General features: G+C 71.1%; 86 protein-coding genes and 5 tRNA genes (2 of these 91 cut by a window edge). 42 read left to right on the top strand and 49 right to left on the bottom strand.

All coding sequences use genetic code 11. From position 1 onward, the window contains the following. Positions 1-1,350 carry the 3' portion of a vWA domain-containing protein gene (locus WME95_RS02555; protein WP_437906838.1) on the top strand. It extends 708 nt beyond the left edge of the window, so the window shows 1,350 of its 2,058 coding nt (coding positions 709-2,058); the start codon falls outside the window, past its left edge; the stop codon is at positions 1,348-1,350. Positions 1,351-1,428: 78 nt separating this feature from the next. On the opposite strand, the gene WME95_RS02550 is transcribed toward WME95_RS02555, so the two are convergent. After that, positions 1,429-1,944 carry a hypothetical protein gene (locus WME95_RS02550; RefSeq protein WP_437906837.1) on the bottom strand — a complete coding sequence of 172 codons (516 nt, stop codon included), beginning with the start codon at positions 1,942-1,944 and terminating at the stop codon, positions 1,429-1,431. Between the two features lie 359 nt (positions 1,945-2,303). Between WME95_RS02550 and WME95_RS02545 the strand changes: the two genes are divergently transcribed. Then, complete coding sequence (locus WME95_RS02545) at positions 2,304-4,010, top strand: FG-GAP repeat domain-containing protein (RefSeq protein ID WP_437906836.1); 1,707 nt, start codon at positions 2,304-2,306, stop codon at positions 4,008-4,010. A gap of 42 nt (positions 4,011-4,052) precedes the next feature. Here WME95_RS02545 and WME95_RS02540 read toward each other — a convergent pair whose 3' ends face one another. Further along, the gene (locus WME95_RS02540) at positions 4,053-5,201 is read right to left on the bottom strand and encodes a serine/threonine-protein kinase (protein WP_437906835.1); all 1,149 of its coding nucleotides are present in this window, start codon (positions 5,199-5,201) and stop codon (positions 4,053-4,055) included. A gap of 385 nt (positions 5,202-5,586) precedes the next feature. Here WME95_RS02540 and WME95_RS02535 point away from each other — a divergent pair, with 385 nt between their 5' ends. Continuing rightward, complete coding sequence (locus tag WME95_RS02535; protein ID WP_437906834.1) at positions 5,587-8,694, top strand: VWA domain-containing protein; 3,108 nt, start codon at positions 5,587-5,589, stop codon at positions 8,692-8,694. A 755-nt stretch (positions 8,695-9,449) separates the two neighbouring features. Here WME95_RS02535 and WME95_RS02530 read toward each other — a convergent pair. The 6 genes from WME95_RS02530 to WME95_RS02505 form a co-directional block, all read right to left on the bottom strand. Further along, positions 9,450-10,313, bottom strand: coding sequence for a ribonuclease H family protein (locus WME95_RS02530; RefSeq protein WP_437906833.1), 864 nt, complete (start codon positions 10,311-10,313; stop codon positions 9,450-9,452). A gap of 291 nt (positions 10,314-10,604) precedes the next feature. Beyond that, positions 10,605-11,717 carry a hypothetical protein gene (locus WME95_RS02525; RefSeq protein ID WP_437906832.1) on the bottom strand — a complete coding sequence of 371 codons (1,113 nt, stop codon included), beginning with the start codon at positions 11,715-11,717 and terminating at the stop codon, positions 10,605-10,607. Between the two features lie 237 nt (positions 11,718-11,954). Then, positions 11,955-12,425: a hypothetical protein gene (locus WME95_RS02520; RefSeq protein ID WP_437769506.1), complete on the bottom strand. Its 471-nt coding sequence runs from the start codon at positions 12,423-12,425 to the stop codon at positions 11,955-11,957. A gap of 470 nt (positions 12,426-12,895) precedes the next feature. After that, complete coding sequence (locus tag WME95_RS02515) at positions 12,896-13,033, bottom strand: hypothetical protein (protein WP_434042998.1); 138 nt, start codon at positions 13,031-13,033, stop codon at positions 12,896-12,898. 66 nt (positions 13,034-13,099) lie between these two features. Then, entirely contained in the window at positions 13,100-16,645 is a 3,546-nt protein-coding gene (locus tag WME95_RS02510) for a hypothetical protein (protein ID WP_437906831.1), read from the bottom strand. Positions 16,646-17,080: 435 nt separating this feature from the next. Then, positions 17,081-18,067 carry a hypothetical protein gene (locus WME95_RS02505; protein ID WP_437906830.1) on the bottom strand — a complete coding sequence of 329 codons (987 nt, stop codon included), beginning with the start codon at positions 18,065-18,067 and terminating at the stop codon, positions 17,081-17,083. Between the two features lie 530 nt (positions 18,068-18,597). On the opposite strand from WME95_RS02505, the gene WME95_RS02500 reads away from it, so the two are divergent. Then, on the top strand, positions 18,598-19,536 hold the full coding sequence (locus WME95_RS02500; RefSeq protein WP_437906829.1) for an integron integrase: 939 nt from the start codon (positions 18,598-18,600) through the stop codon (positions 19,534-19,536). A gap of 367 nt (positions 19,537-19,903) precedes the next feature. On the opposite strand, the gene WME95_RS02495 is transcribed toward WME95_RS02500, so the two are convergent. Next, complete coding sequence (locus WME95_RS02495) at positions 19,904-20,182, bottom strand: helix-turn-helix domain-containing protein (protein WP_437586511.1); 279 nt, start codon at positions 20,180-20,182, stop codon at positions 19,904-19,906. A gap of 164 nt (positions 20,183-20,346) precedes the next feature. Here WME95_RS02495 and WME95_RS02490 point away from each other — a divergent pair, with 164 nt between their 5' ends. Together WME95_RS02490 and WME95_RS02485 are read left to right on the top strand one after the other, a co-directional pair. After that, a complete protein-coding gene (locus tag WME95_RS02490) occupies positions 20,347-20,997 on the top strand; it encodes a sigma-70 family RNA polymerase sigma factor (RefSeq protein ID WP_437906828.1) in 651 nt (216 codons plus the stop codon). After that, on the top strand, positions 20,994-21,620 hold the full coding sequence (locus WME95_RS02485) for a JAB domain-containing protein (RefSeq protein ID WP_437906827.1): 627 nt from the start codon (positions 20,994-20,996) through the stop codon (positions 21,618-21,620). Before WME95_RS02490 ends, WME95_RS02485 begins: the two co-directional genes overlap by 4 nt. Before the next feature lie 200 nt (positions 21,621-21,820). On the opposite strand, the gene WME95_RS02480 is transcribed toward WME95_RS02485, so the two are convergent. The 3 genes from WME95_RS02480 to WME95_RS02470 form a co-directional block, all read right to left on the bottom strand. Next, positions 21,821-22,156, bottom strand: a complete 336-nt coding sequence (locus WME95_RS02480; RefSeq protein ID WP_437906826.1) for a XisI protein — start codon at positions 22,154-22,156, stop codon at positions 21,821-21,823. Continuing rightward, positions 22,126-22,560, bottom strand: a complete 435-nt coding sequence (locus tag WME95_RS02475; RefSeq protein ID WP_437906825.1) for a XisH family protein — start codon at positions 22,558-22,560, stop codon at positions 22,126-22,128. Before WME95_RS02475 ends, WME95_RS02480 begins: the two co-directional genes overlap by 31 nt. A 222-nt stretch (positions 22,561-22,782) precedes the next feature. Further along, on the bottom strand, positions 22,783-24,177 hold the full coding sequence (locus WME95_RS02470) for a styrene monooxygenase/indole monooxygenase family protein (RefSeq protein ID WP_437906824.1): 1,395 nt from the start codon (positions 24,175-24,177) through the stop codon (positions 22,783-22,785). Positions 24,178-24,801: 624 nt separating this feature from the next. On the opposite strand from WME95_RS02470, the gene WME95_RS02465 reads away from it, so the two are divergent. Genes WME95_RS02465 through pyrE form a run of 4 tightly spaced genes read left to right on the top strand, consistent with a single transcriptional unit; the run spans position 24,802 to position 26,867 of the window. Continuing rightward, complete coding sequence (locus tag WME95_RS02465; RefSeq protein WP_012233084.1) at positions 24,802-25,230, top strand: bactofilin family protein; 429 nt, start codon at positions 24,802-24,804, stop codon at positions 25,228-25,230. A gap of 54 nt (positions 25,231-25,284) precedes the next feature. Continuing rightward, a complete protein-coding gene (locus WME95_RS02460; RefSeq protein WP_012233083.1) occupies positions 25,285-25,599 on the top strand; it encodes a bactofilin family protein in 315 nt (104 codons plus the stop codon). A gap of 3 nt (positions 25,600-25,602) precedes the next feature. Further along, a complete protein-coding gene (locus WME95_RS02455) occupies positions 25,603-26,292 on the top strand; it encodes a bactofilin family protein (protein ID WP_437906823.1) in 690 nt (229 codons plus the stop codon). Continuing rightward, positions 26,289-26,867 carry an orotate phosphoribosyltransferase gene (gene pyrE / locus WME95_RS02450; RefSeq protein ID WP_437549167.1) on the top strand — a complete coding sequence of 193 codons (579 nt, stop codon included), beginning with the start codon at positions 26,289-26,291 and terminating at the stop codon, positions 26,865-26,867. Before WME95_RS02455 ends, pyrE begins: the two co-directional genes overlap by 4 nt. A gap of 61 nt (positions 26,868-26,928) precedes the next feature. On the opposite strand, the gene glyQ is transcribed toward pyrE, so the two are convergent. After that, positions 26,929-27,876, bottom strand: a complete 948-nt coding sequence (gene glyQ / locus WME95_RS02445; RefSeq protein ID WP_437906822.1) for a glycine--tRNA ligase subunit alpha — start codon at positions 27,874-27,876, stop codon at positions 26,929-26,931. 262 nt (positions 27,877-28,138) lie between these two features. Between glyQ and WME95_RS02440 the strand changes: the two genes are divergently transcribed. After that, positions 28,139-28,705, top strand: coding sequence for a MarR family winged helix-turn-helix transcriptional regulator (locus WME95_RS02440; RefSeq protein ID WP_437906821.1), 567 nt, complete (start codon positions 28,139-28,141; stop codon positions 28,703-28,705). A gap of 61 nt (positions 28,706-28,766) precedes the next feature. Continuing rightward, positions 28,767-30,596, top strand: a complete 1,830-nt coding sequence (locus WME95_RS02435; RefSeq protein WP_437910942.1) for a chloride channel protein — start codon at positions 28,767-28,769, stop codon at positions 30,594-30,596. On the opposite strand, the gene WME95_RS02430 is transcribed toward WME95_RS02435, so the two are convergent. Together WME95_RS02430 and WME95_RS02425 are read right to left on the bottom strand one after the other, a co-directional pair. Next, entirely contained in the window at positions 30,593-31,807 is a 1,215-nt protein-coding gene (locus tag WME95_RS02430) for a pyridoxal-phosphate-dependent aminotransferase family protein (RefSeq protein ID WP_012233077.1), read from the bottom strand. The two genes, WME95_RS02435 and WME95_RS02430, sit on opposite strands and share 4 nt — an antisense overlap. Positions 31,808-32,216: 409 nt before the next feature. Beyond that, on the bottom strand, positions 32,217-32,474 hold the full coding sequence (locus WME95_RS02425; RefSeq protein WP_437549160.1) for a GlsB/YeaQ/YmgE family stress response membrane protein: 258 nt from the start codon (positions 32,472-32,474) through the stop codon (positions 32,217-32,219). Positions 32,475-32,907: 433 nt separating this feature from the next. Here WME95_RS02425 and WME95_RS02420 point away from each other — a divergent pair, with 433 nt between their 5' ends. Beyond that, positions 32,908-33,207 (top strand): CsbD family protein, encoded by a 300-nt coding sequence (locus WME95_RS02420; RefSeq protein WP_437549159.1) that lies wholly within the window; start codon positions 32,908-32,910, stop codon positions 33,205-33,207. A gap of 124 nt (positions 33,208-33,331) precedes the next feature. Here WME95_RS02420 and WME95_RS02415 read toward each other — a convergent pair whose 3' ends face one another. Then, complete coding sequence (locus WME95_RS02415; RefSeq protein ID WP_437906820.1) at positions 33,332-34,699, bottom strand: sigma 54-interacting transcriptional regulator; 1,368 nt, start codon at positions 34,697-34,699, stop codon at positions 33,332-33,334. A 386-nt stretch (positions 34,700-35,085) separates the two neighbouring features. Here WME95_RS02415 and WME95_RS02410 point away from each other — a divergent pair, with 386 nt between their 5' ends. Genes WME95_RS02410 through WME95_RS02400 form a run of 3 tightly spaced genes read left to right on the top strand, consistent with a single transcriptional unit; the run spans position 35,086 to position 38,279 of the window. Beyond that, entirely contained in the window at positions 35,086-36,471 is a 1,386-nt protein-coding gene (locus WME95_RS02410; RefSeq protein WP_437549155.1) for a cystathionine beta-synthase, read from the top strand. A gap of 34 nt (positions 36,472-36,505) precedes the next feature. Next, on the top strand, positions 36,506-36,775 hold the full coding sequence (locus WME95_RS02405) for an acyl carrier protein (protein ID WP_012233072.1): 270 nt from the start codon (positions 36,506-36,508) through the stop codon (positions 36,773-36,775). A 10-nt stretch (positions 36,776-36,785) separates the two neighbouring features. Continuing rightward, positions 36,786-38,279: an AMP-binding protein gene (locus tag WME95_RS02400; protein ID WP_437906819.1), complete on the top strand. Its 1,494-nt coding sequence runs from the start codon at positions 36,786-36,788 to the stop codon at positions 38,277-38,279. Positions 38,280-38,396: 117 nt separating this feature from the next. Here WME95_RS02400 and WME95_RS02395 read toward each other — a convergent pair whose 3' ends face one another. From WME95_RS02395 to WME95_RS02385, 3 genes are all read right to left on the bottom strand, one after another. Beyond that, positions 38,397-38,870, bottom strand: coding sequence for a hypothetical protein (locus WME95_RS02395; RefSeq protein WP_437906818.1), 474 nt, complete (start codon positions 38,868-38,870; stop codon positions 38,397-38,399). 117 nt (positions 38,871-38,987) lie between these two features. Continuing rightward, positions 38,988-40,160: a hypothetical protein gene (locus WME95_RS02390; protein WP_437906817.1), complete on the bottom strand. Its 1,173-nt coding sequence runs from the start codon at positions 40,158-40,160 to the stop codon at positions 38,988-38,990. Between the two features lie 323 nt (positions 40,161-40,483). Next, positions 40,484-41,008 (bottom strand): hypothetical protein, encoded by a 525-nt coding sequence (locus WME95_RS02385; protein ID WP_437906816.1) that lies wholly within the window; start codon positions 41,006-41,008, stop codon positions 40,484-40,486. Positions 41,009-41,770: 762 nt separating this feature from the next. Here WME95_RS02385 and WME95_RS02380 point away from each other — a divergent pair. After that, on the top strand, positions 41,771-45,679 hold the full coding sequence (locus WME95_RS02380) for a serine/threonine-protein kinase (protein ID WP_437906815.1): 3,909 nt from the start codon (positions 41,771-41,773) through the stop codon (positions 45,677-45,679). A gap of 952 nt (positions 45,680-46,631) precedes the next feature. Next, positions 46,632-47,627, top strand: a complete 996-nt coding sequence (locus tag WME95_RS02375; RefSeq protein ID WP_437906814.1) for a squalene/phytoene synthase family protein — start codon at positions 46,632-46,634, stop codon at positions 47,625-47,627. On the opposite strand, the gene WME95_RS02370 is transcribed toward WME95_RS02375, so the two are convergent. From WME95_RS02370 to WME95_RS02350, 5 genes are all read right to left on the bottom strand, one after another. Further along, positions 47,615-47,983 carry a response regulator gene (locus tag WME95_RS02370; RefSeq protein ID WP_437549138.1) on the bottom strand — a complete coding sequence of 123 codons (369 nt, stop codon included), beginning with the start codon at positions 47,981-47,983 and terminating at the stop codon, positions 47,615-47,617. The genes WME95_RS02375 and WME95_RS02370 overlap by 13 nt on opposite strands. Beyond that, positions 47,980-50,124, bottom strand: a complete 2,145-nt coding sequence (locus tag WME95_RS02365) for a HAMP domain-containing sensor histidine kinase (protein WP_437906813.1) — start codon at positions 50,122-50,124, stop codon at positions 47,980-47,982. The genes WME95_RS02370 and WME95_RS02365 overlap by 4 nt, the downstream gene beginning before the upstream one ends. Before the next feature lie 286 nt (positions 50,125-50,410). After that, positions 50,411-51,121, bottom strand: a complete 711-nt coding sequence (locus WME95_RS02360; protein WP_437906812.1) for a glycosyltransferase family 2 protein — start codon at positions 51,119-51,121, stop codon at positions 50,411-50,413. Positions 51,122-51,216: 95 nt separating this feature from the next. Continuing rightward, positions 51,217-51,654: a rhodanese-like domain-containing protein gene (locus tag WME95_RS02355; protein ID WP_437906811.1), complete on the bottom strand. Its 438-nt coding sequence runs from the start codon at positions 51,652-51,654 to the stop codon at positions 51,217-51,219. A 33-nt stretch (positions 51,655-51,687) separates the two neighbouring features. Beyond that, on the bottom strand, positions 51,688-52,911 hold the full coding sequence (locus WME95_RS02350; RefSeq protein ID WP_437906810.1) for a DUF1015 domain-containing protein: 1,224 nt from the start codon (positions 52,909-52,911) through the stop codon (positions 51,688-51,690). 188 nt (positions 52,912-53,099) lie between these two features. On the opposite strand from WME95_RS02350, the gene WME95_RS02345 reads away from it, so the two are divergent. From WME95_RS02345 to WME95_RS02330, 4 genes are all read left to right on the top strand, one after another. Next, on the top strand, positions 53,100-54,173 hold the full coding sequence (locus WME95_RS02345; protein WP_437906809.1) for an AAA family ATPase: 1,074 nt from the start codon (positions 53,100-53,102) through the stop codon (positions 54,171-54,173). Then, positions 54,170-54,952, top strand: a complete 783-nt coding sequence (locus tag WME95_RS02340) for a hypothetical protein (protein ID WP_437906808.1) — start codon at positions 54,170-54,172, stop codon at positions 54,950-54,952. The genes WME95_RS02345 and WME95_RS02340 overlap by 4 nt, the downstream gene beginning before the upstream one ends. 185 nt (positions 54,953-55,137) lie before the next feature. Continuing rightward, positions 55,138-56,796, top strand: a complete 1,659-nt coding sequence (locus WME95_RS02335) for a helix-turn-helix domain-containing protein (protein ID WP_437549128.1) — start codon at positions 55,138-55,140, stop codon at positions 56,794-56,796. Continuing rightward, positions 56,789-58,315: an ArnT family glycosyltransferase gene (locus WME95_RS02330; protein ID WP_437906807.1), complete on the top strand. Its 1,527-nt coding sequence runs from the start codon at positions 56,789-56,791 to the stop codon at positions 58,313-58,315. Before WME95_RS02335 ends, WME95_RS02330 begins: the two co-directional genes overlap by 8 nt. Before the next feature lie 40 nt (positions 58,316-58,355). Here the strand turns inward: WME95_RS02330 and WME95_RS02325 are convergent, their stop codons facing one another. Next, positions 58,356-59,378, bottom strand: a complete 1,023-nt coding sequence (locus WME95_RS02325) for an OmpA family protein (protein WP_437906806.1) — start codon at positions 59,376-59,378, stop codon at positions 58,356-58,358. 164 nt (positions 59,379-59,542) lie between these two features. Between WME95_RS02325 and WME95_RS02320 the strand changes: the two genes are divergently transcribed. From WME95_RS02320 to WME95_RS02310, 3 genes are all read left to right on the top strand, one after another. Then, positions 59,543-60,496 carry a LysM peptidoglycan-binding domain-containing protein gene (locus WME95_RS02320; protein WP_437906805.1) on the top strand — a complete coding sequence of 318 codons (954 nt, stop codon included), beginning with the start codon at positions 59,543-59,545 and terminating at the stop codon, positions 60,494-60,496. Next, positions 60,493-61,749, top strand: a complete 1,257-nt coding sequence (locus tag WME95_RS02315; RefSeq protein WP_437906804.1) for a serine/threonine-protein kinase — start codon at positions 60,493-60,495, stop codon at positions 61,747-61,749. Before WME95_RS02320 ends, WME95_RS02315 begins: the two co-directional genes overlap by 4 nt. 104 nt (positions 61,750-61,853) lie before the next feature. Continuing rightward, complete coding sequence (locus tag WME95_RS02310) at positions 61,854-63,299, top strand: choice-of-anchor D domain-containing protein (protein ID WP_437906803.1); 1,446 nt, start codon at positions 61,854-61,856, stop codon at positions 63,297-63,299. A gap of 3 nt (positions 63,300-63,302) precedes the next feature. Here WME95_RS02310 and ftsH read toward each other — a convergent pair whose 3' ends face one another. Beyond that, a complete protein-coding gene (gene ftsH / locus WME95_RS02305; protein ID WP_437549118.1) occupies positions 63,303-65,162 on the bottom strand; it encodes an ATP-dependent zinc metalloprotease FtsH in 1,860 nt (619 codons plus the stop codon). A 255-nt stretch (positions 65,163-65,417) separates the two neighbouring features. Between ftsH and WME95_RS02300 the strand changes: the two genes are divergently transcribed. Both WME95_RS02300 and WME95_RS02295 read left to right on the top strand, forming a co-directional pair. After that, positions 65,418-66,377 (top strand): DUF58 domain-containing protein, encoded by a 960-nt coding sequence (locus WME95_RS02300; protein WP_437549116.1) that lies wholly within the window; start codon positions 65,418-65,420, stop codon positions 66,375-66,377. Further along, on the top strand, positions 66,374-68,530 hold the full coding sequence (locus tag WME95_RS02295; RefSeq protein ID WP_437906802.1) for a VWA domain-containing protein: 2,157 nt from the start codon (positions 66,374-66,376) through the stop codon (positions 68,528-68,530). The genes WME95_RS02300 and WME95_RS02295 overlap by 4 nt, the downstream gene beginning before the upstream one ends. 96 nt (positions 68,531-68,626) lie before the next feature. Here the strand turns inward: WME95_RS02295 and panB are convergent, their stop codons facing one another. From panB to WME95_RS02205, 18 genes are all read right to left on the bottom strand, one after another. Next, the gene (gene panB / locus WME95_RS02290) at positions 68,627-69,574 is read right to left on the bottom strand and encodes a 3-methyl-2-oxobutanoate hydroxymethyltransferase (RefSeq protein ID WP_437549113.1); all 948 of its coding nucleotides are present in this window, start codon (positions 69,572-69,574) and stop codon (positions 68,627-68,629) included. Positions 69,575-69,781: 207 nt separating this feature from the next. Then, entirely contained in the window at positions 69,782-70,411 is a 630-nt protein-coding gene (locus WME95_RS02285; RefSeq protein ID WP_437906801.1) for a GNAT family N-acetyltransferase, read from the bottom strand. Between the two features lie 21 nt (positions 70,412-70,432). Beyond that, positions 70,433-72,670 (bottom strand): HD domain-containing phosphohydrolase, encoded by a 2,238-nt coding sequence (locus WME95_RS02280; protein WP_437906800.1) that lies wholly within the window; start codon positions 72,668-72,670, stop codon positions 70,433-70,435. A 397-nt stretch (positions 72,671-73,067) separates the two neighbouring features. Further along, complete coding sequence (rpoC, locus tag WME95_RS02275) at positions 73,068-77,351, bottom strand: DNA-directed RNA polymerase subunit beta' (protein WP_437906799.1); 4,284 nt, start codon at positions 77,349-77,351, stop codon at positions 73,068-73,070. Positions 77,352-77,492: 141 nt separating this feature from the next. Beyond that, positions 77,493-81,629, bottom strand: a complete 4,137-nt coding sequence (gene rpoB / locus WME95_RS02270) for a DNA-directed RNA polymerase subunit beta (RefSeq protein WP_437906798.1) — start codon at positions 81,627-81,629, stop codon at positions 77,493-77,495. A gap of 366 nt (positions 81,630-81,995) precedes the next feature. After that, positions 81,996-82,382 (bottom strand): 50S ribosomal protein L7/L12, encoded by a 387-nt coding sequence (rplL, locus tag WME95_RS02265; protein WP_437531319.1) that lies wholly within the window; start codon positions 82,380-82,382, stop codon positions 81,996-81,998. 98 nt (positions 82,383-82,480) lie between these two features. Next, entirely contained in the window at positions 82,481-83,011 is a 531-nt protein-coding gene (gene rplJ, locus WME95_RS02260; RefSeq protein ID WP_437549104.1) for a 50S ribosomal protein L10, read from the bottom strand. Positions 83,012-83,014: 3 nt separating this feature from the next. Continuing rightward, positions 83,015-83,725: a 50S ribosomal protein L1 gene (gene rplA, locus WME95_RS02255; protein ID WP_272097521.1), complete on the bottom strand. Its 711-nt coding sequence runs from the start codon at positions 83,723-83,725 to the stop codon at positions 83,015-83,017. 143 nt (positions 83,726-83,868) lie between these two features. Continuing rightward, positions 83,869-84,312: a 50S ribosomal protein L11 gene (rplK, locus tag WME95_RS02250; protein ID WP_272097520.1), complete on the bottom strand. Its 444-nt coding sequence runs from the start codon at positions 84,310-84,312 to the stop codon at positions 83,869-83,871. A 117-nt stretch (positions 84,313-84,429) separates the two neighbouring features. Further along, complete coding sequence (gene nusG, locus WME95_RS02245; protein WP_012233040.1) at positions 84,430-84,960, bottom strand: transcription termination/antitermination protein NusG; 531 nt, start codon at positions 84,958-84,960, stop codon at positions 84,430-84,432. 30 nt (positions 84,961-84,990) lie between these two features. Next, positions 84,991-85,620, bottom strand: coding sequence for a preprotein translocase subunit SecE (gene secE, locus WME95_RS02240; protein WP_437549101.1), 630 nt, complete (start codon positions 85,618-85,620; stop codon positions 84,991-84,993). 87 nt (positions 85,621-85,707) lie between these two features. Then, positions 85,708-85,780: transfer RNA gene (locus WME95_RS02235), tRNA-Trp, on the bottom strand. Positions 85,781-85,809: 29 nt separating this feature from the next. Then, complete coding sequence (rpmG, locus tag WME95_RS02230) at positions 85,810-85,980, bottom strand: 50S ribosomal protein L33 (protein WP_437531315.1); 171 nt, start codon at positions 85,978-85,980, stop codon at positions 85,810-85,812. Positions 85,981-85,989: 9 nt separating this feature from the next. Continuing rightward, positions 85,990-87,180, bottom strand: coding sequence for an elongation factor Tu (tuf, locus tag WME95_RS02225; protein WP_012233037.1), 1,191 nt, complete (start codon positions 87,178-87,180; stop codon positions 85,990-85,992). Positions 87,181-87,232: 52 nt separating this feature from the next. Continuing rightward, a tRNA-Thr gene (locus WME95_RS02220) sits at positions 87,233-87,308 on the bottom strand. Between the two features lie 16 nt (positions 87,309-87,324). Further along, positions 87,325-87,397, bottom strand: a tRNA-Gly gene (locus WME95_RS02215). 74 nt (positions 87,398-87,471) lie between these two features. After that, positions 87,472-87,553: transfer RNA gene (locus WME95_RS02210), tRNA-Tyr, on the bottom strand. 81 nt (positions 87,554-87,634) lie between these two features. Continuing rightward, positions 87,635-87,707, bottom strand: a tRNA-Thr gene (locus WME95_RS02205). A gap of 770 nt (positions 87,708-88,477) precedes the next feature. Here WME95_RS02205 and WME95_RS02200 point away from each other — a divergent pair. After that, positions 88,478-90,280 carry a serine/threonine-protein kinase gene (locus tag WME95_RS02200; RefSeq protein WP_437549099.1) on the top strand — a complete coding sequence of 601 codons (1,803 nt, stop codon included), beginning with the start codon at positions 88,478-88,480 and terminating at the stop codon, positions 90,278-90,280. Positions 90,281-90,942: 662 nt separating this feature from the next. Here WME95_RS02200 and WME95_RS02195 read toward each other — a convergent pair. Next, positions 90,943-92,433 (bottom strand): MXAN_5187 C-terminal domain-containing protein, encoded by a 1,491-nt coding sequence (locus WME95_RS02195; RefSeq protein ID WP_437906797.1) that lies wholly within the window; start codon positions 92,431-92,433, stop codon positions 90,943-90,945. A 5-nt stretch (positions 92,434-92,438) separates the two neighbouring features. Beyond that, positions 92,439-93,191: a hypothetical protein gene (locus tag WME95_RS02190; protein WP_437906796.1), complete on the bottom strand. Its 753-nt coding sequence runs from the start codon at positions 93,189-93,191 to the stop codon at positions 92,439-92,441. Positions 93,192-93,408: 217 nt separating this feature from the next. Here WME95_RS02190 and WME95_RS02185 point away from each other — a divergent pair, with 217 nt between their 5' ends. From WME95_RS02185 to WME95_RS02150, 8 genes are all read left to right on the top strand, one after another. Then, entirely contained in the window at positions 93,409-94,875 is a 1,467-nt protein-coding gene (locus tag WME95_RS02185) for a prolipoprotein diacylglyceryl transferase (RefSeq protein ID WP_437906795.1), read from the top strand. 3 nt (positions 94,876-94,878) lie between these two features. After that, complete coding sequence (gene hisIE, locus WME95_RS02180; RefSeq protein WP_437906794.1) at positions 94,879-95,568, top strand: bifunctional phosphoribosyl-AMP cyclohydrolase/phosphoribosyl-ATP diphosphatase HisIE; 690 nt, start codon at positions 94,879-94,881, stop codon at positions 95,566-95,568. 238 nt (positions 95,569-95,806) lie between these two features. After that, complete coding sequence (locus tag WME95_RS02175; protein WP_437906793.1) at positions 95,807-96,727, top strand: hypothetical protein; 921 nt, start codon at positions 95,807-95,809, stop codon at positions 96,725-96,727. A gap of 51 nt (positions 96,728-96,778) precedes the next feature. Then, positions 96,779-98,392, top strand: coding sequence for a BamA/TamA family outer membrane protein (locus tag WME95_RS02170; protein WP_437906792.1), 1,614 nt, complete (start codon positions 96,779-96,781; stop codon positions 98,390-98,392). Positions 98,393-98,523: 131 nt separating this feature from the next. Continuing rightward, positions 98,524-99,285: a hypothetical protein gene (locus WME95_RS02165; RefSeq protein WP_437906791.1), complete on the top strand. Its 762-nt coding sequence runs from the start codon at positions 98,524-98,526 to the stop codon at positions 99,283-99,285. A gap of 94 nt (positions 99,286-99,379) precedes the next feature. Further along, on the top strand, positions 99,380-99,988 hold the full coding sequence (locus WME95_RS02160) for a precorrin-2 dehydrogenase/sirohydrochlorin ferrochelatase family protein (RefSeq protein ID WP_437906790.1): 609 nt from the start codon (positions 99,380-99,382) through the stop codon (positions 99,986-99,988). Positions 99,989-100,162: 174 nt separating this feature from the next. After that, positions 100,163-101,449 carry a PEGA domain-containing protein gene (locus WME95_RS02155; protein WP_437906789.1) on the top strand — a complete coding sequence of 429 codons (1,287 nt, stop codon included), beginning with the start codon at positions 100,163-100,165 and terminating at the stop codon, positions 101,447-101,449. A gap of 10 nt (positions 101,450-101,459) precedes the next feature. Then, positions 101,460-102,410: a hypothetical protein gene (locus WME95_RS02150; RefSeq protein ID WP_437906788.1), complete on the top strand. Its 951-nt coding sequence runs from the start codon at positions 101,460-101,462 to the stop codon at positions 102,408-102,410. A gap of 45 nt (positions 102,411-102,455) precedes the next feature. Here WME95_RS02150 and hflX read toward each other — a convergent pair whose 3' ends face one another. After that, a complete protein-coding gene (gene hflX / locus WME95_RS02145; protein ID WP_437549080.1) occupies positions 102,456-104,324 on the bottom strand; it encodes a GTPase HflX in 1,869 nt (622 codons plus the stop codon). A 219-nt stretch (positions 104,325-104,543) separates the two neighbouring features. Here hflX and WME95_RS02140 point away from each other — a divergent pair, with 219 nt between their 5' ends. From WME95_RS02140 to thiL, 6 genes are all read left to right on the top strand, one after another. Continuing rightward, a complete protein-coding gene (locus tag WME95_RS02140; protein WP_437906787.1) occupies positions 104,544-105,596 on the top strand; it encodes a homoserine kinase in 1,053 nt (350 codons plus the stop codon). Between the two features lie 199 nt (positions 105,597-105,795). Then, positions 105,796-106,689 carry a M48 family metallopeptidase gene (locus WME95_RS02135; RefSeq protein WP_012233023.1) on the top strand — a complete coding sequence of 298 codons (894 nt, stop codon included), beginning with the start codon at positions 105,796-105,798 and terminating at the stop codon, positions 106,687-106,689. A 44-nt stretch (positions 106,690-106,733) separates the two neighbouring features. Continuing rightward, the gene (locus tag WME95_RS02130; RefSeq protein ID WP_437906786.1) at positions 106,734-108,551 is read left to right on the top strand and encodes a dynamin family protein; all 1,818 of its coding nucleotides are present in this window, start codon (positions 106,734-106,736) and stop codon (positions 108,549-108,551) included. A 108-nt stretch (positions 108,552-108,659) separates the two neighbouring features. Next, positions 108,660-109,388, top strand: a complete 729-nt coding sequence (locus WME95_RS02125; RefSeq protein ID WP_012233021.1) for a GTP-binding protein — start codon at positions 108,660-108,662, stop codon at positions 109,386-109,388. Continuing rightward, positions 109,385-110,989 (top strand): ATP-binding protein, encoded by a 1,605-nt coding sequence (locus WME95_RS02120; protein WP_437906785.1) that lies wholly within the window; start codon positions 109,385-109,387, stop codon positions 110,987-110,989. The genes WME95_RS02125 and WME95_RS02120 overlap by 4 nt, the downstream gene beginning before the upstream one ends. Then, positions 110,986-111,975 carry a thiamine-phosphate kinase gene (gene thiL, locus WME95_RS02115; RefSeq protein WP_437906784.1) on the top strand — a complete coding sequence of 330 codons (990 nt, stop codon included), beginning with the start codon at positions 110,986-110,988 and terminating at the stop codon, positions 111,973-111,975. Before WME95_RS02120 ends, thiL begins: the two co-directional genes overlap by 4 nt. Before the next feature lie 22 nt (positions 111,976-111,997). Here thiL and WME95_RS02110 read toward each other — a convergent pair whose 3' ends face one another. After that, a complete protein-coding gene (locus WME95_RS02110; RefSeq protein WP_437906783.1) occupies positions 111,998-112,519 on the bottom strand; it encodes a hypothetical protein in 522 nt (173 codons plus the stop codon). A 336-nt stretch (positions 112,520-112,855) separates the two neighbouring features. Beyond that, positions 112,856-115,343 carry the 3' portion of a vitamin B12-dependent ribonucleotide reductase gene (locus tag WME95_RS02105; protein ID WP_437906782.1) on the bottom strand. It continues 923 nt past the right edge of the window, so only the last 2,488 of its 3,411 coding nucleotides appear in the window; its start codon lies off the right edge, out of view; the stop codon is at positions 112,856-112,858.

Raw genomic sequence — 115,343 nt, 5'->3', positions numbered from 1 at the left:
GACAACGCCGCCATCGTCCGCGTCGACGTGCGCTCCGGGAGCGCGGTGGTGGGCGCGAGCGGCCCGGACGGCAAGCCATCGGAGCAGCGCGAGGAGGTGCAGGCCTTCCTCGTGGTCGCGAACTTCGGGGCGCAGCCGCGCGACGTGTACGTGACGATGCGGCAGGACAACGCGTCGGACGTGCTCGGCTCGCGGCGCGTGCTGGTCAAGCCGGGCGAGCGCCTCCCTGTCGTGCTCACGTTCCGCCCGTCGCCCGGCGACCACCGCAAGGGGCTGGTCTTCGAGCTCTCGCCGCGCGACGCGATGCCGCTCGACGACGTCGCCTACGGGCGCGTGCCGGCCGGCGACAAGCTCCCGGTGTTCCTCGCGTCGGTCGGCACGGGCCAGGGCGGCGACGCCCAGGGCGCGCAGTCGGGAGCGCCCTCGGGCGGCTCCGTCTGGATCGAGCGGGCGCTCGCGTCCGATCCGATGACCTCGGTGACCTCGGGCGCGCTCGCGGACCTGCTCGGGAAGCCCGGGCTCGATCCCGACACGTTCGTGGTGATCGACGGCGCGTGCCCGCCCGATCCTCCGGGGGGCGATCTGCTGATCGTGAACCCGCCGCCCGGGCGCTGCGCCGGCACGCTCGTCGGGCAGACGCTCGATCGCCCCACGCTCACGTCGTGGGACACGGCGGATCCGCGGCTGCGCTTCCTGACGCTGGACGGCGTGAACCTCCGCGTGGCCTCGTCCCTCAAGCCGGAGGCGGCGACGCAGGAGCTGATCCGCGCCCAGGAGGGCACGATCGCGACCGACATCTCCACCGCCTCGCGGACCGGCACGCTGCTCGGCTTCGACGTGGGCGAGAGCGACTGGCCGCTCAAGGCGTCGTTCGTGCTGTTCGTGCGCAACCTGCTCGAGCAGGCGCGGGCCCACCGCGCCCACGGCATCACAGGCCCCGCGCGCACCGGCGAGCCGCTGCGCGTGAGCGTCCCCGCGACCGCGCGGGACCTCCAGGCGATCGGCCCTGCGGGCGAGCGGCTCGAGGTCGCGCAGCGCGCCGGCATCGCGGTGATCGCGGAGACGCCCCGCGCCGGCTTCTACCGCCTCGCCTGGCAGGGACCGCAGGCCGGGTCCGTCGTGGTGCCGGCGAACCTCACGAGCGTCGCCGAGAGCGACCTCACGACGAGGCCGCTCCTCGCGGAGGGAGGCGGCGAGGTCGCCGTCTCCAGCGCGGCGGGACAGCCGGACGCCCACGTCGAGTGGACGTGGCTGCTGGCGCTCGCCGCGCTCGGCTTCGTGGTCTTCGACGTCTGGTATTTCACGCGCGTGCCCCGACAGCTGCGAGGCCACGACAGCCCCACCGCCTAGCGCTGCGGCGGGGAAGCGCCGCGGATCAGCGGAAAGACCGCCAGGCCGCCAAGGCCGCGCCGCGAGGAGCCAGAGGTCCTACCCGACCACCTCGGCGGATATGGTCCTCGTCTCGATATCGACCCACAGCTGGAAACTCCGGGCCTCCAGCTCCTTCGCGTAGAAGATCTTCGGGTAGAGCCGACCGTTGAGCCGCATTCCTTGTTTGCAGCTCGCCACGATCGCAGCCCTGGTCGCGGCGAACAACCTGGTCACGCTGGTCTTCTTCGCCACCGGGCGGATCGTCACCTGCTCGAGATCCTGACCGCGCTGACGCGCACCGGCGAACTCGAGCAGATTTGCGGCCTCACGGTCGAAGAAGCCCCAGTCCTGCTCGCTGGCGGGCGCCCTCCGCGACGCCAGGTACACCAGCTGATAGCCGCCTCTCAGATACTCGTGAGCCGCGAGATGGCTCGCTTCGACGACGGAGAGCGCCGCGCCGCCGTGCGCGCCCTCGAAGCGCTGGAGCACGAGGTGCGCTTTGTGAGAACGAGCGATGTCGGTGATCGTCTCGAAGAGTGCCACCGTCGGAATGAACGCTTCTATCGTGGCCATGCGGCGCCTCCAGGGGTGAACGCGTCGTCACTCTCCGAGATCTACAGGATACACCACCACTGGCAACGAACCACACTCTGCCCTGCGCAACCACCCACACGGCGGTCCCGCGAGGCTCCCCCTCGGCCGGACTCTCGTATCCCCGGCTCTCAGGGTTCCTGGTAATCTCGATGAGCTTGGCTCCTGTCCTTTTCCACCGGCGGGCGTCGCCCGCGGGCGCATCCCCCGGAGGACCCATGGTTACCCAGCGCCGCCCGTGCCGTTCCGGTCGCGTATTCCCCACCGGACCTCAGCACCCGCCCCCGTTGCCATGGGCCGCGCGTACCGGCCTGGGTGCGGGGCCCTTCAGCAGCGCGGCGTTGCTCCTCGCGCTGCTCGCGACGGCCTGCGCCGGGGGCGAGAGCGGGGGTGGCGCGAGCGGCGCCGGCGGCCGCACGGGCGGCACGCGCAACCCGATCTGCGAGGTGGGCACGAGCGCCGGCGAGGTGCAGGCGCCCGAGCACCGGATGGTCCTGCCCGGGCAGACGAGCTGGTACGCGTCGCCGGTGGTGATGGACCTCGACGGCGACGGTCGGAACGAGCTCATCGCCGCTTACTATGCGCTCTTCGTCTTCGACTCGAACGGGAAGGAGATCGATCGCGCCGAGGCCGGCGAGGACCGGGTTTACGCGCCGCACGTGGTCGCCGACCTCGAGGGCGACGGGGCGATCGACATCGTTTATGGCAACGGTCATCAGGTCTTCGCATTCGAATGGAACGACGGGCTCGCGCCGAAAGCCGGGTGGCCGGTGGACACCACAACGGCCGGCAGCGCCCCCGAGGTGCGCGGGCTCGCCGCGGCGGATCTCGACGGCGACGGCACCATCGAGGTGGTGGCGACGACGACCCAGACGGCGACCACCGAGGACGGCGGCGCGCAGGTCTTCGTCTTCAGCGCGGATGGGTCGCTCTATCAACCCGCACCCGCGGGCGCCGCCTTCGCGGCCTGGCCTCGGTACAACAGCCAGAGCGGCCCGGGGAACGACGCGGATCGCAACGGCATGGGGCACTCCGGGTTCGGGTGTTATGGGCTCAACGTCGGCATCGGCGACATCGACGACGACCCGGAGCTCGAGATCCTGGCCACGTACGACAACCACCACATCCAGGCGTTCAACCACGACGGCGTGGCGCTCGACGCCGCGCCGTACTTCAAGAATCGCGACGAGGCGTTCGCCGACCAGCCGCTGACCTGGGGCCAGTTCATCCGCTGGGCGGATCCGAAGGTGGAGGGCGACCATTACCATCTCCATACCGGGACGTGGCCGCACCCGAGCTCCGCCGAGTGGCTGCAGTGGACCGCGTCGCCGCCGAACGTTGTCGATCTCGACGGGGACGGGCGGAACGAGGTCGTCGGCGTGCCAAACGTCGAGATGCACGAGCCCTACGAGACGCAGGCGTATGCGGTGATGGTGCTCGAGGGCGCGCACGGCGACGGCAGCCGATCGGCGATGCGCAAGCCCGGGTGGGAGACGCTCCCGCGCGGCGAGAGGCCGCTCGAAATCGACGGTTATTACCCGCCGAACGGCGTGCCCTCGCCGACGACGGTGAACCTCCAGGGGGACGCGCGGCCCGAGATCATCGTGCCGATGAACGACGGCTATCTCTATGCGTTCGGCCCCGATGCGTCGCTCCTGTGGCGATACGACTACATGCACGGCAAATCGATCATGTTCGCGACCGAGGCCACCGTGGCCGACCTGAATCAGGATGGATCACCCGAGGTCCTGCTGGCGACCTACGGCGCTCCCGACGTGCTCGACTCCGGCAACCTCGTGATCCTCGGCGCGAACGGCGCGGTCCTGCACGACGTGCCCCTGCCGAACCCCGGCAGCAACGGCAACGGCAACGGCGCGCCCGCCGCGCCGGCGGTGGGTGATCTCGATGGAGACGGCCAGCTCGAGGTCTTCGTGCAGACCTTCGAGCACGGGATGGATGTCTTCACGATCCCTGGATCGGCGGCGAATTGCATACTCTGGCCCACCTCGCGAGGTGGCCCGCTGCGCACGGGGCAGCCCTCGCGGTGACCGCGCTCGCATGGCGTACGCCGGTCGATTCAGGGGGATCTCTCAAGGGCAGGCCGTCTGCTCGCCGTGAGGCCGGCCCCGGGACGCACGGTGCACCCGGCGGCGCGACGACCACCGGCGGCTCGGCCGGCTCCGCTCCTCCACCCACCAGGATACGCGCGGCGTCGCGCCATTGCCCTCAGGCACACAGGGCTCCTCGCAAGGAAGCCATTCCCCCTCGAGCGACACGCCGCGAGCGTCCTCCCGAATTCCCCGCGCCCGGAGCCACGCGGCAAGCGCCTCGCCGAGCTCGCGCATGCTCGACCAGCGCGAGGACGGCTCCTTCCGCAGCCCGCGCTCCACGATCGCCCAGAGCTCCGCGTCGAGGCCGCACGTGTCGACGAGCGACGGCACCGCGTCCTGCAGCACCGCCCGCAGGCCGTCCAGCGCGTTCCTTGACGAGAACGGGGGCCGGCCCGACAGGAGCTCGTACAGCATCGCGCAGAGCGCCCAGACATCGGCGCGGCGATCGATGTCAGGGACGGCGAGCACCTGCTCCGGCGGCATGTAATCGGGAGTGCCGAAGACCTCGAACGCCGCCGACGCCTGGCTCGCCTCGCGCTCGGAGACGATCTTCGCGACGCCGAAATCGACGATCTTCGGCTGGAATCGGCCGCCGCCGCGGCGCACCAGCATCACGTTGTCCGGCTTGAGGTCGCGGTGGACGACCCCCTTCTCGTGCACCGCGTGCATCGCGCCGGCGACCGGGAGGAGCAGCGCGATCGCCCGCTCCGGCGTCATCGCCGCCTCGCGCGAGAGCGCGCTCCTCAGCGACTCGCCCTCGATGAGCTCCATCACCAGATAGGGGTCCCCCGCCGCGGTCTCGCCGAGGTCGAAGATCCGGACGACCTCCGCGTGGTTCAGCCGGCCGGCGGCGCGCGCCTCGCGGACGAAGTACTCCGCGAGCTCCGGCGACCGGAGCTCGGGCCGCATCAGCTTGATCGCGACCTCCGACCCGAGCGCCACGTGCGTCGCGATCCAGACCGTGCCCATCGCCCCCTCGCCGATCCTGCGGACCAGACGGTACTTGCCCGCGATGAGATCCCCCTCCTGGTAGTGCGCGCTGCCCGCGGGCTCGCCGAGGCCCTCGTCGAGATCCCACGCGCCGCCGCCCGTGCCGTTCCAGGTGTCCGTGGTCTCGATGCGCGACATGCTCTCTCCTGCCCCGGCTGCGCGGCCTCGCCACGCTCATGACCCGCGCTCAAGCAGACGGCGTGCCATCCCTGACAAACATGGAAAGGTGCTCCGATGCGCCGGAGCGCCCCATGAAACCCGCTCGACACCGACACAGACGCCCCACGGCGTCGCCGATGGGGCACTCGGCCACACCCGCCGAAGCGGCGTCCCCGGGCCCCCGCAAAGATGATTTACTGCGGCTCCCTCGCATGCGGACCGAACGGAGGCCCCCCTGATCCCGGCGGCCGCGCTGCGCGCCCTCCCCTACGCCGCCACGCTCGCCGGCGCGCTCGTCTTCGCGGCGCTGCTGCGCCTCGCCCTCCGGCGCGGCGCGCTCCGCCGCCCGATCCTGCTCGGCTGGATGGTGGCTGGCGCCCTGCCGGCGCTCTACGTGGGCCTCGTCTGGTGCGGCCTGATCCCGGACGCCTATCTCCGGCTGGCGCGGCCCTGGGGCGCGCTGCTCGCGCTGGGCGCCACGTCGTTCATCGCGCTCCGGTACCTCGCGCTCGCGCTCGCCTCGGCGCACGCCCGCCGGCAGGGGGCGTGGCGCTCGCGGCTCGGCGACCTCCTCGCCCCCTTCGCTGCGTTCGCCGCGGCGATGGCCGTGGCCGGGCCAGAGCTTGGCCGGCCACTCGACCGGCTCACCGTCCTTGTCGCAATCGATCGCAGCCGCTCGATCGACCTCGTACCGAGCGCCGACCGGCGCGTCGCGCAGGAGCTCTCCGTCGCCGAGCTCGGCATGCGCGAGGACGATCGGATCGCCACCATCGCGTTCGCCGCGGGCGCGGCGACCGAGGATCCGCCGCGCCCGCGCTCGCAGCTCGCGGCCCCGCAGCGGGTCGCGCTCGGTCGGGACGGGACGGACCTCGCCGCCGGCATCCGGCGCGCGCTCGCCGAGGTGCCGCCGGACTCCGCGGCGCGCGTCGTGCTGCTCAGCGACGGCGTCGCGACCCGCGGCGACACGATGGCCGCGGCCGCCGCCGCCGTCGCCGCCGGCCTCCCTGTCGACGTGATCCCGCTGGAGCAGCGGCTCGTCCCCGACGTCCGCGTGGTCGCCCTCCGCGCGCCCGCGCGGGCCGACGAGGGGGAGGCGCTCGATCTGCGGCTCGTCACCTCGTCGCCGTCGCCGGCCGAGGTCGAGATCCGCCTCCGCCGCGACGGCGAGCTCATCGCCCGCACCGAGGCCTCGATCGCCGCGGGGGAAGACGTGCTGCGCATCCGGGAGAAGGCGCCGGGGCCCGGGCTGCACCGCTACGACGTCGAGATCACCGCGAAGGATCCGAGGCTCGACGAGGCCGCCGAGGACAACGCGGCGAGCGCGTTCCTGCGCGTCCGCGGGGCCGCGGCGGCCCTCGTGCTGGAGGGCGACGCCGGGCAGGGCGCGTTCATCGCGCGGGCGCTCGCGGACGGCGCGTTCCGCGTGGACGAGGGCGGCCTGAGCCGCGTCCCCGCCGATCTCGGCGAGCTCGCCGGCTACGACGTCGTGGTGCTCAGCGACATCCGCGCGTCGGATCTCTCGCCGGGCCAGATCGACGCGCTCGCCAGCTACGTCCGCGATCTCGGCGGCGGGCTCATCCTGATGGGCGGCGATCGGAGCATGGGGCCGGGCGGCTACGCGCGGACGCCGCTCGAGGAGATCTCGCCCGTCGCGTTCGACCTGAAGCAGGAGCGGCGGCGGGCGAGCCTGGCCGAGGTGATCGGCATCGACATCTCCGGGTCGATGGCGGCGACCGCCGGCGCCCACACGAAGCTCGAGCTCGCCAACGAGGCCGCGGCCCGGTCGGCCTCGCTGCTCGGCCCGGGAGATCGGCTCGGCGTCGCGCACGTCGACACGGCGGTGCGGTGGAGCGTGCCGCTCGGGCCGGTCGCGGACGGCGCCGCGATCGAGAAGGCGATCCGCGCCGTGGGCCCGGGCGGCGGCGGCATCTACGTCGACATCACCCTCGAGGCGGCCTACCAGGCGCTCGACCGGGACACCTCGAGCCTGAAGCACGTGCTGCTCTTCGCCGACGGGTCGGACGCGGAGAACATGGGGCCGTGCCGCGCGATGGTGGAGGCGGCGATGCGCCGCGGGACGACGACGAGCGTCGTGGCGCTGGGCCAGGGCAGCGACGTGCCGGAGCTCGAGGCGCTGTCGCGCCTCGGCGGCGGCCGTTTCTACCTCGTCGAGGACGCCACGCGGCTACCCGCGGTGTTCACGCAGGAGACCATCATGGCGGCGAAGAGCGCGATCGTGGAGGAGCCTTTCCACGTCGCGCTGGGCGCGCCGTCGTCGATCACCGCCGGCGTACCGTTCGGCGAGGCGCCCCCGCTCGGGGGCTACGTGGTGACGGTCGCCAAGAGCCGGTCCACGGTGCTGCTGTCCGGGCCGGAGGGCGATCCGGTGCTCGCCGTGTGGTCGGCGGGGCTCGGCCGGGCCGCCGCGTTCACGAGCGATCTCAAGGGCCGCTGGGGCGCCGCGTGGACGCGCTGGCCCGGCGCGGCGCGGATGATCGCGCAGGCCGCGCGCGACGTGACGCGCAAGGAGGAGGATCCGCGCGTGCGCCTGGAGGCGGACGCGTCGGGCGGCGAGCTGTCGGTGCGGGCGAGCGTGATCGGCGACGACGGGCGTGCGCAGTCGTTCCGCCGGCTGGTCGTGCACGTCGCGGGGCCCGACGGCTTCTCGCGCGAGCTCCCGCTCGAGGCGACGGGCGCGGGGGCGTACACCGCGAAGCTGCCGCTGTCGCGGCCGGGGACCTACGTGGCGGTGGCCCGCGACGAGCTCACGGGGGAGGCGGTCGGGACGACGGGGGCGGCGATGACCGCCGGCGAGGAGCTGCGCCCGACGGGCAGCGATCTGTCGCTGCTCGGGCGGATCGCGGAGTTCACCGGGGGCAAGCGGCGCGACACGCTCGCGGGCATCTTCGAGGATCGGGCGTCGAAGCGCTTCGCGTACCGGGACGCGACGCCGAGCCTGGTGTTCTTCGCCGCGCTCGCGCTGCTCCTCGCGGTGGCGGCGCGGCGGCTCGCGCTGCCGGAAGCTGCGGCGGCGTGGATCGCGCGGGCGGGAGAGCGGCTGCGCGCGGCGCGGTGGGGAGCCGCCGCGCAGCCGGCCGGCGCGGGTGCGACCGTGGGGGCGCTGCTGTCAGCGCGGGAGCGGGGGCGCGCGCAGCGCGAGGGCGCGGAGGCGGGGCCGGCGCCGCGCGATGACGGGCGCGGCGACGGCGCGCAGGCGGGGACGAGGCCAGGGAGGACAGCGCCGCCGGCGGGGGCGCCGGGACCTCAACCTGGGTCGGCGGCGTCGTGGCCTCAACCTGGTTCGTGGCCTCGACCTGGGCCGACGGTGGGGCCCCAACCTGGGTCGGCGGCGGGCCCTCAACCCGCGCCCCCGGGGGGCGGACACGCAACGGGCGCGGGCGGCGCGGCGCCGGAGGGACGGCCGCTCACGGCGGCGGAGAAGATCTTGGCGCGACGTCGTGGGCGGAGGTGACGCGACGGAGCGCGGCCGTGCTCCGCGGCGCCATACAGCACCTCGACACGGCGAACCTCTGGTTCGGCGAGGGCAAGCGCACCGGCGCCTATCAGGTGCGGCCCATCGCCCAGGTAATCAAGGCGAGCCGGCCCTGGCGCGCGCGCCCAGGTCGTCCCGCGCAAGTCCTCGTATCGTTCGGAGAAGTCGGGAGGATCAGGACGGTTCAGAGAGTGGGCGGCCTGCTGGTCGTCGAGACGGGCCCATCCGGGCTCGAGCGCGCATCCTCGATCGTCGAGACGGGCCCGTCCGCGCGAGCCCTCCAGAGGCAGACGCCCGGGAGGCTGTACTCCGCTGGAGCCATAACTGCCTCGGCTCGCGCCTGCCCGCCCGACGACATGCCGGTCTGCCGCGGCGCGAAGCGCCGCCGACAGCAGCGGCTTGTTGAGCCGTATGCGTACCGCACGGCGTCCTGAGTACCCTGCGGGTTCATAAGATAGGCTCTCTCCAGTTCTCGAGCACGAGCGGGTACCCCGCATCTTGGATCTTCGAGCGCGATCCCTGGCGGACGGAGCGCCGTCGTACCGAGTGGCGTCGTCATGAGGCCCCGCGTACCCCGGCCGTGGAAGCGGGCCCCGATCGAGAGCTAGGCAGGCGCCGGTGGATTGCGCTCCCGCTGCGCACATGTCCACGGCTCTCGTTCGTCGGGCCTGGGAGGCCGCGGTCACGCAGGCCCACCCGTGCAGCATGACGCCCGGCGGCCCAACGACTGCCGTTCAGCGGCGCATCGCCCTGCTGAGCGGAGCGAAGTTGGGCGGGGCACCCGATGCAACGGCTTGTTCGGCGCGCTCGTCATCATCGCGCTTGCTTCGCACACGATTTCGAGCACATCGGTCCTCCAGCCCAATGTCAAGCCCCGACGCAACAGGAAGCTCGATCGCGCGAGGCCTGGCGCGCTCGGAGGCGCTGGCGACCTTCTTTGCACGGTTCCTCTCGCGGGCTCGATGTCGCCGCTCGCGGTTCTTTTGCTTCCTCGACCGCCGCGGCAATCTCTCGACCCCCGGCTCGCCTGCGTTCGGCGTTCCGTTGCTCTTCTCGGCGATGGCGCTCCCCGCCTCCCGTCCACATTTCTCGGCGACAGTGCGCTTCTCGCTTCTCTGCGCCACGGCGCGCGCCGCCCGCGCCAACTTATCGCACCGCGCATTCAGGTACGCCCGCACCGTGTTCGTACGCTGGTGCCCCTTCACCCAGCGAAGGTCCAGTTCGATCCCGTGCTCGTTCGAGAACGTCCGGATCCTCTCGCGCAGCCTTGCAACCGCTGGAGCGTTCCGCTGGGTGCGTGGTTTAAGCGAATCATCGCTCAGAAAGCCAACAGCCGCCTGGCTGTCTGTGTACACGACGAGCCCGCGCACAGCCTCGCCCCACACCTTCCGCGCCAGGTAGACCCCGGCGAAGATCGCCGCCAGCTCTGCCTCGTTGGCGCTGCTGACATACGGTGGGCAGGCCCCGTGCCGCACGATCCTCCCGCGAGTCGACCTCAGCCAGACGCCCCAGCCGGCCGCGATTGGGGTGAAGGACGCGTCCGTGTAGCAGGTGACCCAGAAGCGCGATGCCCCAGCCCTTTCTTTCTGGCTGTTCATCCCAGTGGTGCCCCCCAGGAAAGCCCTCTTGCCCCCGGCCCGCGCGGCGCTGCATGCGCCTCCGCTGGGCCGCGAGGCGGTGCGGTCGGCAACCGCAGAGTAGGTAATCCTCGGCAACTCATCCTGACGGCCGCGCAACGAAGGCGCCGAACGCCTCGCCAATCCGCTGCGGGGCGGGCTGCCGCGCGAAGCGCGGTTGCCCGAACCGGCAGCCGCATTGGCGAGGCGTTCGGCGCCCGGTCAGGAAGAACGAATCACGCGACCACCACCGCGGCTTGCGTTCTCCCGTTGTCATCTCGAAGGGCTGCGCGTCTTTCGTCGGCGCGCGGGCTGCCGCCCCGATGCCGCCCCGAGGCGCTTCTGAATCGCCGCTTGCGTTTGGCGGGGCAGCGTCGCGAGGTACTCCTCCGACAACGCACGAAGCATCGCGTCCGGCAACGCGAGCACCGCCTGCGCCTCGGTGAGCCCGGCGAGGCGCTGCTCGGGGGCGAGCCCCGCGAGGCGCTGCTCGGGCGCGTACGCCTGCAGCACCTGCTCCGGGGCGAGCCCCGCGAGGCGCTGCTCGGGCGCGTACGCCTGCAGCACCTGCTCCGGGGCGAGCCCCGCGAGGCGCTGCTCGGGCGGCAGCCGCGCAACGATGCGTGCCAGCGCCTGCTCGAAGCTCTCGACGACCCGCTTTTCGTCCTTCATGTGCCGCTTCCTCTGCCCCGGGAGGGGGTGTCGAACTTGCTCGACATGCTCCAGGAGCGCCCAGAACACCGCGACCTCCGCCGGGGAGAGCGCCGGGATGCCGCCGGGGTCGGCGACCATCCCAGGGGTCACAGTGTACAGCAGATGCTCGCCCTCGCGAGCGTTGGCGGGCACCGTCTCCACCACCCGCAGCGGGAAGACACCGAGCCGCCCCTCGTGCGTGCCCGGCCCGGTCGGTGTGAGCGCGCAGCCGAGCGACATCAGCGCCTCGGTGAAGCGCGGGGTCAGGCGGGGCGCGAGCACGCGGAGGGCGACCGCGGCGGGAGCTTCGATCTCGGCGACCACGAGGTACTGGAGCGCGTACGCGAGGAGCATGCGCGCGTCGTCGCGCTCGAGCTCGTCGGTCGGCCCCTTGAAGTGCACGAGCGTGTGCTCGGCCAGCTCGCCCACCACGCTCGTGAGCAGGCGCGGCCTGGGTGGGGCTCCGCGACGGCTGCGACGGAGGATGACGATGTCGACGCGGAGGGGCTCGCGGGCGAGCTGGAACTCCGAGATGCACTGGTACCAGCCCTCGGGGAGCACGTGCTCCAGGAGCGCGACGAGCACCGGGTGCCAGGCGGTGTAGACGCGAACACGCCGCTGTCGCTGCGAGGATCGAACCTCGCGCGTCGTCGCCGTGCGGTTGCCCTGCGCCATCAGGAGCAGCGCAACCACGACCGTCGCCGGCCGGCGACTTCGTGGCGTGGCGCGGTGACATCGGCGACGACGCGCTTTGCCCCGCAGCGTTCCCGCCCCGCATCAGGTGTTGGGCGACAACAACCGTCGGCTACGCGCTCTGGCGCCGAACGATCTGGGCTTGTGCTGCGGGGCGCCGTGCCGACGCGAGGAGGCTCGGCGTAGCGTCAGCACCAAGCCCTTGTTGGGCAGCAACAGCTCGGCTCGATCGCTGCGTCACGAGAGCGCCTTTCGGATGGCGTCCATCTGCCCCTGGTTGTAGAGCGCTCGAAGAGTCCGCTTTTTGTAGGCGTTGGGGTGTGGCAACCAGATCACCAGCCTGCGTCGTCCGCACCATTCTTTGGGGGTGACTGCCGGCGCTCGCGCTACGCGGAGCGCGTTCGCCGCCGTGTCGCCCAGTACCACGACTACGTCGGCGCGGGAGAGCCTCAGAATCGGCTCGAAGTGCCGCGTGATGCACTCTGTGGCGGCGTCGGGAACGCCGTACTCGCTATTCGATTTGCAGTGGACGACTTCGGTCAACGCGAAGGAGCGCCCCGGCACGATGGTGGGGGGCGCGACGCCGTAGCATTCGGCAGCCCTGTTGCGAATCTGCGACCAGAACTGCACTCGCTTGCCGCTGGTGCCGTCGCGGAGCAGATTCTTCGGAAATGCCGATGGAAACCCCTGGACGTAGTAGTCGATCACCTTCGCACCAGGCGCCGTGGCCGTAGGACAGTCGTCTGCGGGATTCAGCGCGGGGTTCGATGATACGAATAGCACCCGGGCACTCTCGATGTCCCCTCTCCACGGCTCCGGAACTTGGAAGTCGGCAGAGGGGACGCCGCCTTGCGCAGACACGATCTTCGCGCACGTTGGGGCCGGAGCGCTCGGTGGATTGCCGACAGGACACCGAGCGACTTGCAGGAGAACCAGGTTTCTGCTGCTCATGATTTTTCGACGCCGCCTCGGCTTGGGCCCAGTTCAACTACGTTACGCTGCCCAACGACTTGGGGCTGTGCCGCGGCTGGGTGCGCTACGCGCACCCAGCCGTCGGTCACCAGCCCCTTGTTGGGCGGCACAGATCGAGCTCACGTTCGTCGCTGCCGTTCTGGGATCCCATCCTCTATGACTCTACGCGATGCTCATCGCGCGCAGGAGCTCACGCTGGGTGGCGTTCAGCCGAATACCCGGACGACATCGGCGGAGTTGAGCCTCGGCTCGGCCTGCACCGCGTCGGTCGCCCGCCCGCGATCGAGAAGCAACGCGGCCGCGACCATCGCCGAGCGGCCGTGGCCGGAAGCGCAGTGGAGCAAGATGCCGTCCTCGCCGCGCGAGCAGGATCCTCGAATAACATCAGATCGACATTCCTGCGCGGTGATTTAGGACTTCTTATGAGTGGCTCGCATCTTTTGCAGCGTCCGGGCAGTGCGCCGCATGAGAGGCCTCGAGGCGTCGGGCTTCAGGGCTTCGTCGATGGTGGAAACGAGCTCCGCTGGCCAAGGATCGAGCCGGTCAAGCGCGTTCGCCGCGGCCACGGCGACGCCGTACTCAGGGTGGTGCTCGTCGCCCCACCCATGGCCCATGCGAGCAGCCTCGGAGGTGTCCGTCCTATCGTTCAGGAGCTCGAGGAGGGCCTCCCATGCAGCGCGCGCCGGTCTACCCGAGAGCGCGTTCGCGGCTTGGATACGTACGCTCGCCACCGGGTCAAGCGCCGCCTGGACGAGGGCAGCCGTCGCGGATTCATCCGCGTGCGCTTCAAGCAAGGAGATCGCGTGTTTCCGGACGCGGGCCCGGCGGTGCTGGATGCCATGGGAGAGCAGCCGAACGGCATCGCTCTGTGGGAGGACAGCCGCGGCGTCGAGCGCGGCGGTGCCCCGACTGACGACCGCGTCCGGCGCGAGCCACTGCGTGATCCTGCTGTCCACCGAGTGCCCTGCCGCCGCGAGCGCGCGCAGGGCCGGGCCAGCCGCATCCGCGGGTGAGTCGCAGATCCTCTCAAGGAGCGTGGCGGCCGCAGGCGAGAGATCGCGTGGCCTCGCCGCTCCCAGCGCGTCGAGGGCGTCGCGCGCGTCCACTTCCAGGTAGCCGCAGATTTGCCGGGCGAGCTCGCTGGTCGCCTCCGACGTCGAGACATCGAACGCCACGATGATCTGCTCCTCCGGGGTCAATCGCTGGGCAGCAGGGAGTACGACCTCGCGCCAGCGGCGCTCCTGGTCATCCGAAGGGGCAGCGTCGTCTACCCCGAGCCCGTCACGGACGATCCTTCCCCAAGTGTGCGGCGGAAGGGACGGGAGCGCCGCAAGCGCGACGTCAAGGAGGCGAGCCTGTTGCAAGACCGCTTTCACGATCTCGGCCTTGCCGTCGGCAGGGCAGGCGGCGATCACGTCCGCCACGACCTGCGCGGCACACACCTTGTCTGACTTGATGCGTTCGGCGAAGCGCTCGAACACGAGAGGCTCGGTCTGTCTCGCCGCCCAGTCGTGTGCTCCGCGGCGCGCGTGCTCGTCTAGGAGCGCGTCGATGAGGGCATGGGCTGGTTTGATGCGGCGATACCACTCGTCCGCCAAGTAGTCGTCCTCCGCGTACGAGTCCTCGTCGGACGGCTCCGTGGTCCGCGCCCACTCTTCCGCCTCCTGGTGCAGAGTGATCGCCTGGGCAAAGAGCGCACCGAGGTCGGCGGTTCTCGATCGCACCGCGCCCTCCGCAATCACATCGGAGATGAAGTCGCCCTCGATGTCCTCCACCAGCCGATCGAACTCGTGGGAGACATCGGCGAGCTGATACAGGAAGGTGACCAGGGCTCTCTCGGAAGAAGTGACGAGGAAGCTTGGCATGGTGGGAAAGCCCTGGCGCATCCATTCGCGGACGATCGCCTCCGTCGCCGGCTCTCCCTTGACCGCCCGCCATGTCTCCGCGTCCCAGGGCGGCGCCCTCCAGGTGTGCCCCCAGCCGGAGCTCTCGCTGTCGTCGGAGAACGTGAGCGCCATGACCAGCGCGTCCACGGGGTGCCCGACGTCGCCGTGGGTGCCGAGCAGCGTGAATGCGGACACGAAGATGTCCGATCCCATCACGCCGTCCGAGCCCGCCCTCAGCAGGGATCGGGCAACGTCCCGGATCTTGCGGGTGAACGTGTTCTTGAGCAGCTCTCGACCGTCGAGCGCCCGCCACATCGACGAGACGGCGGAGAGATCCCCGCGTCCGAGGAGCGCGTCGAGGAGGCGCTCGGCGACACGGCGGACGAGTTGGCGGCGCGACTTCAGGGCCTGAAAGCAGCCCTCGAGGTAGACGGGGTGCATCTCCGAGCGGTCGCCGCGGATGCGCAGCCAGCCGTGCGCGCGAAGCTTGGTGGAGGCTCCCGTGACCTCGGCTCCGAGGTCGGAGAGATCCTCCTCGAGGCAATCGAGGTGGCCCTTGAGGTCTCCCGCCTGCTGGCCCCACGTCTCCAGGGCGAGCCAGACGGCGGTGAGACCCATGAGCACCTCATTCGACTCGGCCTCGAAGGTCTTTATCAGATCCTGACCGAGCTCCGCGTTGGATGCGGCGCGAATGATCTCGGCGATCCTCTCCTCGGTCCTCGATTCGGCGTCGACCTCCCGGGCGAGATCGATGAGCCGTTGATAGGACAGCGGACGGGTGAGCTGGCGCGCGATATCCAGCGCGTGCTCCTGGAGCCAGCCCCGCGTCGAGCCGTCGATCGACTTGTCGTGATCCAGGTGCGCCCGGAGCAGCGCCGCGGGGTCGAAGTCCTTCTCGCGGAGCACGACGGCGTGCTTACGCAGCCACAAACCACTCTTTTTGTCCTCGAGCGGCGGCTTGGCGAAGCTCGTCCTGGAGGTGACGATCACGCGCAGATCGGGGTGGACAGCGCCCAAGAGCGCGTCGAGCTCCCGGAGCCAGTCGTTCGAGCGCGGATCCTGCTGGTATCTGCCGAAGGGATCGGAGACGAAGAGGAGGTGTGGCTCGGTCCTGCTCCGATACTCGCGCAGGGTGGTCGGGGAATGGTTCTGGTCGAGCCTGATGACAGCGAAGGACTCCGCGCGGGACCTGTGCTCGAGCACGAGCCGCTCCGCCGCCCTCGTCTTGCCGACTCCCGGCGCGCCGAGGAGGAAGATGGCGTGGCTCTTCTCCAGGTGCCGCCGGACCTCGTCGAAGCTCTTCGGCTCCACGAAGGGCTCGCTCTCGGTGGGCAGGGCGTGTGCCGCCACCATGGAGCGGAGCTCGGCGGCCGTGATTTGCGCCTCCTTGCGATCGAGCATGGCCCGGCGCACCCGGCCCAAGATCGCCTCCAGACAAGCCTCGCGCGCCGCGTGAGGGACGTGGAGGCACCTCTGGAGGATCTCCTTCGCTTCCGTCTGGATGAGCTTCAGCGGGTGCTGTTGCAGAACCCCGACGCGCCCCACCACCCCTTCGCTCGCGTGCTTCAAACTTCGCGGCATGTCCTCCGGGTTCAGCGCCCGTGGCGCGAACCAGGGCTCCTGTACGCGCAGCGAGGAGAGTCCCTTCCCCAGGACACCGTCCGTCAGGAAGAGGAAGCGAGCCTCCACGTCGCTCTCCAGGAGCGCGAGCGGACGAATACGGCCGGTGAGAGGTGAGTTCGGCGCGCTCTCCTCGTCTTCGGAGGAGCTGGCGTCCTCGCCCGAGAGGATGGCGTTGAGCTCACTCTTGCCCCAGTCACCGGCGCTGCGGCCCTTGATCTGCACAATGTAGCGGGACGCCCCGCCTTCGGTGTGGAGCGCCGTCGACCTGTCGCCGAGATCGAGTGTCGGCTCATCAGCGCGCAGGAGCTCGAGATCCTCGCCGGACAGGGGCTCGACTTCGATGACGGCGCCGAGCTGATGATCGATGAGCCACGAGAGGAGCAGCCACGCGGTCGCGTGGATCTGGTACTCGAAGCCGCGGTATGCGATCCGACCCGGGTCCACCATGGGCGCGAAGGTACCACAACGCGCTCCTTCCAGCTTCTGTGGCGCGCGCCCGTCGCGCAGGAACGTCTGCGCCTGCCCTCCGGCTGCCGAGGTACCAGGTAGGCGCTCAGCATCTCCAGGTACGCGGCGGCGGCCTGTGGATCGCCGCCCTCCAGGGGATCGCCCGCTCCGCGGGAGTCGAGTTTCGCCCTCTCTCGCTCATGAGCGCACGCTACCACGACTCGCCAGCCGGAAGTAGGTGTCAACCGACTGTAGGACGAGGCTCGCGTGCCGCCCGCCCAACGACCGGGCTTCTGCCGCGGCGCGAAGCGCCGCCGGCAGCAAGCCCTCGTTAGACCGGAAGTCGAGTGGGGCAGATGCGAGGCCCGCCAATGACGTCTATCTGTCGCAGCAAACACACGAAATCGACGAGACAGTAGCCGGGCTTGACTGGCGTCACTCGTTTCTATCAGATGAATTTACGCTCGTCGTGACCTCGGGATAGCGGGTCCGGAGCTCATTCACGTAGGCTTTCCACGCCGCCCACAGTCGTTCGACGGCAGTTTCGAGCAATTTAAGCTGACGGTCGTATTTGGCATCGTAATCTTCAACGAAGCCCCTGGCGGCCTTGGTCGAAATTACGTAATGATGCGAGTTCCCGTCGGGTACACGCTGAGTTCCTGATACGCTCAGGTAGTTCTCCATCGCGCTAACGACAGCGTCGTGCAGTCCAGCGAGCTTCTCATCTTTGAAATGGTTCTCCGGCTTCTCGGCGAGACGAATGTACGTCCCCATGACCGTCAGCGTCTCGCGCCTCTCGTACTGGGGCGACGTGCATTGCGCCTCGTACCAGTTGCGCAACCACTCAGAGTCAAGACTCTTCCATAGCGACTGGCTGGCGTGAAGATCGACGTCGGACCGATGGACGCCGAGCTTCGGCTCCTTGAGGGCAGCTTTGAGCGCTGCGACGAAATCTGCCGTGAGTTCTGCTTGGATCGCTTCACGATCGGTGGTGCCGTGGGCCAAGTTGTATTTGATGGGCCAACGACGATGGTTAAGATCGAAGGGGAGTGGTGTCCCTTCGGGAATACCACTGGTGTTCATGACGCCGATCAGGCGCCCTTCTCCGAGCACAGCAAAGGCATATCCAAGCTCAAAGAGCACGTTTGGATTTGGGGCAGCCTTGGGCGTCAATGTGACGAAGGTCGCATCCCACACGAACACGTCAGCACTCCGGATCTTTGCCAGTATTGTCTCGGCAATCGCTGGGCTGCCGCCAACACCTCGCGTATCACGATCAACGGTGATGATGATTGCGTGGTCTTTGGCCACGCTCTTGCATGCCTTGCTCAGGCACTTTTCGATAAACGTCCGGTTGGCGTCCGCGGGAGAATCGGACTGCCACGACCAAAACACCACGATTTCGGCTTCATTATTCGGCACGTGTCACCATCCACACAGAGGTTGCTACGAAGTAGCGCTACGTCGGTGTCAAAGTCAATCGGCAAGAATGTGGGTAAGGGAAGAAGGCCGGCTTGGGGAGGCGGTAGCCTGGGATCATGCCCTGCGAGATTGGGTCTCGGTCTAACGTCGCAATCATCTGTGCCGCGCGACACATCTTCGCGTTTTTGCATGTAGGCTGCGAACCCTGGTGCCCGATCACCGCGTTCTCGCGGATGAGTCGTGGCACCCCGCAGCATATCTAGATATTCCCGCGGATAGGTCGCGATCTTCCGCGGGCTATCTGCGCATCTCCGGAGATAGGCCGCCGCAGCACAACTACGTATCGCCGTTGAGGCGCTTCGGACGGCGACGGTGTGCCGCGAAGCAAGATGCGTGCCTGTGATTGATTGCCTCGGGCGACTGATGTGCATCCCAAATATCCGCTGGCCGCCACAACTCGCGCCCGCCCTGCGCCGATAAGGGTCAATGCGGGTCCGACGAACCGGCCCCGACCACTCGGAACCATCCACATGACCCTCATCGAAGCCGTACGCGCCACCATACGACGCCTGCATTGCTCTCCGCGTACCGAAGAGGCGTATGTCCACTGGATCCGGCAATTCATCCGCTTCCATCACGGCAAGCACCCACGGCAGATGGGCGCGGAAGAGGTCACGGCCTTCCTCAACGATCTTGCGGTCGCGCGCCGCACCGCGGCGTCCACGCAGAACCAAGCGCTGTGCGCGCTCCTCTTCCTTTACAGACGGGTCCTCGACCTGCAGATACCCCGGCTCGAAGCGCTCGAGCGTGCCCGCCGGCCGGAGCACCTCCCCACGGTCCTCTCGCGACAGGACGCGCTCACCTTGCTCGAGCACCTGATCCCACCTTTTCGACTCATCGGCGAGCTCCTCTACGGAAGCGGCCTCCGCCTCCTCGAAGCGCTTTCGATTCGCGTCAAAGACGTCGACCTCGATCGACGGCAAATCATGGTGCGCCGCGGGAAAGGACAGCACGACCGGCCGGCCTTGCTCCCCGCTCGGGCGCGCGACGAGCTGCAGGCCCAGCTCGACGCCGTGGCGCAACGGCACAAGAAGGAGCTCGCGGTTGGCCGCGGCGAGGTCGACCTGCCCCACGCGCTGCGAGCGAAGATGCCAGGAGCAGCCACGAGCCTCGCCTGGCAGTACCTCTTCCCCGCCTCTCGCCCTTGCACCGATCCTGCGACGGGTCGACAGGTCCTCTACCACCTGCACGAATCGGCGGTGCAAAGGGCCGTGCACGATGCCGGACGGGCGGCGGGGCTCACCAAGCGCGCGACATGCCACAGCTTCGCGACCCACCCGCTCGAGGCGGGCACCGACATCCGGACGATCCAAACATTGCTCGGCCACAAAGATGGGCGAACCACGATGATCGACGTCCACATCGTCGACCGCGGCCCTCTCGGCGTCATCAGCCCCCTTGACCGCTGACCGCCACGTCAGCGGGGAGCGCCTTGAGCTCCGACCCCACCCCGTCGTCCCGGCCCCACCCATCGTGAAAGGTAGCGTACCTGACGGCTGCGCCGCCTTGTCAAGGACACCAACGCGTGCTCGTGCGGGCTCCACACCGGACGACTCGAGCTCGACCGCGGCGTCCACGCCGCGCGCTCGCGATGGGCATCCCCCTCGCCGATCCCGTCATCGTCACGCCCACCGGGGCAGCTCCGTCCCGAAGCAGGCGGACGGCCCAGGATCTGGGCGCCGGCGTGCCATAGGCGATGCCGCGCGCCACGCACGTGACGTGGGCGCCGCCTCGTTCCGCAGCGGCCTCGAAGCGCTTGCCCAACGTTCGGGATCACTACGCGCGGGGTCGCGCCTTGCGTGGCCGGCCCCGCTTGACCGGCGGAAGCTCCCGCTGGCGGAACAGCACCCCAGGCCGGACGCCCAGCACGTCGGCCAGCCTCACAAGGACGGCCACCCCGACATTCGTCTGGGCGTGCTCGACCTTCTGCAGGAAGCGGAGGGCTATCTCGGCCGCGTCCGCGAGCTCTTGCTGCGTCATGCCGCGCTTCTCGCGGATGCGGCGGACGTTGGCCCCAATGGAGCGAAGCACCTCGTCCAGCCGCGCATCAGGCATGGCGAAGGAGTCGGCTCTCGTCCGATCTGGAATAGCGCCCCATATGGCACATTTGGATTGCTGGGTCCCTCGGCAGCACGTAGGCTCCCCACAAGCAAGTGCTGCCCGCGACGGCGCCAACCGTCCGGGCAGCGTGGCCGAACCCCGCAGCAACGAGGTCCGACATGGAAACGGTACGTCCACGCCCCGAACAGGGCCAAGAGATCGATCCGCCCTCACGCCGCCGCCTGCGCTCCACGGCGCACGGCCGGCTCGCTCGCCCGCCCAAGCCCCATCGAGAATCGCCGCACCCCGCCGTCTACCTCGACCCCACCGCGCTCCTCGAACAGCGCCCGCTCATCCGCAGCGCGCTGCGCGCCCGCGGCGTCCGCGCCGCGGATCTCGACGACGTCACGCAGGAGACCGTGCTCGGCGCCTTTTGCAGCATGCGCGCCGGGCGCTTCCGGCCGTCCCCCGATCAGCCGCCGGGCGACGCGTTGCGCGCCTGGCTGGTCGCGGTCGCCCTGCGGCAGGCGTCGCACCACCGCGACAAGGCGTACCGCCGGCACGAGGTGCCCGCGGTCGATCCCGATCGGCTCGCTCCCCTCGCAGCTCCCTCTCCGGAGGCGCGCATCGTCGCGCGCGGGCTGCTCCGCGCCTTCCACCGTCTCCGCGCGGAGCTCCGCGAGGTCTTGGCGCTCACCGCCGCCGGCCTGACGACCCGCGAGATCGCGGTGACGCTCGCGATCCCGAGGCCGACGGTGGCCACGCGGCTCCGCCTCGCTCGCCGCCTCTTCGCCCGCTCGCTCACCCGCGCTCGGAGGTGGCCCCGATGAGCGGCGCACCCGTCGACGCCCCCGCCGAGACGGCGGCCGAGATCCCGACCGCGACCGAGGCCGGCCTGCTCGAGATGGTGCTCGGCATCCCGGCCGTAGGGGCGCGCATCCTTGGCGCGGCCGCCCTGCCGTCCCTCGGTCGCCTCTCTCCGGCGGCCATCGCCGAGCGAACCCAGATCGCGCTGCTCGACGCGACGCGGCTCGCAGCGGCCTTCGAGCTCGGCCGCCGCGCCCACGCCGCGCGGGCTCGCCGAGGCGCGCGCCTCACCGACGCCGCGCGCGTGGCGCGGTACTTCGGGCCGAGGCTCGCGCACCTCGTCCACGAGGAGCTGTGGATCGCGGCGCTCGACAGCCACGGCCGCGTGCGCGAGACGCGCATGCTCGCCCGCGGCGTCGACGACGCCCTCCACGCAGGCCGCTCGACCATCCTGCGCACGGCGCTGGACATGGCGGCCGTCGGCTTCGTCCTGGCCCACAACCATCCGAGCGGCGATCCGACGCCGACCGCGGAGGACCACGCGATGACCGAGGAGCTGCGCGATCTCTCCTACGCGCTGAACGTCCCGCTCCAGGCCCACGTCATCGTCACGCCCAGCGGGCGCTACGCCGCCGTCCTGGAGTAGCCGTCCGCTACCGTACCGCGCGGGGAGCGCACCAAGCCGGGACCCAAGGAGCGACGCCGGAGGGACCGCCGCTCACCGCCGTGGAGAAGATCCTGGCGCGCCGCCGCGATCGTCTGTGACACGGCGACTCGGCTGTCGCGAAATGGATGCGGCATCAACGATTCGTCCTTGCGGCATCACCCGGGCGGCGCTTGCCGCGCTCACGCAGCGAGGACGTCGGAATACCGATAGGGGCCGTCCGAGGAGAACGCGAGCAGGATCCGCTCCGCCGGGATGCCGCCGCGGACCAGCGCCGGCGCCATTCCGCGCTCGGTGCCGTCCGCCTGAATCCAGATCTCGTCGCCGATCCGATCGATGTGGACGAGGCAGCCATGGACGCGGCGGCGCTTCTCGCGGCCGACGATCACGAGCAGGTAGTGGTCCGACTCCCGATCGAACACCGTTTGTGTCGCCACGTCCCCGTGGGCGTACGGGATGGCGGCATACTCGGAGAGCGCCTTCTCGATCACTTCGCGGTCGGCGGTTCGGGTGTCCATCGTTCAATGACCTCCGTCTCGGCGTTGAACACGAGCAGCTTCATCCTCCTGTTGTCGAGGAGGATCTCCCCCAGGGCGTCCTCGAAGATGTCGCCGTATGCCGTGTCGCTCACGGCGAGGTAGAGCTCGCGATCGGGCTCCACGCGCTCGAGGATGTCATGGTACAGCGTGAACTGTCCGAGGGCTTTCTCGAGCGCGTCGATCGGCGACGGGCCGGTGAAGCTCTTGACCTCGACCGCGATGCGTGTTCGCCCCTTCTCCGCCCCGAGGAAGCGCTCCGCGCCGAGGTCGACGTAAACGTCCTTTCTCCGCCAGCGCAGGCGGAGCGGATCATGCGTGATCGTCCAGCCGTCGCTGGCCAGCGCCTTGCGGACGTGCTCATGCAGGTGATCGCGGGCCGGCATCTCGCGCCGGAGGCTACCATGAGCCCGCGCCGCCGGCCCTGTCCGGCCTGTGTCCGCGAGCGTCCGATCCCGGCGACAGGGCGCGGTGCCAGCCTCGTCGCCCTCGACGGTAGGAAATGTCGCCCCCGGTGCGGTACCAGCGGCTCCTGGACGCCTGCTGGCACCGGCCGGTACGGCTCCCCGGACCTGACGACGAGGCGAGACCGGGCGCCCAGCGCGGGGCTAAGCGATCGCTCCCCCGGCCTGCACCTGCGCGCCCGGGTGCCCCGGCGGGAGCCCGATGCGCTGCCGCACCTGCGCGATGCCGACGCCGACGCCCCCTGCTGCGAGCGCGAGGGGCCAGGGCTTCCCGGTCGTCTGCCGGATGAAGGCGCGCACCCGCCCGACGTCCTCGAGGACCGCCGTCAGCCGCGCCGGATCGTTGAAGTTGTTCACGAAGGCATTGGCGAGCGCCTGCTGCCCGCTCGTGTTGTCCGCCCGCCCGTCGCTGCCGTATTGCGCCATGAGGAGGTGGGCCATCGCGGGCGACACCCCGGCGAGCAGGATGTTGTTGAACCGGTCAGTGGGCCCGCCGTGCCGCGCATAGAAGCGATCGAACGTGCGCGTCATCCAGTCGGCGTCGAACGGGCGCTCGCCGTGCTGCACGATGCACTCGACCAGGTTGCGCGCCATCTTGTTGCCGTTGTTGGCGCCCTGGCCGCCGATCGGATCGATCGACATCGCCGTGTCGCCCAGCGCCGTCACGATCCGGCCCGAGGGCAGCCGTCCGACGGGCTTGCGCACCGCGGGGACGACCCGCCCGTTCTGCCATCCGTGTTTGTCCGACAGCTCGGCTCCCTTGAACCACTCGTAGTCCCAGGGGATGAGCTCCTTCACCAGCCCCTTCGCGATCGCGATGATCTCCTCGCCTGACTTCGCGCCCTGGAACCTGTCCAGCGGCCCTCCGGGCACCGCCTCGACGAGGCAGTTCCAGCTCGGTCCCACGTCCTTGTGGTGGTAGGGCACCCAGAACGCCTCCCCGATGCCCGCGAACAGGTTGAACTTGACCGGGAGCATCGGGATGCCGTCGAACCCGAGCTTCGGGCCGGTCACGCACATCATGACGACGTTGCGCTGCGCCTCCGAGTGGACGCTGCGCGCGGCGTCTCGCTCGAACAGGTTGCACAGATCCCCCCGTCCAGCGGCGACGACGGTGAGATCGTTCTCGGCGGCGATCGCGTCGAGCCGCGGGATCGTGACGGGCTCGATCGTGATCTTGCCGCCCCGCCGCTCGAGCTCGAGCATCCACCGGTGGCTCTGGAGCCGGAGATCGATCGCGAAGAAGTGCTGCTCCAGGCGGCCCGCCAGCGTCAGGAGGCGGTTGCCCGGCGCGGCGCACGCGGTCAGCTGGGCCCCGTGGCCCCGGGGCGCAGCGTCCTCCCAGAAGGCCAGGCCGAGCTCGCGCTCGAACGCCAGCGCCACGTCGAACCGCGCCGCGGTGCCGGTCGGCTTCGACTCGTTGAGCCACTGCTCGGGCGTGCGATCCGAGTAGAGCGTCACCTCGTAGCCGGCCTTCACCAGGGCGTGCGCCGCGAGCAGGCCGGCCTGTCCAGACCCCACGATAGCTATCTTCCGCATGAGGAACCCCCCGGGTTGGGTTGGTCAGCGCTCGCCTCACGGGCGACGCGCGCCGAGCCATCCGAGTCGGTTCGCCGTCAGGACCACAGCAGGCGTCGCGAGCAAGGAAAGCCCAGTCAAGAGAGACCGTATCACCCAATCCAGCCCCGCAGGAAGCGGCCCGCGACGTGCGTTCGTGTGTTCCCTCGCCTCGCTTCGATCCCCGTCGCCGCCTTCCCTCCGGTCACGCTTGCCATCGGAGAGAGCCCTCGGGGGGAGGGGGCGTCGCGCGGGGGGGTGAGGGGGAGGGCCCCACGAACCCGAGCGCCGGCCCGCATCGCAGCGACGCCTCACGGACTCGCCAGCTCCGTTCAGCAGGCCATTGCCACCAAAAGGCGCGAGTTCGTGGGAGGGCCCCCCTCACCCCCCCGCGCGACGCCCCCTCCCCCCGAGGGCTCCCCTGCAGTCAGTCCATGGCACGTACCGCCACCGAGGCCGCCCGCCGGTTGCGAGGCGCAGCCGCTTGGAGTAGCGTCCGCGCCGCCGCGGGGCCGAGCGATCCAGTTCGCCCAGCTCCAGCGGACGAGCCGGGCGTCTGGTGCGCGCCCCGGCTCGCGCGGCTCCCTCCGCGCACAGGAGACGAGAATGGCCCGAGGCTCGACAACGACGCGCAGCGAATCGGACGCTGCCGAATCGCTCATCGGACGGGGCGCCCGCATCCGCGGGCGCGTCCATGGCGACGGCTCGCTCCGGGTCGAGGGGAGCGTCGAGGGGAACATCCAGCTGGCTGGCGACCTCGAGATCGAGGACGGAGCGACGGTCACCGGGGACGTCGAGGCGAGCTCGCTCGTCGTGTCCGGCCAGCTCACGGGGGACGTGGTCTCGCGCGGCCCCGTCACGATCCGGGCGACCGCGCAGTACGCCGGAAACGTGGGCGGCAGCGAGGTGATCCTCGAGGAAGGCGCGGCGTTCGCCGGCCGCATCGAGGCGGAGTTCGACCTCCCGGCCGAGCTCTCGGAGCGGACGACCGGCGGTCGCGGACAGGCCCCCCGGCGCGAACCGGCAGGGCGATAGCGCGCGTTGACGGACGAAGAATCGCGCCGCGAGGGCGCGGCGAGGAGCACGAACGTGGCGGGTACGATCATCGGAAACGGGCTCACGATCGAGGGCGAGATCACCTCCGACGAGGAGGTGATCGTCGCCGGGACGGTGCGCGGGAAGCTCACCGTCGAGGGGCCTCTCACCATCGACGCAGGGGCGCTGATCGAAGCGGACATCGGGGCGGCGTCGCTCCAGGTGGGCGGCAACGTCACCGGCAACGTCACGGCGGCCGATCGCGTCGATCTCCTCGCCGGCGGTCGCCTCGTCGGCGACGTGAAGGCGTCGCGGCTGACCATCGCGGACGGAGCCTCGTTCAAGGGCAACGTCGACATGGACGTGTAGCCGATGACCGCCCAGTCCTCGATCGGGCCGACGACGGCCATCCGCGGCAACGTGCAGGGCGACGGGGATCTCGAGATCCTCGGCCGCGTCGAGGGGAGCGTCGTCATGACCGGCGACGTGACCATCGGCGAGGGCGCGCTCATCCAGAGCGACGTCCGCGGGCGGCGCGTCGTCGTCCGCGGCGCCGTCGCCGGGAACATCTCCGGCGACGAGGCCGTGATCCTCGAGCCCGGCGCGCGCGTGGTCGGCGACCTCGGCGCGCCGCAGATCGGCATCCACGCGGGCGCCCTGGTGCGCGGCAACGTCACCACCGGCGCGCCGCTCGCCGCGGCGGCCGCCCCCGCCCCGGCGCGGGCCGCCGCCGCTGCACCTGCGCCGCGCGCCGCGGCCGCAGCCGCGCGGCCGGCGCGCGCGCCTGCGCCGCCCGCCCGGCCTGCGCCGCGCGCCGCGCCTGCCCCCGCGCGCCCCGCGCCGGCGGCGCGCCCCGCCCCGGTCGTCGAGGCGAGGCCCGCGCCCGCCCCTGCCCTCGCGGCCGTTCACGACGACGAGGAGGCCGATCTATCGGCCTCGGCCGCCGGCGAGGGTGACGAGCCCGAGGCGTCCGAGGGCGCCGGCGGGCCGCCGCCGCCCGTGGTCCCCGCGCTCCGGAAGGGGGCCGCGAAGGCCTCGCTGCGCAAGCGGGGCGGCCGGTGAGCGCCGCCGGCGCCTCGGAGCGGGACCGGCTCGTCGCGCTGCTGCGCGAGCGCTCGTTCGAGCAGAAGCGCGTCCTCCTCGCGTCCGGCCGGGAGAGCGACTTCTTCATCGACTGCAAGCAGTCCGTGCTGACCGCCGAGGGCCACGCCCTCGTCGGCTCGCTCATGTTCGAGGCGCTCGGCGCGCTCCCGCGGTGCGAGGCCGTCGCCGGCGTCGAGCTCGGGGGCTGCCCCCTCGCGAGCGCTGTGTCGCTCACGAGCTTCCTGCGCGGCCGCCCCCTCCCCGCGCTCTACGTGCGCAAGGAGGTCAAGGACCACGGTTCGCGGCGCCTCGTCGAGGGCGATCGCGACCTCGTGCCCGGGATGCCCGTCGCGATCCTCGAGGACGTGATCACGACGGGCGGCTCGACGCTGAAGGCGGTCGAGAAGCTCCGCACCGCGGGCGCCTCCGTGGTCGGCGTGATCGCCCTGGTCGACCGCCTCGAGGGCGGCGCGGAGGCGATCCGCGCCGCGGGGCTGCCGGTCGTCGCGATCTGCACCCGCCACGACTTCATCCCCGACAACCCGCCCGGCTGAGGCTGCGCGACACGCGGCCCGGCCGAGGCGACGGCGCGCTGCCCGCCGCCTCGGCTGCGCGCTACTCCGCCGCCTTCGCCTGCTGCTCGCCGAGGAGCGGGTAGCCGAGCGCCTCGCGCTGCGCGACGTACGTCTCGGCGACCGCGCGCGCGAGCGCGCGGACACGGCCGATGAAACGCTGCCGCTCGGTGACGCTGATCGCGCCCCGCGCGTCGAGGACGTTGAAGCGGTGGGCCGCCTTCACGACGAAATCGTAGGCCGGGAGCACCAGCGCCTTCCTCGGATCGATCGCCGCCCCCTTCGCCGCCGGATCCGCGCCCCGGTTCAGGAGCCGCTTCACCTCGGCCTCGCAGACGTCGAACGCCGCGAAGTGCTCGGCGATGTCGGCCTCCTCGAAGTTGTAGGTCGACCACTCCCACTCGGCGCGCTGGTAGATGTCCCCGTAGCGCACGATCTTCCCGCCGCGGTCCGAGTAGACGACGTCGTAGATGCTGTCCTTGTCCTGCAGGTACATCGCGATCCGCTCGAGCCCGTAGGTGAGCTCGCCGGACACGGGGCGGCAGTCGATCCCGCCGATCTGCTGGAAGTAGGTGAACTGCGAGATCTCGAGCCCGTCGATCCACACCTGCCAGCCGAGCCCCCACGCCCCGAGCGTCGGCGACTCCCAGTCGTCCTCGAGGAACCGGACGTCGTGATCGAGCGGGTTCGTGCCGATCGCCCGCAGCGACTCCAGGTAGAGGTCCTGGATGTCGATCGGGCTCGGCTTGAGGATCACCTGGAACTGGTGAAACTGCTGCATACGGTTCGGGTTCTCCCCGTAACGACCGTCCGCGGGCCGCCGGGAAGGCTCGACGAAGGCCACATTCCAGGGCTCGGGGCCGAGCGCGCGCAGGAACGTCGCCGGGTTGAAGGTGCCGGCGCCGACCTCCGAGTTGTACGGCTGCACGATGAGGCAGCCGCGATCGGCCCAGAACTTCTGCAGGGTGAGAATGAGGTCTTGGAAGGTCATGGGAGGGCCGGTTCTTAGCCTGGATCGCCCGCGCAGGCGACGCCCCGCGTAGCGTCGCCCGCACGGTCCGCCCGGCGCGCTGCCTCCGGGCCCGCGCGCCGCGCTTCTGACGCCGCACGCCGCACCGACGCCCCGCCGCCATCCACCGCCGCCCGCGACCAACCCCGTCGAGGACGGCCCGCCTCGATCCGCCCAAGCCCCAGGGAGGTCCGCAGACTGCTTGCGGTCGACCGGCGAGCGGCGTAGGTTCCCGCGCAAATCTATGGGAGCCCATGGTTCCTCGACGGCGCGCCGGAAGAGCCCCACACGGCAGGCCCCCGGCGGGCCCGACGCGCAGCGGGTCATGGATGCGATCCGCGCGATCGTACAGCGCCTGCGCGTCTCGTCGCGCGCGTGCGAGCGGCAGCTCGGCCTGAGCAGCGCGCAGCTGTTCGTGCTGCAGCAGCTCGATCAGGCCGCCGCGTCCTCGATCGCCGAGCTCGCGCAGCGCACGCTGACGCACCAGAGCTCGGTGTCGGTCGTCGTGACGCGCCTGGCCGAGCGAGGGATGGTCACCCGGCGCGCCTCGCCCGAGGACGCGCGCCGGACCGAGATCTCGCTCACCGCGGCCGGCCGCGCGCTGCTCCGCCGCGCGCCCCGCACCGCGCAGGCCGAGCTCGTCACCGCCGTCGACCGCCTGCCCGCCGACGAGCGCAGCGCGCTCGCGCAGAGCCTCGCCACCCTCGCCCGGGCGCTCGGCGCCGGCGACGAGGCCCCCCCGCTGTTCTTCGAGGGCGAGGAGACCCCCGCCGGAGCCGGACCCGAAGCGACAGACCGCGAGGAGAGCTGAATTGTCCAGATCGAACGCCCCACCCCCAACAGTCACCGAGAGCATCCCGGTCGCCCCCTCGATGGGCCCGACCCTCGAGGACCTCCGCGTCCCCGCGCCCAGCGCCGCCGTTGACCGGCGGGTCGTCCTCGTCAGCGGCCTCGCGATCGCGCTCGGCGGCGTGGCCTTCGTCGCGGCGGAGCTGCTCACCACGCTCATCGCCGTCATCACGAACCTCGCGTTCTTCGGCCGGCTGTCCGCCGCCCCCGCGTCGCCCGCCGAGCACCACCTGGGCCTCTTCGTGCTCGTGGTGCCGATCCTCGGCGCGCTCGTGGTCGGCGTGATGGCGCGCTACGGCTCGCAGGCGATCCGCGGCCACGGCATCCCGGAGGCGATGGAGCAGGTGCTGTTCAACCAGAGCCGCATCCCGCCGCGGATGACGCTGCTCAAGCCGCTCTCCGCGGCGATCGCCATCGGCACCGGCGGTCCGTTCGGCGCCGAGGGCCCCATCATCGCCACCGGCGGCGCGCTCGGCTCGCTGCTCGGGCAGCTGCTCCGGATCACCGCGGACGAGCGCAAGACGCTGCTCGCCGCGGGCGCGGCGGCGGGCATGTCGGCGACCTTCGGCAGCCCGGTGGCGGCCGTGCTGCTCGCGATCGAGCTCCTCCTCTTCGAGTACCGCCCGCGCTCGGTGATCCCCGTCGCCCTCGCCGCGACCGCGGCGACGGCGGCGCGCCTCTGCGCTGGCCACACCGCGCCCGCGTTCGAGATGGCGTCCGTGGCGCCCTCGACAGGCCCCGCGCTCGCCTTCTACATCGTGCTCGGCGCGCTCCTCGGCCTCGCGGCGATGGGCGCCACCCGCGCGATCTACGCGATCGAGGAGGCGTTCGAGCGGCTGCCGCTCCACTGGATGTGGTGGCCGGCGATCGGCGCCGTCGCGATCGGCGTCGTGGGTTACTTCGCGCCGCGGACGCTGGGGGTCGGGTACACCAACATCGACGACATCCTGAGCGGTCGCCTGGCGCTCGCCGCGCTCGTGTCGCTCTCGCTGATGAAGTTCGTCTCCTGGTCGATCGCGCTCGGCAGCGGCACCTCGGGCGGGACGCTCGCGCCGCTCTTCACCGTCGGCGGCGGTCTCGGCGCGATCCTCGGCCTGGCCGCGACCGCGCTCCTCCCCGGGCTCGGCGTGGACCCTCGCGTCGCCGGGCTCGTCGGGATGGCGGCGATCTTCGCGGGCGCGTCCCGGGCGCTCCTCGCGTCCGTCGTCTTCGCCTTCGAGACGACGCGGCAGCCGATGGGGCTGCTGCCGCTGCTCGGCGGCTGCAGCGCGGCCTTCCTCGTCTCCAGCCTGCTGATGCGGCACTCCATCATGACGGAGAAGATCGCCCGCCGCGGCGCGCGCGTGCCGGGCGAGTACGCGGCCGATCACCTGGCGCAGATCACCGCCGGCGAGGCCGCGTCGCGCCCCGTCGTGACGCTCGCCGCGGACGATACGGTCGAGGCGGCCCGCGCCTTCCTGCTGTCGCAGGCGGCGGGCTCTCGCCATCAGGGCTTCCCGGTCGTGGACGATCGGGGGGAGCTCGTCGGCGTGGTCACCCAGCGCGATGTGCTCACCGAGCAGGCCGGTACCGTCTCGATCCGCCACCTGGTCCGGCGGCCGCCCGCCGTGGTGTTCGAGGACAGCTCCTTGCGCGAAGCCGCCGATCACATGGTCACCGAGGGGGTGGGGAGGCTCCCTGTCGTGTCCAGGCAGGCCCCCCGCAAGGTCCTCGGGATCCTGACGCGCAGCGACCTGCTCGACGCGCATCGGAGCCGGATCGACGCCGGCAAGCGCCGCGAGCAAGCCCTCGCCGCCACGAGGCGGCGCGGAGGTCCGGCCATCCCGGACCGGGCCACCGTGGGGCAGGGCTAGTCCACGAAGTAATCGCGATCGCCCGCCAGACCCTGCTCGAGCGCGGCCATTCCCTTCGCGACGTCGAGCTTCACGCCCTCTCGCTGGAAGCTCATGCCCATCGCGTAGAGCGTCTTGAAGAGGTTGTGCGAGCGGCACTGCTCGCCCATCTGGCCCACACGCACGATGTTGAGGCCGAAGGCGCCCGAGATCTCGACGCGGAACGCCTTGGTCATGTACTCGCGGATCCGCGCGCTATCGACGCCGGACGGCAGCTTGATGGCGAGCACGCTGTTGAGGCGCACGTCCTTCGACGCGAACAGCTCGAGCCCCATGGCCTCGAGGCCCGCCTGCATGGCCAGAGAGCTCATCTCGTGGCGACGGAACCGCCGCTCGAGCGTCTCCTCGCAGACGAGGCGCAGCGCCTCGTGCAGCGCGAGCACGCCGGGCACCGGCGCCGTGTAGTGGTACTGCTGGTAGCCCCAGAACCGCTGCGCGCGCGTCGCGTCGTAGCACCAGTGCGGGCGCGGCAGGGGGCGCTCCTCGACGACCTTCCACGCGTCCTGCGAGAACGCGCAGGCCGAGACGCCCGGGATCGACGACAGCGCCTTCTGCCCGCCGACGATGCCGACGTCGATGCCCCACTCGTCCATGTGCACCGGCATGGCCGTGAGCGTGACCACCGCGTCGACGATGGTGAGAGCGCCCTGCGTCTTCGCGAGCTTGCAGATCTCCGGCATCTCGACCATGCGGACGCCGCAGGACGTCTCGCCGTGCGCCATCGTGACCACGTCGTAGCGCTGCTTCTTCATCGCCTCACGCACGTCCGCGAGCGACACGGGCCGCCCGGGCGGCCCCTCGAGGAACGTGACATCGGCGCCCACGCCGAGCGCCATCTCGCCGAGGCGCCCGCTGAACGTCCCCACCTTCAGGCAAAGGACCTTGCGCCCGGGCCAGCACAGGTTCGCCACGGCCATCTCCATCGCCGCGGACGCGGGCCCGGCGATGCCGAGGATCTTGTCGCTGCGCGTCTGGAACGCATAGGCCGCCATGTACTTCACGTTCTGGATGACGCGGTCCATGGTGGGGCCAAGGTGATTGATGATGACCCCGTTCGCCTGGGCCACCGCCTGCGGGATGGGCACCGGCCCGGCGCCCATGAGCAGCAGCGGCTCGGACGGCAGGATCGCGGCGAGGGGCGTGATCGGCGGGGGCAGGATCGAGAACGACATGGCCAGGACCTTGGGCAAAAGCGCGGAGCCCGCTAGCAAGCCCAAAGCGTCCTGCGGCGTCAAGCGTTACCCGGCGAGCGGGCGCGGCGCCGGCGGAAATGCGGCGCCGGCGCCGGAGTCCGCGCCGCAGGCCGCCACAGGCCGACGAAGGCCCTGCTCGTCGTACGACCCTGGGGGATGGGCCGTGCGACGAGCAGGGCCCCTCCGGCCTGCCGAGCGGGAGGGAGGGCGCCGCGCCGCCTGAGCCGACATCGCGCTCACGGACAGCGGCGCCTCCTCCGCGCCTCCTGCTCTCGGCCCGAGGTGCTCCCGGACGTTACAGATCGGGGCGGCAGATCGAGAGCTCCTTCATGCAGCGCCGTGGGCCGGTAGGGGGCGTGGCGCCTCGAGAGAGGATCGCTCCGCCCGCTCATACCACCGTACGGCGCCGCGCGATCGCCTGATAGCCGGCGGTCAGCACGATGGCGCCGATGAGCGACATGAAGAAGCCGGCCGGCTCACCCTCACGGTACATGAACAGCATGCGGCCGAGCAGCCCGCCTATGAAGGAGCCGACCACGCCGATGATCATCGAGACGACCCACCCGCCCGGCTCACGTCCAGGGACGATGAGGCGCGCCAGAGCACCGACGACGAGGCCAAACAGGAGAAAGAGAATGAACGACATGGTGAACCTCCCAGAAAGGAGCGAAGTGCTCCTCGTTGCTATGCAGGCTGTTCAGCAAACGCCGCGCCATGCCCTGGAGTCCCGGCTCTCCACAGACGCCCAGCCGAGCTGAACGCCGCGGACAGAGCGCTCGCATCGCCGCATTCGCCGCGAAATCCGACCGCAGCGCGGTGCGCCTCCAGGAGAGCGGGGGCCGTCCGGTCGGATCGTGGGACTGCTTGCTTGGCCGCCCCGTGGCGTATTGCCTCAGGCGAGCCGAGAGGCAGAGCGCAGGCGAGGTAGCCTGCCCCAATCGCCCTTCCGCGTCCTCGAAAAGGCCGTTTGCGATGGGATGGCGCACCGGTTGCTAGTTCCGGAGGTTGCCAATGCGAGGTCAACGGCGGCGGCGCGCCGCAGAGAGGCTCTGCGGCGGCCACGCCACGAGGAGGATGCAATGAGCAACGCAAGCGATCGCAATGAAGGGGCAGCCGAAGAGCTGGGCGGCAAGATCAAGAAGGGCCTCGGCCAGCTGCTCGGCGACGAGCAGATGGAAGCGGAGGGCCGCGCCAAGGAGCTCCGGGGAAAGGTACAGAAGGAGGACGCCAAGGCGGAGGAGCGCGCGAAGGGCGCGCTCGAGGAGGCCGCCGGCGCGATCAAGAACCGGGTCGGCAAGCTGGTCGACGACGAGCAGATGGCCGCCGAAGGGAAGGCCAAGGAGCTCAAGGGAGAGAACCGGCAGAAGGCCAATCAGTAACCAGCGAGAGGGCGCGCCCTGGCGCCGCCCGCCGGGGCGAGCCGCCTCCGGCGCCGCCCTGGCCGCTCCCCACTCACCAGACGCGCGCGCGGCCGTCTCCGGCGCTGGCCCGCGGGCCAGGCCGTCACGCCTCCGTCGCCGAGACGCCGTGCCGCTGGAGGAGCTCGCGCAGGTGGCTGCGGTCCATCCGCGCCGCGCGGGCCGCGCGCGAGAGGTTGCCGCCGTTCGCCCGCACCAGCGCCGTGAGGAACGTGCGCTCCCAGCGCGCCACGGCGCGCTCCTTCGCCTCGCGGAACGACAGGCTGAGCTCGTCCTCCCGGGGCGCCGGGAGCGCCGGAGCCCCGCTGTCCGCCCCCTCGGAGCCCATCACGGCTTCGCGGAACAGCGCGGGATCGATCATCAGCACCGCGCGCTCCACCGCGCCGCGGAGCTCGCGGACGTTGCCCGGCCAGTCCTGCCGCATGAAGGCCTCCAGCAGCTCGCCGGGGGGGCTCTGGTCCTGGCCCTGCGCGAGCTGCCGGTAGAAATGCGCGGTGAGCAGCGCGATGTCGTCGGGGCGCTCGCGCAGCGCGGGGACGCGGAGGCGGACGATGTTGAGCCGGTAGTAGAGATCCGACCGGAAGTTTCCGCGGTTCACCTCCTGGCGGAGATCGCGGTTGGTCGTCGCGATGACCCGGATATCGAGCTTGGTCGGCTCGATCGTGCCGATGCGCCGGATCTGCCGCTCCTCGAGCACGCGCAGGAGCTTCGGCTGCATGTCGAGCGGGAGCTCGCCCATCTCGTCGAGCAGCACGGTCCCGCCCCGCGCCGCCTCGAAGGCGCCGGCGCGCGCCGCCTGGGCGCCCGTGAACGCCCCCTTCGCGTGCCCGAAGAGCTCGGCCTCGATGAGCGTCGGCGGGATGGATCCGCAGTCGATCACGACGAACGGCCCCCCCGCGCGCGGGCTGCTCTCGTGGATCGCCTCGGCGAGCAGGCCCTTGCCCGTGCCCGTCTCGCCCTCGATCAGCACCGTCGAGTCCGACGCGGCGATCCGCGGCAGCGCCCCGAAGATGCGGCGCATCGCGGCGCTCTGCCCGAGCACCCGGCCGTACCGCTCCTCGTCGCCGAGCGGCTCGCGGATCTCCTCGGCCAGCGGCTCGAAGCGGAGCGTGGACTGCCCGACCCCGAGCGAGGCGCCCGGCAGGAGATAGGCCGCCTCGACGCGGAAGCCGGAGAGGGTCGTGCCGTTCTTGCTGCCGAGATCGCGGAGAAAGAACCCCCGCGGGGTGACCGAGATCACGCAATGATGCCGGGACACCGCCCGGTCGGTGAGGATGAGCTGGTTGCCGGGCGCCGTGCCGATCACGAACTCCGTCGCGTCCGACGTCTGGGACGCCCCGGCGTCCGGGCCGGCGGTCACCTGCACGCGGAAGCGGCTGAACGCGATCTCCTTGGAGCGGACCTTGAGGAGCGCCGTCTCGGCGCTCGGATGGATCTTCGGCTCGGACGCCATTTCGCCAGCCTACCACAGGGAGCGCGGCGCGAGATCGCCCGCCGGCCCGCGCGCCCCGGCGCGCGCAGCAGCGCCGCGTGGCGTTGACGTCAGCGCGTCAGCGCGCCAGCGCCGCGCCCCGGCGGCTCGCGCCGGAGAGCTCTGGCTCGCCACCGTCAGGGCCTTTGAACCCGTGACGATGACGTGCCGGATACGGGCAGTGTGGACTCATCGTAAATACAATTTCTTTTGTCGTTGGCTCCGGAAGGATAGGAAGGATGACCGGCGGCCGGGCCCGGCGGTCACGGCCGTCACGGCAGGCGCGCGTCCTCGCCAGCGCCTCGGCGAGCCTGCCTCTCGCGTGCTCCCCTTGTCGCTTCGGCGCGCGGCGGCTAAGAGGTCTCCCCATGATGCGAGGCGCGCGCAGCGATATCACGAAGGCCGTCGGTGACACGCCGATCGTCAAGCTGAACCGGGTCACGGAGGGGCTCGAGAGCGACATCTATGTGAAGTGCGAGTACCTGAACCCGGGCGGCAGCCACAAGGATCGGGTCGCGCTGAACATGATCCGCGACGCCGAGGCGAACGGGCTCAAGCCCGGCGGGACGATCGTCGAGGCGACCAGCGGCAACACGGGCGCCGCGCTCGCCATGGTCGCGGCCATCCGGGGATACAAGTGCGTCTTCGTCATGCCGGACAAGATGTCGCAGGAGAAGATCGCGACGCTGCGCGCCTATGGCGCCCGCGTCGTGGTCTGTCCCACCGCCGTCGAGCCCGACGACCCGCGCAGCTACTACCAGGTGGCGAAGCGCATCGCCGACGAGACGCCGAACTGCTTCTACGCGAACCAGTACCACAACCCGTCGAACCCCGAGGCCCACGTCCGGTCCACCGGCCCCGAGATCTGGGCGCAGTGCGGCGACGAGCTCGACGTCTTCGTCGCCGGCATGGGGACAGGGGGCACCCTGAGCGGCATTGGCAAGTTCCTCAAGGAGAGGAAGCCGGAGATCAAGATGGTCGGCGTCGACCCGGTCGGCTCGCTCTATTACGATTACGTGAAGACCCAGCGGATCACGAAGCCGTTTGCCTACAAGGTCGAGGGGATCGGCGAGGATTTCTTCCCGAGCACGATGAACCTCAAGATCATCGACGAGATCATCCGGGTCGACGACAAGGAGTGCTTCCTCATGACGCGGGACCTCGTGCGGCTCGAGGGCCTCTTCGTGGGCGGCTCCGGGGGCGCGGCGGTGGCCGGCGCGATCAAGTATGCACGTCAGAGCGGGAAGAAGGAGAACATCCTCGTCCTCTTGCCCGACGGCGCGTCCAAGTACATCTCGAAGATCTTCAATGACGACTGGATGCGAGAGAATGGTTTCCTCGAGGAGGACAAGGGCCTCGGGACGGTGCGCGACCTGCTCGCCGTCAAGCCCAGCGGGGCGGTGGTCACCGCCGACGCGAACGCCCGGGTCCGCGAGGTCATCGACATGATGAAATCGCACGGGATAAGCCAGCTCCCGGTGACCCAGGACGGCAAGCTGGCCGGGATGGTCCACGAGATCGACCTGCTCCGGCACCTCGTGACGGGGAGCGGAACGCTCGACTCGAGCATCGGCGGGCTCGTCGAGAGCGACTATGCGACCGTGACGCCCGCGACGAAGGTCGAGCTCCTGAAGGGCGTCCTGAGCGACGCGAAGATCGCGCTCGTCGTCGACAAGGAGACGGTGCTCGGCGTCGTGTCCAAGATCGACCTCATCGACTATCTTGCCCGCAAGGCGACGCCGGCCATCGGCTGAGCGCCCGGGCTCCGGCTGGAAAGGGACGATCGCGGTGACCTACGATCTCGACACGGTGCGGCGCGCGCTGCACGACCATATCGCGAAGGAGATCCTGCTGCGCAAGGCGCCGCTCGCCCTGGACGAGGATCTGTTCGCCGGCGGATCCGGCTTCGACTCGATGTCGCTGACGCGGGTGCTCGTGTTCATCGAGCAGCGCTTCGGCGTGAAGATCCCGGACGAGGAGGTCGACCTCGACGCGGTGTCGACCGTGGACAGCATGGCGCGCTTCGTCGCCGGCCGCATCGCGGCCGCGCAGGGCTAGCGGGGAGCGCGTGGCCGGCACGTTCCGCCTGCGCGCCGAGGACCTGGCCGCGCGCGGCGACGCCGTCGCGCTCGCGTCGCGCGGCGCCGCGGTGACCTACGCCGAGTTCGCGGCGCGCGCGGCGGCCGTGGGCGCGGCGCTCGCCGGGGCGGGCGTGCGCCCGGGCGACCGGGTGGCGCTGCTCTCGCTGGGCCGGGCGCACGACGAGCCGGTGGCGCTCGCCGGGGTGCTCACGGCCGGCGCCGTGGCGGTCCCGCTCGACGCGACCGCGCCGCCGGCGCGGCTCGGGCGGATCGCGCGGGCCCGGGGGTGCCGGGCGCTCGTGCTCGACGTCGCGGCTGCGGGCCTCGCGGACGGCATCGACGCCGAGCTCGGCGGCGGCCTGCCGCGCGTGGAGCTCGACGCCGAGGGGCGCGCGCTGCGCGGGGCCGCGCGCGCCGACGCGGGCGGCGGCGGCGCTTGCGACGACCGTGCGCAGGACGTCGCGTGCATCCTGCACACCTCGGGCAGCACGGGCGAGCCGAAGCCGGTCCCCATCACATGGGCTGGGCTCGACGCGTTCACGGCCTTCTGCATCGACCTCGTCGGGCTCACGCCGGCGGATCGGGTCCTCCGCGTGGCCGAGCTCGTCTTCGATCTCGCCTGGTTCGACCACCTCGCGACGTTCCGCGCGGGCGCGACGCTCGCCACGATGGCGCGGCGCGACCTCGCCTCGGGCCGCGCGCTCCGCGACGCGGTGAGCGCGCTCGCGCCGACGGTCATCTACGGCGTGCCGTCGATGTTCATGAAGCTCGTCGCGGCGCTCCCCGCGGCGGACGCGGGCGCGCCGGCGCCGGCTTTCGCGCTCTCGCCCGTGCGCGCCATCCTCTTCGCCGGCGAGGTCTTCCCGCCGCGCGAGCTCGCGACCCTGGCGGCGCGGGCGCCCGGCGCGGCGCTCTACAACCTCTATGGCCCGACCGAGACGAACGTCTGCACGTTCCACCAGGTCGATCGCGCGGCGCTCGATGGGGCGAGCGAGGTCCCGATCGGCGTCGCGTGCCCCTACGCCGACTGCGCGCTGCTCGCGGAGGACGGGGACGGCCGCGTCGTCGACGGCCCCGGGACGGGCGAGCTCGTGGTCTCGGGGCCGACGACCGTCGACGGCGGCCCGTACCGGACCCGCGACCGGGTGGAGCGCAAGGCCGACGGGCTCTTCTACTTCCGGGGCCGCATCGACCGGATGGTGAAGATCCGGGGTTACCGGGTCGAGCCGGGCGAGGTCGAGGCCGCGCTCGCGTCACACCCCGCCGTGCGCCAGGCCGCGGTGATCGCCGTGGAGGATGCGCGCCTCGGCAAGACGCTGCGCGGCTTCGTCGCCCTCGCAGGCGACGCGGACGATCGCTCGCTCAGGCTGTATCTTGCGGAGCGGCTGCCCCCGTACATGGTCCCGGACACGATCGTCGCGATGGACGAGCTGCCGCGGACCTCGACGGGGAAGATCGATTATCGCGCGCTCCCCGGGTGAGACGCATGTCTGGAGCCACCGCAGCGTCGTGAATCCACGATAGCGAGATTGCCACTCTGTTCAACGGGGCCCACGTCACGGCCCAGGCTCGACAGGGTGGACAAGGCGCAGTCGCCGTCAACCGTTCGGCGCCATCATGAACCACTCGTGGTACACGTGCGCCACATAGAACCGCTCGCCCGGCACGCGGTCGCACACGGCGAGGAATCCGGCGGAGAAGAACTCGAGCCGAGGGTCGTCGACGTAGGTCGTGTCCTTCAGGAAGGCGATCAGGCTCTTGCCGTCGTCTCCGATGATCGTGCGGACGATGGTGATGTTGGGGTGGTGCGACCGGCCCACCGGCAAGAGCACGTCATGTCCCGCGATCTGCAGGAACTCTGCCGGATCGGGCTTGTAATCGTCCTCGAGGTCCGGAGACGCGGGCTCCGGGAGCCACGAGGGCCGCTCGCTCGGATCACGGAGGTGCCATTCCCACGAGTCCGGCCCCTCGTGCTTCTCGATGATGCGGTCGTACCGGAAGCGCTTGAGCTTCGCTATCGTCTCGGGGGACAGATCCGCGAGACGGAGCGGCGGAGAGGTGTGGCTGGACATGCGGAAACCTAGCACGGCCCGCCCTGGCCCACCCCTCGCCCCCATCGCGCCGCGGAGCACGCCGCGTCGCCGGGATGGCGGCGGTGACAGGCGCGCCCGTCACCGCCGCGCGTCGCATCAATGCGCCCCGATCTTGGCGCCCGCGCTCGCGCGGGCCGACGCCGACGCCTTGAAGCTCGGCTTGGGGATCGAGATCTTCGGCGCCTTGATCTGCACGTTCACGCTGGGCGGCGTCACGCGGATGCTCGGCGCCTTGACGTGCACGTTGGCCTTCGCGTTGGCCTTGGCAGCGGCGCCCGCCCCCGCGTGGACGTGGACCTTCGGGTCGATGTCGGCCTTCGCCTTCAGGTCGGCGTGCGCGAGCGCGCGGGCGTGCACGTCCCAGTCGGTCTTCACACGCACCTTCACCCGCGGGGCGCGCGCGTGGACGGCGAACGCCGCCCCGGCACGGTAGCCGCACAGGGCCACCGCCGAGCGGCCCGCGTTCCGCACCGCGATGGTCAGCTTCAGCGGATCGGCGGCGAGCGCGAGCTTGCCGGTCAGGTACGCCCCCGCGGCCACCCCCGCCGCCGCGGTCGCGGCCACGTCCGCGGTCGCGACCGCCGGAGCGAGGACGACCACCTGCGGCGCCTCGGCCACCACGCCGAGCGTGATCTTGCGCTCGCCAAGGTCGATGGGCTTCAGGTCGGCGTCGAGCACATAGACGCGGACCTCGCCGGTCACCTCGTCGACCAGGAGCTCGAGGCGGTCGTCGCCCACGATCTCGATGCGCCCGCCGTGCGGGCCGAGCTTGCCCTCCGGCAGCCCGAGCTCCGCCGACGCCTTGGCGTTGGCGAAGAGCTCGGCGGTGCCGCCGGCGGGCACGTGCAGCGTCCCGTTCCACGGCTTGCCGGCGACGCTGAGCGTGTAGCCGATCTCGGTGAGATCCGCCTCCAGCTTGGGGCCGGCGGCGACCAGGAGGCCGGTCTTCGCGTCGAGCGTGAGCGGCACGGTCTTCTCCCCCGAAGCGTCCTTCCACACCAGCGTGCCGCTGACGTCCTCGCGGATCGGCTTGCCGTCCGGACCCGTGACCGCGGCCTTGACGTTCCCGTCGGCAGCGACGTTGAAGGCGGCCTTGCCGCTCTCGTGCTCCTCGACGTAAGCGCCTTCGCCGATCGCCGACTCGGCGGTGGCGGTGGCGGTCACCTCGACCGTCGCGTTCGCCTCAGCCGGCTGCTCGCTCTTGCCGCAAGCAGCCGCGGCGGCGATCAGCAGCAGGGCGAGCACTCCGGAAACCTTGGTGATCTTCATGAAATCCTCCTCTGTGCCAGCGAACCCTCGGCGGGAGCCGCGACTTCGCTTGAGCCGAGACGCCGAGGGTTGAACCTCCCCGGGCGCGCCGGCTGCGGAGCCCATCATACGCCGAGATGCCCTGGAAGGCGCGGACGAGCACGAATATCGGTAGGAATCAAAAGATCCAGGGAAACAGAGGTAGGACAATGGCACTCACGGCCGCCAAGCGGCCGTGTCGTGCCTACCGGCGATTCGTTCAGCGAGCCGTGCGTCCACGTCGAGCGCGATGATCGATGATCGATCGCCCATGATCGGTGGCCGCCCGCGCCCCGGCGCCGTGTTCAGGGGCTCTCGGCGCCCTGATCTCCGCCCACGTCCAGGATCTGCGGGCACTTGCGCGCCACCGCATCACACTCCGGAGGAGCCGTCTCGAGCGAGCTCAGCGCCGAGTCGCACGTGAGCTCCCGGACCCGCTGCGTCTGGGCGAGCAAGCAGACCTCGTACTCGGCCACCGTGGCGGAGCAGCCGGCGCGGTGCTCGGTCGGAGGCATGCAATCCGCTGCGTGGTCGTCCTGCTCCGCGGCCGCCTCGTCGGCCGTGGAGAGGCACTCGTCCTTCACCGTGCCGCACGGCTGCCCGACGGCGGGAGACGCGACGAGGCCCAGGTACTCACAGGCATCTTCCTTGGAGAGCTTCACCCTCGCCGCGAGCGAATCGCAGGCGGATTGGACGTCATCGGCCGTCAGATCCCTGAGCTGCTTGGAGCTCACGGCGCTGTCCGTCGGGGCGGAATCTGCACCTTCGCCGCCGCACGCAGCGAGGAACAGGACGGTCAACAAGGCCCCGAGATGAGTCGAATGCTTCATTCGTTGGTTCCCTTTCTAAGTGCGGCCGCCAGCGCGGGCCGTGAGCGCACCGGGAGCAAACCGTGTACCGCGAGCTCAGCTGTGCACGATGGGATCGCACGGCGCGGTCGAAGCTCGATGAAACCGGACAACGACATCGGAGATGTCGAATCCACCAAGCGGGGAAAGCAGGCGATCCCCGGCGGTCCGCTCGCCGCGAGAGACCGAGACGTCCCCGCCCGAGCGCCGCGCGGCGGGGCTCGCCTCGACATCGCGTCTCGACATGCGGCGACGACCGCGGCGGCAGAGCGCGCCTCCGCAGAGTCCCGGGTTCACCGTGTCTCGCGCGGCGCCAGCGTCCAGAGGGCCCGCGCGCCGGCGCTCCCTCCGTGCACGCGCAGCGCGGCCGCGCGGCGCCACGACGGCGCGGCGCGGCGCGCCGGCGGCGCAACGGCGAGTCGAGACGCGCCGCGCCTCCGCCCCGGCGCGAGCCTCGATAGCCATGCTCCGCCGCCTCATGTGTAGTCGCCTGTCGGTGCGGCAGCCCCGCCGCCCGGCGTTCGTGCGATGAGCTGGCCTCCACACAGACCTGTTGTACGGTCGGCCGCGCCGTGACATCATCGCGCGCCGTCGGGTGGATGTACTCAGCTCCAGCGTGGATGTCGGGAAACCGCTTTTGACCTACCACCTGGGGCGAATCCAGGCCCGGGCCAAGGCTGCGTCGGTCCCTCGATGATCACGACGCCGAGCTCGCAACAGGCCAGGCACCCTCCGGATGTCCCGGTGTCCATCGGGCCGTGGCGGGTGCTCGCGCCGCTCGGCCGCGGCGGGATGGGGGTCGTCTACCGCGCTCAGCACAGCGTCACGGGCGCGCTCGCGGCGCTGAAGACCGTCTGCGTGGGCGACGAGAGCCTCGTCTCCAGCATCCGCCGCGAGATCCACGCGCTCCGCGGCGTCGAGCACCCGGGCGTCGTGCGGGTGCTCGACGAGGGGGTCCAGGGCGGGCTCCCGTGGTACGCGATGGAGCTGATCGAGGGGCGCACGCTCCGCGATCACAACCAGGAGCGCTGGCGCGCCCGCGGGAGCGTGAGCAGCGAGCCGACCGTGAGCGTCTCCACGGCCATGAACGCGCAGGCCAGCACCGCGACGGCGGAGATCGCGCCCGCGTCGATCATCCCGCGCTCGTGCCAGCCCTTCGCGCCGCGCCCGTTCCACCGCGCGGCGGGCGGCGCGCTCCGCCAGGCGCTGACGCTCCTCCGCGCGATCTGCCGGCCGCTCGCGTACGTCCACGGCCGGGGCCTCGTCCACCGCGATCTCAAGCCGGACAACGTGTTCATCCGCCCGGACGGCACGCCGGTGCTCTTCGACTTCGGCCTCGCTTTCCAGTTCGAGGGCCACACAGGGCGCGACGTGCTCCAGGCGGGCGGCAGGCTGATGGGCAGCCCCGACTACATGTCCCCCGAGCAGATCCGCGGCGACCTCGTCGACGCGCGCGCGGACCTCTACGCGCTCGGCTGCATGATCTACGAGGCCGTGACCGGGGGCGTCCCGTTCCTCGGCGACTCGAGCTCCGTCGTGCTGTCCATGCACCTCTACGCCGAGCCGCTCCCGGCCTCCGAGCTCGTCGCCGACGTGCCTCCCGCGCTCGACGCCCTCATCGCGCGGCTCCTGAAGAAGCGCCCCGAGGACCGGCTCGGCTACGCCGACGAGGTCGCGACCGCCCTCGCCGAGCTCGGCGCGGCCGACACCCCGCCGCACGACTGGAGCGGCGCGGCGCGCGTGCGCGTGCGCGTGCCGAACGCGCAGCCGTACCTGTACCGGCCGCGCCTCGCCGGGCGCGAGGAGGCGCTGCAGCAGATCACCGCGGCGCTCGAGCGCGCCCACGAGCGGCGCCAGGGCAGCCTCGTCGTCGTCGGCGGCGAGAGCGGCGTGGGCAAGACGCGCCTCGCCGTCGAGGCGGCGCACCAGGCGGCGCTCAACCGCATGGCCGTGGTCACGGGCGCGTGCGCGGCCGTGTCCGCCGAGGTCGAGCGCGAGGGCGCGGTCAAGGCCGCGCCGCTGCACCCGTTCCGGCCGCTCCTGCTCGCGGTGGCCGACCGGTGCAACGAGCTCGGCCCCGCGGGCTACGACGCGCTGCTCGGCCCGCGCGGCAGGGTCCTCGCGCCGCACGAGCCGTCGCTCGCCCAGCTCCGCGGCCACGACCGCTACCCCGAGCCGCCCGAGCTGCCGCCGGACGCGGCGCGCTACCGGCTGCGGACCGCGCTCGCCGACACGCTCGCCGCGTTCGCCGCGGCGCGGCCCGTCCTGCTCGTGCTCGACGACCTCCAGTGGGCCGACGAGAACTCGCGCGCCGTCCTCGAGCACCTCGACGCCGACTACTTCGCGGCCCATCCCGTCGTCCTCCTGTGCGCGTACCGGACCGAGGAGACGTCGCCCGCGCTCTCCTCGCTCCTCGGCGCCCCCTGGGCCTCGCGGCTCGAGCTCGGGCGGCTCGACCGCGGCTCGGTCGGGCGGATGGTGCGCGACATGCTCGCCCTGGACGAGCCGCCGGAGGCGTTCGTGCAGTACCTCTTCGAGCAGTCGGAGGGGAACCCGTTCTTCATCGCCGAGTACCTCCGGGCCGCGATCCAGGAGCGGGTGATCTACCGGGACGAGGCCTACGCGTGGCGCATCCGCGCGGGCGCCGAGGGCGCCGCTGCAGAGCGGCTCGCCCGCGCCGCGCGCGGGAGCCAGCCGCCCGCGCCGCTGCCGCTGCCGGGCTCGCTGCGCGAGCTCGTGGCGCGCCGGCTGTCGGGGCTGAGCCGCGAGGCGCTCGCGCTCGCGCGGCTCGCCTCGGCGCTGGGCCGCGAGCTCGAGGAGCGCCTGCTGCTCGGCGCCGCGGGCCTCGCCGAGGTCGACGCCATGGACGCGCTCGCGGAGCTCGCCCGCCGCCACGTGCTCGAGGAGACGGAGCCGGGGCGGCTCGGCTTCGTGCACGACAAGCTGCGGGAGATCGTCTACGCGGGCATCCCCGAGTCGGAGCGGCGGGCCCTGCACGCCGCCGCCGCGCGCGCGATCGAGCAGCGCCACCGCGACGCGCCGGGCCTCGCGCTGTCGTACCCGCTCCTCGCCCACCACTATGGAATCGCGGGCGCCGTCCAGAAGACGCTGGAGTACCTCGACAAGGCGGGCGCCCAGGCCCTCGCGACGGGCGCCTCCGGCGACGCGGTGGATTTCTACAAGAGGGCGCTCGACCTCGACGGCGCGCACCCGCCGGAGGAGCGCGCGCCGCCGATCCGGCGCGCGCGCTGGGAGCGGCGGCTCGGCCAGGCCCACTACAACCTCGGCGATCTGCTCGGCGCGGAGCGGCACTGCGCGGCGGCGCTGGAGCTGCTCTCCCGGGACGAGGCCGCGTGGCTCCGCGCGGGAGAGCGCGCGGCGAGCGGCCGCGCGGGCCTCGGGGAGCGGCTGCGCCCGGCGATGGCCTCGCTGAAGCAGCTCGGCCTGCAGCTCGCGCACGTCGCTGGCCTGCCGGCCCCGGTCGCGCGCGACGCGGCCGAGCGCGCGCGCCTCGCCGAGGCGTCGCTCGCGGCGGAGAAGCTGTCGGAGACCTACCTGTTCCGCAACGAGCCGACGCTCGCCTTCCTGGCCGCGCTGGCGGCGACCAACGCCGCGGCGCGGCTCGGCCCGTCGCTCGCGCTCGCGCGCGGGTACGCGACCCTGAGCGTCGCGTTCGGGTACGTCCCGTGGAAGGCCGTCGTCGACGCCTACGCCGCGCGCGCGACGGCGGTCGCCGCGGCGCTGGACGACCCGCAAGGCGTCGCGTTCGTCTCGTGCCTGCGCGGGCTGACGGCGCTCGGCGAGGGCCGGTGCCGCGACGCGCGGGCGCTGCTCACCCAGGCCGAGCGGCTGGCCGAGGCGCTGCACGACCGCCGCCGCAAGGAGGAGTGCATCACGCTGCTCGCCGGCGCGGCGTACTCCGAGGGCCGCTGGAGGGAGGCGCTCGACCTGTACGGCGCGCTCGTGATCGCGTCGCGCGAGAGCGACAACGCGCAGGGCCACATCTGGGCGGAGAGCGGCCGCGCGCAGTGCCGGCTGCTGCTCGGCGACGGCGAGGGCGCGATCGCCATCTTCGACGCGCTGTCGGCCGAGGTGCAGCGGCTCGGCGACCGCACGCAGCAGATCACGCACGGCCAGGTCGCGCTGGGGCACCTGCTCCGCGGCGCGCAGGGCGAGGCCCGCGCGGCCGCCGAGCGGACGCTCCCCATGCTCCGCGAGGGACAGCCGGCGGGCTACCACTGCCTGTACGGCTATGCGGCGGCGTGCGAGGTGCTGCTCGCGCTGCTCGAGGACGCGCCTGGCCCGGCGGAGCGGCGCGAGCTCTCACGCCTCTCTGCGGAGGCGTGCCGCGCGCTCGGCCGGTACGCGCGCATCTTCCCCCTCGGCCGCTCGACCTCGCTCCGCCTGCGCGGCCTCGCCGCGTGGCTCGCCGGCGGCCACGCGCGCGCGAGGCGGCTCTGGGCCGCGGCGATCGACGACGCCCTGCAGCGCGGCCTGCCCGTCGAGGAGGCGCGCGCCCGCTTCGAGCTCGCGCGGCACCTCCCGCGCCGCGATCCGGAGCGCGAGCGCCAGATCGCGCGCGCCGCAGCGGTCTTCTCCGCGCTCGATCTCCAGCACTGGCGCGACCGGGTGGCCCGGCTGCGCGAGCGCTAGGACCTCGCGTCCCGGACGAAGAGCACAAAAAAAGAGCGCCCATTCGACGGCGGGGGGAAGCCGTCACGGGCGCTCTGCCCTTCCGCTTTAGCAGGTTTAGCAGGACACGGGCCAGGGCCCGACCTTGCTCGATTCATGGAGTTGACCTTAAGGATGCTCCTGACATCTTTCGAACCTGAGATTCTCGATTGCAGGTCTGAACACGATGAATGCGCGGGGACGCGGCTCGATCTCCTCTGTCTGGAGCGGACGCCGCTCGGGCGCGCCGAGCGCGGATGACCGTTTTGGACCGTGGTCACAATCACAGATCGGGGCCGTTCACCGCAGCACGCACGGCGCGATGACAACCGCTGAATCCCCCCTCTCACGAGCGCGTCTAGCATCGCGTCCGATCGTGAATCGGAGCGTTCCCGTCGCGCCGCTCACCGAGGCAGACCGAGCAGCAGAGAGAGAGGCTCGCCCCCGGCGCTCACCCGCCCTCACGTAGGGCGCAGAGGCCATCCACCAGGAACTCCGGAATAATCCATGTGCCTAGAACACGTGATCTACCGCCGAGACGGAGCGAGAGAGGGCCGAGACGTCAGGCCATCACTGACGTTATCCGTTGGACAATGTACCGACCCAGGGTATACACCGACGATCATTGACGGCATGTTCCCAACACACCGGCAAAACACACAGGGAATCCATGCATTATCTCCGGCGCCCGTGCCCTGGACGACGAATTTCCGCGTCGACTGGGGGACGATAAGGCCTCATAAAGGAAGGCGAACAGGCGTCACCGCGCATCTCTCGGAGGATCGGAAAGTTCTACACGGTAGAGAGCCACCATCCATCACCGGCGCAGGCGCCCCCAAGCAAACAGGGTGAGCTACGTCCATCATCGCCAGTGACCGCGCGAAGCCAGGGCGACACCGGCGACAGGCACGTTCAACGTGCGGCACTCGACATCGTGAAACCTACTCAACACATCTCCTCGCCCTACCTGCCCGCTGCCGCACCGGCATCGGAGCGGACTCCCTACCAGCCGATCTCGGCGATCGTCGGCTCATCGCACTATCGCGCCCTGTCGGACGACGCGCTGAAAGACGAGGACAACGCCGCGTGGGTGCTCGGCCTCGCGCCCGACGTGAAGCGGGCGTGGCTCGATCGCATCCGCTGGATCCGGATCGTCGATCGCCTCGCCGAGAACGAGCGCCTCGAGCCGCACGCGCGGCGGTTCAGCCGCTTCATGGTGGCGTGGAGGCGCGTCCGTTCCTGCGGCTTCGTCGATCCGTGCTGCCCCTTCGCGCGCGAGCTCTCCGCCATCCACGCGCTGTGGCTCCGCCGCCCCGCGCTCGATCGTCCCGACCTGGACGAGATGCAACCGCGCTCGCTCGCCGCCTGGGACGCCTACTTGCTCGCCCTCGCCGACTACCACGCTCCCAGCCTGCTCATCCGCACCCTGAAGGAGCACGACACGATGCTCGTGCGGCTGTCAGGCCATATCTTTCAGCTGGTTCCGTTCCTGACGAAGGAGCACTGGGACGCTGCCGGGGAGTTCGGCCGGCTCGATCAGTTCTTCAACAACCTGAGGGACATGCAGGAGGACGCCGATCGCGGCATCTGCTACCTGCCCGAGGAGGAGCTCGCGCGCCACGGGGTCACGCGCGCTCAGGTGATCTCCGGACGGTGCGTCGACACGCCCGGATACCAGGCCCTGATGCGGTACTGGCTCGATGAGGTCATGCCAGCCCTCTACGCGCGGGCGGCGCCGTTCATCGAGGCGCGCGGCCTCCACCCCTCGCTCCAGATCATGAGGGAGTGGAGCCTGCGCCGTTATGCCCGCATCACACGGGTGTTCCGCGCGACCGGCTTCGATCACCGCCGGTTCCCCGCGCGGTACTGGGCCGAGGTGCGGCGCGACCTCGCCGAGCGGCGGCAGCTCCTCCGCGCTCACCCCGTGTAACGCCTCACCGTCGAGAGGAGCGCGTCCGGATCGAACGGCTTGCCGAGCCACGCGTCCGCGCCGACCTCGGCCGCCCGCCGGTGCGCGTCCGCCGCCGCGGTGAGCACGACGATGGGCGCCTGACGCCCGTGCCGGACCTCGAGCTCGCGCGCGAACTCCGGGCCGTTCATCACCGGCATCTTCATGTCGAGCAGGATGAGATCCGGCAGGTCGTGCTCCAGCTTGGCCAGCGCCTCGCGACCGTTGCACGCGATCTTGACCCGGTAGCCGTCCTCCTGGAGCACGAGGGAGACGAGCGCCACGAGATCCGCGTCGTCCTCCACGAGGAGCACCGTCTTTGCGTGTCTGTCGCTCATCGTCGATCGGCCGCGGGGGCCTCGCTGCTGAGTGGAAGGGTGAAATAAAACGTGCTGCCGCTGTCCTCCTCGCTCTCGAACCAGATACGGCCGCCGTGACGGGTGATCATGTCCTTTGCCAGGAACAGCCCTATCCCCATGCCTCCGTAGTCGTGTCGGGTGTCCGTGTGCGCGCGGAAGAAGCGCTCGAAGATGCGCTCCTGCCTGTGGGCGGGGATGCCGACGCCCTGGTCGCGCACGGACACGACCGCCTCGAAGCGCGGCGCCGCGCCGTGCCGCTGCGAGAAGAGCGCGGCGTCGCAGGAGGACGGCGGCGACGACGCCGGCGCGCGCTCGGCGACGGCGACGCGCACGTCGACGTCGCCGCCGTCGGGCGAGTACTTCACCGCGTTGTCGAGGAGGCTCGCGAGCACCTGGCGCAGCCGCTCCGGATCGGCGCGCACGACGGGCGGCCGCTCGGCGTCGAGCGACAGCCGCACCCGGTGGCGGCTCGCCGACTTCGCGACGCGATCGACCGACTCCTGCACGAGCTCCTTCAGATCGACGTCCTCCTCGGAGACCTGGAGCACGTCGAGCGTGACCTGCGAGATGGCCAGGAGATCGTCGACGATGCGGTTGATCCTGTCCGCGCCGCGGTCGATGGCCTCCAGCATCTTGCGGCGCGGCGCCGGCAGATCGTTCGAGTTGCGCAGGAGCGCGAGCGCGTATCCCTTCATGATCGCGACCGGCGTCTTGAGCTCGTGCGCGCCGACCCGGATGAACTGATCCTTGACGAGATCGAGCTCCATGAGCTCCGTCACGTCGCGGGCGACCGCGACCGCGCCGAGGACCGCCCCGCCCTCGCTGCGGATCGGCGCCGCGCTGGTCCGCAGGAAGACGTCGCGGCCCGCGCGGCCCTCCGCGAGCACCTGCTCTTCCTGCACGATGGTCTCGCCGGCGAGCGCCCGCACCATGGGCAGCTCGTCGCGCGTGAAGGCGCGGCCGTCGCTGTGGCGCATCCGGCCGAGGTCCATCACCTCCTCGACCATCCGGCCGGCTTGCTCCGAGCGCCCCGAGAGGCCGAGCAGCCTGAGCCCCGACGCGTTGATCATCGTCAGCCGGCCCTGGCGATCGCACGCGAACACCCCCTCGACGAGGTTGTCCAGCACGGCCCCGAGCTGCGCCGCGCGCTGCGCCGCGTCCTGCAGCAGGCGCTCGCGCTCCGCCAGGTAGCTCCGCGTGCGCCGGGACGACTCCTCCAGGCGATCGACCATCGCGTTGACGCCGCCCGCCAGCGCGCCGATCTCGTCCTTGAAATAGACCGGGATCCGCTCCAGCCGGTCGACCTCGCCGCGCTGGACGATCTTCTGGATGACCGCGGCGACCTGCTGGAGCGGGCCCGCGAGGGCGCCGGCGAGGAAGCCCGCGCAGACGGGCGCCCAGGTGACCGCGACCATCGAGAAGATCGCCAGGGTGAGCTTCAGGCCGGGCTTGGCCGGCCCCGCCGTCTCGCCGAGCACCATCGCCGCCATCCAGCTCGTCGGCGCGATGGCGAGGCAGGCGCCGAGGATCACGAGGCGGACGGCGAGCGAGTAGCCCTTGCCGGGCATGGAGAGGCCGCGCTCGCGCGCGATGAGCGAGATCACGCCGGCGGCGGGGGCGAGCAGGCGGCCGAGGATGCTGTAGGCGAGCGGCAGCGCGGCCGCGAACAGGGCCAGCGCGAACAGGGCCAGCGCGACGCCGCGCTGGACGCCGAGGGGGCTCTGGTCCGGCGCGATGAAGTAGAGCGCCATCGTGACCGGCAGGTACAGGAGCCCCCACGACACGGCCCAGACCGTCGCGAACGCGAGCGGGGTGTCGTAGGCGGCGTTCGCCGCGGCGAGGACGACCTCCTCCGGGGGCGCCGCGCCGCCGCTGCTCGTGTCCTCGACGCCCGCGCCGCTCTGGAGGCGATGGGCCACGGAGTACTGCCGCAGGCGCTCGATCGGGCGCAGCATGTGGACGAGCAGCGCGATCAGCCCTCCCGTCTTGACGAGGTACATGAGCCCGATCAGCCCGAGCAGCCGCGCCTGGACCGCCGAGTCCACGACGCCGAGGAGGCGCAGGTGAGCGACCGGGACAAGCAGGCTGTACGGCAGCTCGATGCCGAACGCATAGGCCACGACCCGAGGCGTGAACGACAGAGTCCGCGACCTCCCCGGATTCCAGATTCTAGCCCAGGCGGCTCGGCTGATGGCCACGTCCGTCACCCCCCTTGTTGAAGCATGGCTGCGGGGTTCGCGCCTCTGGAGCCCCTCCGCGCCAAGTTGATGAGTCAGGTCGTCAGGCAGCTTTGCTATGAAAACCAATGAGCGAGTTGTCGACCGTTTTGCGCAGCGGCTCGTGTCGATTCGATCGACTCCGACTCACACGTTCCGTCCGCGCGCGGGCGTTCTGCGATTTTCCTGATCAGCTCAGGGACTGCCTTATGGCGTTCCTGGCGATCAGGAAAAGGATGGTGAGCACGTGGCGCGCGCGCAGGCCGCTCGCCTCACCGCGGTAGACGGGACGCACGCTGACCTCGCAGACGCGGAGCCGGCGAGCCGCGAGGGCGGCGAGCAAGTCGTTCGGATAACCGTAGCGGGGCCAGAGGCCATCGAGGTCGAGCGCGTCGATCGCGCGGGCCGAGATGGCGGTGTACCCGCACTGGCTGTCGGAGAGGGCGTCGAGCCCCGCCGCACGGCGGGTGAGCTCGGCGAGCGCCGCCGTCGCGGCGAGCCGCTGGAGAGGCATGACGCGCCACACGTCGGGGTGGCGCAGCCGATCGCCCTTCACGTAATCGGCTTCGCCCGAGGCGATCGGGGCGACGACGCGCGGGAGATCGCGCGGATCCATCTGCCCGTCGCCGGCCATGACCGCGACGGCCGAGGCGCCGAGCGCGCGAGCGCGCCGGTAGCCGGCGACGATCGCCGCGCCGACGCCGCGGCACTCCGGGTGGACGAGCACCTCGAGGCGCTCGTCCCCGAGCGCGCGCGCCATCTCGGCCGTGCCGTCTCGACTGGCATCGTCCACGACGATCACGTGGTCGACAAAGGCGGGGACCGACGCCGCCGCCTCGGAGATCCATCGCGCCTCGTCCCGCGCGGGGATGACCACTGCGACGCGCGCACCGTGGAGCACGCGGATTCCTAGCGGAGCGAGCGGCCTCCGGCAACGCGATCGACGCCGCGACGACACGCTCGGCGTCGCGCCGCGAGCCGTGCGCGCCGGACGTATTACCTGCCAGCGCGCTTGCGGAGCTCGGCGTAGGAGCCGCCAGGCGTGGCCGTCTCGACGGGCAGCCCGGCCGGCCCCCACCCCGCCTCGGTGAGCGCGCCGAACGCGTCGCGCGGCCCGTCGAAGCCGGCGCGTTGCTCGATGACGGCCGTGTAGCCGGCCGACACCATGGCCTCGGCCGCGCGCATCGAGCGCTGTCCGGACTTGCAGCCCACGATGATCTTCGCGTCCGTGGGATAGAGGGCGCGGACCACATCGAGGAAGTCGGGGTTCTGCTTCATGCCGCCGGCGCCGGCGTGCATGAGCGGCACGTTGTGCGCGCCGCTCGGGTGCCCGGCCGCATATTCGGGCTCGCTCCGGACGTCGAGGTAGAGATACCCCTCCTCGTCGATGAGCTTCTTGGCCTGCTGGGGAGATACACGCTTGATGTCCGCCATGGGGCGCAGTCTACCCCCGGCGCGGCGCGCTCGTCAGAACGTATGAATGAAGAGCCCGCTGCGGAGCTTCGGCTCGAACCACGTGCTCTTCGGCGGCATGAGCAGCCCTGCGTCGCTCACCGCGAAGAGCTCGTCGATCTGCGTGGGATGGAGGTGGATCGCCATCGTGAACGCGCCCGAGTCGACGCGTCGCTCGAGCTCGGCGACGCCGCGGATGCCGCCGACGAAATCGACGTGCTTGTCGCGGCGAGGGTCGCTGACGCCGAAGATCGGGCCGAGGATCTGGTCCTGGCAGATGGAGCAGTCGAGCGAGGCCACCGGGTCCTTCGCGTCGAACGACCCCGGGCGGACCCTGGCGGTGTACCAGCGGCCGCCAAGGTAGAGCCCGAAGGTCCGCGGCTCGGCCGGGGCGGCGGCCGCGCCGTCCGTCGCCGGCGCGACGTCGAGCCGCTCGCCGAGGGCCGCGAGCAGCGCCTCCGCGCTGCGGCCGGCGAGGTCCCGCACGACGCGGTTGTACGGCATGATGTTCATCTGGTCGTGCGGGAAGACCACGGCCAGGAAGACGTCGTGCTCGCCGCCGTCGCCGCGCAGCTTCCTGTGGACGCGCGCCGCCGCGGCGCTGCGGTGGTGGCCATCGGCGACGTAGAGGGTCGGGATCGCCTGGAAGCGCTCCTCGATGTCGGCGGTCGCCGCGCGGCCGAGGACCCAGAGCTTGTGCTCGACGCCGTCGGCGGTCGTGAAATCGTAGATGGGCGGCGACTGCAAGGCCTCCGCGACGGCGCCGTCGATGCCCGCGTCGGCCCGGTACGTGAGGAACACCGGCTCGTCGTGGGCGCCGAGCTCCTCGATGTGGCGGGTGCGGTCGTCCTCCTTGTCGGGGCGCGTCTTCTCGTGCTTCTTGATGACGTCCTGCTCGTACTCGGCGACCGCGGCGCAGCCGACGACGCCGATCTGCCGGTGATCACCCATCCTCTGGGCGTAGAGGTAGAGGTGCGGCTCCGGGTCCTGCGCGAGGTCGCCGCTCGCGATGAGATCGGCGAGGTTCTGCGCGCCGCGGGCGTAGACGGCGTCGTCGTGCTCGTCCGTCCCCTCGGGCAGGTCGATCTCGGGGCGGGAGACGCGGAGGAAGCTGTGCAGGCCTCCCGCCGCGAGGACGCGCGCCTCGGCGGTCGAGATGACGTCGTACGGCGGGCTCGCGACGCGAGCCGCCTGGGCCTGGGGGGGTCGGTAAGCGCGGAAAGGTCGGACGGTAGCCACGCGGAGCGACTAGCCCAGCGGCCTGGGCGCGTCGAGGCGGCTCGCGCGGCGGGAGCTGCTGCGGCGGGGCGGGCAGGCGCGCGCGCCGGCGCGGCGGCGCTTGCACGGTCCCGGCGAGGCACAACGTCGTGGGAACGCGGGCGCGGTCTTTTCTGTCAGCCGCTCCCCGGCGAGCGTAAGACTTGGGCGTGATCACCTCGGTGCGGATCAAGAACCTGCGCGGCATCCATACGGGCGCGCTCGAAGGGATGACGCCGCTCGTCGTGCTGGTCGGGCCGAACAGCTCGGGGAAGAGCACGATCCTGGATGCACTGCTCATCGGAGCCGGTCAGAAACCTGGCGCAAGCGCGGGGTACGTCGTGCGGCGCAGGGCTGGCCTGCGGCATGGCGCGCGGTGGCTGCTCTGGCGAGGCGCTCAGGAGGACAGCGGCGCGATCGAAGTGCGCACCGCGCAAGGAAGAACGTACTGGCGCGCCGTCCAATGGTCGGACCAACTCCAATTCGAGGACCTGCGTCGGCAGCTCCTTGATCAGGGCGCGAGCGGCCCCTTCAGCGCCGTCGAGGTGAACAGCATCGCCCTGTCGCCGGACTCACCTTTCCGTGTGGCGAACTCTTTCCCGGAGAGCCCCGACGGATGGGACAGGGCCTACGGTCTCGCCGTTGTCGCATCTGATAACACCTACGCCTCCACGGAGGCTCGGGACGCGGACTCGCCTCTTGATGTCTGGATGGTCGACCCCCGCTTCGGGCACCTCCTGTCCGAGCTCTACTCACGCATCGTGGAGCGCGGCCGCAGGCAGGCCGTTCGTGATCTCGTCGCGGCGATCGTCCCCGGGCTCGAGGCCATCGAGATCCTGACGGAGCATAACGACCCGAGGCTCCACCTCACCTTCGCCGATTCGAGCGTGCCGGTCGCGCTCGCGGGCGATGGCGTCCAGGCGCTCGTCCGGCTCAGCCTCGAGCTCGCCTCGCGCCCGGGCGGGACCGTGCTCCTTGAGGAGCCCGAGGCCCACCAGCACCCCGCTGCAATCTGGGCCAGCGCGCAGGGCATCGTGGAGGGGGTCCGGCGCGGGCTCCAGATCATCCTCTCCACGCACAGCCTCGAGCTGCTCGACGCCTTGTTGAGTGCGCTGAAGGACGACGAGCTCGGCCTGCTCTCGCTCTATCGGCTCAAGCTCGCCGGCGGCGAGTTGAGGCATAGCCGGCTCGAAGGGAGCGAGGTGCGCCTCTCGCGCGAGGCGATCGGAGACGACCTGCGATGAGCGCCCCCGTCGAGTCGGTCGTCCTTTGCGAGGGCTACCACGACCGAGCGTTCTGGGCCGGCTGGTTCATGGAGCGCCTCGGTTGGACGGACGCGCGCCCGCGCCGCGAGAACGGGACCTACGACATCGCCCGGGATCCATTCGGCAAGCCTGTGACCCGTGGGGATTTCGCCTATCGCACGCCTTCCGGTCGTTTTCTGCGCGTCCGTCCATGCCACGGCGACAGCCAAGTGCTCGCTGTCACGAAGACCCGGCTCCGCGAGCGGACGACGAACGGCCTCCGGCGGCTCGCCGTCAACCTCGACGTCGACACCGACGCGGCGGAGACGAATGGCGCACCGCTGCGCGAAGCGGCGCTCAGGGACGCGGTCGAGCGCATCGTCGCGCAGGAGGACCCAGGCTGGTCGCGCACCCCGGACGGTGACCTGTGCCTCGACGGCGGAGCGACGCTCGTCTCGTTGGTCCTCTGGTCTGCGAGCGATCCCCCGACCCCGGAGCTGCCGCCGCAGCAGACCCTGGAACGCCTCGTCTGCGCTGCGCTGCGCGCCGCCTACCCCGATCGCGCCACGGCCGTCGGTGCGTGGCTCGCGTCCCGCCGCGACCCGCCTCCGGCGACCCCGAAGGAGCACGCCTGGTCTCACATGGCCGGCTGGTACGCCGCCCACAACTGCGACGACTTCTTTCAGGCAGTGTGGCGAGCGCCGGCCGTCGCCGCTGAGCTCGAAGCCCGCCTCCGCGCCTCGGGAGCCCTGCGGGCCGCCGCGGCGCTGGATAGCTGATCCCCCTTCTTCGCGCCGATCTACCAGGGTTTCCGCTCCGCTTCCGGTGGCTCGCGCGCCGGCGCGGAGCCCCGGCGACGGCGACGCTCATGGCCGCGCGCGGCGCGTGCTAGGAGGGACTCGCGCCGCGAGCCGCTCGCATCCGCTCGCCGCCGCCCACCTCGCGCACCGCACGAAGAGGAACCTTGTCCAGCTCCGGTGAGTCCTACCCTCCGCCGCGCTATTCGACCCTCCCGCCCGGCTCGGCGGACGACGATCTCCCCCTGCCGGGCGAGATCACCTCGTTCTCCAGCTCGCGATCCCGCCGCGTGATCGCCGTGGGGGGCGGCCGCGGGGGCGTCGGCAAGGCGACGCTCGCGGTCAACCTGGGGGTGTATTTCGCGCAGCTCGGGCGCGACGTGATCATCATCGACACCGACGCTTACAGCCCGGGTCTGCACGCCGCGCTGGGGATCGAGGCGCCGCCGCTCGTCACGCGCGAGGACATCGAGGAGGGCAAGGCCGAGCCGATCGCGACAACGGTGCCCGGGCTCCGGCTCGTCCCGACCGCGTACGACCCGATGACGGCCACGCCGCACCGGCCGAGCCGCGCCGCCTACTGGATGAAGATGATCCAGGAGCTCGACGTCGACTACGTGATCGTCAGCCTCGGCGCGGCGACCGGCTCCTCGACGCTCGACCTCTTCCTGCACGCCGACGTCGGCATCTGCGCCACAACGCCCGAGCCGCTCGCGGTCGAGCACTCCTACCGCTTCTGCCGCGCGCTCTACCAGCGCACCCTGCGCCGGGCGCTCATGAAGGAGCGCTTCAAGATCCGGCTCGTGGAGAAGGTGGCCGCGTCGCTGCCGGCGCTCGCGACGCCGCGCGACTTCATCATGGAGGTGAAGCGGTTCGACGAGGGGGTCGCGTCGCTCGCGGCCGCGCAGCTGCCGCGGGTGAAGCCGCACCTCGTGGTCAGCCAGACCCGGCACCGCTCGGACCTGGAGCTCGGCCCCGCGATGAGCGCCGTCTCGGAGCGCTTCCTCGGCATCTCCCTCGACTACCTCGGCCACATCGAGCACGACGACGCCGTGTGGCTGACCGCGCGCCGGCGCCAGCCGCTCCTCATCGACAGCCCGACGTCGAAGAGCGCGCGCAACCTCGAGCGCGTGGCCCGGCGCATCCTCGCGCTGCTCGCCGCGCGCGACTCCCGCCCGGCCGAGGCGCACGCCCGCGCCCTCGCCGCCGCCTCGAAGAGCGCCGCGCCGCCGACGCTCTACGAGGCGCTCGGCCTCGCGCGGACGGCCGCCGACGACGAGATCCGGCGCGCCTACAAGCGCCAGCGCGACACCTACCGGGAGGGGAGCCTGCCCGTGGTCAGCGTGCTGAGCCCCGCGGTGCTCCAGAAGGAGCAGGCGCGCATCGAGGAGGCGCACGACACCCTCCTCGATCCGGTGCGCCGCCGCGCGTACGATCTCTCGACCTACCCGGACGATCCGCGCACGCAGCTCGGCCCGGTGCGCGCCGAGAACGCCGCCGCCGTGGCCGAGCTCGCCATGCTCCAGGCCGAGCTCGCGCGCGAGATCAACGCCGAGACGCAGTTCAGCGGCGCGCTGCTCCGCAAGGTGCGCGAGTCGCAGGGGGTCGAGCTCACCGACATCTCGCAGCGGACCAAGATCTCGCTGGCGCACCTCCAGGCGATCGAGAACGAGGCGATAGGCGACCTGCCCGCGACCGTCTACGTACAGGGATTCGTTCAGGAAATTGCCAAGTACCTGCGGCTCGATCCGGCGCAGGTGGCGAAGACCTACATGCGTCGCCTGCGCGAGATTTCTGCCGGCTCGCGCGCCAAGCCGCATGGCTGAGGCGTCGCGCGGAAGCGACGGGGCGGCGCGGATCGGAGGCGGGCGCGGCTCGTGCGGCACGTCAGATCGCGCCGGCGGGGATCTCGCGTTCTCGGCGCTCGCGTTCGCGCTCGCGCTGCTGCCGCGGCTCTACGTGGCGATCGCGTGGGCGCGCGAGCCCGTGTGGGACGGCCATTATTACGATTTCGGCGCGCGCCGCATCGCCGCCGGGCTCGGCTACTCGGACGATCTCATCGTCGGGGGCCAGGCGGTCTGGCACCCGTGGTGCCATTATCCGGTCGGCTACAGCGGGTTCCTCGCCCTCGTCTACCGGCTGTTCGGCGCCGGGCCGCACGCGGCGACCGTCGCGAACGCGGTGACCGGCGCGCTGCTCGTCGTCGTGGTCCACCGCCTCGCCCGGTACGCGACAACGCCGGGGCGCGCCCGCGTGGCGGCGCTCCTCGCGGCGCTCTCGCCGGGGCTCATCGTCTATGCGGCCCTCCTCATGACGGAGCCGCTCGCGGCGCTCGGCCTGGTGACGGCGCCCTGGCTGCTCGCGCGCGACGCCGCGCGTGGCCGCCCGGCCCGCGGCGCGGTCCTCGCGGGCGTGGCGCTCGGGCTCTCGGCGCTGGTGCGGCCCCAGAGCCTGCTCTGCGCGCCGGCGCTCGCGCTGCTGGCCATGCGTGCCCCGCAGGGGGTGGCGTCCGGAGGAGCGGCGGCGACGGCGTCTGGAGGGGCGGCCGCGTGGAAACGCGGCGCGCTCGCGGCGGCGCTCGCGGCCGCCACGGCCCTCGCCGTGGTGGCGCCGTGGACGATCCGCAACTGCCGCGTGATGGACGGCTGCGCGCTCGTCTCGACGAACGGCGGCTGGAACCTCGCCATCGGCGCGTTCCCGCGCGCGACGGGCCGCTTCGAGACGCTGCGCGCGGGAGACGGCTGCCCGATCGCGCGCGGCCAGGTGGCGCAGGACCGCTGCTGGATGGCCGCGGGGCTTCAGTGGATCAAGGATGATCCAGGTCGCTGGCTGGCCCTGATCCCGAGGAAGCTGGGCTTCACCTTCGATCACGAGTCGTTCCCGATCGGCTATCTCGGCGAGGCGAACCCTGCGGCGTGGCCCGAGGAGCGGCGCGCGGCGGGGCGCCGGGTGCTCACGGCGTCGCACCTCGGCCTGCTGTCCGCCGCGGCGCTCGGGGTCGTGGCGATGCCGCGGCGGAGGCCGCGGCGGGAGCTCGTCGCGCAGCTCCTCGCGCTCGCGGCGGTGCTCGGGCTGGTCGCGTGGGGGGTGCTCGGCGACGGGCACGCGTTCTGGCCGCTCGCGGTGGCGATCCCGCTGATCGCCGCGCTGCCGCTGCCAGGCCGACCCGCGAACGGGGGCGTCGTCGGCTACCTCGCGTTCGCGGTCGCGTCGGTGGCGCTGACGCACGCCGTGTTCTTCGGCGAGGACCGGTATCACATGGTCGTGACGCCGGCCCTGTGCATCCTCGCGGCATGCGCGCTGCGGCGAGAGGCGGCGGCCGGGGAGCCGGCGGGCGATCGATGACGTGACGCGGGCGGCGCCCGGAGGCGCTGGAGGCGAGCCGTCAGGGCTTTGGCGCCGCCACGCTCGGGCCGCCTGCTCTCTCCTTCTCCAACGCTTCCTGGCCCATCACCAGGCCGATCTCGATCCGCCGGTTCTTCGCCCGCCCCTCCGCCGTGACGTTCGTCGCCGCTGGCGCGAACTCCCCGTATCCAGCTGCGGACAGGCTCCCGGGCGCCATGCCCTCCGCGATCAGCGCCTGGACCACCGCCACCGCGCGGGCCGACGAGAGCTCCCAGCTCGACGGGAAGCGCGCGCCCTTCGCCTTCTTGCTCTTCGCGTCGCCGCCGTCGTCGGTGTGCCCGGCGACCTGGAACCTGTGCTCCGGCATCGTCCGGAGCACCGCGGCGATCTCGGCCAGCACCGCGCGCCCCTCGCGCTGGATCTCGGCCTTCCCCGCCGCGAACAGCGCGTCGCTCGGCACCTCGATCACGAGCTGCCCGGCGCGGAGCCCGACACGGACCTTCCCCGCGAGGGCCGCGCCCTTCAGCCGGTCCACGGCGTCGCGGATCCCGGCCGCCCGCGCCTCCGCCGCCGCCTGCTTCCGGCGCAGATCGTCGAGCTTGGCCCGCGTCTCCGCGAGCTCCGCCGACAGGCTGCCCCGCTCGCCGGCGAGCTGCCCCACGCTCTGCCCGGCGCTCCGGAGCCGCGCCGACAGCTCCTCGTTCATGGCGGCGAGCTCGTCGAGCCGCCGCGCGAGCCCCGCCTCGGCCGTCGTCGCCTCGGACAGCCTGAGATCGCGCGCCCGGAGGTCGTCCGAGAGGCGCGCCAGCTCCTCCTCGATGGCGGCGATTTGCGCGGACCGCTGCGCGGCCTCGGCGCGGGCGCTCTGGGCCTCGGCCCGCGCCTTGTCACCCGCCTCGCGCTCTCTCCGGATCTCCGCGCGCGCCTCGTCGTACAGCCCCTGCCGGACGAGGCAGCCCGGGGTCGCCAGCCCGAGCAGGCCGGCCGTGAGGAGCCGCGCCGCCGCAGGCGAGCGCCGCGAGAGCCACGTCGGGATCCTGCCGGCGGTCGTCGTGTCTTTCATGCGTCGCGCGCACTCTGGCACGAAACCCCGGGCGCGACGAAATCGTGGCAAACGTTCCCCGCGCGCCGCCGCGCGAGCGGTCGCGAGCCGTCCGCGAGCCGTCCCACGGCGCGCGAACCCCTGGTACCCTCGGCGGCGTGATGCCTCGGCGAGCTTGGTTTTCCGTGGGCGCCCTCGCAGCGACGACGCTGGTCGGCAGCGCCGCGGCGGCGTTCCCGCACGTCGTCCGCGAGGGCGAGACGCTCGCGCAGATCGCGGAGCGCACCTACGGGCGCGTGCAGATGGAGCAGGTGCTCGTCGCCGCCAACGCGCTCGACGCGGGCGCCGGCGTGCCGATCATGCCCGGCCTGCGCCTGGAGGTGCCCGCGCTGGGCCACCACCGCGTCACCGCGGGCGAGACCTGGGCGATCCTCGCGGAGCGGCTGCTCGGCACCGCCGACCGGAGCGACGTCCTCTCGATCTCGAACGACACGTGGCCCTGGCTCGAGCCGACCGACGGGCAGGAGATCATCGTGCCGTACAACCTGCGGTACGTCGTCGGCCAGCACGACACCTTGCTCACCATCGCCTATCGCTTCCTGGGCAAGCGGGACCACGCGTGGATGCTCGACAAGTACAACCACCTCAAGCAGCGCCCGCTGCGCCGCGGCATGGTGATCCTCGTCCCGCTCACGGATCTGCCGCTCACGGCCGAGGGCAAGGCCGAGGCCGCGAGCTCCGGCGCGCTGGTGCGCTCCGAGGGGGCCGGCCGCGCGCGCGACGCCCAGCGCCGGGTCGACGCCGAGCTGCCGCAGCTCGCCGGCGACGTGCGGAGCGGCCGCTACATCGACGCCGTGGCGCGGGCGAGCCGCCTGCTCGGCTACGGCGATCTCGCCCGGGTGCAGATCGCCACGTTGCAGCGGCACCTGCTCGAGGCCTACGTCGCGCTCGACGCCACAGGGCTCGCCGAGACCGCGTGCGCCGCGTGGCGCGAGGCCGACCCCGCCGCGCGGCTCGATCCCATCGAGCTCAGCCCGAAGATCGTGCGCGCCTGCACCTCGTCGACGGAGCTGCACCTCAGGGCGCCTTCGCCGGACCCCGCGCCGCCGATCCCGGCGGACGCGGGCGGTGGGCGGTGACCTCGCAGCAGCCCGCGCCCGATCGCCTGCCCGCAGGGCACGGCGTCGCCTCGCGGTACACCGTCGAGTCCGTCATCGGCGAGGGGGCGTCCGGCGTCGTCTACCGCGCCACCCGCGACGAGGACGGCCAGCCCGTCGCGCTGAAGGTGATCCACAGGCACCTCTCGGGCACGCCCCAGATCTTCAGGCGCTATCACCGGGAGGCCGCCATCCTGGAGCGCGTCGAGGGCCCGCACGTCGTCCGGATGCTCGACTTCGTCGAGGAGGGCGGGCTCCTCGTGATCGCGCTCGAGCACATCGACGGCGGCTCGCTCGAGGAGCTCCTGCGGGACCACGCGCCGATCGAGATCGACCTGGCGATCGAGATCGCCCTGCAGATCTGCGCCGCGCTGGAGACCGCGCACGCGGCCGGCGTGGTGCACCGCGATCTCAAGCCGGCCAACGTGCTCATCGAGCGCCCGGACGGGCGCGCGGGCGCCGCGCCGTCCCCCTTCGCCGGCCGCGTCCGCGTGGTCGATTTCGGGCTCGCGAAGGTGGTGCACGGCGAGCAGCAGACGACCGGGCTCACCGAGAAGGACATGATCTTCGGGACGCCGGAGTACATGGCGCCGGAGCAGGTGCGCGGGGAGGACGTCGACCCGCGCAGCGACATCTACGCGCTCGGCTGCATCCTCTACGAGATGGCGGTCGGCGCCGTGCCGTTCAGCAAGCGGACGCCCATCGCCGTGATGACGGCGCAGATCGCCGAGCAGCCGCTGCCGCCGCGCGCCAGCGAGCGCTCCGGGCTCATCTCGGCCGGCCTGGAGGCGGTCATCCTGAGGGCCCTCGCCAAGAGCCCTTCCGAGCGGCACCCGAGCGCCAGGGCCTTCGCGGACGCCCTGCGCGCCTGCCGAGAAGAACGGCGCGTCGTGCACCACACCCCCGCGAGCCTCGCGGACGCCGTCTCGATCACCGATCTCGCGCTCGAGCGGACCGGCCTGGATTACGCCGCGCCCCTCCAGGACGGTGCTTCCGCCCCGGGCGTCGGCCATGTTGGCCACGTCGGCCATCCGGTCACGCGTCCGGAAAGCGCGGTGGCGAGCGCGGTGAGGAGAGCGCTGCCCGAAAGCGCGGCCGCGGTGGTCCGCGGGACGCCCGCTGGCCCTGCTCCGACGGCGGGCGGCACCTCGCGTGAGCTCATCCTCTGGACCGTGGTGGCCATTCTCTGCGCGGCCGCCGGCATCGTGGTCGGCACGCTGTTCGGGGCGCGCTAGGACGCGCTGGAACGAGCTGAAACGCAGCTGGGGCGTGCCTGGCGCGCCGCCATCGGGGGGCTGCGGCTATGGCGTGGAGCGCGAGGATCGTGGTAATCGTTCTCATGCGTTCCTTGCTGTCCGGCGGCGCAGCCCTCGCGGCGCTCCGCTCTGCTCGGCCCCGGCGGCGGCGCGCTCTCCCCTGCGTCGCCGCCGCGTTCGCCCTGTTCGCCCCCGCGGCCGCTTCGGCCTATGACTCGCTCGCCGTGCCGTGCGCGGACGACCCGCTTCAGTGCGCGCGGGGGCCGCTCACGTTCCAGCGCAAAGACGCCATCCCGCTCGAGCTCGACTTCGATACAGGCTGGGTCCCGCCGGGCTCGCCGCTCCAGGTCAACCTCGGGGCGGCGGTCTACGCCGACACCCAGGTCTCGTTGAGCGGAGCGCTCGAGGCGTCGTGGCCAGAGGCGCTCGCGCTCAAGGCACCAGGCGCCCCGGACGGAGGCGCGTTCAGCTGCGATTACGGACTCGATGTCAGCGCACAGGGACGCATCAGCATTTCCGTCCTGGGCCAGGACTTCGACTGGACGGGTGATATCCCCTATGTGCCCCAGATCGATCTCCAGGTGCACACCCGAGAGCAGTTCGACGCCTGGGGCTGGGAGCCGGGCATCACGCTGGAGAGCTCCACCGCGCTGCAGCGCGTTGCGTCCGTGTCGCTCGGCGACCTCATCGGCGGCTCGATCCCCGGAATCGACGGGAGGTTCGAGCTCGACATCGCGATGGACGTCGCGGCCCGCTACACGACCCATCGCGTGGCCATCGAGACGCTCGATCAGGCGACGGTGAGCGGAGGCGACATCACCTCCGAGGGCGGAGCCTCCTCCGTGGACTACGTGGGAGGCCCGTCGGTCGAGCTCAATGTTCGTCCGGAGGGCTCGGTGCGGTACGACGGCACGCTCCACCTCGTCCCCGCGTTCGGCGTCAGCCTGCTGGGCCGCTCGTGGTCGATCCCGCTCGCCGACATCCCGCTCGCCTTCCCGCTCACCGAGCACGAATGGGTCTTCGAGAGCGAGCGCGTCCATGTGCCGCTCCCGGACCTCGCGCTGGACAAGCAGGAGATCGATTTTGGCGCCGTGGAGGTGGGGCAGGCCAACGTGGAGCTCGTCCGCCTGTCGAACGCGGGAGAGGCGCTGCTCGATGCCGTCGTGACGACCGACGACGCGGAGAGCTTCGAGCTCGCGGACGCGGCGCTCGGGATCGATCCGGAAACGGAGATCGATTTCGCGATCCGCTTCGCGCCGAAGGCCAGCGGCGCGTTCGCGGCGACCGTCCTCGTCGAGTCCAACGACCCCGACCGACCCCTGCAGATGATCGCTGTGCGAGGGATCGGCGTCGGCGAGCCGGAGGCCCCGGCAGGCGGCGGCGACCTCGCAGAGGAGGACGGCGGCTGCGCCTGCCGCGCGGCCGGGGGCGCGCCGCGCGGGAGCGCCGGCGGCCGGGCGTGGGCGGCCTTTGGCCTGTCGCTCGCCACGCTCGCGGGCGGCCTCAGGCGCCGGCGGCGCGCCGCCTGAGGCTCACGCCGCGCTCGGCGGGCCCACGGCGATCTTCCGCCGCGTCGACACGGCCGCGATCTCCTCCAGCTCCTCGCCGCGCAGCGTCTCCTTGAGCACGAGCGCCTCCGCGACCGCCTCGAGGCCCTCGCGGCGATCGACGAGCAGCTGCTTGGCCTTCAGGTACATCTCGCCGAGCCGCTCCCTCACCTCCTCGTCGACCTCGCGGGCGGTCTCCTCGCTGCACGTGCGCTCCTCCTGGAGCACGCCGAGCATCGGCGCGCCGACGGTGCGCGCGAGCGCGGCCAGCCCGAGGCGCCGGCTCATCCCGAGGCGGGTCACCATCTCGCGGACGAGCGCCGTTGCGCGCCCGAGATCGTCGTGCGCGCCGCTCGACACCTGCCCCAGCGCGATCTCCTCCGCCGCCCTGCCCCCGAGCATCACCGTGACGCGCGACTCGATCTCCTGCTCGGTGACCAGCTGTCGCTCGTCGCGGGGCACCTGGATCGTGACGCCGAGCGCGCCGATCGTGCGGGCCACGATGGACACCCGCTCCACCGGATCGGCGGCTGGCAGCGCGAGCGCGACGAGGGCGTGCCCGGCCTCGTGGTAGGCCACGCGCCGCCGCTCCTCCGCGGTCATGATCTGCCCGCGGCGCCGGAGCCCGAGCTGCGAGCGATCGAGCGCCTCGTCGAAATCGGCCTGTCCGATCTCCCTCGCGCCGCGCCGCGCCCCGGCCAGCGCGGCCTCGTTGACGATCTTCGCGAGATCGGCGCCGACCATGCCCGGCGTGCGGCGCGCCACGAGCCCGAGATCGACGCCGCTCGCGAGCGGCACCCGCCGCGCGTGGACGGCGAGGATCGCCTCGCGGCCCCGCAGATCGGGCCGATCCACGATGACCTGGCGATCGAAGCGCCCGGGCCGCAGGAGCGCCGGATCGAGCACCTCGGGGCGGTTCGTGGCGGCCATCAGGATCACGGTGGTGCGCGCGTCGAAGCCGTCGAGCTCGGCGAGGAGCTGGTGGAGCGTCTGCTCTCGCTCGTCGTGCGTCGCGAGGGCGCCGAGGCCGCCCCGGGTCCTGCCCACGGCGTCGATCTCGTCGATGAACACGATGCTGGGCGCGCTCTTGCGCGCCTCCTCGAAGAGCTCGCGGACCCGCGCGGCCCCGAGCCCCACGAACATCTCGACGAACTCGCTCGCGTTCAGCGAGAAGAACGGCACGTTCGCCTCGCCCGCCACCGCCCGCGCGAGCAGCGTCTTGCCGGTGCCCGGCGGCCCGATGAGCAGGAGGCCGCGCGGGATCCGCCCGCCCAGCGAGCGGTACCTCGAGGGCTCCTTGAGGAAGTCGACGACCTCGACGAGCTCGTCCTTGGCCTCGTCGACGCCGGCGACGTCCGAGAAGCGCACCGGATCCTGCCTGGATCGATCGTAGATCTTCGCCTTGCTGCGCAGGAACCCGAGCGGCCCGCCGGCCCCCTGCCCCGCCCGCCGCAGCACCATGAAGAACGCCGCGTTGATGAGCAGGAGCGGCAACATCCAGATCGCCACCTGCATCCACACCGACGTCTGGGGGCTCTTCGCCTCGATGCGGACCTGCTTGTCGAGCAGCGCCCTCACGAGCGGCTCGTCCTCGACGCCGGGCAGCCGCGTCACGCGGACGCGCTCCTCCGGTCGTTGCGGGCTCTCGCGGCGGATCAGCTCGATCTCGTCGGGCTTCACGATCGCCGCGGAGACCTCCCCGCGCTGCACCTCGGCGACCGCCTCGTCGTACGGCACGAGCGGGCGCCCTCGTGACCTGACGATCCCGGAAAGGACCAGGATCCCGACGGCGATCAGCAGGTACCCGAGCCACGCGCGCGACGCCGGCCTCTTCTCGTCAGCCATTCCACGGAGCTGATGTGCGGCGGGCGTCGCTTCGGCAAGCCCTCGCCCCCGGAACAACGGGAAAGCCCACGAGAAAGCCGCGCGAGGGAGGGAGCCCAGGGGTGTCCCCGAGCGTGGCTCGGCGCGCCGCCGGCGCACGGCTGCCGCGCGTCCACCGACAGCGCCGGCGCACGGCTGCCGCGCGTCCCCCCGCAACGCCGGCGCGCCGCTGCCGCGAGGTGATCGCCCGGTGGATCCAGGCTAAGAAGCGACACCGTGCCGCTCGCCTCCGACCGCGCCTCGCTCGCCGCGTTCCCCATCGACTGGGGCGGGCTCGCCCCGCTCCGCCTCAAGTCGCGCGCCGTCGCCGAGGGCGTCTACGCCGGCATGCACCGGAGCGTCCGCAAGGGCGCGGGCGTCGAGTTCGGCGGCCAGCGGCCCTATGTGCCCGGCGACGATCTCCGCTTCTTCGATCGCCGCGCCCTGCTCCGCCACGATCGCCTCATGGTGCGCGAGTTCGAGACCGAGACCGATCGCGCCCTGTGGCTGTGCGTCGACGCGACCGCCTCGATGTCGTACCGCGGCCGGCGCGCGCCCGGCGCCAAGCTGGCCTACGCGGCGCTCATCGCCGCGGCCATGGCCCGCGTCGCGCTCGCCACCGGCGACCCGGTGGGGCTCGCCTGGCTCGGCGGCGCCGGCACCCACGGCCTGCCCGCGATGGCGGGGCGCGAGGCGTTCGAGCGGATCGTCGGCGCCCTCGAGGCCACCTCCGCCGCCCAGGACTGGAGCGGCGACGCCGGCGCCGTCGAGCGCGCGCTCGCGCCCATCGCGAAGAAGGCCCGCCGCGGCGCCGTCGTCCTGCTCATCTCAGATCTCATCGATCTCGCTCATGAATCCGGCGCGGCCCCGTCGGGCGTCGATCGCGCGCTCTCGGCGTTCACGTCGCTGAGCACCGGCGGCCGCACGCTGATCGCCCTCCAGGTCCTCGATCCCAGCGAGGCGACGCTCGACTTCGAGGGCAACGTGCGCCTCCGCGCCCTGGAGGGCGGCGCGGTCGTGGAGGCCGACGCGGGCGCGGTCCGCGCGCAGTACCAGGCGCGCCTCGCCGCCCTGGCCGAGGCCTGGTCGCGGGCGCTCGCGTCGCGCGGCGGCCGCCTGCTCCGCGCGACGAGCGCCGATCCTCCGACCGACGTCGTCCGCTCGCTCGTGCAGGCGATCGCCGAGGTGCGCCGATGAGCTTCGTCACGCTCGGCGCGCTGCTGGTCGCGCTGCTCGTCGGCGCGCCGGTCGCCGCGCACCTCCTGCGCCGTCGCCGCGCCGAGGAGCGGCCGTTCCCGCCGGCGCGCCTGGTCCCGCCCACGCCGCCGACGGCGCGGCGCCGGAGCCTCCTCGAGGACCGCGCCCTCTTCGCCACCCGGGCCGTCTCGGTGATCGCGCTCGCGGTGCTCGGCGCCACGCCGCTCCTGCGCTGCTCGCACCTGTCGCTCAGCCGCAGGGCCGGCGCGTCGGTCGCGCTCGCCATCGTCGTCGACGACTCGCTCAGCATGCGGGCGCGTCCGGCCGGCGCCGAGGGCGCCGCGCGCGACGGGCGGTCGATCGACGCTTCCTCGCATTCGCCCTCGCGGTTCGAGCGCGCGCTCACGGCCGCGCGCGAGCTCGCCGGCGGCCTCGCTCCCGGCGACGCCGCGGCGCTCGTCCTCGCGGGCGCCCCGGCCCGCGTCGCCCTCGCGTCGACAACCAACCTCGCCGCCGTCGGCGAGGCGCTCGACGCGGTGGCGCCGTCGGACCGCGCCACCGACATCGACGGCGCCCTCGCGCTCGCCCGCGATCTGCTCCGTGGGCTGCCTCAGAGCGACAAGCGCATCGTGCTCCTCAGCGACCTCGCGGACGGCACGCCCGGCGCCCCGCCCATCTCGGGCACCCCCGACATCGCCACGTGGGTGCCGCTCCAGGAGCTCGAGGCGACGGGCGAGGACTGCGGGATCGTGCGCGCCGATCGATCCGGCCAGAAGGCGCGCGTCCGCGTCGTCTGCACCGCCGGGTCGACCGCGGCGCGCGGGCCCGACATCGCCGTCGCGCAGCGAGACGGCGGCGCGGACGCGCCGCCCGCCGCGGGCTCCGCCGCCGCAGGCGCCTCGGCGACGGGCGCCTCCGCCGCGGCGGGGCGATCCCTCGAGGTGCGCGCCGGCGACGCCGTGCTCGGCAAGGTCGCGCTCGATCCGGCCCTGCGCGCCGAGGAGCTCTCGATCGACCTCCCGGCCGGGACGCCCGAGATCCTGATCGCCGCGCTCACCGGCGGCGACGCGATCGTCGAGGACGATCGCGCCCCGATCATCTCCGCCGGCGGCCCGCTCTCGATCGCGGTCGTGGTCGACCCCGCGACCACGCACGTCGAGACGGGCGGCCCGCCGCCGCTCGAGCAGGCCCTCTCGGCGCTCGACCTGGACGCGCAGATCAGGCCGCTGCCCTCGGTCCCGGAGCACGCGGACGAGCTGGCCGCGCACGCGGGGCTCATCGTCGACGACGCGCCCGGCTTCACGCCGGAGGTGCGCCGCTCGCTCGCCGCGTGGGTCGAGCGCGGCGGCGTCGCGCTGCTGACGCTCGGCCAGCGCGCGGCCGCGGCGCCGCTCGGCGCCGGGTTCGAGCCGCTGGTCCCGGGGGTCGTCCGCTGGTCGGCCTCCCCGGTGCCCGGCGTGGATCCGGCGACGGCGGGCTGGCTCGGCCCGTCCGCGCCCGGCCTCGCCGACGTCGCCCCGCGCGGCCGGGCGACGCTGGGCGCGGAGGCCTCGGAGGGCGCCGAGGTGCTCGCCCGGTGGGCGGACGGCGCCCCGTTCCTCGTGCGCCGCCCGCTCGGGCGCGGCGTGGTGCTGTTCATGACGCTGCCGCTCAGCACGGAGGAGAGCGACGTCGCGCTGCGGCCGGCGTTCCTGTCGTTGCTCGACGGCTTCGTCGGCGCCGCGCGCGCCCGCGGCGGCGCGCGGCGCCTCGCCGCGGGCGAGCTGTGGACGTTCGACGGCTACCACGACGTCAAGGTCGAGCGCGTGCGGGTCGACCGCGACGGGGCCTCGCAGGGCTCGCGGTCGCGCGAGGCGCTCCCCGTCGCCGAGGTCGAGCGGCGCCTGCGCGTCTCTCCGCCGCTCGCCGGCCTCTACGAGCTCACCCTGGACGGCGAGCGCTCGACGCGCGTCGTGTCGGTCCCGGAGCGCGAGATCGACCTCCGCCCCAGGCGCGTCGCCGAGAGCGCCCGCGCGGCGGAGCTGGGCGGCATGGCCGCATCCATCGACGGGTCGCCCTACGTCGCGCTCCTGCTGCTCCTGTTGCTCGCGGTCGAGCTCTTGCTGCGCTCCATCGGAGGGCGGCAGGAGCCGGCGGAGAGTCAGGCGAGCTGAGGCTGGTCCCCTCCGGCGCGCCTGCCGGCGCGGAGCAGCCGGCGTCGAGTCGAGTCGAATCGAGTCAACCGACCGCACCGCACCGCGCCGCCGCGCTCAGTGCGTCTGCCAGTGCGGGGGGATCTCGTCCGCCGGCGCGAACTCGGGCTTGGCCGGCGCGGCGGGCACGGTCGCGGCCCGGCGAGGCCCGTTCGGCTTGAAGCTGTGCTCTGCCGCGGGGAACGTGCGCGACTGCACCTCGTCCACGTAGGCGCGCGTCGCCTCCACGATCTGATCGCCGACCTCGGCGAAGCGCTTCGCGAACTTCGGCGTCAGCTCGCGGAACATCCCGAGCAGGTCGTAACAGACGAGCACCTGCCCGTCGCAGCCGGCCCCGGCGCCGATGCCGATCGTCGGGACGGAGACCGCGGCCGTCACCTCCTGCGCGAGGTCCGGCGGGATGGCCTCGAGCACGATCGCGTAGGCGCCCGCCTCGTCGAGGACGCGCGCGTCGGCGATGAGGCGCTCGGCCGCCTCGTCGCCCTTGCCCTGCACCTTGAACCCGCCCATCGCGTGCACCGACTGCGGCGTGAGCCCGAGGTGACCCATCACCGGGATGCCCGCGGCGACGATCCGGCGCACGTGCTCGGCGATCTCCTCGCCCCCCTCGAGCTTGATGCTCTCGAAGCTGCCCTCCTTCATCATGCGCCCGGCGTTCTCGAGCGCGTGCATCGGAGAGAGCTGGAAGCTCATGAACGGCATGTCGCCCACGACGTGGGCGCGCCGCGCGCCGCGCGCCACCGCGCGCCCGTGGTAACAGATCTCCTCGACCGTCACGGGGAGCGTCGTCGTGTGCCCCTGCACGACCATCCCCAGCGAGTCGCCGACGAGCAGCAGATCGGCGCCGCCCTCGTCGAGCAGCCGCGCCATCGTGAAGTCGTAGGCCGTCACCATCGCGATCGGCGAGGCCCCTTTGCGGGAGCGGATCTCGGGGACCGTGACCTTCGTCGAGCGCTGCGCTGGCCTGCGTGCGCTGCCGCCACCGTTGCCTTGCGGACCGTACATGTGCCTCCGGGTCGCGGCCGCACTCGCGGTCCACGCCTCGGGACAAGCTAGGGCGGCGCCCGCTGCGGGGCAAGACGCGGCGCGCGGCGGTCGCGGGGCGGCAAGCCGCAATCTTCAGCGTTCTCGCCAGGTTGCCGGCCGGTCGCCGGCCGGCAGGGGCGTGCGGCCAGGACGCCGCGCGGCGGCGCGATCACAGCAGCGGCCGGATCAACCGTGGCGCGGGCCGGCGCCGCGGGCGGGGTGCGCTGCCCCCGTCGTTCGCGAGCCGCCCGGAGGCGCGGGCCTCGGGTTGGTCAGCGCGGTCAGGACGTGATCGCGCCACGCGCCGTCGATGAACAGGTAATCGCGCGCGTACCCCTCGACGACGAAGCCGAGGCGCCGGAGCAGCCGGCCGCTGCGCTCGTTGTGCGGCAGGTAGTTCGCCATCACCCGGTGGAAGCCGAGCGTGTCGAACATGTACGCGTTCGCCGCCTCGATCGCCTCGAACATCAGGCCCGAGCCCACGGCGCGCTGGTCGAGCGAGTAGCCGAGGGTCGCGGCCTGGAAGGCGCCGCGGACGAACTGCGTGAAGTTGCAGACCCCGATCACCTCGCCGCCGGGGGCGCCGCGCCACTGCAGCGCGAGCCGGAGCGCGCGATCCGCGGCGAAGTCCTCAAGGTCGCGGAGGAGTCGCTCGCGCCAGAACGCCTCGGTGTAGAAGCCCTCGGGGCGCGGCGGATCCCACCGCGCCAGGTGATCGCGGTTGCGCTCGAAATAGGCGAGGTAGCGGCCAGCGAGCTCGACGGGAGGGATGAAGAGGCGCAGCCGCGGGGTCTCGATGCAGACGGGGCTCTTCAAGGGGCCTCCAGCGCGACGCGCCTAGGACAAGGTCCCTTCGTCGAGGCGGCGCATCCCTTCGAGGAGCAGCGCCTCGGGTGACGCGGTGATGCTGCGGGTGCTGGGCGAGAAGCTCGGGTCGAGGCGGAAGTCGCCCTCCGTGAGCGAGAGCATCCGGTAGAACGCGTCCTCGCCCTGCGCGCCGGCCCAGAGCGCATGGACGACCTGCCCGTCGGCGAAGTGGATCTCGCCGGCCATGGAGTTCGCCTGGATCTTGAGCGCGCACGTCTTCCGGCCGTGCCAGAGGATCTGGATCATGTCCGGCAGGCCCATCTCGGCGAGCGAGCCGGACACGCCGCGGGGGACGGCGGTCGTGGAGCGCCGCTCGATGAGCTGGCGGAGCTTGGCGGCCATGACGTCGGTCGACGCCGGCTTCGAGACGAAGTCGTCGACGCCGAGATCGAAGGCGCGCTGGGCGGTCTGCCGGTCCGTCTTCGCGGTGAGGATGACCCACGTCTTGTCGCGGCCGAAGCCGAGCTTCAGCGCGTCGGAGCGGAGCGCGAGGCCGGCGTCGGGCTCCTCGAGGTCGATCTCGCTGACGACGACCTCGATGTCCTTCGTCTCGAGCTCGCGGCGCGCCTGCGCCACGTTGCGCGCGATCGAGACCTCGAAGCCCTGCTCGAGCAGGCGCAGCTCGAGCACCGTCGTCTCCTCGGGATCCGGGTCGACGATGAGCGCCTGGTGCCGATCGGAGAGCAGCTTCGCGCGCATGTCGTCGCCCGTCATGACCTGGCGGAAGAGATCGACGATGTTCGGATCGAAGATGGTGGCGCGGTACTGGGCGAGCACGTCGCAGGCCTCCGGCGGGCGGAGCGCCTTGCGGTACGGGTTGCGCGGGTTCTGCGTGAGATCGGCGTAGGTGTCCGCGACCGCGAGGATGCGCGCGCCGAGCGGGATCTCCTTGCCGGACAGGCCATCGGGGAAGCCGCTGCCGTCGTAGCGCTCGTACATCATGCTGATCGCCGAGACGACCTCCTGCGGCAGCCCCACCGACTCCATGAGGTGCGCCGGGAGATCGACGCTCTTCGTCGCGGCGAGCCGGTGCCCCTCGTACTCGGCGACGTTGAGCGCGGTGAGGTGGTACGGGCCGTTCTTGCCGAGGTCGTGCAGGTAGGCCGAGGCCACGTAGCTCGCGACCGTCGTCGGCGGCAGGCCGATGCGCTCGCAGAGCTTGCGCACGATGCGAGCGACCGTGGAGGAGTGGCCCCGGAGGTCCTGCCGCGCGTTCTCGAGCAGGCTTACGAGGACGTTGAGCGTCTCGACGTACGCGTGGGTCGTCGTCGGGTGCGGCGGCGGCGGGGGCGGCGCCGCGGCGACCGGCGCCGAGATCGGCGCGGGAGCGACGTGCTGCTGGGGGGGCGGCGATGGGGGCACCGGCGTGGGCGGCGGCCCCGCCGGGGCCACGCGGGGCGGCGCGGAGGGCGCCCGCATCACCGCGGGCACCTGCGGCGCCGTGACGAGCGCCGCGGGCACCGGCGCCGCCTGCGTGGGCGCCGCGTGCGCCGGCTGCGCGTGCATCGCCTGCGGGTGCATCGGCGCCGCCTGCGTGGGCGCCGCGTGCGCCGGCAGGCCGTGCATCGTCTGCCCGTGCATCGTCTGCGGGACCGCCGCCGGCACGTGCGTCATCGACGCGCGCTCGTGCGTGATCGATGCGCGCTCGTGCGTCATCGACGCGCGCTCGAAGGGGTTATTGCTGTTGGTGTAGAGGATCTCGTCGAACGAGTTGACCGGGCGCAGCAGCGAGTTGAACGCGGTCGTGTCGCCCCGGTAGTGGTACGCGATGGCCGCGCGGACCGCGGCCGGCCTGGCGACGATGGCGCGTACGTCCCGCACGCCCGCGGCGAGCCGGATCTCGTGCAGCGCGACGTCGTTGTCGGGATCCGCCGTCGCGACCGAGAGCGTCGTGTTCCGATCGTCGAGCAGCACCGGGAAGACACCGTGCAACGTCGCGGTGATCGCCGAGACCTTGGCGAGCACGCGGGGCTCGATGATCGCCTTCGAGAGCTTCTCGGTCGAGACGAAGCGGGTGTTGTGGACGGTCGCGATGAACTTCAGGAGCTCGGCCTCGTTGACGATGTCGAGCTCGATGATGGCGTCCTCGATACGGCCGCGCGTACGCATCGCGTACTCCACCGCACGACGGTGATCGTCCGGGGTGATGCGCCCCTCGAGGACGAGGCGATCGGCAATCCGCTGGTTCAATCCTTGAACGGAAGCCATCGAAACCCTGATTCTACCCAGAAATTGGAGGTGGCGCGCCCAAGAACCCTCGCGGAACGGGAGCACGCGGGGAGAGCTGGCCAGCCGCTCGCGGCGTATGCAGCCATGGGGTGCGCTCGAGGAATGAGAGCAGAGCTCGGCGCGGCGCGCGAGCCCCGTGAGCGTTCCAGCCGACGCCGGTTGGCTGGCGAGACCCGCTCGACCCGATACGCTGCGACGTGGGAGTGAAGACTGGCTCCGGGTAGGCGCGCGCGCCACGTCCGGCGCGACGCGCGAGGCCGATGAGCCTGGGGCGAAGGGCAAAACGCCTCCCGAGCCGCTGCGAGCGCGCTTCGGGAGATGGGCGGCGCGCCCGGGGTCGGGGTTGGATCCCGCCCTGGGCGCGCCGGCAAGGCCGCTACTCCTCGTTCACGGCTGTGAGCGTCTCCTCGGGACGCGGCCGGGGGGCGACGTACGGCGCTTGCGCCACCGGCTCGCCCTCGACCACGACCTGGAGGCGCTTGTAGGCGGGCAGCCCCGTCCCGGCCGGGATCAGGCGGCCCATGATGACGTTCTCCTTGAGACCGCGGAGATCGTCCGTCTTGCCGTTGATCGCGGCCTCGGTGAGCACCTTGGTCGTCTCCTGGAACGACGAGGCGCTGATGAACGACTCGGTCGAGAGGCTGGCCTTGGTGATGCCGAGGAGGAGCGCCTCGGCGATGGCGGGCTTGCCGCCGCGCTCGAGCACGGTCTCGTTCTCCTTCTCGAAGATGTGCTTCTCGACCTGCTCGTCCACCAGGAAGTTCGTGTCGCCGACCTCGCGCACGCGGACACGCCGGAGCATCTGCCGGACGATGACCTCGATGTGCTTGTCGTTGATGCCGACGCCCTGGAGCCGGTAGACCTGCTGGATCTCGTTCACGAGCCAGGCCGACAGCTCCTTCTCGCCCTTCACCCGGAGGATGTCGTGCGGGTTCGGCGGGCCGTCCTGGAGGGGGTCGCCCGCGCGCACGCGGTCACCCGGCTGCACCTGGATGTGCTTGCCCTTCGGGATCAGGTACTCGCGCGCCTGATCGCCGAGCGCGTGCCCGTCCGGCGAGTACGGCGTGATGATGACCTTCCGCTTGCCCTTCGTGTCCTTGCCGAACGTGACCTCGCCGTCGATCTCGCTGATGATCGCGTGATCCTTCGGCTTTCGGGCCTCGAACAGCTCGGCGACGCGGGGCAGACCGCCGGTGATATCCTGCACCTTCGTCGTGTCGCGCGGGATCTTGGCGATGACCTCGCCGGCCTCGATGAGATCCCCCTCCTGCGCGACGATGTGGGCGCCGACAGGGAGCAGGTAGCGCGCCTCGAGCTCGCTGTTCGGGAGCTTCAGCGTCTTGCCCGACTCCGGGTCCTTCAGCGAGATGCGCGGGCGGACGTCGGCCGCCTTCGACTCGATGACGACCTTTCGCGAGAGGCCCGTCACCTCGTCGAGGCGATCCTGCACGCTGACGCCCTCGATGAGGTCGCCGAACTTCACCACGCCGGAGACCTCGGTGAGGATCGGCGTCGCGAACTGGTCCCACTCGGCGAGCAGCTCGCCGGGCTTGGTGCGCTCGCCGTCGGCCTTCTTGAGGATGGCGCCGTAGACGAGGCGGTTGTGCTCGCGCTCGCGCCCCGTCTCGTCGACGACCACGATCTCGCCGTGGCGGTTCATGACCACCATGGTGCCGTCCTTCTTCTTCTGGACGACCGCGCGGCGGAGGCGGACGGTGCCCTCGGTGCGGGCCTCGAGGTAGCTCGCCTCGATCTTGCCGCGCGCCGCGGTGCCGCCGATGTGGAAGGTGCGCATCGTGAGCTGCGTGCCCGGCTCGCCGATCGACTGGGCGGCGATGATGCCCACCGCCTCGCCGATGTTGACCCGGTAGCCGCGCGCGAGGTCGCGCCCGTAGCACAGCGCGCAGACCCCGCGGCGGAGCTGGCACGTAAGCACCGAGCGGATGACGACCTCCTCGATGCCGGCGTCCTCGATGGACCGCACCGCCTGCTCGTCGAGCTCGGTGTTCGCCGTGATGAGCACCTCGCCGGTGAGCGGGTCGACGACGTCCTCCAGCGCGACGCGGCCGAGGATGCGGTCGCCGAGCGGCTGGATGACCTCGCCGGCCTCCTCGAGCTTCGCCACGCGGATGCCGTCGAGCGTGCCGCAGTCGAACTCGGAGATGACCGCGTCCTGCGCCACGTCGACGAGCCGCCGGGTGAGGTACCCGGAGTTCGCCGTCTTGAGCGCCGTGTCCGCGAGCCCCTTCCGGGCGCCGTGCGTCGAGATGAAGTACTGGAGCACGCTGAGACCCTCGCGGAAGTTCGCGGTGATCGGCGTCTCGATGATCTCGCCGGACGGCTTGGCCATCAGGCCGCGCATCGCGGCCAGCTGCCGGATCTGCTGCGTGGAGCCGCGCGCGCCGGAGTCGGCCATGATGTAGATCGGGTTGAAGCTCGGCTCGATCGACTCCTTGCCCGTCTCGTGGTCGACGACCGTCTCCTTGCCGATGCCGGCCATCATCTCGGTCGTGACCTGGTCGGCGATGCTCGCCCAGATATCGACGATCTTGTTGTACCGCTCGCCGTCGGTGATGAGCCCCTCCTGGTACTGCTCGACGACGCGCTCGACCTCCTTCTGCGCCTCGCCGAGGAGGACCTTCTTGGCCGGCGGGATCACCATGTGATCCATGCAGATCGAGATACCCGCCCGCATCGCGTGGTCGAAGCCGAGCGTGCGGAGCCGGTCCGCGAGGAGGACGGTCTCCTTGTTGCGGTGGATGCGGTAGCAGACGTCGATGAGCGCCGAGAGCGCCTTCTTGTCGAGGGTCTTGTTCGCGTACTCGAACGCGACCCCCTTCGGGAGGACCTCGGAGATGATGACGCGGCCCACCGTCGTCTCGACGATGCGGCGCTTCACGTGGCCGAACTCGTCGAGCTGCGGGTTGCCGTCGTCGTCGATGATCGGCACGCGGACGCGGACGCCGGCGTGCAGCGCGACCTCGCCGTTGTCGTACGCCATCCGCACCTCCTCGAGGGAGGCGTAGACGCCCCGCAGGTAGCCCTGCGCCACGCCGTCCTCGCCGAAGGCGAGGGTGTCCGCGCGGTACGACCCCTTCTCGAACTTCCGCTCGCGGGTCGCGTAGTAGAGCCCGAGAACGATGTCCTGGGTCGGGTTGATGATCGGCTTGCCGCTCGCGGGCGAGAGGATGTTGTTCGTGCTCATCATGAGCACGCGCGCCTCCATCTGCGCCTCGACCGACAGCGGCACGTGGACCGCCATCTGGTCGCCGTCGAAGTCGGCGTTGAACGCCGCGCAGACCAGCGGGTGCAGCTGGATCGCCTTGCCCTCAATGAGGACGGGCTCGAACGCCTGGATGCCGAGGCGGTGGAGCGTCGGGGCGCGGTTCAGGAGCACCGGGTGCTCGCTGATGACCTCCTCGAGGATGTCCCAGACCTCCGGGCGCTCCTTCTCCACCATCTTCTTGGCGCTCTTGATGGTGTTGACGTAGCCGCGCTCTTCCAGCTTGTTGTAGATGAACGGCTTGAAGAGCTCGAGCGCCATCTTCTTGGGCAGGCCGCACTGGTGCAGGCGCAGCGTCGGGCCCACGACGATGACGGAGCGGCCCGAGTAGTCGACGCGCTTGCCGAGCAGGTTCTGGCGGAACCGGCCCTGCTTGCCCTTCAGCATGTCGGAGAGCGACTTGAGCGGGCGCTTGTTCGGGCCGGTGATCGTCTTGCCGCGACGGCCGTTGTCGAACAGCGCGTCGACCGCCTCCTGCAGCATCCGGCGCTCGTTCCGGATGATGATCTCCGGCGCGTTCAGCTCGAGGAGCCGCTTCAGGCGGTTGTTGCGGTTGATGACGCGGCGGTAGAGGTCGTTGAGATCGCTGGTCGCGAAGCGGCCGCCGTCCAGGGGGACGAGCGGGCGCAGATCCGGCGGGAGCACCGGGATCACGGTCAGCATCATCCACTCGGGCCGGTTGCCGCTCTCGCGGAACGCCTCGACGACCTTGAGCCGCTTCGCGAGCTTCTTCCGCTTGGCCTCGCTGGTCGCGGCGCGCATCTCCGTCCTGAGCAGCTCCGCCAGGCCGTGGACGTCGACCTGCTTGAGCATCTCGAGGATCGCCTCGCCGCCCATCCCGGCGCTGAACTTGTCGTCACCGTACTCGTCGAGGAGCTGCAGATACCGCTCCTCGCTCAGGAGATCGCCCCGCATGAGGCCAGTCTCCTTGGGGTCGATGACGATGTACGCCTCGCAATAGAGCACCTTCTCCAGGTCCTTGAGCGTGATGTCGAGCATGTTTCCGATGCGCGACGGCAGGCTCTTCAGGAACCAGATGTGGGCGACCGGCGTGGCCAGCGAGATGTGCCCGAGCCGCTCGCGCCGGACCTTCGACTGGATGACCTCGACGCCGCACTTCTCGCACACGATGCCACGGTGCTTCATGCGCTTGTACTTGCCGCAGTTGCACTCGTAGTCCTTCACGGGCCCGAAGATCTTGGCGCAGAACAGACCATCGCGCTCCGGCTTGAACGTCCGGTAGTTGATGGTCTCCGGCTTCTTCACCTCGCCGTGCGACCACTCGCGGATCTTCTCCGGGCTCGCGAGCGAGATGCGGATGGCGCTGAACGACAGCGGGTCCTTGGGCTTCTCGAAGAAGCTGAAGATGTCACGCATGGAGACCTCCGGAGACAGAAACGAAACCGATGAACCTGTCCGCGCCCACTGCTTGAGCGTTCGGGAGCGCGCCGCCCGCGCGGCGCGCCTCCCCTGCCGTCACCGAGAAGGCGCGCGGCGCTCGTGACGTGACGAACTGCATCACTCCTCTTCCTCCGCGGCCGACGCCTCCACCCCTGCGCTCGTCTCGACCAGCTCGACGTTCAGGCACAGCGACTGGAGCTCCTTGATGAGCACGTTGAAGCTCTCCGGCAGCCCCGCCTCCAGGGTGTAGTCCCCCTTCACGATGGCCTCGTACATCCGGGTGCGGCCCATCACGTCGTCGCTCTTCACGGTGAGGAACTCCTGCAGCGCGTAGGCCGCGCCGTAGGCCTCCATCGCCCAGACCTCCATCTCGCCGAGCCGCTGCCCGCCGAACTGCGCCTTGCCGCCGAGGGGCTGCTGCGTGACGAGCGAGTAGGGCCCGATAGAGCGAGCGTGGATCTTGTCGTCGACCAGGTGGTGGAGCTTCAGCATGTACATGATGCCCACCGTGACGTTCTGATCGAAGGCGTCGCCCGTGCGGCCGTCGAAGAGGATCGCCTGGCCCGAGGTCGGGAGATCCGCGAGGGCGAGAGCGCCCTTGATATCCGACTCATGAGCGCCGTCGAAGACCGGCGATCCCATGAAGACGCCCTCGTCGACCGTCTTGACGAAGCGCTTGACGTCGCCGTCATCGAGGTTGTCGAAGAAGCCGTTCATCGTCTCGTCGCCCGCGTAGATGGCCTTCAGGTGCTCCTTGATCTCGGCGCTCGCCCGCTGCTGCTCGAGCATCCGCTGCAGCTGGTTGCCGAGCTCGAAGGCGCCCCACCCGAGGTGAATCTCGAGGATCTGACCGACGTTCATGCGGCTCGGCACGCCGAGCGGGTTCAGCACGAGATCGACCGGCCTGCCGTCCTGCAGATACGGCATGTCCTCCTCGGGGAGGATGCGGCTGATGACGCCCTTGTTGCCGTGGCGGCCCGCCATCTTGTCGCCGACCTGGAGCTTGCGCTTGATGGCGATATAGACCTTCACCATCTTGATGACGCCCGGCGGCAGCTCGTCGCCCTTGGAGAGGCGATCGATCTTGTCGCGGAAGTGCTCCTCGCGCGTGCGGACGAGCTCCTCGAGGTCGCGCAGGATCTGCTGGACCCGCTCGGCGTCGTCCACGGGGATCTCCCCCCAGTACTTGCGGGGGATCTCGGCGAGCGAGGGCTCGTCGATGATGGCGCCCTTCTGGAAGAGCACCTTGCCCTTGTCGTCGACGAGCTTGCCCGTCGCCTCCTTGCCGAGGAGGAGCTCGCGGATGCGGCGGAAGAACGAGTCGCGGAGGATCTTGATCTCCTCGTCGCGCGTCCGCTCGATCCTGGCCCGCTCCTGATCCTCGATGTCCCGCGCGCGGTCGTCCTTCTCGGTCCCCTTGCGCGAGAACACGCGGGCGTTGATGACGATCCCGCCGACTCCGGGCGGCACCTTGAGCGAGCTGTCGCGGACGTCGCCGGCCTTCTCGCCGAAGATCGCCCGGAGCAGCTTCTCCTCGGGCGAGAGCTGGGTCTCGCCCTTCGGCGTGATCTTGCCGACCAGGATGTCGCCCGGCCGCACCTCGGCCCCGATGCGCACGATGCCGGAGTCGTCGAGGTCCTTGAGCGCCTCCTCGCCGACGTTCGGGATGTCGCGGGTGATCTCCTCCTTGCCGAGCTTCGTGTCGCGGGCGACGCACTCGAACTCCTCGATGTGGATCGAGGTGAACACGTCGTCCTTGGCGATGCGCTCCGAGACCAGGATCGAGTCCTCGAAGTTGTAGCCCTGCCACGGCATGAACGCGACGAGCACGTTCTGGCCGAGCGCGAGCTCACCCATGTCCGTCGACGGGCCGTCGGCGAGCACGTCGCCCTTCTTCACCACCTCGCCCGTCCTGACGACCGGCTTCTGCGTGTAGCAGGTCGACTGGTTCGAGCGCTGGAACTTCATGAGGTGGTAGATATCGGGCACCTCGGCGCCCTCGCCCTCGGCGCGGACGACGATGCGCGTCGCGTCGACGCTCTCGACGACCCCGGGGCGCCGCGCGATGACGCAGACGCCGGAGTCGCGGGCGAGCCGCTCCTCCATGCCGGTGCCGACGAGGGGCGCGTGCGACACGACGAGGGGCACGGCCTGACGCTGCATGTTGGCGCCCATGAGCGCGCGGTTCGCGTCGTCGTGTTCGAGGAAGGGCACGAGCGCGGCGGCGACCGACACCATCTGGTTCGGCGCGACGTCCATCAGCTCGACCATCTCGGGCGTGACGATCTTGAACTCGCCGTTGTAGCGGGCCGAGACCAGCGACTCCTTGAAGCGGCCACCCTCGTCGAGGTTCACGGTCGCCTGCGCGATGTACTTGCCCTCCTCTTCGAGCGCGGAGAGCCAGATCACGTCCTCCGTCACCCGGCCGTTCTCGACCTTCCGGTACGGCGTCTCGACGAACCCGAACTCGTTCACGCGGGCGAACGTCGACAGCGAGGCGATGAGGCCGATGTTCGGACCTTCCGGCGTCTCGATGGGGCAGATACGGCCGTAGTGGGTCGCGTGGACGTCGCGCACCTCGAACCCGGCGCGCTCGCGGGTCAGGCCGCCCGGGCCGAGCGCCGAGAGGCGGCGCTTGTGGGTGACCTCCGAGAGCGGGTTGGTCTGGTCCATGAACTGCGAGAGCTGGGAGCTCCCGAAGTACTCCTTCACGACCGCGCTGACCGGCTTCGCGTTGATCAGATCGTGGGGCATGAGCGTGTCGATCTCCTGCGACATGCTCATGCGCTCCTTGATCGCGCGCTCCATGCGGACGAGGCCGATGCGGTACTGATTCTCCATCAGCTCGCCGACCGCGCGCACGCGGCGGTTGCCGAGGTGATCGATGTCGTCGACCGAGCCGCGCCCGTTCTTGAGCTCGATCAGGTGACGCACGGTCTCCAGGATGTCCTGCGGCGTGAGCACCGTGAGGTCGAGCCCCGGCCGCTCGTCCTCGGGGACATCCCGGTAGAACTTGTAGTTCAGCTTCAGCCGGCCGACCTTCGACAGGTCATAACGCTCGGCGTTGAAGAACAGGTTGTGGAACAGGGTCTTGGCGGTCTCGAGCGTCGGCGGATCGCCCGGCCGCAGCCGCCGGTAGATCTCCAGGATCGAGTCCTCCATCGTCTTCACCTTGTCGGTGAGCAGCGTGTCGCGGAGGTACGAGCCGACGTTCAGGCCGTCGATGAAGAGGATGCGGAACTGCTCGATGTTCGCGTCGCGCAGCCGCTCGAGCTTCGCCTCGGTGAGCTCCTCGTTCACCTCGACCACGACCTCGCCGGTCTCCGGGTCGACGATGTCGTGCGCCGCGACCTTCCCGACGAGCTCCTCCGGCTCGAGGCTGAGCCGCTCGAGCTTCGCCTCCTTCATCTTCCGGATGGCGGCGCGGGTGAACTTGGTGTTCTTCTTGACGATGACGTCGTTGCCGATCTTGATGTCGCGCGTCGTCCGCTGGCCGGCGAGGAGATCGTACTCGATGCTCTTCGCGTACTTGCCACCCTTCTCGAGGTACACGGTCTCGGTCGAGTAGAAGTAGTTCAGCAGGTCCTGCGTCGAGTACCCGAGCGCGCGCAGAAGCACCGTCGCGTGCATCTTCCGCCGGCGATCGATGCGAACATAGATGATGTCCTTCGGGTCGAACTCGAAGTCGAGCCACGAGCCGCGGTACGGGATCACGCGCGCGGAGTAGAGCAGCTTGCCGCTCGAGTGCGTCTTGCCCTTGTCGTGGTCGAAGAAGACGCCGGGGCTACGGTGCAGCTGGCTGACGACGACGCGCTCGGTGCCGTTGATGATGAACGTGCCCGTCTCGGTCATCAGCGGGAGCTCGCCGAAGTAGACCTCCTGCTCCTTGATGTCGCGCACGATCCGCTCCCCGCCGTCGCGGGTGTCGTAGATCATCAGCTGGTTCGTGACCTTGATCGGCGCCGAGTAGGTCATACCGCGCTGGCGGCACTCATCGACGTCGTACTTCGGCGGCTCGAGGTTGTACGAGACGAAGACGAGCTCGCTCGTGCCGTTGAAGTCTTTGATCGGGAAGACCGAGCGGAACACCGCCTGCAGCCCGACCTCCTCCCGCTCGTTCGGCGGAACGCTCATCTGGAGGAATTTGTCGTAGCTCGACTTCTGGATGTCGATCAGGTTGGGGACGTCGATGATGCGACGAACGCGACCCAGGTTCTTACGGACGCGGAAGTTGGATTGGACGACCGACGGCATCGATTTCCTCCGGCTCACACGAGCAGTGCGGGGCGGGCGCACGGCTCGAACCGAGCAACGAACACGAAGCTACGCACGAATGGCGAGCGAGCGTCCCCAGGGAATGAGGACCCAAAACATCTTGGTTGTGGGGGCAGAGCGGACCGCGTGGCGACCCATTGAGCTCCGACGTTGGCCGAGGACCCGCACCCGCGGTCCTCTTCAGGATTGACCGAGGACCCGTACTCGCGGCCCTCTTCAGCGTTGCGCGAGGGCCCGCAAACGCGGTCCCGTTCATCAGACAAAAGCGGGACGTGCGGCAGGGACGACCGCCCCTGCCGCCGTCCGCCGGCGGATCCCGATTTCCCTTGCAGGGAGCGGTGATCGTTACTTGAGCTCGACGGTAGCACCTGCCTCGACGAGCTTCTTCTTCATCTCCTCCGCGTCCGCCTTGGAAACCTGCTCCTTGACGGTCTTCGGCGCGGCCTCGACCAGGTCCTTCGCCTCCTTCAGGCCCAGACCGGTGATCTCGCGGATCGCCTTGATGACGCCGATCTTGTTGCTGCCCGCGTTCGCGAGGATGACGTCGAACTCGGTCTGCTCCGGGGCCTTCTCGGCCGGAGCGGCGGTCGAGGGACCAGCGGCGACGGCGACGGCCGCGGGGGCAGCCTTGACGCCCCACTTGTTCTCGAGGTCCTTGATGAGCTCGGCGATCTGGATGACAGGGAGGTTGGAGAGGTAATCGACGACCTGCTCGCGCGTGATCTCAGCCATTGCAAGACTCCTTCAAACTCTTCTGCGCGCCCCGGGGAGGGGGCCATGTAAACCAAAACCAGACGGGCGCAAGGCCCAATTGATACGAAAGCACCCTCTCAGGCCTGCTTGCCCGCTTCCTCTTCCTTCGCCTTCAGGAGATAGGCGAAATTCTGGAGAGGCGCGTTGAGCTGCTGCACGAACTGCTGGAGCGGCGCCTGCAGCGTCGCGAGCAGCGTGGCACGAAGCTCATCCTTGCCGGGCATCGTCGCGAGCTGCGTCTCGACGGCATCCCCCGAGAGGATCTGCCCCTCGATGAGCCCCGCCTTGACCTGCAGCTTCTGGTTGTCCTTGCGGAACGCCTTGACGACCTTGGCTGCCGCGCTCGGATCCTCGTAGCTCCAGGCCACGCCGGTCATGCCGGTCAGGCTCTTCGCGAGGGTCTTCGCCCAGGGGTGCTCCTTGATGGCGTGGCGGACGAGCGTGTTCTTCACGACCCGGTACTCCACGCCGGACTTCCGGAACTCATCGCGAAGCTTGGTGACCGCTTCGACGTTCATCCCCTTGAAATCCAGGAAGACCGCGGAAGACATCCGCTCGAACTTCTGCCGGACGGAGCCGATCAGCACTTCCTTCTGGGACCGTTCCATGGGCTACGCCTCCTCCGTCTTGCCGATGAAATGGACCGGGTCGATGCGAACCCCGGGGCCCATCGTCGAAGACAGCGTGATGCTCCGGAGGTAGATGCCCTTGGCCGTTGCCGGCTTGGCCCGGACGAGCGCCTGGATCAGCGCGTCCGCGTTCACATGGAGCGCGTTCTCCGCGAAGGAGACCTTGCCGATCCGCGCGTGCACGATGCCCGCCTTCTCGACACGGTACTCCACCTTGCCGGCCTTCGCCTCCGAGACGGCCGTCTTCACGTCGAACGTCACCGTCCCGACCTTCGGGTTCGGCATCAGGCCGCGCGGACCGAGGATACGGCCGAGCTTGCCCACCAGACCCATCATGTCCGGCGTGGCGATCACGCGATCGAAGTCCATGAAGCCTTCCTGGACCTTGTTCACGAGATCCGCCTCGCCGACGAAGTCGGCGCCGGCCGCCTCGGCCTCTTTGGCCTTCTCGCCCTTGGCGAACACCAGGACCCGAAGCGACTGCCCCGTCCCATGCGGGAGCACGACGGCGCCACGGACCATCTGGTCAGCGTGCCGCGGGTTGACACCCAGCCGGACCGCGAGGTCCACTGTCTCGTCGAACTTGGCGGGCGCCGCTTGTTTCACGAGCGCGCACGCCTCCTGCAATGTGTACTTTCGAGCGCGGTCGACGACTGCCCGCGCTGCGACTTTCTTCTTGGCGACTTTCGGCACATGCCCTCCTTCTTAACGGCTCTCGCCTCCCACGGTGCGCCTTAAACTACCGTGGTAAGTCTTGCTTCTGGCCCGCTGAACGCCCCTCTCGGGCGCCCGGCGCGGCGGGGCGCATCCCCGACGGCGGGGAGCGCCACGACCCCTCAGTCGACGACGTCGATGCCCATCGAGCGCGCCGTGCCCGCCATGCTGCGCATCGCGGACTCGAGGTTCGTCGTGTTCATGTCCTGCATCTTGAGCTGGGCAAGCTCCTGCAGCTGCTTCTGCGTGACCTTGCCCACCTTGACCTTGTTGGGCTCCTTGGAGCCCGCGCCCGGCTTCTTCTTCGTCTCGAGCCCCGCCGCCTTCTTGAGGAGCACGGAGGCCGGCGGCGTCTTCATGATGAACGTGAACGAGCGGTCCGAGTAGACCGTGATCACCACCGGGATGATCATGTCCCCCTGCGCCGCCGTCCGCGAGTTGAAGTCCTTGCAGAACGCCATGATGTTGACGCCGTGCTGGCCGAGCGCCGGACCGACGGGGGGCGACGGGTTGGCCTTGCCCGCCGGAAGCTGCAGCTTCACATACCCTGTGACTTTCTTCGCCATGATGAATCTCGCACCCTATCGAACCGCCGCCCGACGGGCGGTCTACTATTCAGAGAAACAGCGAAGCACCACGGAGGCGCGGTGCTCGCCCGCAGGTTTGCAGCCGACCGTTCCTGGCTAGCGCTTCTCCACGGCTGAGAAGTCGAGCTCAACGCTGGTGGGTCGGCCGAAGATGCTGACCTTCACCTTGAGCTTCTGCTTGTCCATCTTGACGTCATCGACCGTGCCGGTGAAGTTCGCGAAGGCGCCATCGAGGACCCGCACCTCCTCACCCACCTCGAACGTGAGCCGCGGCTTGGGCTTGACCGCCCCTTCGACGATCCCCCGCCGGAGATTGTCGATCTGAACGATCGGGACCTCCTGCGGCGTCTGGTTGCCGATGAAGCCGGTCACCTTGGGCGTGTCCTTGACCAGGTGCCAGACCTGCTCGTTCATCTCCATCTCCACGAAGATGTAGCCGGGCAGACTGAGCTTCTGACGAACGCGGGTCTTACCGCCGGGACGGTTCTCCGTGACGGTCTCGCTCGGGATGAGGATCTCGCCGAACCGATCCTCCAGGCTGTACTGTTTCACGCGCTGCTGGAGCGCGTCGCGCACCTTCGCCTCGTATCCCGAGTAGGTATGGATGACGTACCACTTCTTGGCCATGGCGCTTGATTCCCTCAGGGTCTCCCTGCTTCAGCTTCCATCGCCGTAAACGATGTTGGTCACGAATGCCCAGAAGCGGTCGAGCAGCGCCAGGTAGAGGGTCGCCACGGTGGTCGTCGCGATGACGACGAACGTCGCATTCGTCACCTCTTTCTTGGTCGGCCACTTCACCTTCGCCAGCTCGGCGGCGACCTCGTCGCTCCAGGCGCGAAGCTCGGCGTTGCGGAACGCGCGCAACACGACGACCAGCGCGACGACGCCGCCGACGATCATGCCGTACGTCGTCTTGTCGTCGTCACCCACCGCGGAGAGCGCCGGCAGCGCCCGGCTGAACCAGTCCTTGTTGGCGAGGGTCGCCCAGACGCCATGGACGACCTTGCCGAGCAGGTAGGCGAGCAGCATTCCCGCGGCGAAGAAGCCGGCGAGCACATAGCGCTCCGAGCCGAGCTGAGTGGCCGCGACCTCCTCGTCCTCGGCCTCATCGGCGTCGTTCGATTCATCGGCACGCGGCGCCTCGGCGTCCTTCGCGTCAGCAGCCCCCGTCCCCTCGCTCTGCGCCACGAGGGACGAGTCCTCGGCAGGCGAGCTCGGTCCGGATTCTTCCGGCTCCTCGTCCTCCGCGACCTTCGTCGGCGGCTTGTCTTTTTGACCCTTCGCCATAACAACACCAAACGCGCCGAACCGCGGCAGACAAAGGCCTGCTCGGTGAGGATCCAGGGGCGGCCCTGAGGCGCCCACATCCCCCGGCAGGGGCAGAGAGGCTCGAACTCCCGACCTGCGGATTTGGAATCCGCTGCTCTACCAACTGAGCTATACCCCTAGAATCGCTGCGCCTTCCTGAGCACTCGTTCACTTCGTCTCGTCGTGAACCGTGTGCTTCTTGCACTGCTTGCAGAACTTCTTGAGCGACACCACCTGGTCCGGTGCCTTCGTGGTCTTGTAGTTCCGCGACTTGCACTCGCTGCAGGCCAGTGAGACGGCGATGCGCGCCGCACGCCACCCACCGGCCTGCTCGCCCACGTCGGCCTCCTACGCGAGGATCTTGGTGACGACGCCGGCGCCCACCGTCTTGCCGCCCTCGCGGATGGCGAAGCGCATCTGCTCCTCCAGCGCGACCGGGGCGATGAGCTCGATCGTCATCGTGATGTTGTCGCCCGGCATCACCATCTTCACCCCCTCGGGGAGGTTCACCGTGCCGGTCACGTCCGTCGTCCGGATGTAGAACTGCGGCCGGTAGTTGGTGAAGAACGGCGTGTGGCGCCCGCCCTCTTCCTTCTTGAGGACGTACACCTCACCGGTGAACTTCGTGTGCGGCGTGATCGACCCGGGCTTCGCAAGCACCTGGCCGCGCTCGATCTCTTCCTTCTCCACGCCGCGGAGCAGACACCCGACGTTGTCGCCCGCCTGCCCCTGATCGAGCAGCTTGCGGAACATCTCGACGCCGGTCACGACCGACTTCTTCGTGTCCTTGAAGCCGATGATCTGCACCTCGTCGCCGACCTTGATCACGCCGCGCTCGATGCGGCCCGTGGCCACCGTGCCGCGACCCTTGATCGAGAACACGTCCTCGATCGCCATCAGGAACGGCTTGTCGATGTCGCGCACCGGCTCGGGGATGTAGCTGTCGAGCGCGCTGAGGAGCTGCTGGATCGTCTCCTCCCACTTCGGGTCGCCCTGAAGCGCGGGCAGCGACGCGCCGCGGACCACCGGCGCGTTGTCCCCGTCGAACTTGTACTTCGACAGGAGCTCGCGGACCTCCATCTCGACAAGGTCGAGCATCTCCGGGTCGTCCACCGCGTCGCACTTGTTGAGGAACACGACGATGTGGTTCAGGCCGACCTGCCGGGCGAGCAGCACGTGCTCGCGCGTCTGCGGCATCACGCTGTCGAGCGACGACACGACGAGGATCGCCCCGTCCATCTGCGCCGCGCCGGTGATCATGTTCTTGATGTAGTCGGCGTGCCCGGGGCAGTCGACGTGCGCGTAGTGGCGGTTCGCCGACTCGTACTCGACGTGCGCCGCCGCGATGGTCACCGTCTTGGTCTCGTCACGGACCGTCCCGCCCTTCGCGATGTCGGCGTACGAGATCGCCTTCGCCAGGTTGCGCTTCGACTGCACCTTGACGAGCGCCGCCGTGAGCGTGGTCTTGCCGTGGTCGATGTGGCCGATGGTGCCCACGTTCACGTGCGGCTTCGTACGAGTGAATTTCTCCTTGGCCATCGAGATGTCTCCTGCCGAAATGAAGTTCGCGGCTGCGTTTCGCTGTCCTGGCTGGAGCCCACCATCGGGATTGAACCGACGACCTCGTCCTTACCAAGGACGTGCTCTGCCAACTGAGCTAGGTGGGCAAACGACCGACCACGGAGCGGGCGACCGGGTTCGAACCGGCGACGTTCAGCTTGGAAGGCTGACGCTCTACCAACTGAGCTACGCCCGCGGGCTTCCGTCGAGAGTGATCCCGGCGGATCTATATCCTGGTCGAACCGCTTTCGGAGCGAAAGGACGCTCCGGTGGAGGGTGATGGATTCGAACCATCGTAGGCATTGCCGGCAGATTTACAGTCTGCTCCCTTTGGCCGCTCGGGCAACCCTCCAGATTTTCTCTATTTATCGGATCTTGCCGATTTTGTCTCTGCCCTGACCTCCCGAACCGCCAATCTGTTGCCTTGCATCGGAGCTGACGAGGGGACTTGAACCCCTAACCCCCTGCTTACAAGGCAGGTGCTCTACCGATTGAGCTACGCCAGCGGCATCCACCCGCTGCTCGTCCCCGGGCTCCGGGAAACGTGCGTGCTGACCTAGCGAAATGTCCCAAGACCGATCACTTCTGTGCGAGCAATCAACTCCCGGCCCTGCTGGACCGCCTGCCTGCGCGGTTCGGAGTGTGCCGACCGGGCTGGACCGCAGCGAGGTGAAGCTGTTGGTGCCGCTCACGTCGCTCCGAAGGTAGACGAGTCCCGCGAAGGGAGGAGGCTCTTAGCCCCCTGCAAGAGACGTGTCAAGCGGTGTGCATCGTTTTCGTCCGTTTCGCTGGAATCGGCTGCGAGAGCGCGGTCTGGCCGCGTGGTCGAGCTGGGCGGTCCAGAGCACCGGCGTCCTCCGACGGCGCCGATCTCGCTCGAGCGCTCCCGGTTTTCAAGTGCGGACGTCGGCGGGCGTCGAATAGAACGATCCCGCAGCGCGCGGAGCGCCGCGGCGAGGCGCGCGCGGGGGTCGCCTGGGCCACGTGCCCCGCGCCGAACGCCGCGCGCAGCGACGACGCGGCTCGGGCGAGCAGCTGCGTGAGCGCGAACGCAAGCGAACGTGGAACGAGAACGAGGGGGCGAAGACGGGGACGACGGGGACGACGAGGGCGACGAGGGCGCGCGTCGGCGGCGCCTCGTGCGAGCGAGAGGTCCCTTGCGCTCCGCTCGCGGCTGCTGCGATCCTGCCCGGCGCACGCTCGCCCGGGCGCGCCGCGGAGCGGCCCGAGGCGACGATCGCGTTCCGTCATGCTTCGGGGGTAGAGGTTCGATCGCATGGAATGTCCCGCTTGCCATCAGCCAAACATCGATGGGGCGCGCTTCTGCGCCACGTGCGGCGCGCTCCTCCCTGTCGCGCCGGTGGAAGCAGACCCGCTCATCGGCGCCATCGTCGGCGGCCGGTTCCGCATCATGGGCGTGCTCGGCGAGGGCGGGATGGGCCGCGTCTACAACGGCGAGCAGCCGATGGGGACGTCGGTGCGGAAGGTCGCCATCAAGACGCTCCTCTCGCAGCACGCGAAGGATCCGCAGGTGGTCGCGCGCTTCATGCGGGAGTGCGGCACGGTCAGCGAGCTCGAGCACCCGAACACCATCAAGGTCTACGACTTCGGGCAGACGAACACCGGGGAGCTCTACATCGCGATGGAGCTCCTCAACGGGCAGTCGCTGGAGACGGCGCTCGAGCGGGGCGGCGCGCTCTCTCCCGAGCGCGTCGATCGCATCATCGCGCAGACGTGCGGGTCGCTCCAGGAGGCCCATGAGAAGGGGATCGTCCATCGCGACCTGAAGCCCGCCAACATCTTCCTGACCAAGCGCGCCGGCGAGGAGGACTACGTCAAGGTCCTCGACTTCGGCATCGCGAAGCGCGACGAGCGCAGCGCCAAGGCCGAGCAGAAGCTGACCCAGCAGGGGACGGTGCTCGGCACCCCGCCGTACATGAGCCCCGAGCAGTTCACGGGGACCGAGCTCGACGCGCGGAGCGACATCTACTCGCTCGGCGTGCTGACCTACGAGATGCTCACCGGGCGCCTGCCGTTCGACGCCGACACGCCGTGGGCATGGGCGACTCAGCACATGACGGCGCAGCCATTCCCGTTCGAGGCGGTGCCGATGGGCGCCGCGGCCCCGCCGAAGATGAAGGCGGCCGTCATGAGGGCCCTCAGCAAGAGGCGCGAGGACCGGCAGCAGTCGGCGCGGGAGTTCTACGAGGATCTCACGATCGGCGCGGGCGCTCGCCTCTCGGTGCTCGCGGCGGCGCCGCGCACGCTCGTCGGGAGCGACGCGCCGACCAGCGGGACGGCGCTGATGCCGTCGCGCTCGGGTCAGACGCAGCTCGGGGAGCCGCTGTTCGTCGCGGGGCCGCCCACCGGATCGGGACCGGTGAGGACCGTCGTCAACCATCAGGCCCATCAGGCCCCGACGGTCATGGATCAGGCTGTCGTCCCGGCGCACCCGGCCGTGCCCACGGGCAGCGGCCAGGTGTTCCCCGCGCCGCCGCCGGCGCCGCAGAAGAGCAAGGCAGCTCCGATCCTCGCCGCGGTCGCGGCCGTCGCGGTGCTCGGCGTCGTGGGCATCGTCATGATGACGAAGGGGAGCGGCGGGAGCACGACGGAGGAGAGCACGTCGACCGCGATCCCGCTGCCCACGGGCGCGCCGTCGGTCACCGTGGCGTCGGATCCCGTGGGCACGCCCACGAGCACGCCCACCGCCACCCCGGAGCCTCCCCCGCCCGAGCCCACCGGCCCGGACAAGACGGCTCCGGACACCCCGAAGAACACGACGACCCCGACGACCCCGACCGCGACCACCGGGCCCAAGGCCCCGCCGCCTGGCAACGAGAAGGCGGAGCAGGAGTGCAGGGCCGCGATCAACCTGGCGAACGGCGGCAACACGGATCTCGCAGTGAAGCGCTTCGCGTCGTGCGATGGCCCCAAGAAGGCCGAGGCGAGGGCGGCCATCAGCGCGAGCGCCAAGCGGGCGGTCGCGTCCAAGGGGTGCGCGGCGAAGTCCCACGCCTTGGCCGCCGCGCGGATCGGGGCGGGCGAGGCGATGTCCCAGCTGCCAGCGCAATGTCGATGAAGGAGGCGGGCCGGATCGGGCACAACACTCAGCGGGTCCGGGCTGTTCCAGGCTTGCCTTGACGCCCGATTTTGACCGGTGCTAGATCCTGCCCCGACAGTTCTGAAAGTTCAGTGCACGCCGCGCCCTGGCTTTGTTTGGTCGGCGCTTGACTTTGGAACACGGGGGAGAAGGTCGCTCACGGGAAATGGGCAGTAAGATTCGTTTGGTCGCGCCTCGAATGAGCTGGCGCGACATATGTCGATCTAAAGAGTTCGCTGGGCGATGGATCGCCCTTGACAATGTCAAATACGTTCAAGGCTGTTCCCAGCCGGCCGAAGCCGACGTTGTGGACGCCGACGATGACCTCGCCGACTTATGCGCGAGGATGCGCGAGGCCGACCGCACGGCGTGTGCGATCCTCTTCGTCGAGGACGACGCCGGAGTACCTCCGCGGGTCCAGCGACTGCCGCAGCTTTGGCGCCGCGTCGCGCACCACTGATCCGCCGGAACATCCTCACCCGCCCAGCCCGACCGTCTGACGAGGCGAGCGCCCTCGGGAGCGTCTCGACGAACCGAGCGTAGCTCGGAGCGCTCATGCTCCTCACGTTCGCCGAGCGTCGGTCCCGCGTCGATCCCTGCCTTGGGACGTCCCGTCCGCCCTGCCGCCAGCCGATCTTCGGCTACTTGAGGATCGGCTTCAGCAGGGTCTTGCCGTCCTTGACGACGACATCGTAGTCGACGGACTTGGCCGGGTTCGTCGCACGCAGCTTCGCGGCCTGCGCGCGGAGGCTCTCGGCCAGCCGCTCGTAGGTGACGCCGGCCGTCGACTCACGCGCGGCGCGCTTCGTCTCGACGTACTTCGCGTAGATCTGACGCAACCGCTGCTCCGGGAGCTCGTCGTCGCGCGCAGCAGATCGCTGCGGGGGCGCGGGTCGCGCGCGCACCGCGGCGTCGACGCCGGCGCGCGCGGCCTCCGGGGGGCGCGACGGCGTCCGCGGCGCCGTATGCCGAGCGCCGCTGGCCGCGCCGGTCTCCGCGGCAGGCGGCGCGGTGGAGCGACGGCGCCGGGCCGACGGCGGGCGCTCCGAGTGGACGCGCTCCTGCCGCCTTGCTCCGGTGCCCTTCGCTTCGCCCGCCGCGGCGGCGGCAGCGACCGCTGGGGCTTCGGCCGGAGCGCCAGGAGAAGGCTTGACGGGGCTCGGTGGCGGCGGTCGCTTCGGAGCAGGCGGAGGCTCGGACGCGACGTCGGTCAACACGTCTGGAGGCCCAGCCGCGGCCTTCGACGCGTCGCCGGTCTTGGTGCGCTGAGCGCGCATCTCCGCCGCGAGCTCGGCGAGCCGCTGACGGCTGTTCGCGCCCGCCGCAGGCTGAGCCTTGTCGACGGCAGGGCGCGCCGGCGACTTCGCGCCCGCTGGGGCGGCCTCGGCCGGCTTCGCCTCTGCCGGCTTGCTCTCCGCCGGCTTCTGCTGGGGCCTGGTCAGGCCGAGCCCCCGGGGCAGCCCTCCCAGCGGCGCGGGCTTCACGACCGCGGCGGCCTGCGGCATGGCAGGCGGCGCGAGCGCGGGGCGCACCGGCGAGCTCGCGGGCGCCGCGCTCGACGCCTCCAGTGCGGTCAGCGGCGCGGCCGCGGCGCGAGGCGCGGCCTCCTCGGCGGCCAGCGCGGCCAGCGATCGCTTTCCCAAAAGCGACGCGGCGGGCAGAGGCGGGGGCGCCAGCGTGACCGCCTCGTCGTCGACGTCGATCTCCTCGTGATCGCCGCTGTCATCGGCGCGGTGGACCGGCTCGCGCGCTGCCTCCTGCTGCTCGGCGAGCTCCCCGTAGCGCTCTGCCCGCTTGCGGCCGACGATCGTGAGCGCTTCCTTCGCTCCGACCCGCTTCGCTGCGCGGATGACGTCGCGACGGTACGTGCCGTTCTCGATCTCGCGCGAGATGCGGCCCCAGTACTGCTGGAACGTGTTGTAGCGCTGGATCAGCATCTGGAACTTGAACCGGAGCCCGGTGTTCCTGATCTGCTCCCGCCGCATCACCCAGATGCGACGCTCGACGTCCTTGCGCGGGATGAGCGGCTCCAGCCGTTCGATCCCCATGAAGTACTGCTCGTAGAGCGCGCGCAGCCGCTCGATGCGCGTCTCCAGCTCCTCGAGCTCCCGCTCGACCTCACCCGATTCCATCGCGGCTAGAGGGGCGTGATGCGCAGGTTGTCGAAGCAGACCGGCGCATCCCATGCGTTGAAGCCCATGTGCTCGTGCCCTGGACCGGAGAGCGGAGCAGGGTCGCTGAGCTCCAGATACTCGACGTCGTTCACCGACCAGGAGAGGGTCCTGCCGTCACGGCGCTCTATCCGGAAGCGATACGGTTGCCCCGGCGCAACCGGCCGCGCGCGGTCGTCGTCGCTGTCCGGATCCACGTCGATCTCCAGCCGTTCGGCGCTGTGCTCGTCGAGGCGCGCGAGCACGTGCTTCGTGTTCTTCCATCCTCCGAGGATCACGAGGTAGCTCGTCGCGTTCGTGTAGCTCGCCGCCGTCGCCCCGCTCCGGCCGTCCCCCCAGAGCTCGGCCTTGAGATCGCCGTCTGGGGCCTCGGCGATGGCGTCGAACTCGATCCGGGCGTTCTCCGGCAGCGGCCGCTTCAACCACACGCCGCGGTTCCTCGCGGCGCGCACGCAGAGCTGCCCCTCGTCGATGGCCCACTTGGAGCTCAAGGCGTTCCAGTCGGGGCCGAGCGCCGGCCGGTTGAAGTCGTCCTCGAACACGCCCGTCCCCTGCGCTCCCGGAGCGGCGCCCGCGGTCGGCAAGGAGACCGACGGCGCGACCGTCCCGGCTGGCCGCGCGCTCACATCCCCCGTGGCCGGCCCTTCGGGAACACACGCCGCGCTCACGAGCAGTCCAGGCACTGCGAAGACCCCGACGGTGGCACGGCCAGAGAGCACGGAATCGATGCTAGCAGCGGCGCGCGCGGACTTCGAGAGCCGCTTCGCGGGCGCCGACGACAGGGGTGGGGAGAACATCACGCTGCGCTGGACGGCCCGGGCACATCGAGATCGCCCGGCGCGGTTGGACCAGCGTCAGCGAACGCTTTGGCTCGCTGCGTCATGCGCGAGAGACGATGCTTGATGGTCCCCAAGCCCAGGCGTAAGGAGAGGCGCCATGCATCCCATCCTGTTCCGCGTCCCGCTGCCCGCCTGGACCGTGCCCCTGCTCTGGGTCTTCCTGATCGCTGCGGGCGTCGCTTTCGCGGGCGCGATCGGGCTGCTCATCGCGAAGAACAAGCCAGGCGCGACGGCCGCGGGCATCGCAGGCGTCGCGCTCGCCGCGATCGCCTCTCAGGTCAAGGAGCAGACCTACACCCTGGGTCCGCTGCCCATCTACAGCTACGGTGTCATGCTCGGGCTCTCGCTCGTCGTCGGCTGGTACCTGACGCTCGGGCTCGCGGAGCGCGACGGCCTGCCGAAGGAGACGATGGCCAACTGCTACGTCGTCACCGCTCTCGCCGCGGTCGTCGGGTCGCGCGTGCTCTACATCCTCACGAACCTCGACGAGTTCGACTCGTTCGGCGCGATGTTCGACATCCGCCGCGGCGGACTGGTGGCGTACGGCGGCTTCCTGGGCGGCTTCCTGGGCTCGTACCTGTTCCTGCGCTCCCATCGCATCCCGCTGCTCCCCTGGGCCGACGTCGCCGTCCCGAGCCTCGCCTCGGGCCTGATGATCACGCGCATCGGGTGTTACCTCTTCGGCTGCGACTTCGGCCGGCCGCTCGGCGAGACGGCGCCCGCCTGGCTGAAGAAGCTCGGCACGTTCCCGCGCTGGGCCGAGGGCACGCTGGACCACGGCAGCGGGTCCCCGGCGTGGGTGCAGCACATCAAGGAGCGCGGGCTGGATCCGAGCTCCGAGGCGTCGCTCGCCGTGCACCCGACGCAGATCTACGAGGCGCTCGTCGGCGCAGGGCTGCTCACGCTCCTCCTCCTCGCGCGCCGCCGGCAGAAGTTCCGTGGCGAGATCTTCCTCATCTTCACGTTCTCCTACGGCGTCTGCCGCTACCTGCTCGAGCTCCTCCGCGACGACGCCGAGCGGGGCTCGATCCCGCCGTCGCTCCCGGAGCACGTGTTGCTCCCGGCCGGCCTCGTGATCTTCGCCGTGGGGTACACGATCGGGTTCTCCCACCTCCTCCGCGACAACGTGGTGCGCAAGGTGACGCAGGTGCTCTCCTTCGTCCCCGCGGTCGCCCTGTACCTGGCCCTCAGGCCCGAGACGTTCGCCGCCTCCGCGACCCTCCAGTACTCGACCTCCCAGGCCGTCGCGCTGGCGACCGGGCTCGCCGCGTCGATCGCGTTCGCGGTCTATCACAAGGCCGCCCTGGACCACCCGGAGCAGGCGATGGCGCTCAGCCTCCCGGAGAGCCCCGCCGCCGCCGCCGACAAGCAAGCAGATGGCGACGACGACGAGGACCAGGACGACGAGGACGAGGACGACACGCCGAGAAAGAAGCGGAGCGCGCCGGCGAAGGCCGGCGACGCGCCGTCGCGGGCCAGGCGCGGCAGCGCAAAGGACGAAGGCCGGGCGACGGCCCGCGAAACCGGCGCTGCCGAGGCGCCCGACACCACCGGAGAGGCATAGAACGTGAAGATCGCATTCGGAGAGGGCAAGCTCGTACCGGCCGTCGTGCAGGATCGGCTGACCGGGCAGGTCCGGATGCTCGCGTACATGACGCGGGAGTCGCTCGCCAGGACGCTCGAGACGGGGCGCGCCACCTTCTTCAGCCGCTCGCGCGGCGAGCTCTGGGAAAAGGGGGCGACGAGCGGCAACACGCTGGCGGTGACGAGCGTCCACGCCGACTGCGACGGGGACGCGCTCCTGATCCTCGCGGAGCCCCGCGGCCCGACGTGCCACACGGGGAGCGCGAGCTGCTTCTTCCGGCAGGTCGATGCCCGCGGCGACGGGGAGCCCGAGGCCGCCGATGAGGGGCAGGACGCGTCCGCGCTGCTCGAGGCCCTCGAGCGCGAGATCGAGGCGCGCAAGGCGTCGTCGGCGACGAAGAGCTACACCCGGAAGCTGCTCGACGGAGGCGCGCCCCTCATCGGGGCGAAGCTCCGCGAGGAGGCCGGCGAGCTGGCCCAGGCGATCGCCGGGGAGAGCGACGAGCGCGTCGCGTCCGAGGCGGCGGACGTCATCTACCACCTGCTGGTCGGCGTCGCGTCGCGCGGCGTCCCGCTGCGCGCGGTGCTCTCGGCGCTCGCGTCACGCATGGGCACGAGCGGCCTCGTCGAGAAGGCATCGCGGGCACAGAAGGACAGCCCGGGCAAGCCGTGATGCGCCGGGCGCCGCTGCCTCGATGTGGCGGCGGCTCGCTCTTCGTGATCCGCCGCGCGGCGCTGCGCTGTCAGCAACCACAGAGCCCGTTGTAGACGGACGAAGCCCTGTCACCGCGACCGGGGCTGCCGATCGGGATCACCCCGATGGCGGCGGCGCCCGCGAGAGCGAGGCCGCAGACGGCGAGGCTTCGCCGCCGCAGCTGCGCGCCGGCCCCCGCCCTCCGTGAGGGCGGCGGATGGGCTATTCTGGATGGGTGAGCCCCTTCCGTGAGCCGCCCGGCATCGAGCTCGGCCCGCTGGAGGTCGGCCTCGGGCGCGCGGCGCGGCGAGCCATGGTGGGCCTCATCCCAAGCGGGGGACGGCTCATCGCGCCGGACGGCTACGCGCGGACCCTCCACGGCGAAGGCGGCTCCTGGCGCGGCCGCTCGCACACCGCAGGCGCGCTGGGCTCCCTGGGGCTCTTGCTCGCGTCGGCCTGCGCCTTCGTCGCGGCGACCGGCGGCTTTCAGCTGCACGGCCTCGAGGCCACGGCGGTGACGGTCGCGCTCGTGATCGCGGGCGGGGTCTCGCTGGCCGCGGTGCTACGCGCCATCGATGCGCCGCGCGAACGGCTCACCGTGCACGGGGCAGTGGTCGGCAGGGCGGCGAGGCGCGCGCTCCGCAGGGCAGGGCGCCTCGCGCGCCACGCGGAGCGCGCGCCGGATAGGTTCGGCCCTCGCCGCGTCACCGCGCTGCGCAAGACGTTATCCATGCTCGCGGATCCGCTCATCGCGGACTGGATCCCCGCGGACGTGCGCGGCCGCGCGGAGCTCCTCCTCGCCCGCGCCATCGCCGCGAGCGTCGGCGCGCGCTGGGCGCGCGAGGCCAGCGTCCGGACCGAGGTCCGGGCGCTGCTGCTCGCCGCGGCCGATCACCTGATCGAGCCGACGCCGGCCCGGCTGGACCTTCTCGTGCTGGCAGAGCACACCGAGCCCGCCCCGACGCCGCGGGATGCACGCTGGCCACAGCGCGTGACCGCTGCGGCGCAGATCCGCTGCAGGGCGCCGTCGCCCCCTGTCCCCTCCGACGCCGTCGCCGAGGACACCGCGGCGGGGGTCGATCTCGACGCGACCGATTCCTCCGGCGAGGCGATCGATCGTGCTAGGGTGCGCTGCTGAAGGGCGCGCCGCCGACGCCTCGGGAGGCCTCGGCGGCGTTGCAGGAATCCCGTGAATCCACCTCGATTCCGGAGCTCTTCACGCTCCCGGGCCATCCCCCTGCCCCCTGCGCTCGGCCGCGCCCACCTCGCGATCGGATGCGCGTTGCTCCTGGGGACGTGCCCGAGGCGCGCGCTCGGGCAAGGCGCGGTGGCCGCCGGCGCAGAGGCCACGGCGCAGGAGCGAGCGCCGCACGCTTCCGCGCCCCCCCACGCGGCGGCGCTGTCGCCCGGCGCGGCGCAGGAGAGGCATCGCGTCCGGTACACCCTCGACGGCATCGAGATCCGCGGCAACGTGCGGACCGCCGCGCGCGTGATCCTCCGCTACGTCAGGTTCCGCGCGGGGGACCTGCTCGACGTCGAGGATCCGGAGATCGAGCTCACGCGCTACCGCCTCCTCGGGACCGGGTTCTTCGCCTCGGTCGGGTTCTCTCTCCGCAAGGGGGTCGAGCGCGGGAGCGCGACGCTCGTGATCGACGTCGTCGAGCGCAACACGTTCGTCGTGCAGGACCTCTGGCTCGGCATCGCGGCCGACGAGGACACCGCGGGCAACGCGAAGCCGCTCTCCGCGTTCACCGGCGTGCAGGTCGCCGAGACCAACCTCGCCGGGACAGGGATCACGCTCGGCGCCGGCGTCGGGCTCGCGGCCGACCAGCTCGCGCTGAGGACCCGCTTCGTCGACCCCGCGTTCGTGGGGACCCGCTGGTCGGCCACGGTGACGGTGCTCTACAACGACGCCCGTGACTTCTTCGGCAACCGGGACGTCGTCTTCGAGTCCCCGTTGCTCGAGCAGCGCGAGGTCACGGGCTACGCCGTCGTCGCCTACAAGCGGTTCGGCGCGACGCTCGGCACAGGTCACGACGTCTCCTCCTCCTCGCGGCTGTCGCTCGACTACCACCTGGAGCAGATCGACGCGACCGTGCCCACGGTCGCCTCGCACATGCGCGGCAACAGCCGCGAGCCCATCGAATTCGACATCCTGGGCGGCAAGACGGTGCTCTCGTCGCTGCACGCCGCGATCGATCACGACACGCGCGACGCGCCCTTCCTTGCGACGCAGGGCACGCTCGCGTCGGTCTCGGTCACGGTGGGCGTACCGCCGTTCGGCAGCGACTACGGCTACCAGAAGTTCGAGTTCGGCGCGCAGCGCTGGTTCCGCCTGCCGCTGCGGCACGTGCTCCGCGTCGAGGCGTTCGCCGGCGCGATAGCCGGGGACGCGCCTTTCTTCGAGAAATTCTACGTCGGCGATCTCACCGACCTCCTGCCGGATCGGCTGCTCGATCTCGCGCCCGATCGGAGGCAACCGCCGAACTTCCTCAGCACGGACATCATCGAGGTCCGGTACGGGGACTTCGCCGCGAAGCTGGAGGCGGAGTACCGGATCCCGGTCTACGCCGGCCGCGGATCCATCTACGGCGTCGATCTCTTCGGCGCCGCGGGCCTGTACGGCCTCGCGACGCGCCGCGAGTTCACCGATGCGCCGACCGGATACGAGGGCTTCGCCCGCGTGCCCGTGGATCTCACCTACAACCTCGGTCTGCGGGTCGACACCGCGGTCGGCGGGGTGACGCTCGCGTTCTCGAACCTCCTCGGGCTGATCCCGGCGCGACGCGGTGAGCGGAAATGAGCCGCTCGATCTGCTCGCTCTGCTCATTCTGCTCCAATGCACATCGCGGACCGAAGCGCGCGGTGCGCGGTGCGCGGCGCGCGGGCGGTGGCCGCCGCGCCTGGCACCTCCGAGAGGCGCGGCGAGCGCTCGTGGCGCTCGGCCGCGGAGCGGCGCGCTGGCTCGGGATCGCGCTGCTCGCGACGCTCGCCCTCCGAGCGAGCTGGTCGATGGCCCAGGAGGGGCCGGGGCCCAAGGAGATCGCTGACGCGGACGCGCAACAGGCGCTCGGCGCGCCTGCCGCGCTGCCCACCCGGGTGGCGAGCTTGACGCTCGACAAGACGATCGTGCAGCTGACCGTGGGCTTCCGCGACGTCGTCGACGGCGAGATCTCGAAGAAGCTGCTCAGCGGGCTCCCCACCGTCATCACGATGCGCGGCTACCTCTTCCACGAGAGCGGAGGCAACCCTGTCGCGCTCGCCGCGAAGAGCTGCCGGATCGTCTACGACCTCTGGGATGAGTTGTTCCGGATCCAGCTGATCCAGGCCGGAGGTCAGTCGAGCACGGTCGCGATCAACGTCGAGGGCGTGCTCCGCAACTGCGCCGAGGCCCGGCGGCTGCCGCTCGTGGAGCGATCGCTCGTCCGCGACGGCAGCCGCTATTTCGTCGCCGTGCTGGTCGAGGTGAACCCCATGAGCGCCGAGATGCTCGATCGCATCAAGCGGTGGGTGACCCGACCGCCCGGCTCGACGGCGATCGGGCCGGGCGACTCGCTGTTCGGCTCCTTCGTCGGCCTGTTCGTGACGCGCATCGGCAACGCCGACCGGATGCTCGCCTTCCGCACGCAGTCCTTTTTACCGCCGGTGCCACCGCCCAGCCCGCCTCCTCCTCCCCAGAGGTCTCCCGGCCGCTGAGCGGCGGCCTCGCTCGACGTCACGCCCCTCGCCCGCCGGGCGACGCGTCGGTCTACACTCGTCGCGCGGACGCTCTGTTGTCGGATCCACCCCCATGCGCCTCTTTCCCATCGCGCTCGATCTCAACGGCCAGCGGGCGCTCGTCATCGGCGCGGATGGCGACGCCCCGTACACCGTGGAGCGCCTCCTCTCGGCGGGCGCTCGCGTCTCCGTCGTCGCTCCAGGGCAGATCGACGGGGCCATCGAGCAAGCCAGCCGGGAGGGGCGGCTCGATCTGCACCGGCGAGCATTCGTGGAGGGCGACCTCGCCGGGGCGGCGATCGTGTTCCTCGTGCCGGGCGACGAGGCGCTCTCGCGGCGCCTCCACCGAGAGCTCGCGGGCGCCGGGCGCCTCGTCTGCACGCTGGATCGCCCGGAGGTGTCGAACTTCGTCAATCCTTCGGTGGTCTCTGCCTCCGGACTGACGATGAGCTTCAGCAGCCATGGCGTCAGCCCTGGAACCATACGGCGCATCCGGGAGGACCTCGGCGCCCTCTTCTCGGATCCTCGGTTCGCCCGCTACATCGACGCGCTGCGCAGGCTCCGCGAGAGCCTCCCTCGGGGCCCCGAGCGGGCCGCGCGCATGCGCCGGGCGACCCTGGGCTTCGGGCTGGAGGCGAGGCTTCGGTTCCCTGCATGGCTGGAGCGAGGCGACGAGCCTTGATGTCCGAGGAGGCCGCGCCGGAGCGGCGGGGGCGCCGCGGGGGCGCGGGCCTCGGCGCGGATCTCGGCCAAGGCGCGCGTGCCCCCGGATGAACGCGAAACCCCTTGTGTAGAGCGGCCTTCAAGGCTTAAGTGGGCGCCCACGCGACACTATCCGCGGAGGAGGGCTTACGGTATGCGTTCACGATCGGGCCGGCTGACGATGTTGACCTCGGCGGCGATGGTCTCTGGGCTCCTGACGCTGACGAACGTCAGTCCGGCATCCGCGCAGACGGATGCCAAGCCGGCAGCGCCCCCGGCAGCTAAGCCGGCCGCCCCGGCCGCCCCCGCGGCGGCTCCTGCGAAGCCAGCCACATCCGCGGCGCAGGCGCCCACCCCCGCTGCGACGCCGCCCGCGGCCGGCGCGACACCGCCCGCGGCCGGGACGCCCGCCGCGGCTCCCGCGAAGGCGGGTACGCCCGCGACGGCGGCTCCCGCGAAGGCCGGTGAGCCCGCGACGAAGGTCACCACCACCAAGCCGAAGAAGGCGCTGACCGAGAAGCAGAAGAAGGACGAGGCGAAGAAGCTCTACAAGGAGGCCGAGGCCAGGTTCGACAAGGGCGAGTACACCGTCGCGGCCGACCTGTACCGCCAGGCGGACGAGTACGTGCCCGGCGCCGCACCGAAGTACAAGCTCGCCCTCTCGCTCGACAAGCAGGGCCTCGTCACCGAGGCCGTCGCGGCCTGGCAGGCGTTCCTCGATTCGAAGCCGGACGCCGAGAAGTTCAAGGAGAAGATCGCCGAGGGGCAGACGCGCGTCGAGGCCCTGAAGAAGACGCCGGCGAAGGTGAAGGTCGCGACCGTCCCGGAGGCGCCGCCTGGCCTCAAGGTCGCGGTCGACGGCGTGGCCCAGACCGGCAAGGAGCTCTCGGTCCCCCCCGGCAAGCACACCCTCACCGTCTCCGCCGAGGGGTTCGCCGACGCGAGCCAGGAGCTCGAGGTCACCTTCGCCGAGGCGCGCGAGGTCAACGTCACGCTGACGCCGCAGGCGCCGGCGCCTGTCGCTGCGACGCCGGCCCAGCCCCCCACCCCGCCGCCGCCCGCCGACGTGCCGCCCGCGCAGCCGCCGCCGCCGGCAGCGCCGATCGAGCCGCGCTCTCCGGTGCCGGCCTACGTCACCCTCGGGCTCGCCGGCGCCGGTGTGGTGGTCGGGACGATCTTCGGCATCCAGGCGCTCGGCGCGAAGAGCGACTTCGATGACGCCCCGACGACCAAGACCGCGGACAAGGTCGATCGCTTCGCGCTCATCGCGGACATGTCCTTCGCGGTGGCGCTCACGTTCGGCGTCACCGGCGCGGTCCTGCTCCTCAGCGACGACCCGGCCCAGGCGAAGGCCGCAGCGTCGAGCGCGACGAAGAAGGCGTTCGTCACTCCGTTCGTCAGCCCGACAGGCGGCGGCGCCGCCGCGCGGTTTACCTTCTAAGGGGACTACTATGTGGAAGAAACAGCATCTTCTCGCGATGGCGCTCTGCGCTGGCGCGCTCTCGACTCTCGGGATGGGCTGCGAGCTCATCGCCTCGGTCGATCGCTCGCGCATCCCGGGGGACGAGGACGTCCCCAACGACGGATGTTCTGACGGCACGAAGAACAACGAAGAGACCGACGTCGACTGCGGCGGTTCCATCTGTCCGAAGTGCGACGCCGCCAAGGCGTGCACCGCAGCCACCGACTGCACGAGCGGCTTCTGCGCCGACGGCGTCTGCTGCGACGAGGCCTGCGACGCGGAGTGCGACTCCTGCACGGCCGCGCTCAAGGCGTCGGGCGACGACGGCGAGTGCGGCCCCTCGAAGGCCGAGACCGAGTGCGGCGAGGCGACGTGCTCCGAGGGCGTCGAGACGAGCCGCGGCACCTGCGACGGGGAGAACGTGGAGTGCGGGCCCGGCGAGGAGAAAGAGTGCGAGGAGTTCGCCTGCAATGAGGCGGCCAACGCCTGCTTCACCGAGTGCATGGAGGACGCGCATTGCGCGAAGTGCCACGAGTGCGCGGACGGCGCCTGCGTGCTGGCCGCGGCCGGCGCGGAGGGCCTGGGCTGCGACGAGGGCCAGGCGTGCGACGCCGCCGGCGAGTGCAAGCCCGCGAACGGCGTGGAGTGCACGGAAGCGAGCGCGTGCGCCACTGGGCTCTGCGTCGACGGCGTCTGCTGCGACACCGCCTGCGACACGGCGTGCATGGCCTGCAATGTGAAGGATCTGGAAGGCACGTGCTCGAACATCCCGCTCGGCACCGAGGACGAGGCGGACTGCAGCGGCATCAACACCTGCGATGGCAAGGGCGCTTGCAAGCTGGTGGGTGGCGAGGAGTGCACCACCAACGAGCAGTGCGCGAGCGGCAAGTGCCTCCCCAGCCCCCTCTTCAGGTGTGACGAGATCCCGGAGACGCCCTGAGCTCTCTCCGGCTCCCGCCGGGCTCCCCAGGGAGCCCGGCGGAGCTCACGCCTCGAACGTCCCTCTCACGCGCGCGCTGAGCTCTCCTGCGCCGGAGCTCGAAGGCGGGCCCAGCACCGTCATCGACTCGGCTTCTCCCTCGAACAGCCCGCCGTCCCCGAGCTCGTCCTCCGCGGCTTCCGCCTCGTAGGCAGGCACCATCGCGGCCTCCTCCCAGCGGCTCTTGAGCCGCTCCGCGAGCTTCGCGAGCAGCTCCCGCGTCGTCTCCCGGTCCGTGGCGGACAGGACCACCGCATCCGGGTGCCCGAGGAGCAGCCGCCGCCCCTCCGCCGGGGCGATCAGGTCCGCCTTGTTGAACACCACGATGCGGGGGATGCCGATGAGATCGAGCTCGGTCAGCAGCGCCTCGGTCGTCTCGATGTGCTGGTCGCGCGCGGGATCGCTCGCGTCCACGACGTGGAGCAGGAGGTCGGCGTCGGCGGCCTCCTCGAACGTCGCCCGGAAGGCGGCGAACAGGTCCTTCGGCAGCTCCCGGATGAAGCCGACGGTGTCGGTGATCACCACCTCGCGCTCCTCGGGGAAGCGCAGCCGCCTCGAGCGGGTGTCGAGGGTCGCGAACAGCTTGTTCTCGGCGAGCACGTCGGCGCCGGTCAGCGTGTTCAGCAGCGTGCTCTTGCCGGCGTTCGTGTAGCCGACGATCGAGACCACCGGCACGCCGAGCCGGGCGCGGCGGCGGCGGCGCTGCTCGCGCTGGCGGGAGAGCCGCTTCAGCTGCGCCTCCAGGAAGCTGACGCGCTCCTTCGCGCGGCGGCGCCCGATCTCGAGCTTCGTCTCGCCCGGACCGCGCCCGCCGATGCCGCCCGTCAGGCGAGACAGGGAGTCGTCCTTCTGCCCGAGGCGAGGGAGCGTGTACTTCAGCTGGGCCAGCTCGACCTGGAGCTTGCCGTCCGACGACTCGGCCCGCTGGGCGAAGATGTCGAGGATGAGCTGCGTCCGGTCGAGCACCTTGAGATCCGTGTGCTTCGCGATCGCCGAGGCCTGGGAGGGGGTCAGATCCCGGTCGAAGACCAGCGTCTCCGCGTCGAGCTCCGAGGCGCGCAGCACGACCTCGTCCAGCTTGCCCTTGCCGAGCACGAGCCGCGGGTCGAGCCGATCGCGCAGCTGGAGGACCGTGTCCGCGACGTCGACGCCCGCGGTGCCGGCGAGCTCGGTCAGCTCGCGCAGGCTCTCCTCGGCCCGGGCGAGCGCGCCCACCTTGGATTTCTCGGCGACGTGGACGAGGATCGCGCGGCCGTCCTTCGCCGCGACCGACCGCGTGCGCGACCGCTTCGTGAACTCGTCCTCGAGCGCCTGGATGAGCGCGCCGAAATCGACGTCGGCGCGGCCGATCGCGACGGGGCCCACGGTCCGATACGGCAGCGCCGCCGCCCCGCGGCCGTCGCCGCGCCCCTCGGCCTCGTCCACGGTCACCGTGACCGCTTCCTTCCCGTGGACCGGGACGTTGTACGCGTACTGGAGGGTCCGCGGCTCGCCCTGCGGGGTGAGCTGCACGGCCGCGACAAGGTCGAGCCGGAGACGGACGAGATCCACGAGATCGTCCCGGGTGAGCGGCTCGTTGAAGAGGTGCGTGTGGACGAGCCGGAGCGCCCTGAAGCGGCCCTGCGCGGCGCGGAGGCGCCCGATGTCCGGCAGCATCAGCCGGGTCGCGTCGCCGACGATGACGTAGTCGATCTCGCCCGAGCGGTGGACCAGCGCGCCGACCTGGCGCCCCGTCTCATGCGACGCCTCGGCGAGCGCCTTGATGAGCTCGGGCGTGGCGATGCTGGCGAGCGGGACCTTGCGGCGGTAGATGCGCTCGAGGGTCTTGGTGGCCTGGGGGCTGAGTCCGGTGGTGTTTCCGTAGAGGGTGGGCATTCGATAATCGAAGGGGGATGTCGATCCCGCTTACTCGATTTCATAACGCACGCGGGGCCGGTCCGCGACCAGGGGCACCGCGGATCTTCGTGCGGAGCGCGCATTTTCTCGTCGCTCGTCCCCCTTCCGTTGCTCCCCGTCCCTCCTCGCCTCCCGCTCGACGCGCTCCTCCAGGTTCCTGTGGAGACCGCGCGCGAGACGAGGCTACCCTGCGCCGCGATGGCCATCCTGACCCCCCTCTCGCTCGCGGATGCCCGCCGCATCGGCGCGCTCTACGGCCTGGAGATCGCCGACGTGCGCGGCCTCCTCGCCGGGAGCGTCAACTCCAACTTCGCGTTGACGCTCGCCGACGGCCGCGGACAGGTGTTCCTGCGGGTCTACGAGGAGCAGCAGCTCGGCGCGGCGTCACGCGAAGCGCGCATGCTCGAGCACCTCGCGGCCGGAGGCGTCGCCACCCCGCAGCCGCTCCGGCGCCGCGACGCGGCGCACTCCGACAAGGACGCCGCGTCGGCGGGCGCGGCGTTCGTCGCGGAGCACGCTGGAAAGCCGGTCGCGCTGTTCCCGTGGGTCGGGGGAGCGTCGCTCTGCCAGGCGCGCGTCACGCCGGACGCGACCCGCCGCGTCGGCGCGGCCCTGGCGCGGGTGCACCTCGTCGGCGCCTCGTTCGAGGGGGCGAACGCCAGCCGGTTCGACCTCGACGGCCTCGACCAGCGGCTCCGGGGGCTCCGTTCCCCTGCGCCCGCCGCCGGCGCGACGTCGACGGCCCCCGCTCCCGCCCCGGCCCTCCCGCCCGACGTGGCCGCCGCCGTCGACGAGCTCACCGGCCGGCTCGAACGGATCCGCGCCGCGGCGCCGCGGACACCCGGCCCCCAGACGCTGATCCATGGCGACCTCTTCCGCGACAACGTGCTCTGGGAGGCCGGCGAGATCTCGGCGCTGCTCGATTTCGAGAGCGCCTCGCGCGGGAGCGCCGCGTTCGACCTCGCCGTCACGATGCTCGCGTGGTGCTTCGGCGACGATCTCGACCCGGATCTCGTGTCCGCGCTCGCCGCCGGCTACACGGCGGTGCGGCCGCTCTCAACCGAGGAGCGCGACCGTTTGTTCCACGAGAGCGTGATCGCGGCGCTGAGGTTCTCCATCACGCGCATCACCGATTTCGAGCTCCGCCCGAAGGGCAGCGGTGTCTACAAGGACTTCCGGCGCTTCCTTGCGCGGCAGCGGACGCTCGAGCGCCTCGGCCCGGAGGGGCTCCTCGCGCTGCTCGGCGTCTGATCCGCGTCGACTCGCGCCGACGTCTTCCGCTGTCCGATCACCGTCTGCTTACCGTCTGCTTGGCGCCTTCGCCGTCTTCACCGTCTGATTCAGGTCCGATTCAGATGTGAGCGGAGGTCGTCTGTGATTTTGCGTTAACTTCGCTGCGCCTGGCGATGGCGGCGTTGCGCGGTCCCGGCTAGGCCGTTACCTTCGCCGAATGGCACAGGTCGGAACCCTCGATTTCAAGGGCTTCATCGAGAGACGGAAGGGCCAGCGCGCGGGCGGCGGGGACGGCGCGGGCAACGCGTATGCCTACGTGTCCGACAAGAACACGCGGCTCGCCTTCGAGAAGATGCGTCCGGTCGAGCTCGCCGTGACCGCCGCGGTCAGGCTGTTCAAGACGGTCGGCAAGAACGAGCTGCTCGGCCACGCCGTCAAGGTCGGCCCCGCGCAGTTCCCGCGTGTCCACAACCTCGCGGTCCACTGCGCCGAGACGCTCGGGATCGCGACCCCGACGATCTACATCGTCAACAGCCCCACCCTCAACGCGGCCACCTACGGGACGAACGACGACTCGTTCATCATGGTGCACTCGGCGCTGGTCGATCATTTCACCGACGACGAGCTGCTCAGCGTCATCGGCCATGAGTGCGGCCACATCCACAACAGCCACGTGGTCTACCTGACCGCCATGCACTACCTGACGCGGATGGCGTCGGTCTTCGTGAAGTGGATCGTCGGCCCGGCGATGCTCGCGCTCTCCGGCTGGTCGCGCCGGGCCGAGGTCACCTGCGACCGCGCCGGCCTGCTCTGCGCGAAGAGCCTCGACGTCTCGACGCGCGCGCTCACCAAGCTCGCGCTCGGCTCGACCAAGCTGTACGAGGAGCTCAACCTCGAGGCGTTCATCGCCCAGCACGAGGAGGGCAAGGGCGGCGTCGGCAGGTTCGCCGAGTTCACGGCCAGCCACCCGTGGCTGCCGAAGCGCGTCCTCGCGCTCCGGGCCTTCGCCGAGAGCGAGCTCTACAAGCGCCACGCCGGGCTCGGCGCCGGCGGCCTCTCGATGGAGGAGGTCGACGAGAAGGTGCACGAAGTCATCAAGATCTGGGGCTGAGGGGCTCCCGCTCCTGGAAAGGCGCAAGGCCGAGGTAGACGCACATGCTCGAATCCTTCCACAGCCGCAAAGACGACGTGACCGGGGCGCTCAGGGATCTCGTGACGTTCGCCGAGGCCCTCGGCGCCAAGAGCGTCGCGACGCGCATCACGAACGATCTCGTGAAGAAGCTCGACGCCGATCGCTTCCACCTCGTCGTGGTCGGCGAGTTCAACCACGGCAAGACGACGTTCGTGAACGCGCTGCTCGGCGCCTCGATCCTCCCCGTCGGCGTGACGCCCACGACGGCGGTGATTCACCACCTCGAGTACGCGGCCGATCCGCGCGCCGAGGTGGTCTACGCGTCGGGCGAGCGCACCGGCCTGCCGTTCGAGGACGTGCGGGCCTTCACCGTCGGCGGCGAGCGCTCGTCGAGCGCCGGCGAGGTGAAGTTCCTCGAGGTGGGGTACCCGGCCGAGCTCCTGCGCGAGCGCGTGGTCCTCGTCGACACCCCCGGGGTGAACGACCTCTCGCTCCAGCGGGCGGACATCACCTACAGCTACATCCCGCGGTCGGACGCCGTGCTGTTCCTCATCGACGCAGGCCAGCCGCTCAAGGAGAGCGAGCGGGTCTTCCTCCAGGAGAAGCTGCTCGGGCAGTCGCGCGACAAGATCCTGTTCGTCGTGACGAAGCGCGACATCTGGAGCCAGGACGAGGAGGTCGAGGCGCTCGCCTACATCCGGAGCGAGCTCGGGAAGCTCGTGAAATCGCCCGTGGTCTTCCCGATCTCGAGCGAGCGGGCGCTGGAGGGTGATCGGCCCGGCAGCGGGATGCCGGAGCTGCTCGATCACCTGACCCGGTTCCTCGCCGAGGAGCGCGGGCGCATCCTGCTCGACAACGCGCTCGGCGAGGGCCTCGAGTCCGCGCGCCTGCTCGGCAAGGGCGTGGACGCGCGGCGGCGGGCGACCGCGATGTCGCGCGACGAGCTCAGCCGCCGCATCGAGATGATCGAGAAGGATCTGGCCGGCCAGTCGCGCACCATCGAGGAGCGGCGCGCCGGCATCCGCGAGGAGGTGAGCGCCATCCGGGCGTGGGTGCACCGCGACCTCGATCGCTTCGTCGACGACGTGCTCCGGCAGCTCCCGGCGATCATCGACGAGGCCCACACCGACGAGATCAAGGTCTACCTCGGGGCGTTCCTGGAGCGCACGTTCGCCGAGTGGGCGCAGGCCGAGACGAAGGAGATCGCCACGGCGCTCGAGGCGCTCGCCGAGAAGACGATCGCGCTCGTGCGCGAGGACGCGCACGACGTGGCGAAGCGGGTCAGCGAGGCGCTCGGCGGCGACGTGAAGCCGCCGAACGTCGAGGTCGACACGTTCGGCTACGATGTCGGCGTCTTCGCGCTCTTCACCATCGGCCTCGGCGTGATGTTCACGAACGCCCTGCTCGGCGGGATCCTGGCGCTCGCGGCGCCTGTCCTGGCCGTGTACGTGAAGGACAAGGTCGAGGCCGAGACCCGCAAGAAGGCGAAGGAGATGGCGCCGATCGCGCTGCGCGAGGCCGCCACCCGGATCGGGCCGAAGCTCGACGAGATGATCCAGGAGTTCGCGAGCCGGCTCGACGCGTGGGTGGTCACGGCCGGCCAGGAGCTGCACCGGGAGGTCATCGAGGTCCTCAAGGCGGCGCGCGAGGAGCGGGTCCAGGCCGAGCCGAGCAGCGAGAGCCAGCTCAAGGCGTGCGACGCCCAGGCCGAGGCGCTCCAGGCGCTGACGTCGCGCCTGGAGGGGCTGCGGAGCGCGCTCTGGACCGTCGAAAACGGCGAGAGCAGGCCGATCCCTCCGCCCGTGTCCAGCGTGCCCAACGCGCCGGGCGGCTCGGCCTGAGCGGGGCGCACGCCTCCTGACAAGGGAGGAGGTCCGGCTCAGCCCGGCCTCCTCCGCCCTGCGCCGTGGCCATATCCAATCGTCGGGCGCTCATGCGAGAATGCGGCCGTGCAGCTCGACTTCGCAGCCCGTGAAGTGACGATCAAGCTCGTCTATTACGGCCCGGCGCTCAGCGGCAAGACGACGAACCTCGTCTCGCTGCACGGCCTCGCCGGGTCAGACGCTCGCGGACGGCTGATGACGCTCGAGACGCAGGACGATCGCACGCTGTTCTTCGATCTCCTGCCGCTCACCTTCCGCGCGAAGGACGGCGACGTCTCGCTCCGCATCAAGCTGTTCACCGTGCCCGGCCAGCCGATGCACGCCGCCACGCGGAGGCTCGTGCTCCAGGGCGCGGACGGGGTCGCGCTGATCGCCGACTCGCAGATCTCCGAGACGCAGCGCAACGCCGAGGCGTTCTTCGACCTCCGCCAGAACCTGCGAGAGAACGGCCTCGATCTCGCGAGGATGCCGCTCGTCATCCAGTTCAACAAGCGCGACCTGCCCGACATCCGGAGCGACGAGGAGCTGGCGCGGCTCGCCGCGCGGGGCAAGGAGCCGGTGTACAAGGCCGTCGCGACCCGCGGCGTGGGCACGGTGGAGACGCTCATGGGTCTGCTCCACCTCACGTGGGAGACGCTCGATCAGACGCATCAGCTCTCGAAGCGGCTGTCGATCAGCGGCGAGGAGCTCCTGAACAGCGCGGCGCGCCAGCTCGGGGTGACGAGCTCGGTGAACGACCTCCTGGCGAGACGAATGGGCGGCAGCCTCGAGAAGAGCTCCCGGATCGTTCCATGAGGCCCGACGCCCACAAGGGGACGCCGGCGGACTTCGGCCTCGACGACGAGGATCTCCTCAGCATGCCGGGCTCCGCGCCGATACCGTCGGCGCGCGTCGCGGACGGGCCCAGCTCCTCGAAGCGCGACGGCGCGTCCAGCGCGCCTGAGCCCTCGACGCTGCCTCCCCCCGCGGCGGCGCCGGTGGTCGACCTGGTCGGCATCGGCCCCCTCTCGCTCGAGGATCTCGTGGATCGCCAGGCCCTCGGGGAGATGGCGGCGTCCTTTCACAAGCTGTTCGGCCTGCCGATCCGGATCCAAGCGATCGACGGCGTCACGCTCGCGGAGTCGGGCGCGCTCGCGCCGCTCCCGGCGCTCAGCGGCCTGACCGGCGAGCAGGAAGGCCGGCGGGTGAGCGTGGCGCCGGCGGATCGGACGGCAAAACAAGGCGCGTCGGCCGGCAGCGAGGTCGCGGATCCCTGCTTCGAGGGCGCGCTCTACCAGGTGTTCCCGATCGAGTACGACGGGCGTGCGATCGGCCGGTCGATCCTGGGCCCCTACCTCCCGGACGGCCTCGACCAGCCCTCCGCCGCGCAGATCGAGGCGGCGTCCCAGCTCGATCTCGCGCCTGCGGCGGAGGGGCGGCTGCGGATGCCCCGGCTCCGGCCGGAGCGGCTCGGCGCGATCGCGGATCACCTCCGCTCGGTCCTCGATCTGATCCTGTTCAGCGGGCACAAATCGCTCCTCACCTCGACGATGCACGTCGCGTCGATCCGCGAGAGCTTCCGTGAGCTGTCGCAGAAGAACGCCGAGCTGGAGCAGGCGTACGAGCGGCTGAAGGAGCTCGACCGGCTCAAGTCGAACTTCCTGGCCACGGTGTCGCACGAGCTCCGGACCCCGCTCACGTCGATCATGGGGTACAGCGAGATGCTCGCCGAGGGCATCGGCGGGCCTCTGACCGATGAGCAGCGCGAGTTCATCGATACGATCCGGTCGAAGAGCGAGCAGCTGCTCGGGCTCATCATGAGCCTCCTGGATCTCTCGAAGCTGGAGAGCGGCACGTTGATCGTGCATCGCACCGAGGTGGCCGTCGGCCCGGTGCTCGTCGAGGCGGCGTCGACCATCGCGCCGGCTGCCTCGAAGAAGGGCGTCGAGCTCCGGATCCATGCCGAGGACGATCTCCCGCCGGTGCTGGGGGACGGCGACCGGCTGCGCCAGGTGTTCATCAACCTCGTCGAGAACGCGGTGAAGTTCACCGAGGCGGGGGGCGAGGTGCAGCTCGTCGCGCGCGCCGTGAGCGAGGACATGGACGACCTCCCCGGGCTGGTGCTCGTCGCGCCTCTCCAGCAGGCGGTCGAGATCCGCGTCGTGGACACGGGCATCGGCATCCCTGCGGCCGAGCGGCTGAAGGTATTCGACCCGTTCTACCAGATCGATCAGAGCTCGACGCGGGAGCACGGCGGCACGGGGCTTGGTCTCTCGATCGTCAAGCGCCTGGTCGAGGCGCACAGCGGCACGGTGCGCATCGAGCCGAACGAGCCGCGCGGCACCGTGTTCGTGGTCAAGCTGCCCACGGTCGCCGGCTCGCCGGCGAACAGCGTCCTGCCGCCCATCTTCCAATGAGCGGGCGCTCCGAGTGGAAGCGCATCGACATGCTGCGCGCCGTGCTCGGGGCCGCGGCGGGCGATCACGTTCTGTGCGGCATCGGCGACGACGCCGCCATCCTCGCGCCCGTGGCCTCGCGGGGCGGCGTCCTCCCGGGCGCCCCGGAGCCGCTCGTCTGGACGGTCGACAGCGCAGTCGAGGGCGTCCATTTCCGGCGCGATCTCCTGGGCTTCGAGGATCTCGGCTACCGCGCGACGATGGCCGCGGCGAGCGATCTCGCGGCGATGGGCGCGCGCCCTGTCGGCCTGCTGGCCGCGCTGGTGCTTCCTCCGAGCGTGAGCGACGACGAGCTCGGCGCGCTGGCGAGGGGTCAGCGCGCCGCGTGCGACGAGATCGGCACGGCCGTCATCGGCGGGAATCTCTCGCGAGGCGGCGAGATCTCGATCACCACGACGGCGCTCGGCGTCGCGGCGCTGCCGCTCCGACGCGACGGCGCGCGACCGGGCGACGCGCTCGCGCTGGCCGGTCCGGTCGGCCTCGCCGCGGCCGGTTTTGCGCTGCTCGATCGCTGCATCGCGCCGGCCAGCGCCGCGGCCGAGCAGGCGATCCACGCGTTCCGCCGCCCGGTAGCGCGCATCGACGCGGGCCTCCGCGCGGCGGCGCGCGCCCGCGCGGCGATCGACGTCTCCGACGGCCTCGTCGCGGACGTGGCGCACCTCGCGCGCGCGAGCGGCGTGCGCGCGCTGCTCGATCCCGCGGCGCTCGTGAGCGCCGACCTCCGCGACGCCGCCGCGCAGCTCGGCCTGGACGCGCTGGATCTGGCGCTCTACGGCGGCGAGGACTACGCCGTCGTGGTCGCGGGCCCCGACGTCGGGGAGCTCGCCGGTTTCGTGGTGATCGGCCGTTGCGTGCCGCGCGAGGAGGGCGCGAGCGACGTGGCGTTGCTCGGCCCGGGCGGGCAGCTCACGAGCCTCGTGGCGCGGGGGTACGACCACTTCGCCTGAGCGGCCAGCGCGGCGACCTCGCTCAGTTGCACTCGGCGGGCGGTGTGGTCCCGGCGAGGCTCGCTCGGATCTGGGTCAGCGCCTTGGCGCGCGGGGTTTTCCCGCTCTTCACGAGCTTCTCGATCCCGGCGCAGAGGTGCGATGCCGTCGCCGCCTTCGACTTGGCTTCCGGCGACTTGCCCGACTTGGTGGCGACCGCGTGGAGCGCTGTGCAACACGCCTGGATGGAGGCACCTCCCCCCCGTGACGTCGTCGCCCCTGTCACCCCCTCGGCCGTCGCCGCCCCTGCATCGGCTGCCGCCGCAGGCTCGGCGGAAGCCGCCGCCGCGGGCTCCTGCCCCGCTGCGGGCTCCTGCGTCGCCGCCGCCGTCGGTGTCGCAGCGGGCGTCGGTGTCGCCGTCGGCACCGGATCGGCCGCCACGGGCGCGACCGTCGGCGTGGGCGCGGGGATCGTCTCCGGCTCTGCTTCTTCTTTCCGGCAGGAGCTCGACAGGATGCTGCAGACAAGAACGGCGAAGGCGATGGACGAACGCGACCGGATCATGCCCGTCTTCTACAGAGCTTCTCCGAGCGCATCCATACGGCTGCCCGAGTACAAGCCTGTACGGCCCCACCCGCAGCGCTCCCGCGCCCGCCTCCCCCCAACCGCTCCGCGATCACCCCCACCCTCCCCTTCCCCCCGAGTCGGCGGGGGTGGGGGTGACGAGGGAGGGGCCGGCGGGGGAGGGCCCCACGAATCCGAGCGCCGGCCCGCATCGCAGCGAACCCTCTCAGACCCGTCTCCCCCGTTCACGAGGCAACAGCCACGAAAAGGCGCGAGTTCGTGGGAGGGCCCCCCGCCGGCCCCTCCCTCGTCACCCCCACCCCCGCCCGTCGCAGCTCAGCTGCATCCCATGCTGTTGCCGCAGTTGAGGCACTTGTAGCAGGCCCCGTTCCTCACCGTGATGTGCCCGCAGCCGTCGCAGACCGGCGCGTCGCCCATCATGTCCTCGAGCTGCGCGTCGAGCGCGCTCGCCGCCCGTCCCCCGCCCTCGACCAGCGCCGCCGCGGCCGACGCCGTTTGCGAGAACGACGCCGCGCCGCTCTCCTGCGCCCGCGACTCGACCGGGTCCTCCATGGCCGAGCTGACCGGCTGGACGTGGGCGAGATCGTAGCGGTTCAGGTACTCGACCCCGAGCACGCGGAAGAGGTAGTCCACGATCGACGTCGACATCTTCACGTAGTCGTGCCCCTCGACGATGCCCTGCGGCTCGAAGCGGGTGAAGGTGTACTGCTCGACGAAGGTCTCGAGCGGCACGCCGTACTGGAGCCCGATCGACACCGCCATCGCGAAGCAGTTCATGATCGAGCGGAACGCGGCGCCCTCTTTGTGGAGGTCGATGAAGATCTCGCCCAGCGTCCCGTCGTCGTACTCGCCGGTTCGGACGTAGATCTTGTGCCCGCCGACGCGCGCCTCCTGCGTGAAGCCCTTGCGCTTCCTGGGCAGGCGGAACCGCTCGGGCGCCGCCGCCGAGGGCGAGCGCGGGCGCGCCAGCGCGGTCGCTGCCTGGACGATGGGCGCGGGGACCTCGGCCTTGTCGGCCTTACCCTTGCTCTCCTTGCTGTCGCTCGAGCTCGAGGTCGACGAGAGCGGCTGCGACGCCTTGCAGCCGTCGCGGTAGAGCGCGACCGCCTTGAGCCCGAGGCGCCACCCCTCCTCGTAGATCCGCTGCACCTCCTCGACCGTCGCGTCGTTCGGCAGGTTCACGGTCTTCGAGATGGCGCCGGACAGGAACGGCTGCGCCGCCGCCATCATGCGGACGTGCGCCATCGGCGCGAGGTACCGCCGGCCCTTCTTGCCGCAGCGGTTGGCGCAGTCGAACACCGCGTAGTGCTCCTCGCGCAGGTGCGGCGCCCCCTCCACCGTCATGCGGCCGATGATCGTCTCGTTCGCCTCCTCGATCTCCGCGGCCGAGAAGCCGAGGTGCTGGAGCAGCGAGAAGCCGAAGCGCGCCCGCGACTCCTTGGAGACGCCGAGCCTGTCATAGGCCTCCTCGCCGAGGATCCAGGGGCCGAAGGCGAGATCCAGATCGAAGACGCCGGGGATCGCGGCCTCGACCTTCGCGAGGTCGTCGCTCGTGAGCCCCCGCGCCTTGAGCGACGCCCGGTTCACGTGCGGCGCCGCCAGGAGCGTGTTCGTGCCGGAGACGTAGGCGACGATCTCCTGCACCTCGGCCTCGGGGTAGCCGAGCCGCCGAAGCGCCTCGGGCACGGACTGGTTCACGATCTTGAAGTAGCCGCCGCCGGCGAGCTTCTTGAACTTCACGAGCGAGAAGTCGGGCTCGATGCCCGTCGTGTCGCAGTCCATCAGGAGGCCGATGGTGCCGGTCGGGGCGAGCACCGTCGCCTGGGCGTTGCGGTAGCCGTGCTCCTGCCCGATCCGGACCGCCTCGTCCCAGTCGGCGCACGCGGCCCGCCAGAGCGACTCCGGGCAGCGGTCGCGGTCGATCGCGTAGGCGGCGTCCCGGTGCATGCCCATCACCCGGAGCATCGGCTCGCGGTTCCTGGCGAAGCCGGCGAACGGCCCCTTCGCGGCGGCCATCTCCGCCGAGACCCGGTAGGCGTGGCCGCAGAGGATCGCGGTGAGCGCGCCCGCGACCGACCGCCCCTGATCGGAGTCGTACGGGATGCCCTGCAGCATGAGCAGGGTGCCGAGGTTGGCGTAACCGAGCCCGAGCGGGCGGTAGTCGTGCGAGTTCTTCGCGATGCCGCGGGTCGGGTACGCCGAGAAGTCGACGAGGATCTCCTGCGCGACGAAGAACACCCGGACCGCGTGGCGGTAGCCCTCGATGTCGAACGAGCCGTCCTGGCGGAGGAACTTGGTGAGGTTCAGGCTCGCCAGGTTGCAGGCCGAGTCGTCGAGGAACATGTACTCCGAGCACGGGTTCGAGGCGTTGATGCGCGCCGTGTTCGGGCAGGTGTGCCAGCGGTTGATGGTCGTGTCGTACTGCACGCCCGGATCGGCGCAGCCCCACGCCGCCTCGGCGATCTGGCGCCAGAGATCCTTGGCGCTCAGCGTGTCGACGACCTCGCCGGTCGTCCGGGAGCGCGTCTCCCACGCCGCGCCCGTCGCCGCCGCGCGCATGAACTCGTCGCTCACGCGCACGGAGTTGTTCGAGTTCTGCCCGCTCACCGTGTGGTACGCCTCGCCGTTGAAGTCGGAGGGGTACCCCGCGCCGATGAGCGCCATCGCCTTCTTCTCCTCGCGGACCTTCCACTGGATGAAGTCGACGATCTCCGGGTGGTCCATGTCGAGGCAGACCATCTTCGCGGCGCGCCGCGTCGTGCCGCCGCTCTTGGTCGCGCCGGCGGCGCGGTCGAACACCTCG

Origin of the sequence: Sorangium sp. So ce327, from assembly GCF_051530205.1 — a bacterium.
In the GTDB taxonomy this organism is placed as follows: domain Bacteria; phylum Myxococcota_A; class Polyangia; order Polyangiales; family Polyangiaceae; genus Sorangium; species Sorangium cellulosum_B.
The sequence above is the reverse complement of the archived record's forward strand: the minus strand, read 5'-3'. Positions and strand labels throughout refer to the sequence as shown.

Bases quoted from the DNA above. Each gene is read 5' to 3' on its own strand.
- WME95_RS02550 (WP_437906837.1), bottom strand. From the start codon at position 1,944: ATGGCCACGATAGAAGCGTTCATTCCGACGGTGGCACTCTTCGAGACG.
- WME95_RS02540 (WP_437906835.1), bottom strand. From the start codon at position 5,201: ATGTCGCGCATCGAGACCACGGACACCTGGAACGGCACGGGCGGCGGC.
- WME95_RS02535 (WP_437906834.1), top strand. From the start codon at position 5,587: ATGGTGGCTGGCGCCCTGCCGGCGCTCTACGTGGGCCTCGTCTGGTGC.
- WME95_RS02530 (WP_437906833.1), bottom strand. From the start codon at position 10,313: ATGAACAGCCAGAAAGAAAGGGCTGGGGCATCGCGCTTCTGGGTCACC.
- WME95_RS02510 (WP_437906831.1), bottom strand. From the start codon at position 16,645: ATGGTGGACCCGGGTCGGATCGCATACCGCGGCTTCGAGTACCAGATC.
- WME95_RS02500 (WP_437906829.1), top strand. From the start codon at position 18,598: ATGACCCTCATCGAAGCCGTACGCGCCACCATACGACGCCTGCATTGC.
- WME95_RS02495 (WP_437586511.1), bottom strand. From the start codon at position 20,182: ATGCCTGATGCGCGGCTGGACGAGGTGCTTCGCTCCATTGGGGCCAAC.
- WME95_RS02490 (WP_437906828.1), top strand. From the start codon at position 20,347: ATGGAAACGGTACGTCCACGCCCCGAACAGGGCCAAGAGATCGATCCG.
- WME95_RS02485 (WP_437906827.1), top strand. From the start codon at position 20,994: ATGAGCGGCGCACCCGTCGACGCCCCCGCCGAGACGGCGGCCGAGATC.
- WME95_RS02480 (WP_437906826.1), bottom strand. From the start codon at position 22,156: ATGGACACCCGAACCGCCGACCGCGAAGTGATCGAGAAGGCGCTCTCC.
- WME95_RS02475 (WP_437906825.1), bottom strand. From the start codon at position 22,560: ATGCCGGCCCGCGATCACCTGCATGAGCACGTCCGCAAGGCGCTGGCC.
- WME95_RS02470 (WP_437906824.1), bottom strand. From the start codon at position 24,177: ATGCGGAAGATAGCTATCGTGGGGTCTGGACAGGCCGGCCTGCTCGCG.
- WME95_RS02465 (WP_012233084.1), top strand. From the start codon at position 24,802: ATGGCCCGAGGCTCGACAACGACGCGCAGCGAATCGGACGCTGCCGAA.
- WME95_RS02455 (WP_437906823.1), top strand. From the start codon at position 25,603: ATGACCGCCCAGTCCTCGATCGGGCCGACGACGGCCATCCGCGGCAAC.
- glyQ (WP_437906822.1), bottom strand. From the start codon at position 27,876: ATGACCTTCCAAGACCTCATTCTCACCCTGCAGAAGTTCTGGGCCGAT.
- WME95_RS02440 (WP_437906821.1), top strand. From the start codon at position 28,139: ATGGGAGCCCATGGTTCCTCGACGGCGCGCCGGAAGAGCCCCACACGG.
- WME95_RS02435 (WP_437910942.1), top strand. From the start codon at position 28,767: ATGGGCCCGACCCTCGAGGACCTCCGCGTCCCCGCGCCCAGCGCCGCC.
- WME95_RS02430 (WP_012233077.1), bottom strand. From the start codon at position 31,807: ATGTCGTTCTCGATCCTGCCCCCGCCGATCACGCCCCTCGCCGCGATC.
- WME95_RS02425 (WP_437549160.1), bottom strand. From the start codon at position 32,474: ATGTCGTTCATTCTCTTTCTCCTGTTTGGCCTCGTCGTCGGTGCTCTG.
- WME95_RS02420 (WP_437549159.1), top strand. From the start codon at position 32,908: ATGAGCAACGCAAGCGATCGCAATGAAGGGGCAGCCGAAGAGCTGGGC.
- WME95_RS02415 (WP_437906820.1), bottom strand. From the start codon at position 34,699: ATGGCGTCCGAGCCGAAGATCCATCCGAGCGCCGAGACGGCGCTCCTC.
- WME95_RS02410 (WP_437549155.1), top strand. From the start codon at position 35,086: ATGATGCGAGGCGCGCGCAGCGATATCACGAAGGCCGTCGGTGACACG.
- WME95_RS02395 (WP_437906818.1), bottom strand. From the start codon at position 38,870: ATGTCCAGCCACACCTCTCCGCCGCTCCGTCTCGCGGATCTGTCCCCC.
- WME95_RS02390 (WP_437906817.1), bottom strand. From the start codon at position 40,160: ATGAAGATCACCAAGGTTTCCGGAGTGCTCGCCCTGCTGCTGATCGCC.
- WME95_RS02385 (WP_437906816.1), bottom strand. From the start codon at position 41,008: ATGAAGCATTCGACTCATCTCGGGGCCTTGTTGACCGTCCTGTTCCTC.
- WME95_RS02370 (WP_437549138.1), bottom strand. From the start codon at position 47,983: ATGAGCGACAGACACGCAAAGACGGTGCTCCTCGTGGAGGACGACGCG.
- WME95_RS02355 (WP_437906811.1), bottom strand. From the start codon at position 51,654: ATGGCGGACATCAAGCGTGTATCTCCCCAGCAGGCCAAGAAGCTCATC.
- WME95_RS02340 (WP_437906808.1), top strand. From the start codon at position 54,170: ATGAGCGCCCCCGTCGAGTCGGTCGTCCTTTGCGAGGGCTACCACGAC.
- WME95_RS02330 (WP_437906807.1), top strand. From the start codon at position 56,789: ATGGCTGAGGCGTCGCGCGGAAGCGACGGGGCGGCGCGGATCGGAGGC.
- WME95_RS02325 (WP_437906806.1), bottom strand. From the start codon at position 59,378: ATGAAAGACACGACGACCGCCGGCAGGATCCCGACGTGGCTCTCGCGG.
- WME95_RS02310 (WP_437906803.1), top strand. From the start codon at position 61,854: ATGCGTTCCTTGCTGTCCGGCGGCGCAGCCCTCGCGGCGCTCCGCTCT.
- ftsH (WP_437549118.1), bottom strand. From the start codon at position 65,162: ATGGCTGACGAGAAGAGGCCGGCGTCGCGCGCGTGGCTCGGGTACCTG.
- WME95_RS02295 (WP_437906802.1), top strand. From the start codon at position 66,374: ATGAGCTTCGTCACGCTCGGCGCGCTGCTGGTCGCGCTGCTCGTCGGC.
- panB (WP_437549113.1), bottom strand. From the start codon at position 69,574: ATGTACGGTCCGCAAGGCAACGGTGGCGGCAGCGCACGCAGGCCAGCG.
- WME95_RS02280 (WP_437906800.1), bottom strand. From the start codon at position 72,670: ATGGCTTCCGTTCAAGGATTGAACCAGCGGATTGCCGATCGCCTCGTC.
- rpoC (WP_437906799.1), bottom strand. From the start codon at position 77,351: ATGCGTGACATCTTCAGCTTCTTCGAGAAGCCCAAGGACCCGCTGTCG.
- rpoB (WP_437906798.1), bottom strand. From the start codon at position 81,629: ATGCCGTCGGTCGTCCAATCCAACTTCCGCGTCCGTAAGAACCTGGGT.
- rplL (WP_437531319.1), bottom strand. From the start codon at position 82,382: ATGGCTGAGATCACGCGCGAGCAGGTCGTCGATTACCTCTCCAACCTC.
- rplJ (WP_437549104.1), bottom strand. From the start codon at position 83,011: ATGGAACGGTCCCAGAAGGAAGTGCTGATCGGCTCCGTCCGGCAGAAG.
- rplK (WP_272097520.1), bottom strand. From the start codon at position 84,312: ATGGCGAAGAAAGTCACAGGGTATGTGAAGCTGCAGCTTCCGGCGGGC.
- nusG (WP_012233040.1), bottom strand. From the start codon at position 84,960: ATGGCCAAGAAGTGGTACGTCATCCATACCTACTCGGGATACGAGGCG.
- secE (WP_437549101.1), bottom strand. From the start codon at position 85,620: ATGGCGAAGGGTCAAAAAGACAAGCCGCCGACGAAGGTCGCGGAGGAC.
- tuf (WP_012233037.1), bottom strand. From the start codon at position 87,180: ATGGCCAAGGAGAAATTCACTCGTACGAAGCCGCACGTGAACGTGGGC.
- WME95_RS02200 (WP_437549099.1), top strand. From the start codon at position 88,478: ATGGAATGTCCCGCTTGCCATCAGCCAAACATCGATGGGGCGCGCTTC.
- WME95_RS02195 (WP_437906797.1), bottom strand. From the start codon at position 92,433: ATGGAATCGGGTGAGGTCGAGCGGGAGCTCGAGGAGCTGGAGACGCGC.
- WME95_RS02185 (WP_437906795.1), top strand. From the start codon at position 93,409: ATGCATCCCATCCTGTTCCGCGTCCCGCTGCCCGCCTGGACCGTGCCC.
- WME95_RS02175 (WP_437906793.1), top strand. From the start codon at position 95,807: ATGGGCTATTCTGGATGGGTGAGCCCCTTCCGTGAGCCGCCCGGCATC.
- WME95_RS02160 (WP_437906790.1), top strand. From the start codon at position 99,380: ATGCGCCTCTTTCCCATCGCGCTCGATCTCAACGGCCAGCGGGCGCTC.
- WME95_RS02155 (WP_437906789.1), top strand. From the start codon at position 100,163: ATGCGTTCACGATCGGGCCGGCTGACGATGTTGACCTCGGCGGCGATG.
- WME95_RS02150 (WP_437906788.1), top strand. From the start codon at position 101,460: ATGTGGAAGAAACAGCATCTTCTCGCGATGGCGCTCTGCGCTGGCGCG.
- hflX (WP_437549080.1), bottom strand. From the start codon at position 104,324: ATGCCCACCCTCTACGGAAACACCACCGGACTCAGCCCCCAGGCCACC.
- WME95_RS02140 (WP_437906787.1), top strand. From the start codon at position 104,544: ATGGCCATCCTGACCCCCCTCTCGCTCGCGGATGCCCGCCGCATCGGC.
- WME95_RS02135 (WP_012233023.1), top strand. From the start codon at position 105,796: ATGGCACAGGTCGGAACCCTCGATTTCAAGGGCTTCATCGAGAGACGG.
- WME95_RS02130 (WP_437906786.1), top strand. From the start codon at position 106,734: ATGCTCGAATCCTTCCACAGCCGCAAAGACGACGTGACCGGGGCGCTC.
- WME95_RS02120 (WP_437906785.1), top strand. From the start codon at position 109,385: ATGAGGCCCGACGCCCACAAGGGGACGCCGGCGGACTTCGGCCTCGAC.
- thiL (WP_437906784.1), top strand. From the start codon at position 110,986: ATGAGCGGGCGCTCCGAGTGGAAGCGCATCGACATGCTGCGCGCCGTG.
- WME95_RS02110 (WP_437906783.1), bottom strand. From the start codon at position 112,519: ATGATCCGGTCGCGTTCGTCCATCGCCTTCGCCGTTCTTGTCTGCAGC.